This window comes from Streptomyces coffeae, assembly GCF_016741875.1.
GTDB classification, from domain to species: domain Bacteria; phylum Actinomycetota; class Actinomycetes; order Streptomycetales; family Streptomycetaceae; genus Streptomyces; species Streptomyces coffeae.
Genome location: NZ_JAERRF010000012.1, coordinates 1 through 115343 on the forward strand (window position 1 = coordinate 1; position 115343 = coordinate 115343).

Consider the following 115343-nt stretch of genomic DNA (forward strand, 5'->3'; position numbering starts at 1 on the left):
GCCCCTGGATCCACGTGCACGACGTGCACGTCCGCACCGTTCCGGGCCAGCGCGTCACGCACCCACTCGGCCCGGTCCTCACCGGTCGGCGCCACCACCAGCCAGGCACCGTCCAGCCGCCCAGCCCCGACAGCCACCGGCCGCCACTCGACCCGATACCGCCAACCATCAGCTGTGGAGCGATCCCGCTGCTCCCTGCGCCACGCAGACAACCGAGGCAACACCGTGCTCAGCGGATCGTCCGACGACACATCCAACGTACGGGTGAGATCAGCGATGTCGCCGTCCTCGACGACCTCCCAGAACCGCGCCTCCACCGGCGACATCTGCTCAACGCCCACAGCAACGGACGGAGCGTCGAGCCAGTAGCGCTCGCGCTGGAACGCGTAGGTGGGCAGATCCACCCGCCGCGCGCCACGACCTGCGAAGAACGCCTCCCAGTCCACCCGGACACCGCGCACATGCAACTGGCCCGCAGCCGTCGTGGCAGCCACGGCCTCCGGCCGATCGCCACGCAGCACCGGCACGAACCCAGCGTCGGGCGCGGACTCCCGCCCCATCGCGGACAGTGTCCCGCCCGGCCCCACCTCGACAAACGTCCCCACACCCTCGGCAACCAGAGTGCTCACGGCGTCGGCAAACCGCACCGACTCCCGCACATGCCGCACCCAGTACTCCGACGAGGCAAGCTCCTCGGCGCTCGCTAACCGGCCCGTCAGCGTCGACACGATCGGAATGGCGGGCTCACCACACTCGATTCCCTCGACCACCGCGCGGAACTCGTCCAGCATCGGGTCCATCAGCGGCGAGTGGAACGCGTGACTAACGCGCAGACTGGTCACCTTCCGGCCCGCTTCACGCCACCGCTCCGCGACAGCCTCGACATCGGCAGTAACACCCGAAACGACCACCGATGTCGGCCCGTTGACCGCCGCGATCCCCACGGTCTCCGGCAGCTCGGGCGAGACCTCGGCCTCGGTGGCCTGGATCGCCACCATCGCACCGCCTGACGGCAGTGCCTGCATCAGCGCACCCCGCGCCGACACCACCTTTGCCGCATCAGCCAATGACCACACACCCGACGCATGAGCCGCGGCCAGCTCGCCGATCGAGTGTCCGGCCAGCACATCCGGCTGAACACCCCAGGACTCCAGCAGCCGGAACAGCGCCACCTCGACCGCGAACAGCGCGGGCTGCGTCACCCCGGTTTCGTTCAGGGCATCGGCGTCCTCGCCGAACAGCACCTCACGCACCGCCGGGTCGAACTCGCCCAGCACCGCATCCAACGCCTCGGCGAACACCGGGAACCGGTCAGCCAGCTCACGCCCCATGCCCAGCCGCTGCGACCCCTGACCCGAGAACAGGAAACTCACCCGGTGCGGCGCCACCTCGCCCACCACAACGCCCGGACCACCCCGCCCCTCGGCGAGAGCGGCCAGAGCCGACTGGAACTCAGCAGGTTCCGTGGCGACAACCACCGCGCGGTGCTCCAACGCCGCACGTGAGAACACCAGCGTACGGCCCACGTCCGCCACGGACAGCTCCGGCGATTCGTCCACGAAGGACTGGAGTCGCGCGGCCTGCTCCCGCAACGCCTCGGGCCCCTTGGCCGACAACACCCACGGCACCAGCCCGTCGTCCGTCGGCTCCGGAGCTTCGTCCTGCTCGACCGCGGGTGCCTGCTCGATGATGGTGTGGGCGTTGGTTCCGCTGAATCCGAACGACGACACACCGGCTCGCCATGGCCGGTCCGCAGCAGGCCATTCACGCTGATCGGTGAGCAGCTCCACCGCACCGGCGGACCAGTCCACGTGCGGGGACGGCTCGTCGACGTGCAGGGTGCGGGGTAGCACACCGTGCCGCATGGCCATCACCATCTTGATCACACCGGCCACGCCCGCGGCGGCCTGGGTGTGACCGATGTTCGACTTGATCGAGCCGAGCCACAGGGGCTGGTCGGCGGGGCGGTCCTGGCCGTAGGTGGCGAGCAGCGCCTGTGCCTCGATCGGGTCACCGAGCTTGGTACCGGTGCCGTGCGCCTCGACCACGTCCACATCGGACGGAGCGAGCTGTGCACTGGCGAGGGCCTGCCGGATCACCCGCTGCTGCGACGGACCGTTCGGCGCCGTGAGGCCGTTGGACGCGCCGTCCTGGTTCACCGCGGACCCGCGCACGACGGCGAGCACAGGGTGGCCGTTGCGCTGCGCGTCCGACAGCCGCTCGACGAGCAGCATCCCGATGCCCTCGCCCCAGCCCGTGCCGTCCGCGCCTGCGCCGAATGCCTTGCACCGGCCGTCCACCGCCAGCCCGCGCTGGCGGCTGAACTCCACGAACGCGGCGGGCGTGGACATCACCGTGACGCCACCCGCGAGCGCGAGCGAGCACTCACCCGACCGCAGCGCCTGCACCGCCAGATGCAGCGCCACCAGCGACGACGAACACGCCGTGTCCACCGTCACCGCAGGACCTTCAAGACCGAACGTGTAGGACAGCCGACCGGAGATGACACTCGCCGCGCTGCCCGTGCCGAAGTAGCCCTCAACGCTGTCCGGCGCGGCCATCATCAGCGTCGTGTAGTCCTGACCGTTGGTGCCGACGAACACACCGGACCCGCTGCCCCGCAACGAGTTCGGGTCGATGCCCGCTCGCTCGAACGTCTCCCAGGAGGTCTCCAGCAGCAATCGCTGCTGCGGGTCCATCGCCAATGCCTCGCGCGGCGAGATCCCGAATAACGCCGGGTCGAAGTCCGCCACATGGTCGAGGAAAGCGCCCATGCGGGTGTACGACGTGCCGACGCCCGCCGCATCCGGGTCGGGGTTGTACAGCGCCTCCAGATCCCAGCCGCGGTCGGTCGGGAACTGCGACACCGCGTCTCCACCCGACAGCAGCACCTGCCACAGGTCCTCGGGGCTTGCCACACCACCGGGGTACCGGCATGCCATCGCCACGATCGCGATCGGCTCATCCGTCACACCAGATACAGCCACAGCAGCAGTGGGGGAGGGGGCCACGTCCGCACCGGAGAGCTCGGTACGCAGATAGGCGGCGAGTGCGGCGGCTGTCGGGTAGTCGAAGACCAGGGTGGCGGGCAGGGCAACACCGGTGGCCTCACTGAGCCGGGACCGCAACTCCATCACTGTCAGCGAGTCGAAACCCAACTCCCTGAAGGCACGCGTCGCGGAGAACGCCTCAGCAGACACATGCCCCAGGACCGCAGCCGCCTCATACCGGACCAAGTCGGTGAGCTGCCGCTCCTGCTCAGCCTCGTCCAAGCCGGCCAGTCGCTGCGCGAGAGCCGACGTACCGCCCTCCGCCGACGTGGCCTCGAACGCGGCACGCACCTCGGGCAGTTCACGCAGCAGCGGGCTGGGCCGCTGCGCCATGAAGGTGCCCGCGAACCGGGCCCAGTCGACATCGGCGATGGTGACCTTGCTGTCACCGTGTTCGATGGCCGTGCCGAGGCCGGTGAGCGCCGCCTCGGGAGCCATCGTGGTCAGGCCCCTGCGCCGGAGGTGTGCGGCCTGTCCGGAGTCCGCGACCATGCCGCCACCGCCCCACGGACCCCACGCAACCGCGGTAGCGGGCAACCCCGCCGCCCTGCGGTGGTCGGCGAGGGCGTCCAGGTAGGCGTTGGCCGCGCCGTAGGCAGCCTGGCCACCGCTGCCCCACACACCGGCGATGGACGAGAACAGCACGAACGCGTCCAATGGTGTGCCGGCCAGCAGCTCGTGCAGGTTCCTGGCGCTGTCGGCCTTGGCTGCCAGCACATCAGCGAACTCGGCGAGGTCAGTCGGTTCGAGGTCGGCGAGAGCGGCCGAGCGCTCGATACCCGCTGTGTGGACGACGGCGGTGAGTGTCGGAACGCTCTCCAGCAGCGCCGCGACGGACTCCCGGTCGGCCATGTCGCAGGCGGCGAACGTGACGCGCGCGCCGAGTTCGACGAGCTCGGCCTCCAGCTCCTCGGTGCCCTCGGCGGCCTGACCGCGACGGCTCACCAGCACCACATGCTCGGCCCCGCGCGCTGCCAGCCAGCGCGCCACATGGCCGCCCAGGGCACCGGTGCCGCCGGTGACCAGGACGGTGCCGCGCGGCGACCAGCCGTCCCCGGAAGCGTCGCCCAGCGGCGCGGGCAGCAGCCTGCGGCCGAGGATCTCGTTGCCGCGCAGCGCGACCTGGTCCTCGCCGCTCGTCCCGGCAAGCACCGAGGCCAGCAGATCGCCGATCCTGTCGTCCTGCCCATGGGGCAGGTCGACCAGGCCGCCCCAGCGGCCGGGGTACTCCAACGCGGCCACCCGGCCCAGACCCCACAGCATCGACTGCTCGAACCCGGCAACCACGTCATCCGCGCCGGCCGACACCGCACCCGACGTCACACACCACAACGGCGCCTGCACATCCGCATCACCGAGCGCACGCAGCAGCCCCATCGTGGCCGCGATACCCGTGGGCACGGTCGACCCGCCCGCGTCCGCGAGCCCCAGCAGCGAGACCACGCCGCTCGGAGCAGGCAGTTCGGTCAGCTGCTCCGCCCAGTCGACCGCCTCCGGGTCCACGTGCAGAACCTGCGCTTCCGCACCGTTCCGGGCCAGCGCATCACGCACCCACTCGGCCCGGTCCTCACCGGTCGACGCCACCACCAGCCAGGCACCGTCCAGCCGCCCAGCCCCGACAGCCACCGGCCGCCAGTCGACCCGGTACCGCCAGCCGTCGGCGGTGGACCGGTCCCGCTGCTTCCTGCGCCAGGCGGACAGCCGGGGCAGCACGGCACTCAGCGGATCGTCGGACGACACACCCAGCGTGCGGGCGAGATCGGAGAGATCGCCCTCCTCCACGGCCTCCCAGAACCGTTCCTCCACCGGCGATATCCGCTCAGCGCCGTCATCGCCGGCCGGAGCGTCCAACCAGAGGTGCTCACGCTGGAACGCGTAGGTGGGCAGGTCCACCCGCCGGGCCCCGCTGCCGTCGAAACAGGCGGCCAGGTTCACCGCGACACCGCGTACGTGTAGTTGGCCGACGGCGGTGGTCAGCGCGACGAGCTCGGGCCGGTCGCCGCGCAAGGCAGGCACGAAGCCCGCCTCCGGGGCGTTGAGTTGCCCGAGACCGGACAGCACTCCACCGGGACCGATCTCCAGGAAGACATCGGCGCCCTGCTCGCGCAACGCCACGACCGCGTCGGCGAACCGCACCGACTCCCGCACGTGCCGCACCCAGTACTCCGGCGACGCCAACTCCTCGGCGGTGGCCAACCGGCCCGTCAGCGTCGACACGATCGGAATCGCGGGTCCCTCGTAGGACACGCTCTCCAGCACCCGACGGAACTCGTCCAGCATCGGGTCCATCAACGGCGAGTGGAACGCATGGCTCACCCGCAGCCGGGTCACCTTCCGGCCCGCCTCACGCCACCGCTCGGCGACCGTCTCCACATCGGCAGCAACACCCGAAACGACCACCGACGACGGTCCGTTGACCGCGGCGATGTCCACCGTGTCAGGCAACTCGGGCGCGACCTCGGCCTCGGTCGCCTGGATCGCCACCATCGCACCGCCTGACGGCAGTGCCTGCATCAGCGCACCCCGCGCCGACACCACCTTGGCCGCATCAGCCAACGACCACACACCTGCCACATAAGCCGCGGCCAGCTCGCCGATCGAGTGTCCGGCCAGCACATCCGGCTGAACACCCCACGACTCCAGCAGCCGGAACAGCGCCACCTCGACCGCGAACAGCGCGGGCTGCGTCACCCCGGTCTCGTTCAGCGCATCGGCATCCTCGCCGAACAGCACCTCACGCACCGCCGGGTCGAACTCGCCCAGCACCGCATCCAACGCCTCGGCGAACACCGGGAACCGGGCCGCCAGCTCACGCCCCATCCCCAGCCGCTGCGACCCCTGACCCGAGAACAGGAAACCCACCCGGTGCGGCGCCACCTCACCCACCACAACACCCGAACCACCCCGCCCCTCGGCGAGAGCGGCCAGAGCCGACTGGAACTCAGCAGGCTCCGTGGCGACAACCACCGCGCGGTGCTCGAACACGGCCCGTGTCGTAGCCAGCGAGAAGCCGACGCCCACCGGGTCGAAGTCGTCCGAACCCTGCACGGCGGACAGAAGGCGGTCGGCCTGCGCGCGCAGCGCGTCGGGGGTCCGGGCGGACAGCACCCACGGCGTGACAGTGGGGATCGGCAGGTCGGTGTCCACGGTGGACACCGGATCGGCGGCGGGCGCCTCCTCCAGGATGACGTGGGCGTTTGTGCCGCTGACGCCGAACGAGGAGACACCGGCGCGGCGTGGTTCGCCGGTCTCCGGCCACTGCTGCCCCTCGGTCAGCAGCGCCACGGTGCCCGCCGACCAGTCGACGTGGCTGCTCGGCTCGTCGATGTGCAGGGTCTTGGGCAGCACACCGTGCCGCATCGCCATGACCATCTTGATGATGCCCCCGACACCGGCCGCCGCCTGGGCGTGGCCGATGTTGGACTTCAGCGACCCCAGCCACAGCGGCTGGTCGGCGGTGCGGTCCTGGCCGTAGGTGGCCAGCAGCGCCTGGGCCTCGATCGGGTCGCCGAGCGTGGTGCCGGTGCCGTGCGCCTCGACCGCGTCCACCTGTGCCGGGGTGAGCCGCGCACTCGCCAACGCCTGGATGATCACCGCCTGCTGGGACGGCCCGTTCGGCGCCGTCAGGCCGTTCGACGCACCATCCTGGTTCACTGCCGAGCCACGGATCACCGCCAGCACGGGATGGCCGTTGCGGCGGGCGTCCGACAGCCGTTCCACCAGGAGCATGCCGACGCCCTCGCCCCAGCCGGTGCCGTCGGCGCTGTCGGAGAACGCCTTGCAGCGGCCGTCCACGGACAGAGCGCGCTGCCTGCTGTACTCGACGAATGTGCGCGGCGTGGACATGAACGTGGCACCGCCCGCGAGCGCGAGCGAGCATTCCTCGCGGCGCAGCGCCACCATCGCGAGGTGCAGCGCCACCAGCGACGACGAGCACGCCGTGTCCACCGTGACGGCGGGACCTTCGAGGCCGAAGGTGTAGGCGATCCGGCCGGACGCGATGCTGCCCGCGCTGCCGTTGGCGAGGTAGCCCTCGAACCCCTCGGGCGCCTGCGGCAGCCGTGTCGCGTAGTCGTTGTACATCACGCCCGCGAACACACCGGTCCTGGTACCCCTGGCCTGCGCCGGGTCGATGCCCGCGCGCTCGAACGCCTCCCAGGAGGTCTCCAGCAGCAGTCGCTGCTGCGGGTCCATCGCCAGTGCCTCGCGCGGGTTGACTCCGAAGAACGCCGGGTCGAAGCCCGCTGCGCCCTGGAGGAATCCGCCGTGCCGGGTGATCGACGTGCCCGCGTGCTCCGGGTCGGGGTCGTAGAGCGCGTCGACGTCCCAGCCTCGGTCGGCCGGGAACTCCACCACGGCGTCCCCGCCGTCGACCAGCAGCCGCCACAGGTCTTCCGGTGACTCGACACCACCGGGGTAGCGGCAGCTCATCCCGATGATCGCGACGGGCTCGTTCTCCCGCTCCTCGACCTCGCGCAGGCGTCGGCGTGCGGTGCGCAGATCGTTGGTGGCCCGCTTGAGATAGTCGCGGAGCCTGTCCTCGTTCTCCATTTAACGTGCGCTCCTTACGGCGGTGCGGACGAGATCGACGCGGGTCGACCCGGTCACGAGGTCTCGAGTTCGTTGTCGAGGTAGCCGAAGAGTTCGTCGTCCGTGGCCGAGTCGAGGTCGGACTCGGCGTCCTCGCCCGCGCCGTCGGCCCGCGCATCGCTCCACCTGGCGAGCAGGGCACGCAGCCGCAGGTCCACCTTGGTGGCGGTGCCGTCGTCGGTGAGGGCGAGCAGTGCGCTCTCCAGCTGGTCGAGTTGGTCGAGCACGCCGGTCTCCGGCTCGGGCTCGGTGCGCGGGAGCAGCGTGAGCATGTGCCGGGTGATCGCGGCGGCCGACGGGTGGTCGAAGACCAGAGTCGAGGGCAGCCGCAGCCCGGTGGCCGCGGTGAGCCGGTTGCGCAGCTCCACCGAGGTCAGCGAGTCGAATCCGAGGTCCCGCAGCGCGCGGCCGGGATCGACCTCGGTGCCGACCGAGTGGCCGAGTACTGCCGCGACCTGCCCGCAGACCACGTCCAGCACCGTCTGTTCGCGCTTCTCGGCGGACTGGCCCGCGATGGTGTCGGCGAACGTCGTGGTCGCGACGGGGGCCACCGTTGTGACCCGGCGGGCGGGGGCGCGGAACAGGCCGCGCAGCATCGGGGGCAGCGTGCCGTCCGCCGCCTGCCCGCGCAGCGCGGCGGTGTCCAGCAGGACCGGCGCGAGTGCGGCGCGGTCGTCCTCCGCCGCGGCGTCGAAGAGCGCGAGCGCGTCCTCGGTGGGCAGTTCGAGGATGCCGGAGCGGCCGAGCCGGGCGCGGTCGCCCGCGTCGAGCCCCTCCGTCATGCCGCTCGCGGCCGCCCACATGCCCCACGCCAGCGAGACACCGGGCAGGCCGAGCGCGTGGCGGCGCCGCACGAGCGCGTCGAGTGCCGCGTTCGCGGCCGCGTAGCTCGCCTGGCCCGCGCTGCCGAGGAGTCCGGCGGCGGAGGAGAACACGACGAACGCGGACGGATCGGCGTCCCTGGTCAGTTCGTCCAAGTGCAGCAGGCCGTCGACCTTCGGGCCGAAGACGCGGTCGACCCGTTCGGGCGTCAGCGACTCCAGTACGCCGTCGTCGACGACGCCCGCCGCGTGCACGACCGCGCCGAGCGGCCGGTCCAGCGAGGCCAGCAGCGCGGCCACCGAGTCGCGGTCGGCCACGTCGCACGCCGCCACGGACACCTCGGCGCCCAGCGCCACCAGTTCGTCGCGCAACCCCTCCGCGCCCTCGGTCGCCAGACCCCTGCGCCCGGCCAGTACGAGGTTCCGCACGCCCCGGTCGGCGACCAGATGCCGGGCCACCAGCGCGCCGAGCGTGCCGAGGCCACCGGTCACCAGGACCGGGCGGTCCGGGTCCATCGGCGCGGGCACGGTCAGTACGACCTTGCCGACGTGCCGGGCCTGGCTGAGGTGGCGGAACGCTTCGGCTGCGCGGCGGACGTCCCAGGCGCGCACCGGCAGGGGGCTCAGCACGCCCGCCTCGAACATCGCCAGCACCTCGACCAGTGTCTCCTGGAAGCGGTCCGGACCCGGCTGCGTCCGGTCGGACGCGGCGTGTTCGACGCCGGGCGGCAGCTCGTCGGAGTCACGGACGTCGGCCGTTCCCGGTTCGATGAACCGCCCGCTGTCGGGCAGCAGTTCCAGGGCGGCCAGCGCTGACTCGCCCCGGCGCAGGGCTGCCAGGTCGTGCAGGGTGTAGTAGGCGGTGAGGAACACCAGCGGTACGGACGCGGCGCGCGCGAAGGACCACCCGGCGGGGATCGGGGCGACCAGCCTGCGTTCGGTGACCGCGAGCCGCCCGAAGCCCTGGGCGACCATGCCCAGCACGCGGTCGCCCACCGCCAGGTCCGGCACCTCCGCGCCGACCTCGGTGACCACGCCCGCGACCTCGGTGCCCAGCTCGGCCGCGCCGGGGTAGGCGCCCATGGCGCTCAGCACGTCCCGGGAGTTCACGGCCGCCGCGCGGACGGCGATGCGTACCTCGCAGGGTGCGAGGGGCGCGGTGGCGTCGGGGTGCGGCGCCACGGTGAGGTCGGCCGGCGAGCCGTCGGGCTGGATGTCCAGCCGCCACGGGCCGTCGGCAGGTGGGGTGAGCGGGCCGGCGGCGGCACGGGTGAGCCTGGGCACCGTCACCAGACCGGCTCTTACGGCCAGTTGGGGTTCGTCGGAAGCCAGGGCGCCGGGCAGGGCGAGGGTGGACTCTTCGGCGTCGTCGAGGTCGACCAGTGCGAACCGGCCGGGGTTCTCGGTCTGTGCCGATCGCACCAGTCCCCACACGGCGGCCTGTGCCGGGTCGGGCGAGTCGGTGTCGACCGCGCCGCGGGTCACGAACACCAGGCGGGCGTTGGCGGTCCGCTCGTCGGCGATCCAGTCCTGGGCCAGTGCCAGTGCCCAGGACACCGCCTCCCGCGCCGCCTTCCCGTCCACACCGGACGGCTGGGGGCAGAGGGCGAGCAGGTCGGTCACACCGTCGAGGGCGCCGTAGCCGGGCACGGTCGGCGCGTCCACGCCGAGGTCGTCCGCGCCGAGCACGGCGAGCCCGACGTGCCTGTCCCCGGTCCCGACGGGCGCCCACTCCAGCGCGAACAGGGAGTCGGTGGCCCGGGAGGCGGCCTTCCGGAGTTCCGCCGGTCGCATCACCAGCGACTCGACGGTCGCCACGGGCCTGCCGGTGGGGTCCGCGACGGCCAGCGACATCTCGTCCTGGCCCGTGGGCGACCAGCGCACCCGCAGCGTCGACGCGCCGACGGCGTGCAGCCGCACCCCCGTGAAGCTGAACGGGAGCCGGGGGCCGCCGCCGTTCTCCTCCAGCGCGCGCAGCACGGGCGCGTGCAGCGCGGCGTCGAGCAGCGCGGGGTGCAGGCTGAAGCCTTCGCCGCCGGTCCCGTCCGGCAGGGCCACCTCGACGTACGCATCGCTGCCGAGGCGCCAGGCCGCGCGCAGCGCGCGGAACACCGGCCCGTAGCCGTAGCCGAGTTCGGTGAGGCGGTCGTAGACGTCGTCGACGTCCATCGGCGTCGCGCCCTCCGGCGGCCACGCCGCCGGCTCGGCCGCCCGCGCGTCGCCCGCCGTGAGCGTGCCGGTCGCGTGCTCGGTCCAGGGCGCGTCCCGGTCGGCGTCCTCGGCCTGGGAGTGCACCCGGACGCTCCGCCTGCCGTCAGCCTCCGCACCGACCGCGACCCGCAGAGCGAGGCCGCCGCGCTCGGGCAGGACCAGCGGAGCGTGCAGGGTCAACTCCTCGACCGTGTCGAGCCCGCAGTGGCCCGCGGCGTGCAGGGCGAGGTCGAGGAATCCCGTGCCGGGGAACAGCACCCGGTCACCGACACCGTGGTCGGCGAGCCACGGCTGGGTCCGCGTGGACAGCCGGCCGGTGAACACGACGCCGTCGGAGTCGGGCAGCGCGACCGCGGCGCGGAGCAGCGGGTGGTCGCCCGCGGCGACGCCGAGGGCCGCCGTCGCCCCGTCGCCCGCGGGCGCGACGGCCGCGGTCAGCCAGTAACGGTCGTGCTGGAAGGCGTAGGTGGGCAGGTCTGCGCGCCTGCCCCGGCCGCCGCCCAGCGCGGTGGCCAGGTCCAGCCGCGCGCCCCGGACGTGGAGCTGCGCGGCGGCGAGGGTCAGTGCGTCCGGTTCGGGCCGGTCGGAGCGCAGCGTCGGCACGAACACGGCGTCGGGGGCGCTGTCCTGGCCCATCGCGGTGAGTACACCGCCCGGTCCGACCTCCACCATCGTGGTCACGCCCTGCGCGACGAGCGTCGTGACGCCGTCGGCGAACCGCACGGGGAGGCGTACGTGCCGCACCCAGTAGTCCGGCGACGCCAGTTCCTCGGCGTCGACCGGCGCGCCGGTCAGCGTGGACACGATCGGCAGCGTGGGCGGGTGGGCGGTCGCGCCCGCCACGACGCGGTGGAACTCGGCCAGCATCGGTTCCATCAGCGGTGAGTGGAAGGCGTGGCTGACCCGCAGCCTGCTCACCTTGCGCCCCTGCGCCTTGAGGCGGTCGGCGAGGTCGAGCACCTCGCGTTCGCTGCCGGACAGGACCAGCGAGTTCGGACCGTTGATCGCGGCGATGCCGACGTGCTCGGAGCACTCCGGCGCGACCTCGTCCTCGGTGGCCTGCACCGCGACCATGAGGCCACCGGCGGGCAGCGCCTGCATGAGCGCGCCGCGCGCGGCGACGATCGCGCAGGCGTCGGCCAGTGAGAACACGCCCGCCACATGCGCGGCGGTCAGTTCGCCGATCGAGTGGCCCGCGAGCGCGTCGGGCCGCAGTCCCCAGGACTCCCACAGCCGGTACAGCGCGACCTCGACGGCGAACAGCGCGGGCTGGGCGTACTCGGTGTGGTCCAGCAGGGCCTGGTCGTCGCCGAAGACCACATCGCGCAGCGGCACGGCCAGCAGCGGGTCGAGGTGGGCGAACACCTCGTCGAGCGCGTCGGCGAACACGGGGTGTGCCTCGTACAGGGCCCGGCCCATGCCGGCCCGCTGGGAGCCCTGACCGGAGAACAGCAGGGCGAGCCTGCCGCCGTCGGGGGTGCCCCGCACCACGGCCGGGTGGTCGGTGCCCTCGGCCAGCGCGTCGAGACCGGCGCGCAGTTCGGGCGTGCTGGTGCCGAGCACAACCGTGCGGTGGTCGAGCGCGGCCCGCCCGGCCGCGAGCGTCGCGGCGATGTCCACCGGTGACAGCTCGGGCCGCTCGTCCACGGTGGACGCCAGGTTGGCGGCCTGCTCGCGCAGCGCCGAGGTGTCGCGGGCGGACAGCGCCCATGCCAGCATCCGGCCGTCGGGCTCGTCCGCCGGGGCCGGGGGGGTGGGCTCGGCCTGTTCGAGGATGACGTGGCCATTGGTGCCGCTGACGCCGAACGCGGAGACGGCGGCCCGCCTCGGCCTGCCGGTCTCCGGCCACGGCCGCTGGTCGGCCAGCGGCTCCACGGCGCCGGTCGTCCAGTCCACGTGCCGGGACGGCTGGTCGAGGTGCAGGGTGCGCGGCAGCACGCCGTGCCGCAGCGCCTGCACCATCTTGATGACGCCCGCGATGCCCGAAGCCGCCTGGGTGTGGCCGATGTTGGACTTCAGCGCCCCCAGCAGCAGCGGCTCACCGGTGCGGTCCTGGCCGTAGGTGGCCAGCAGCGCCTGCGCCTCGATCGGGTCGCCGAGCCGGGTGCCCGTGCCGTGGCCCTCGACGGCGTCCACATCCGAGCCGGACAGGCCCGCGTTCGCGAGCGCCGCGCGGATGACGCGCTGCTGCGCGGGCCCGTTCGGCGCGGACAGCCCGTTGGACGCGCCGTCCTGGTTCATCGCGGAACCCCGGACAACGGCGAGCACCTCATGGCCGTTGGCCCGTGCGTCGGAGAGCCGTTCCAACAGGACCAGGCCCGCGCCCTCGCCCCAGCCGACGCCGTCGGCGGCGTCGGCGAAGGGCTTGCACCGGCCGTCGGGGGCCAGGCCGCCCTGGAGGCTGAACTCGGCGAACGGTGTGGGCGACACCATGACGGCCGTCCCGCCCGCCACGGCCATCGAGCACTCACCCGACCGCAGCGCCTGCACCGCCAGGTGCAGGGCGACCAACGAGGACGAGCACGCGGTATCCACGGTGACGGCGGGCCCGCGCAGGCCCAGCGAGTAGGCGATCCGGCCCGATACGACGCTCAGCGCGTCACCGGTCAGCCGGTAGCCGTCCATCTCGGGCGTCGCCTGCTCCAGAGTGCCCGCGTAGCCCTGCGGCGAGGCGCCGATGAACACGCCGGTGAGGCTGTCGCGCACCGAGGACGGGTCGATGCCCGCCCGCTCGAAGGTCTCCCAGGCCAGTTCGAGCACCTGCCGCTGCTGGGGGTCCATGGCCAGCGCCTCGCGCGGGGCGATGCCGAAGAAGCCCGCGTCGAACCCGCCCGCGTCGTCGAGGAACGCGCCCTCCAGGGTGCGGCTGCGGCCCTGGGCCTCCGCGTCGGCCGGGTACAGCCGGTCGGTGTCCCAGCCCCGGTCCTCCGGGAACGGCCCGATGGCGTCGCGCCCGGCCAGGACGAGCGACCACAGGTCCTCGGGTCCGCGCACGCCGCCGGGGTAGCGGCAGCTCATCGCCACCACCGCGATCGGCTCGTCGGCGTCACGGGCCGCGGTCCGGCCCGACGCGGCGGTCTGCCGCTCGCCGAGCACCACGGAGTGCAGGTGGCGGGCCAGCGCCTCCGGCGTCGGGTGGTCGAACACGACCGTCGTGGGCAGCCGTTGGCCGGTGGCGGTGCTGAGGCGCTTGCGGACCTCGATGGCGGTGAGCGAGTCGAAGCCCAGCTCGCGGAACGCCCGGTCCGGGGTTACGGCGTCGGGGCCGTCGTGGCCGAGCACCGCGGCAGCGTGGCCGCGGACCAGGTCGAGCAGGAGCCGGTGCTGGTCGGCCTCGGTGAGCCCGGCCAGCCGGTCGGCCAGCGCCCCGCCGGAGCCCGGCTGCTCCACCGCGTCCTGCGCGGCCAGCGCGACGACGTCGGGGATCTCGCTGATCAGCGGGCGTGAACGGGCGGCTGTGAAGCCGGGGGCGAAGCGGGCCCAGTCGACGTCCGCGACCGTCAGGGTCGTCTCACCGGCCGCGAGGGCGGTGGCGAGCGCGCCGACCGCGAGTTCCGGCCGCATCGGGCGCATACCCCTTCGGCGGAGCTGGTCGTTCAGGTCGCCCGCCGCCATTCCCTCGCCCGCCCACATGCCCCAGGAGACCGAGGTGGCGGGCAGGCCGTCGGCGTGGCGGCGCTGCGCGAGGCCGTCGAGGAAGGCGTTGGCCGCCCCGTACGCCCCCAGCTCGCCGCTGCCCCACACCGCGGACCCGGAGGAGAACAGCACGAACGCGTCCAACGCGCGCCCGGCGCACAGCTCGTCGAGGTGGGTCGCACCGACGGCCTTCGCCGCCAGGGCGTACGCGAGATCCGGGGTGTCCGTGTCGGCCAGCGGCAGGGACGGGACGGTGCCCGCCGCGTGGAAGACCGAGCGGACCGGCGTGCCGTCGGCGTCGAGCCGGGCGAACAGGTCGGCCAGCGCGGCGCGGTCGGCGGCGTCGCAGGCGGCGACGGTGGTCCGGACGCCGAGCGCGGTCAGCTCGGCCTCCAACTCGCGCGCGCCGGGCGCGTCCGCACCGCTGCGGCTGGTCAGCACGATGCGCTCGGCTCCATTGCTCGCCAGCCAGCGGGCGACGTGGCCGCCGATGGCGCCGGTGCCACCGGTGATCAGCGCGGTGCCACTGGTGCGCCAGGCGGGTGCCGCCCCCGGTGCGGGGGCCGGGGTCAGCCGCCGCACCGATACGCCGGAGGCCCGGATCGCCAACTGGTCCTCGTCCGCCTGCCCGGCCAGGACGGCGGCGAGCCGCGTCGCGGTCCTGGTGTCGGGGGCCGTGGGGAGGTCGACGATGCCGCCCCAGCGGTCCGCGTGCTCCAGGCCGACGGCCAGCCCGAGGCCCCACACCTGGCTCTGCGCCGGGTGGGTCAGCGGGTCGGACCGGCCGACGGACACCGCGCCCGTCGTGGCCAGCCACAGTGGCGCGTCGATCCCGGCGTCGCCGAGCGCCCGCACCAGCGCCAGCGTGCCGGACAGTCCACGGGGGACGGCGGGCGACGCGGGGTCGGGGCGTTCGTCCAGCGCCAGCAGGGAGAGCACACCACTGGGCGCGACGCCGGCGGCGCGCAGCGACTCCGCCGAGCCGTCGACCTCCAGGACATCGGCGCCGTGGGCGCGCAGCGCGTCGACGGCCGCCGCACGCCATGGGTGCTCCGCCTCGGACGCTTCGGACGGCTCGGACGGCTCGGACGACGAGCCGACCACGAGCCAGGTGCCGGTCAGGGTCGGTGCGTTGGCGGCGCCGAGCGGGCGCCAGGTGACGCGGTAGCGCCACGCGTCGACGGCGGACCGCTCCTGCCTGCGGCGGCGCCAGTCGGCCAGGCTCGGCAGGACGTCGGTCAGGGGCGCGTCGGCGGGCACGTCCAGCGTGGCGGCGAGATCTCCTCGCTCCACCGCGGACCAGAACTCCTCCAGCGCGGGGTCGCCGTCCGCCGTCGAGCGGGCCGTCTCATCGAGCCAGTAGCGCTTGCGCTGGAACGGGTAGGTCGGCAGGTCCACACGCCGCCCGGCGGGTACCACAGCACGCCAGTCGAAGGGCAGACCCTCGACATACGCTTCGGCGGCGGACAGCAGGAACCGGTCAAGACCGCCGTCATCCCGGCGCAAGGTGCCCACCACGACCGCGTCAGCGCCGGCCGCGTCCAGCGTCTCACGCACCCCGATGGCCAGCACAGGATGCGGGCTGCACTCGACGAACACCCCCACACCCCGGTCCAGGAGGCCACGCGTCGCCTCTTCGAACCGCACCGTCTCCCGCAGGTTCTGGTACCAGTACTCGGCACCCACCTCGCTCCCGGTCAGCCACTCCCCGGTAACGGTGGACAACATCGGTACACGCGCGGGCACCGGCTCCACCCCGGCCAACTCGCCCGCCAACGCCTCACGAATACGCTCGACATGCGGTGAATGCGACGCATAGTCCACCGGAACCCGCCGCGCGCGCACACCCTCAGCCCGACAGGACTCGACCAACTCGTCCAGCGCGTCAGCATCACCCGCCACCACCACCGAACCGGGGCCATTGACCGCCGCGACCGAGATGCGCCCGCCCCACCGCGCAATCCGCTCCCGGGCATCGTCGACCGACGCCGCCAGCGACACCATGCCGCCCTGACCCGCGATCGCCGTGATGGCCTTGCTGCGCAACGCGACGATCCGGGCAGCGTCGGCCAACGACAACGCACCCGCGACATGGGCAGCGGCGATCTCACCCTGGCTGTGCCCCACCACCGCATCCGGCTCGACACCACAGGAACGCCACAGCGCGGCCAACGACACCATCACGGCGAAGAGCGCGGGCTGCACGACATCGACCCGGTCCAACGCGGCCTCATCGGCCAGGACATCCCACAACGACCAGTCCACGTGCGGAGCGAGCGCATCAGCACACGCGTCGAGCGAAGCACGGAACACCGGCGACGACTCAGCCAGCGCGGCCCCCATACCCAGCCACTGCGAACCCTGACCGGGAAAGACGAACGCCACCTTGCCCACAGGGCGGGCGACACCGACCGCCACACGGCCGGACTCAGCCCCACCGGCCACCGCCGTCAGCGCCTCGGCACCACCCGACACCACCACAGCCCGGTGCTCGAACACCGACCGCGACAACAAGGCATCCGCCACATCAACCAGCGCCAACCCCTCCGCGCTGGCGGCGAGTTGGGCGGCCTGGGCACGCAACGCCTCCTCCGTGCGCGCGGAGAACACCAGCGGAGCCACCTCGGACCCCGACCGCGAGTCGACCGGAGCCTCCTCGGGCGCCTGCTCCAGCACGACATGCGCGTTGGTGCCGCTGATGCCGAACGAGGACACACCGGCCCGCCGGGGGCGTGCGACCTCCGGCCACGGCGTGGTCTCGGTGACCAGCGACACCGCGCCCGTCGACCAGTCCACGTGCGGGGTGGGCTCGGTGATGTGCAGGCTCCTGGGCAGTACGCCGTGCCGCAGTGCGAGCACCATCTTGATCAGGCCCGCGACACCGGACGCCGCCTGCGTGTGGCCGATGTTCGACTTCACCGAACCGAGCAGGAGCGGCTGGTCGGCCATATGCTCCCGGCCGTAGGTGGCGAGCAGTGCGTCCGCCTCGATCGGGTCGCCCAGCCGCGTGCCGGTGCCGTGTGCCTCGACGGCGTCGACCTCGGCGGCCGGCACACCCGCGTTGGCGAGCGCCTGCCGGATCACCCTGCGCTGCGCGGAGCCGCTGGGGGCGGTGAGGCCGTTGGACGCGCCGTCCTGATTGGTTGCGGTGCCCCTGATCAGCGCAAGCACGGGGTGTCCGTTGCGCCGCGCGTCGGACAGCCGCTCCAGCAGCACCATCGTGGCGCCCTCGGCGAGGCCGAACCCGTCCGCGCTCGCCGAGAACGCCTTGCACCGACCGTCGGGGGCCAGCGCGCGCTGCCTGCTGAACTCCACGAACATGCCCTGCGACGGCATCACCGTGACGCCGCCCGCCAGTGCGAGCGGGCACTCGCCACGCCGCAGCGACTGCACGGCCATGTGCAGGGCGACCAGCGACGACGAGCAGGCCGTGTCAATGGTGACGGCGGGCCCCGCGAGCCCGAACGTGTAGGAGAGCCTGCCGGACGCGACGCTCGCGGTGTTGCCGGTGAGCAGATAGCCCTCGAGGTCCGCGGGCGCCTCATGCAGCCTCGGCCCGTAGTCCATCGTCATCGCGCCCACGAACACGCCCGCCTGGCTGCCCCGCAGCCCCGCCGGGTCGATACCGGCCCGCTCCATCGCCTCCCAGGAGATCTCCAGCAGCAGCCGCTGCTGCGGGTCCATCGCCAGCGCCTCGCGCGGCGAGATACCGAAGAACTCCGGGTCGAACTGGGGGACGTCGTGCAGGAAACCGGCCTCGCGCTGGTAGTAGCCGCCCGCCCGCTCGGCGTCCTCGTCGTAGCGCCCGTCCAGGTCCCAGCCCCGGTCGGTGGGGAACGCGGTGACGCCGTCGCCACCCGCGGACAGCAGCTCCCACAGGTCCTCGGGGCTGTGCACACCACCGGGCAGGCGGCAGCTCATCGCCACGACGGCGATCGGCTCGTCGTCCCCGACCGCCGCGGGAGCCGGCGGCTCGTCGTCCTCGGCCGGTGCGCCGAGCAGCGCCCGGCCTATGTGCTCGGCGAGACCCCGGCACGTCGGGATGTCGAACACCGCCGACACCGGCAGGTTCAGGCCGGTTGCCGCGTTCAGCAGGTTGCGCAGCGCCACCGCGCCCGCCGAGTCGACGCCCAGCTCCAGCAGCGGCGCGTCCGCGTCGGCGGACGACGCGATGTCCCCGCCGACGACGGCGGCGACCTGCGCACGGACCAGGTCGAGCAGGAATGCGAGGCGGTCGGGGGCGTCCGCGAGCCGGTCGGCCAGCGACGGGGCGGGACCGGCGGCGGGCGCCGCGTGCAGCGGGTAGGGGGGCAGCGGCACCGCGCGCGCGTCCCGGTCCGCGAACACCGCCTCCCAGTCGGGGAGCACACCGTGTGCGTGAAGTTCGGCCAGCGCGGCCACCACCTGGTCGGGGCCGCCCTGGCCCCTGCGCAACGTGCCGACGACGGCGGCGTCCACGGCGGTGTCTTCGGCGGTCTCCTGAACGGCTCTGGTGAGGACGGGGTGCGGGCTCGGCTCCAGCAGCAGGTGGTGTCCCGCGGCCAGCGCGGCGCGGGTGGCGCTCTCGAAGTCCGCGGTGTCGCGGAGGTTGCGGCACCAGTGGTCCGCGGTGAGCGCGAGGGGGTCGACCTTCGTGCCCGTGGTGGCCGTGTAGATCGGCACCTCTGTCGGGCGGGGCGTGATCGGGCCGAGGTCGGCGCGCATCATGTCGAGCACCGAGTCGACCTGGCGGCCGTGTGCCGCGAGGCGGATTGCGATGCTCCTGGCCCTGACGCCGTCGGCGGCCAGCTCGGCCAGCAGTTCGGTGGCCGCGTCCTCGGTGCCGGAGACCAGGACCGAGCCGGGGGCGTGCACGGCGGCCAGGTCGAGCCCCTCGTAGCGGGTCAGCCGCTCGCGCACCTCGTCGGCGGACGCCAGCACGGACACCATCACACCGTGGTCGAGCAGATGCACCTGCGCCCGGCTGAACAGAGCCACGGCCCGCGCACCGTCCTCGACGGACAGCGCGCCCGCGACCGTGGCGGCCGAGATCTCGCCGACGCTGGAGCCGATCACGGCGCTGGGCAGCACGCCCCAGGACCGCCACAGCGCTGACAGGGACACCATCATCGCCCAGAGCGCGGGCTGGCCCACATCCGGCCGGTCCAGCGACGGTGTGTCCACCGTGCCGCGCAGCACATCCAACACGGGCCAGTCCACGAACGGCGTGAGGGCTTCCGCGCAGATGTGCAACTGCTCGGCGAACACTGGTGAAGTGTCCAGTAGTTCATCGGCCATGCCCAGCCACTGCGGCCCGTGCCCGGGGAACACGAAGGCGGTGCCGTCCGCCGCGGCCCGCGCGGGACCGGTCGCGAGTCCCGGTACCGGTCGGCCTTCGCTGACGGCGAGTAATTCGTCGGCGAGCCGAGCGTGGTCCCTGCCGACCAACACGGCGCGGTGGGCGAGCGCGGGCCGGGTCGTGGCGAGGGATAACGCGAGGTCGATGAGCGGGAGGGTCGGCTCGGCGCCGAGCAGCGCATGCAGGTCGGCAGCCCGCGCCCGTAACGCGTCCTGGCTGTGCGCCGAGAGGGTGATCGGAACGGCGGGCCCATCCGGCGCGGCGCGGCCGGGCTCGGGCCGTCCCGAGCGTAACGCGGCCTCGACCAGGGCGGGAACGCCGTCGGGCCACTCGTGGCCGGTGCCGAGCCGGTAGCCGAAGGTCGCGGTCCGCGCACCGTCCCCGCGCGCCAACACCGCGAAGGCCCCGCCCGCTCCGCCCGTCCCGACCAGTGCGAGGTCGCACTCGCCTAACCGCAGGGCGTCGATGGCCTCGGTGACGGGGTCGTGCCCGGTGCGGACCGGGCCGAGTAAGCCGAGTACACGCGCCAGTTCGCCCGCGTTGTCCCCGCCCGCGCCGTCGGTGGCCAGGTAGACACCGACGCCCGCTGGGTTGTCCGCACCGATGCCCGCGTCCTCGCAGGCCGTCCAGGCTAACTCCAGTTCGGCCGACCGGTCCGCGGGCAGCGGCACACCCGTCAGCTCGGCCAGTACACCGGGGTCGTGCTCCGTCTGCCTCGATACTGCGGACGCGACTCCTATGACGGCGACAGTGCCGGTGTCCACTCGTCAGTCCCCCTCTACGAGGTGCGTTGTCAGTCCCCTTTGACGCGGCGCCGGGCATGGGGGCTCTACCTCAGAGGGTCAAGGAAACGACGCTCCGGGAAGCCCCGATGGGGTGCGCGGGTGAATGGCCCAAAGCCGGACGAATGCGGCACCCGCGATCCCGTGCCAAACCCGACAGTATCCGGATACGCGCCGCCCGAACCAGCCTCTCTTCTTGCGGTTATTGGAAGAAAAGCAACACTTCTCTGTTGGCGCGTAAGGCCCGTTCACCCCGCGCGGCGAGCACTCCCCACGTGGATGCCACGGCGCATCATCGACGCCGCTGCCACCTGGCGCTTCGCTGCGTGGTGTGGATGCGTGGCGCGTGGCGTCGGCGCAGGGGGCGTGGTGCACACCACTGTCCGAGAACGAGCGCGCGATGGGGCGTGCTGTGCCTGTTTCGCCGCTATCGCCTTCCGCTTTCTGCCCGCTTCGTGCCCGCTTCTGCTCGTTGCGGTCACTTCACACATCTCCGCTCCCAGGCAGCGTTCTGCAACCGCTCATCCAGCGCCACTGCCTTCCGTCCACACTCACCCGGATGGGTGACACGGCTCAACAGCCGTGCCATCGGCGGCAGGTGTGGTGGTATCGCGGTGGATTCGTCGCGCCTCGCGACACGTGCCCCATGCGCACGTTGTAGGTCGTCACTCACCCTGGGTCGAAACACCACATCGAGGGGTCCGTGGACACGCGACGTGGACCGCACCCCCTCTCGGGGGCGGTAGGCGAGACATAGCTCACCCTGGCGGTCGGACATTGCGCCAGCATGAGGAGGTGTCGGGCGCGGTCCGCTCTGACCGCACGATCTTCACAGTCGAAGGGGAGGCCCCTCCTCCGCCGCTCTTGTAGATTCGCCAGCAGCCTGTTGAATGTTCACCGGCGAAACGGGGGAAGAACTTTGTCTTTCGAACAGGAATGGGCGGGCCTGGTCAGCGACGCGCGCTCCCAGCAGAGCACTTCCATGCAACTCAACGGGGCCGGCGGCGACGGCGGCGCCAAGGGTGATGGAAAGGGCGGTGGAAAGCAGCTCCAAGTGACGCCGCACGTCCTGCGCTCCCACGCGGGGCAAGCCGACAAGGTGAGCGACGAGTTCGCGAAGACGGACAACGAGACGATGCAGGAGACCGAGCAGGTGCCCGGCTCCATGGCGGGCTTCGCGAGCGACGAGGCGTTCAAGGAGTTCCAGAAGAACTGGCGTGCCCAGATGAAGTACCTGGACGGCCTCTACTCCGGGGTCGCCAAGGCACTCCGCACCGCCGCCACCACCTTCAAGGCAACGGACGTCCGGAGCAAGGCGGACATGGACAAGGTGGACCTGCCGCCGCTGTACGGGCCGTACCTGCCCAAGGACGGCACCTCGCAGGGGACCGACAAGCCCCTGTACGGCCTCCATGTGCCGACGCTCCCGTCCAGCACCGAGCCCAAGTCCTGGGGAACGCGCCGATGACCACTCCTGAACTCACCTACACCGCAGTCCGCGAGGTCAACCTCGAACCGCTCCGGGAGGCGGTGGCCAAATGGAAGGCCCTCCCGGGCAAGATTGACACCGTCACCACTACGTTCACCCGCACCGTCTCGTCCCCGCTGGAGCAGTCCGGCTGGTTCGGTGAGGCGGCGGAGGCGGCGTTCAAGGGGTTCCGCGGTGTCCGGCACCAGATGTCGGAGGCCTCCGGCCAGGCCAGGAAGATCGGCACCGTCATGTCGGAGGCGCTGAAGGCGTTCGAGTCCGCGAAGACGGTCCTCACCGAGGTCGAGACGGCGGTGAGCACCCCGCCGAAGGACGGCGACGGCAAGGTCTATCTGAAGGTCAACAAGAAGGACGGTGTCGTCTATCTCGACCCGCCGGACGACGTGGAGAACACCGCGGGCCTCCAGAAGGCGTACCACGAGTCGATCGTCTACTACAACAAAAAGATTCGTGAGGCCATCCTCAGCGCGAGCGAGGCGGACCACGACCTGAAGACGGCCCTCCAGATCGACCCGCCGGGCAAGGGCTTCAACGACGACATCGCGGGACACCTCAAGGACGTCGACGCCGAAACCAAGAAGGACGTCGACACCCTGATGAGGCTGGCAGGCAAGGAGGACTTCAAGAAGGACCCCAAGCTCCTGTCCCAGTTCAACGGCCTCCTCGCCAAGAACGCCCAGAATTCCGACTTCGCCGAGCAGTTCGCCACCCGCAAGGGCGCGAAGTGGATCATGGAATTCTGGTACAAGGCGGCCAAGCCGGACTACGAGGGCAACCCGTTCAGCAAGGCCAAGGAGCGCCCGGACGGAGTGACGAAGCAACTCGCGGCGCTCCAGGACAACCTGGGCATCACCCTGGGCCTCGCCAGCCACTCCGACTCGCCGGAGATGACGAAGTGGAAGAAGGACGTCATCGACCTCGGCTACCAGCGCATGCCCGGTGAGCACCGGACCTACTACGCCGAACCGCCGTACGGCTTCCAGGTGATGAGCAATCTCATGCGCACCGGGAAGTGGGACGGCCAGTTCCTCAACGAGTACGGCGACAAGCTCGTCGCGGTGGACAAGCAGGCGTTCGACGCGCCCGGCGGACGACGTGAGGAGGAGCAGACGCACCGGAAGTGGCTCGCCTACGGCCAGGAGCCGCCGGACTTCCTCAACTTCGGCGGGAAGAGCGACAAGGGCGAGGATCCCTTCACCGGATACTTCGAGGCGCTGGGCCACAACGGCGACGCGTCCACGCAGTTCTTCAAGGACAAGGAGCACTTCGACTACCTGCTCCGTGAGCGCACATGGCTGCCCGACAGCGGCGGCGCCGACCTCGGTGACAAGGTGCCCTACGGTCCCCGGGTGGCCCTCGGCCACGCGCTGGGCTCCGCCACCACCGGTCACGACTGGGACGCGCCGGGGAATGTCCCGGCGGAACACACCAAGGACCAGGCGGAACTCATGTCCAAGCTCGTCAAGGGCATGGGGAACGTCGACAAGGACGGAAACGCGGACATCTCGATGGCCCTGGGCATGCAGCAGGGCCTGGGGAACGCCGCGGCCGAGTACGTACCGGACTTCTTCCGGGCCATGAAGGACGGTGGGGACGACGACAAGTTGTTCCCCATGTCCGGGGCACAGGCCGGGATGGAACACCGCGACGTGACGAAGTTCCTGGTCCAGCTCGGGCAGGACCCCGAGGCGAACGCGGCGATCACCGCGGGACAGAAGCTGTACACCGCCCAAGTGCTCGACCATCACCTGGGCGGGGACGTCCCCGCGGACCAGAAGTACAACGCGCCCCCGCGGGACATCGTGCACGAGGTCCTCAAGACATCGGGCGAGACCGCGGGCACGCTGGCCTCCGGTGCGCAGGAGGGCCTCATCGGCCCGGCGGTCCGGGAGGAGAAGGAGTACGACAACGCCACGCTCAGCAAGCGCCTGTGGGGGAACACCGCCTTCGGCACCGTGGTGACGGGCGCCAGCGTCGTGGAGCCCTTCGCCTCGCATCCCCTCGGAGCCGCGGTGGCCGCAAGTCTGATCATCGGGAGCGAGGGGGCCGCCCTCAGCGACGCGGACGCCCAGGACTGGAGCATCAACAGGTCCGCCCCGGCGGCGGACAAGGCCGGCGCGATCTACGACGAGATGGCCGGGCGCGATGTGCGGCAGAACGAGGCGATGCTCAAGGCCATCGGGAAGGAACACGGCATCAAGGTGTCGGAGAGCTGGGCAGAGCTGTACTCCGACGAAGGTTTCAGCCAGGGATACTCCAGGGTCGGGTCCACGGCGCCGTTCCTCACCTCCATTGCGCAAGTAAGGCAAATGGCCGTCGACCACTAGGGCGGGGCGATCTGACCGATGCCGAGTGGGAACGACTGCGGCTGTTCCTGCCAGTCGTCAGTCAAACCAGGTCACCACCTTTCCGTTGCTCCATGAGGTCGAGTGGTGGTAGTTGGGACAGCTCGGCATCGGCGGTGCGCATGGCGGCGGCGTTGTCGGGCTGGTCGGCGAGAACGCCCATGACCAGGATGGGCGTTGCGCCCTGCACCGCGTCGAGCAGGGATGCCCGGCCGCCGTGCGTCACGAACAGGTCGGCGTGGTGCAGGAGCGCGGGTTGCGGGACGTGCTCGACGACCTTGATGCGGGGGTCGGTGCTCGGCAGGTGCTCCGCGAGGTTGCCCGCGGACACGATCGCGTCGCAGTCGATTGCGGAGAGCGCGGCCATGATCTCCCGGTATGCGCTCCCCACGACGGTACGCAGATCGGTCATTGCCGTGGTCAAGGTGCCCAGGCTCACGTAGATGAGCGGACGGTAGGAGGGGGAGCGGTCCAGCCACCCGGGCAGGGCGGTTCGGAATTCCGCGACGGTGCGTCGGACCGCGCGCGCCGAGGGTGGAGGAGCCGGGTAGAACCACTCGCCCCCTGCTCGCAGCGGACAACGGCCTCGGACCGGTGCTCCTGATCGGGCCGTGCCCGTGTCCACGCGGTGAGCAGGTCACGGGCCTTCGCCTCGGCTTGTTCCGGCCAGAGGTGGCCGAAGACGTACCGGTTGAAGCGCGCGTTCCCCAAGCCCGTCCAGATCTCGCTCACCGTCTGCTGAACGAGCGGATCGCAGGTCCAGTTCGTTCCGGCGCCGTGGAACTCCACCCCGCGCCACCGGGCTTCGCGGCGGAACATGACGGGGGCGTGGAGCGCGACGTGGTGGCCCTGCTCAAGGGCCGGGCTCTTCTCTGCCACGTTCAGCGTGTTGGAGCTGGAGGGGCTTCGCATCCGCACTGGCAGGTGCTCGGGCAGCGGCGCGGTGCCCGAGCACCCTGGGACGTGCGGGTCAGCCGCCCTGACCGATGCCCCCGATCGGGCCGACCTTCACCGGGGAGCCGGCACCGTCCGTGACGGGCAGCGTGCCGGCGCCCGGCCAGTCGAGGGTGACCGACTTCGTCTCGTCCGGCGGGGTCACCACCAGCCCCGTGACGCGGACGCCGGAGCCGCCCGACTTGTTGATCGGGTAGTTGACGCCGAAGTACGTCGACTCCCCGTCCTTGAGGATGTGCGGGTCGGCCGGCTCACCACTGCGCTTGGCGGACAGAGCCCCCTCGCTGGTCTTGAGGTCGATGCCCGCGTACCCGGAGATGGCGCAGTCCCGGCCGCCACCGTTCTTCAGCGTCACCGCGACGGTGCCATCGCCGTCGCCATCGATGGTGCGGTCCGCCGCCGTGATCTCCAGCTCGTCGGTGCGGCACTTGCCGACCTTGCCGTTCTCGTTGGAGCCGGTCCCGGCGGCCGTGCCCTGCTCGCCGGAGTCCTTCCCGCCGCCCTGATCCGAACCGCCCGAGCCCGAACCGCCGCCCGAGGAAGACACACTGGACGCGGACGACGGGGCGCTCTGTCCCGTGTCGGCATCGTCGTTCTGGCAGGCCGTGAGCGAGAGACCCGCGGCAACGGCCAGGGCGGCTAAGGAGAGCTTGTGAACACGCATCGTTTTTCCTCAGTTCCGGTTGGGGGTGCCGACTGCTTGGTACGAGTCGGTACGAGCGAGCGTTTCTGATCAGCAAGATCTGCCCGGCTGGCGAACCGTTCCGCCCAACCGCCCGCTAATACACTCCTGTTACACGCCCGTCGGGCACACGGCGCACCGCGTCAGCTGGCCGACCAGCAGCTCTCCCGCAACGCCGAAGGTGATCACGACACCGCTACTCCCCATCACCCTGCTCGCCGTCCTCGCCGTGGCCCTGGTCGCGCAGTTCCCCGGCCGTCACACGAAGCCCCTGGACGGATCGTCCGTCCAGGGGCTTCGCATACCCGGCCGGCTACCGGGTGCCGCTTGGCCTGCCGTGGCCCTTTTCCGCCAGGAACTCGGCCTGAGCCATGGGCGTGGCGTTCTCGAAGAGGCGGTTGAGGAGTTCTCCCTCCCATTCCACCGACTCGACTTCGCCGACCCCGTACTCCGTCAGGATCCTGCCTATGGCTTGCAGGGCAAGCAGCGAGTATCCGCCCAGTTCGAAGAAGTCACTGCGGTGGACGTCGATCGACGTGGCATCCACGTCCAGGACCTGTGCCCAGGTCCTGCGGACCACCTCCGCCGCCGCTTCCGCATCGGCCCGCCTTTGCGTGGGTGTTCCGCCCGTCCCGGCCTGAGAGGTGGCGACATCAGGGTCGGTGAGTTTGTCCGTCATAGTTCCTCCAAGGTGGTCGTACGCGATTGATCGCCGGTATCGGGAATCCCGTCTCCGTGCAGCCCGGCGTCGGGATTTACGGCCAGAAGAGCGAGCAGTGAGTGGAATGACGCGGTGAGGCGCCAAGCGGTCGCCTCGTCGTAGCGGGCCAGGTCGTATTCGAGGACGCCCGTGAAGCCTCCGTTCCCGTCCTCCTCCAGCATCACGGTGGCGTCGAACTTCGCCGCGCCGGTCTCGACCCGCAGGGGTTCCGCATGCAGACCGGGGAGGACAGGGGCGCGGACCGTTGTGCCGCCGTAGGAGAACATCAGTTGGAAGAGTGGATTGCGCTGCCGGTCGCGGGAGGGCCGCAGTTCCCGTACCACCCGGTCGAAGGGGACGTCCTGGTGTTCCAGCGCTCCCTGCACGGTTTCCCGTGTCTGACACAGCAGTTGGCGAAACGTCATACGTTCCGTGAGATGCGCGCGCAGGGCCACCGTGTTGGTGAGAAGGCCGATCATCCCGGCGGTCCCCGGCCGGTCCCGGCCCGAGACGAGCGTGCCCACGACGAGGTCATGGGCACCACTCTCGCGGTGGACGAACGCCATGAAGCCGGCGAGCAGCACCGTGTACGAGGTGGCGTGCTCCGCGGTGGCCAGCTCGCGCAGGCGGGCCGCCACGCCGGAGTCGACGGCGAACGGGCATGCCACTCCCGTGGCGGACAGACTTGGTGCGGCACGTGTGGGCGGAAGGGTCGTTTCCTCCGGAGCGCCGCTCAACGCCTCTCGCCAATAGGAGAGTTGCCCGTCCGCAACCGAGCTCCCGGCCGCGTTCCGGGCTGCGTGGGACGCGTAGGAGACCGGCAGTTGCGGCAGCCGCGCGGGTTCGCCGGTCAGTGCCTCCCGGTACAGCTCCGACAGATTCCGGAACAGCACATCGATCGACCAGCCGTCGAAGACGATGTGGTGGAACACCAGCACCAGTACGTGGTCGGTGGCGGAAGTCCGCAACAGGTCCGCCCGCGAGAGGGGACCACGGACCAGGTCGAAGGGTGCGGTGGCCAACTCGTTGATGATCCGGTCAAGGTCCGGCGACGGGTCGTGCGACAGGTCCGTGATGGCCAGCGCGAAGTCGTCGGCGCCGGGCGGTGCGATGCGCTGTACCGGGTGTCCGCCCTCGTTGCCGATGGTGACTCGCAGCGCCGCGTGCCGCCGCGCCACCTGCCTGAGCGCGTGCCGCAGGGCCTCGGGCACGAGGTCGCCCTGAAGGCGCAGGACCACCGGCTCGTTGTAGGCGGCGTTCACTGGCGTCATCCGGTGCTGGAGCCACATGCGCAGTTGCGAGGAGGTCAGGGGAGCCCGCTCGGGCTCCGTCCCCGCGGTCCCCCTCGCACCGTCCCGGGCACCTGCCGCGCTGTCCGCCACCTTCTCGGCACCGTGCGCGCGACGCCGTTCGGCCACGGCCTCCGCCAGCGCCCGTACGGTCGGCGCGGCGAACACCGCGCGCTGGCGTATGTCGACGGCGAGAGCCTCCCGCAGACCGGCCGCGATGCGGGTTGCGGTGAGGGAGTCGCCGCCGAGTTCGAAGAAGTCGTCGTCGAGACCGACCCGGTGGACATCGAGGGCCATCGCGCAGACCCCGGCGACGGCCGCCTCCAGCGCGGTGCGCGGCGCGGCTCCGCAGGTGGGGTCCGATTCGTCCGCGAGGGGCAGGTCCGGCAGGGCTCCGCGGTCCACCTTGCCGTTGGCGTTCAGGGGGAGTGCCGCCACCGGGACGATGCGCGCCGGCACCAGCGCCCGGGGCAGGGTGTCCGTGAGGTGGACACGCAGGCCCGCGGGGTCGTGGTGTCCGTCCTCCCAGACCACGCGCGCGCACAGCTGATCGGTCCCGGCTGGTGTCATTCGCGCGAACACCGCGCTCGCCGCGACACCCGGGTAGCGCCCCAAGGCCGACTCGACCTCTCCGGGCTCGATGCGTACGCCGTGCACCTTGATCTGGTGGTCGGCCCGGCCGAGGAACTCCAGCGCGCCATCGTCCCGACGGCGTGCGAGGTCGCCCGTGCGGTACATCCGTGCGCCTGGACGGCGGGCGTACGGGTCGGGCAGGAAGCGTTCGGCGGTCATTCCCGGCTGCCCCAGGTACCCACGCGCCAGGCAGTCCCCGGCGAGGTAGAGCTCCCCGGGTCGGCCGTCCGGCACCGGCCGCAGACGCTCGTCGAGCAGACGCACCTGTGTGCCGGCCAGCGGCCGCCCGATCGGCAGCCGGGGCCAGGTCCTCAGCTCCGTGCCGTCCACGGCCGTTTCGTACAGGAGTTGGGAGACCGTGCCCTCGGTCGCGCCGTATTCCTGCACCAGACGCACCCCGGTGGGCAGCCAGTCCGCGGCGCGCCGCACATCGACCCGCTCACTGCCGACGACCAGGAGCCTCAGCGAGGCGGGCGGCCGCGGGGTGCCGTCGTGGTCGAGCTCGCGCAGCCACTCGTACCAGTACGCCGGGGTCAGTTGCATGACACTGACGCCGTACCGATCGACCACGGCGGTCAGACGTGCGCAGTCTCCGAGCGTCTCGTCCGGATCGACCACCAGGCAGGCTCCGGCCGCCCAGGTGGCGAGCATCTCCTCCGCGGCCACCGAGAAGCCGATGGAGGCGAACTGAAGGACCCGGTCGCCGGGCCCGAGCCCGAGACCCCGCCCGATCTCGAGGGCCAGATTGGCGAGGGGGCCGTGTGCGAGCGCGACACCCTTGGGTGTCCCGGTGGATCCGGAGGTGTACGCGATCCACGCCAGGTTCTGTGGATGGAGCTCGCCGGCGGTGGCCGGGGGCCGGGCCGGGGCCGCGTCCTGCTCTGCCGACTCGTCCAGGCACAGGACGGTGCCCGGGTGGGCTGTGGCGTCGAAGGCGGGCCGCCGCTGGGCCAGGACGACGGGTGGGGCGCTGTCCGTCAGCGCGAGTGCCAGCCGTTCGGGCGGGTAGGCGGGGTCCAGCGGGACGCATACGCCCCCGGACTTCAGCACGGCGAGTACCGCCACGGCCAGTTCGACGGAGCGGGTCAGATGGAGCCCCACCGGTACGTCCGGCCCCACACCCAGACGACGCAAGCGAGACGCCAACCGGAAGGCCCAGCGGTCCAGTTCCGCGTAGCTCAGCCGCCTGTCGCCACAGAGCAGGGCGTCGGCGTCCGGTGTTTCACGGGCCCACCGCTCGATCAGCCGATGCACGCCGGGGACCGGCCGGGCTCGTTCCCCGGCCGCCGAGGCGGAGACCACGGGCGTGGTCACGGGATCAGCACCACCTTGCCGGCCGCGCCGGAGTCGAAAAGCCGGAACCCCTCCGCGGCCTGGGACAGCGGCATCCGGTGCGAGATGATGAAGGTGGGGTCGATACGGCTGCCGCGCACCAGGTTCATCAAGGTCTCCCGGTCACTGATCGGGTCGCCGACAGCGAAGCGCAGGGTGATCTCCTTGGCGAAGGCGAGCCGTGTCGGCATGGGCAGGGCCTCGGAGGCGTGGGCGCCCACGGCGCACACCACACCGCGTGGACCTACGACGTGCAGCGCGGTCAGCAGCGAGGCGTCGGTGCCGACGGCCTCCAGGACGGCGTCCGCGCCGTGTCCCTCGGTCAGGTCGATGACCTGTTGCGCGACGTGCGGGCCGTCGGGCACCGGATGCGCGCCGCGTTCGGCGGCCAGTTTCCGTCGGCTCTCCAGCGGGTCGACGGCGAGGACCCGGGCGGCGCCCAGCGTCCAGGCGGCCTCCAAGGCGAGCAGGCCCACGGGACCGCAGCCCACCACCGCAACGGTGTCCCCGGGGCGTACCTCGGCGCCGACGGCACACGCGTATCCCGTGGCGAGGACATCGCCGACGAACAGCGCCTGTTCGTCGCCGACGTCGTCGGGGATCGGCAGCAGCACCACATCAGCGAACGGCACCCGTACGTACTCGGCGTGACCTCCGGGATACGCCCGCGTGCCCACCACGGTGTCGTAGCCGAACAGGCCGACACGTTCGCACTGGTAGTGTCGGCTCCGGCGGCAGTTCCGGCAGTGCCCGCACGCGATGATGTCCGAGGCGACGACCCGGTCGCCGGGCTTGAGGCCGTGCACTCCTGGCCCCACGGCCTCGACCACGCCGGTGAACTCGTGGCCGGTGACGGTGCCCGGTGTGAACTGCGCGATCTCACCTCGGTACGGGTGGAGGTCGGTGCCGCAGATCGCGCTGCGGACGACGCGGACGAGCGCATCCCCCGGCTCCTCGATCCGGGGCACCGCGACGTCATCCGCGACCGCCACCCGGCGTGTGCCATGCCATTGCAGCGCTCTCATAGGTCCTCCTTTCCGGACGCCGACCGGGCGGGGGTGGCCGGCGGGCCGTCGTTCCCGGCGCTCCGCCCCAGTTCGCCGCAGGCGGAGTGGAGCACCTGGCACAGGTCGTCGAGCAGACGTGCGGCGGCCGTGTCGCCGTAACTGTCGGGGTGGTGGATGAGCAGGGCGCTCAGCGCGCCCGCGTCCTCGTAGAAGCCGAGGTCCAGGGGGTAGGGCGAGAAAGGGTCGTGGTTGATGAGTGCCACGTCGAGTCCCGTGAGGGCGGGAGGTACCTCCGGCGTGGTCTGGAAGGAGACGCACACGCTGATCGCCGGGCGGAAACCGGGCCGCCACAGGCCGAGGTCGGCGCTGAGCCGCTCGAACGGCACGTCCCGATGGGCATACACCCCGATCAGGTTCCCGCGGACCTGGCGCAGCAGGTTGCGGAAGTTCCCGGCCACGGGCACCCGCGTCCGCACGGGCAGCAGGTTCACGAAGAAGCCGACGGCCTTCTCGAACTCGACTCGGGTGCGGAAACCGCCCCGCGTGGCGACGAGGATGTCATCGGTGTCCGTGTAGCGGCGCAGCACCCGTGTGAATGCGGCGAGCAACAGCATGAACAGGGTGGCGTGTTCGCGCCGGGCGACCTCCCGCAGCCGGTCGTAGAGGGGTTGCGGAAAGGTGAACCAGCGTGTCCGCGGGGGCTGTTCACCCGGTGGCGGCGTGGAGCGTGCCAGGGAGAGCGGCGGCAGGGGAGTGAGGTCGGCCAGGGTCTTCTTCCAGTAGTCCAGTTGCTTCGGGTACGCGGGGCTCGTGAGCCAGTCGCGCTGCCAGCGCACGAAGGCGCTGTACTGGGTGCGGACGGGAGGCAGGGGGCTGGCGCGCCCGCGCACTCGTGCGGCGTAGAGCTGCTCCAGTTCGCGCAGCAGCACCGCCCACCACGACCAGGCGTCGGACACGAGGTGGTGCAGGGTGATCCGCACGATGTGCTCACGCGGTGCGAGTCGGATCAGCGCGGCGCGCACCACGGGTCCGTCGGCCAGGTCGAACGGGCGCTTCAGGTCGTCCACCAGGAACCGGGCCGCAGCGTGCTCCCGCTCCGTGGCGGGGAGCGGCGACAGATCGGTCAGGGGCAGTGGCACCTCCGAGTCCGGCACCACACGCTGGACGGGTGCGCCGTCGACGAGGGGGAAGCGGGTGCGCAGTGCCTCATGACGGCGGACGAGATCCTCGATGCTCTCCCGCAGGGCCGTGACGTCCAGCTCACCGATGAGGCGGAACGTCATGGGATCCGCGTACCGTGTCGTACCGGCGCGCCGCTCCATGAACCACATGCCCCGCTGGGCGTACGAAAGAGGCAGGTCCTTCTTCTCCACAGGCAACCGCCTTTCGGTCTCGCTTACTTGCCGCCCCAGGTGAAGAGCCAACGCCGGGGCACCTCGGAAAGCCCCAACCGCTCGAAGGCGGTCCGCAGGCCCTGGACCAGTGCCTGAGAGCCGAGGGCCAGGTCCTCGATGCCGGTCGCGCCCTCCACGAACACCGAGTACGTGCACAGGGCCTCCCAGTCCCGAAGCGTCCAGGCGTACACGACCTCCTCGGACTTGACCCGGTGGAACCCTGCCTGGCTGAACAGGGCCTCGTGCTGCCGCGGTGTGAGCGTCTCCAGCGCCACCGGCTTGCCGCGCGCGAGCACGAGATCGCTGTCCCTGCTCCGCAGGACGTCGCGGGTGGCACGCAGCCAGTGGGCGTAGAAGGGCCGGGTCTCCGGCAGGACGGCTCCCTCGTAGAAGAGGGTGTTGAGGGCACAGCAACCGCCTGGTGCGAGCAGCCGGTGGCATCCTTCGATCACCGGGCCGCGCTCCGCCGCCGGGATCTGGTGCATGACGTTGCTGAGGACGGCGACGTCCACAGGGCCGGTCAGGGACTCGACGTCCTGGGCGCGTCCCTGAACAAAACGTACCTTGGGATCGCGCAACCGCTGGCGTGCGATGGCCAGTTCGTGCTCGGAGGGGTCGATACCGATGACGGTGCCGACGTGGGCGGAGCGTTCGAGGAGCAGTTCGGTGGCGCGGCCGGAGCCGCAGCCGACGTCGGCGACGACGCCGCCGGCGGGGGCTTGGCAGATGTCGACCAGACGCTGGGTCACGTCACCGTAGAGGGGCCGACGTGACATGGCGTCGAACTCGTATCCGTGGACGAAGGTCATCGGTGCCTCAATCGAGTCAACGGTTCGGGGGGTGAGTCGGGGAGAAGGCGGTCGGGGTGATGAGCTGTGCCGCGGTGCCGCCCATGAGGGCTCGGTACTCCTGTGGGGTCAGCGGGTCATGGCCTGGTGGCCACAGCCCGGGGTCCCGCGTCAGTTCCGCCATGCGGGCCACGGAGCCAGTCATGGAGGCGAAGGGGAAGTCGGTACCCCACAGGAGGCGGTCGAGGACGCCGCTGTCGCGGGCGTGGGACAGGGCCTCGGCCACCGTCGTGGGTGACTGGTACGAGCCGAAGATCGACAGATCGGCGTACAGGTTGGGGTGGCGGGCGAGCAGGTCGACGCATGGCCGGGTCCAGGGCGTGCCGAGGTGGGCGAGGATCACCGTGAGGTCGGGGAAGTCCTTGGCCACCTGTTCCACCAGCAGCGGGGAGAAGAAGCGGGCGTCCGCGTTCCGGGAGGGTGTGTAGCCGGTGTGCATCAGCACCGGGATGCCGAGCTCCAGGGCGGTCTCGTACACGTCGTACCACCGGCGGTCGGCCGGGGACATGTGCAGATAGCACGGTGCGGTCTTCAGCCCGCGCAGGCCGAGCCCGGTGATGGCGTGGCGCAGACGGGCGGCGGCGCCCGGGGTGCCGGCGTCCACGGAGACGAAGCCGGTCAGCCGCTCGGGGTGGCGGGCGCACAGCTCGGCGACGAACTCGTTCGGCACCGAGAACCCTTCGACGCGCCGCACGTCGAAGGCGATCAGGAAGACGCGGTCCACGCCGGCCGAGTCCATCTCCGCCATGAGCTTCGTCTCCGGCGCGGAGAGTTCTTCGGGCCGCATTACGGTGGTGGCCGTCATCTGCTGGGCGAAGGCGGCCGAGTAGTGCCGGTAGTACTCGCCCGCGTGCACATGCGCGTCGATGATCACGTCCACCCCTCCTCGGGCCGTTCGCGGCAACCGGTGTCCTGCGCGGCGGTTCTGGCGTGCCAGAACAGCAGGCGGACGTCCTTGGGCTCCAGCGAAAGGTGGTCCGTGCTCTCCGGGGCGCCGTCGACGGCCTGCCGCCGTACGGTCGTGTGCACCGGCTCGGGAGCATGGTTGATCACCACACCGCAGCGCTCGTCGCCGCGGCCGAGCACGGTGGTCTCCACGGCCGGGTGGTCGGCGGTCAGCGGAGGCAGCACACCCGCCGTCTCGGCGACCGCCGCGTACAGTCGGTGCCAGTCGGTCTCCTCCAGTCGGTAGGGCGCGTTGAGCTGGGCCTCCAACGGGGCGTTGAGGTAGTGGGCGAGCCCCGCGCCCAGGCGATGGCGGGTCAGCGCGGGAGATCCGTCGGCGAATGCGGCCAGGACCTCGGCGCCCGCCGTGTCGATCACGGGGACGGGGCCGGGCTCCCACCGCAGCGGGAACCGCACACCCGCCCAGGCGAAGCCGGAGTGCGTGTCCGAGGCCAAGGTGAAGTCCCTGACGCGGACGCCGAACAGTTCCTCGTCGCCGGCGGCGTCCAGCAGGCTGCCGGTCGAGTAGAGCAGCACTCCGCCGGAGGTGACGTACCGCTCCAGGCGACGGCGGTCGGACAGCGACAGCTGCCGTGCCGAGGGGCAGATCACCAGGGCGTGCCGCTCGAGCTCCGCGTTCCGGCCGATGAACGCGTAGGGGAGATGGGCCTGTTGCAGCAGCAGGTGGGCGTAGAAGCCGGCGGGCGCGTCGCTGCCCGAGGGCGTCAAGTAGCCGCCCTCCTCCGGCTCGTGCTCGGGGAGGAAGACGCCCACCGGGGCGGGCAGCGGCCTGAACCCGGCCAGCTCGCCGGTCACGCGCCGAGCGAACGACCGGTACTCGGCCAGGGCGGGCTTCGCACGGCCGTCCGCGGCCAGCAGGCCCACCCGCCGTTCGTTGGGCCGCAGGGCGTACGGCTTGCGCTCGGTGGTGAAGTCCTGCCAGCACCATACGGCCGTACCGACCGCACCCGCCGCGAAGGCGGAGTGGGCGGCGGCTCTCAGATAGCCGGCGGCCGTGGTCTCGTCACAGCCGTAGCTTCCCAGTTCGTCGACGTAGACCGGCCGGTGGGCGGCGGCGCGCCGTACCAGATAGGGCACGAAGGAGGTGGCCTTGAGAGCGGTGACGGATTCGACATGGAACGGTGTCCACACCGGAAATCCATGAAGTCCCACCAGGTCGAGCGCGTGTGCGTGCTCGGGGCGGAAGGCGTGGCCGCCGACCACCGCGGACGCCTCGTTGGCCTGGAGGACCAGCGCACCGGGGTCGGCTTCGCGGATCGCCACCGCGAGTGTCCCCCACCATGCGCGGGCCTCGTCCGCGCCGAGGGCGGCGGACGACGCCGCGTCGACGTGGAGCACCTCGTCCCCGAGGTCATAGGCAAGGACGTTGGGTGCGTCCCGGAGCACAGTGGCGATGTGGTCGACGAAGGCCCGCTGCCGTTCGGTCATCTCCGGGTCCCGCCACAGGTCCCGGCCGTCCCGCCACGGCGGGTCGAAGCGCTGGCCGTTCATCCAGATGGTGAGCAGGGAGGGAAGACAGAACAGGCCGTGCCGGCCGGCGATCCCGGCCAGTTCCCGCAGCCGGTCGGCCATCACCGGGTCGTAGGAACCCTCCTCGGGCTCGAAGTCGGCCCAGAAGACGAAGAACCGTACAGTGTTGACGCCCGACGCGGCCATCTGCCGGAAGTCGTCGTCGATGCGGGTGCCGTCCCACTCCCGCCAGTAATCGCATCCCGAGGGGGAGGGGTGGTAGTTGACACCGACGCTGAACAGATGGCGTCCGTCGACGTGCGGCACACCGTCGGCCAACGTGACCCGGCCGCTGCTCACGATGTCGGACGCCATGCGGCGCTCACCTCCTCGGCGACCTGCCGGACCAGTGCCGGTCCCATGCCCGGGTGGATCGGCAGCGAGAGCTGGCGATCCATCACGTCCTCGGTCACCGGCAGATGGCCCGGGCCGAGGCCGTAGCGTTCCCGGTACAGGGTGAACAGGTGGGTGGGCGGGTAGTGCACACCGCTCTGGATCCGTGCCGCGCGCAGCCGGTCCTGGAGCGCCTCGCGGTGGATGTGGCCGGGCAGCACGATGGCGAACAGATGGTGAGCGCCCTCCTCGACCGGCCGGTCGGCGAACGGAACCGTGAGCCCGGGCAGCCCGGCCAGCCGCTCGCGGTACCGGCGTACGGCGTCCTGACGGCGCACCCGCGCGGCGGGCAGGGCGTCGAGCTGCACACGTCCGATGGCGCAAGCTACCTCCGTGGGACGGTAGTTGAGGCCGAGGTCGTCGACGTCGTAGAGGGAGGGCCCGCCGCGGTGGCGCTGCTGGGCGCTGACGGTGAGGGCGTGGGAGCGCAGCCTGCGTATGCGGTCGCGCACCGCGGGGTCGGAGGCGACCACCATGCCGCCCTCGCCCATGGCCAGGTTCTTGGTGGCGAAGAAGCTGTAGCAGCCGATGTCACCGACCGTGCCGAGCACACCCTGGACCGAATCGGTGACGGGTGCGTGGGCGCAGTCCTCGATCAGGGCCAGCCCGTGGGTACGGGCCAGCCGGGTGAGCGCCGTGAGGTCGGCGGTGTGGCCGCCATAGTGCATGGCGACGATCGCCCGGGTACGCGGGGTGATTCTGCTTGCGGCGTCCTCGGGGTCGAGGCAGAGGTCGTGCGCGCCCTTGACGTCGGCGAACACCGGGGTGGCCCCGGACAGGGCGACAGCCGCGGCGGCCGACACGAAGTTCAGGGAGGGCAGCACGACCTCGTCACCTGGTCCCAGGCCCAGGGCCAGAACCGCCAGATGCAGGGCGGCGGTGCCGCTGGAGACCGCGACGGCGGACTCGACGCCGAGCGCGGCCGCGTAGGCGCTTTCGAAGTCCTCGGTGACGGGCCCGGCCGACAGCCACCCGGACCGCAGGACGTCGGTGACCGCGTCGATTTCGGCTGTCCCGAACTCCGGGCCGTACAGCGGGATGTCGAAGGCCGTCATCCGCCCACCGCCCACGGGGCGCCGGTGCCCGCGCACAGCTCGGCCGCGGCCGTGCGGCCGAGGTAGCGGGCGGGGTCGGCGCGGAACGCCTCGGTGGCGAAGGAAAGCTGTTCGCGGGTGCCGATGTCGTGCCAGTCGCCGTCGATGACATAGCCCTCGATGGGCTCGCCGTGCGCGCGGGCGTCGTCGAGCAGGGCGGGCATGTCGTGCCGGGCGGCTTGCGGCAGGAAGCGCAGCAGGGAGGGTTCGAGCACATAGATGCCCGCGCTGACCAGGAAGCTCAGCCTGGGCTTCTCCCGGAAGTCGGTCACGCGCCGCTCGTCGTCGATATCCACCACTCCGTGCGCGATGTCGACTTCCTGGCGGCTGAGCGCGACGGTGGCGGATGCCTGCGACTTCTTGTGGCGGGCCCACAGATCGGCGAAGTCGATGTCGGTGAGCAGGTCCGCGTTCATGACGAGGGTGGAGTCCTCGAAGGGCGGCAGCAGTGAGAGCGGACCGGCGGTGCCCAGCGCCTCGTTCTCCAACGAGAAGTCCAGCTCCAGGCCCGACCAGCGGTTCTCGTCGAAACTGGCCTTGATCATGTGGGCTTGGTAGCCGAGGGAGAGCGTCACATGGGTACAGCCCGCCCTCTTCAGCTGCGTCAGAATGATGTGCAGGATCGGTATGCCGTCGAGGGGCATGAGCGGTTTGGGGACGGTCAGCGTGGCGGGCCGTAACCGGCGCCCCTCACCTCCGGCCAGTACCACTGCTCTCATCGGGTCTTCTCCGTTTGCTTCCGGGCGGCGATCAGCGTGCGGTAGACGGTGTGGACCCGGTCGGCGACCGCGTCCCAGCCGAGTTCGCCGCGCACCCTGTCGTAGCCGTGCGCTCCCATGGCGCGGCGTTCGGACGGGTCTGCGAGGAGTCGGCTGACCGCCTCGGCGACGGGCCGGGCGGCGGGGCGGGCGAGCAGGCCGTCGCGTCCGTGGGCGACGACCTCCCCGCTGCCGAGGAAGGTGGATGCGACGACAGGTTTGCCGCAGGCCCACGCCTCTACGTAGACGAGGGGGAAGAGGTCGGCGGTGGAGGGCACGCACACCACATCGCAGGCGGCGAGCGCACTGTGCTTGGCGTCCTCGTCGACCAGGCCGAGTTCGACGATGCGGGGATCGGCGTGCTCGGCGAACCGTTCCGCGCAGTCGTCGTCCCAGCGGGGTCCCATGAACACGAAGGAGGTGTCCGGGTGTTCCTCCCAGATGTACCGGGTCGCCTCGAGGAGGGTGACATAGCCCTTGGACCGCATCTTGCGTCCCAGGAAGAGCACCATCGGCCCTTTGATGCCGTGGCTCCGGCGGAACCGGCCGGGGTCGGCGGTGCCGGGCAGATGCGGTCCCTGGCCGATGGTGTGCAGGGCCGATGCGCGGACGCCGGCGTCCCGCAGCATGGCGTGTTCCGCCGAACTCAGTGCGAAGACGGCGTCGGCACGCCGGCATCCGTCGAGCACGGTCTCGCGGTCGGGCCAGACCTCGGGGGCGGAGGCGGGGGTGATGGCGAACGGCACGTCCCAGGCCCGCGCGAGTTCCAGCCCCGCCACGATGCCCTGCGGCTGGAAGGCGTCGAAGGCGTGGACCACGTCCGGGCGGTCGGTGTCGCCGGGCGCGGCCGGGAGCGCCTGCACGCTCACGCCCCCATTCCGCATGAACCGCGCGGTGTCCTCGTGGACCGTGCCCGTGTACACGCCCGCGTCCCAGCCGAGCCGGACCATCGAGGTGGCGAGGTACTGCGTCATCAGCTCGGCTCCGGCGCGCGCCGGGAAGTACCCGCGGTGGATGTACCGTACGCGCACGCCGCTCACGCTCCGGTCCCGCGTGCGGCGAGGTCCCGGGCGTACCACTCGCATGTGCGGCGCAGTCCCTCGTCCAGGTCCACCGCGGGACGATACCCGGTCAGTTCGCGGAGGAGGGAGATATCAGGAAGGCGCCGGACCGGGGACAAGGGCGGCGCGGGGTGGACGTCGAGGGCCGGGTGACGCCCCAGGGCGTCGAAGACCTTCCGGGCCAGTTCCCTGATGGGGATCTCCTCCTGGTCGTTGCCGACGTTGACGAGCAGCGGCTCCTTGGTGGGCAGGGCGGTCAGCGCGGTGATCGCGTCGATGGCGTCGTCGACGTAGCAGAACGCGCGCCTCTGGTCGCCGTGGATCTCGAAGGGGTCCGCTCCGCCGAGCAGCCGCTCGATGAACTCGGGGATCACATGGTCGTATCCCATCCGGGGTCCATAGACGTTGTGGAAGCGCACCATGCGGAGGGCGAAGCCGTGGGTGCGCGCGTATGTGCGGCACAACATCTCTCCCGCGATCTTGCTGAAGCCGTACGAAGAGCGGGCCACCGTGAGGTCGGGCATCATCAGCGGCACGTCCTCGGCGGTGGGCACGGGCGCGACACCGGCCTCGACACTGCCCGCGTAGGCCTCGCTGGAGGAGGCGAAGCAGAGGGTGGCGCCGGTCAGGCCGGAGAACCAGTCGAGGAGGTGGACGGTGGTGAGCAGGTTCGTGCGCAGCACCCGGCGTGGGTTGTCGTTGGAGTGGGCCACTCCGACCACGGCGGCCAGGTGGTACACCTCGGCGAAGTCGTGCGCGAGCAGTCCGTCGGGCACAGGCGTGGTCAGGTCGTGCTCGACGAGTTCGACGCTGCCGCGCACGTCGGACAGGTCCGCGTCGGACCGCCCCCGGCTGAAGTCGTCGAGCAGTGTGACATCGCAGGTGGTGGCGAGTCGGCGGGCCAGGTGCAGGCCGATGAAACCGGCGCCTCCGGTGATCAGGACCTTCTTACGCATGACCGAGCCTCATCGCCTTCGTCGAGGACGGGAGGACCCGCCAGGTGTCATAGACCAGTGCCGGATCGTCCATGCGCGCCATCAGGCCGGCGGCGTCGATGTCGCCGTACCGGGGGTGATCGTTGAGCAGGATGGCCGCGTGGGTGCCGGTGAAGCCCTCGGCCAGGTCGACCGCGCGGACGCCCAGTGACTCGATACGGTCCGGCGGCACCACGAAGTCATGGCCGACGATCTCCCCCACCCGGTCCGTGAGGAACGGCAGCAGGCGCTCGAAGGGGGCTCCGCGGAGGTCGTCGGTCTCGGGGCGGCCCTTGTAGGCGAAGCCTGAAATCAGGATCCTGGCCTCGGCCGGGTCCCTGCCCTGCTCCCACAGCCCGGTCAGGACACGTTCACCGACCCTCACGGGCATGGACTCATTCAGGGTGCGAGCGGCGGTGACCAACCGCGGTGTGTGGTCGTGCCCGGCGAGCGAGTACTCCAGCAGATAGGGGTCCTTGGTCAGGCAGCTGCCGCCGACGAACCCCGGCTTGTGGAGGGTGGGCCGTGGATAGCCGAGGTTGGCGGAGCCGATGACCTCCATCGCATCCAGACCGAGCTTCTCGGTGATGAGCGCGACCTCGTTGCCGAAGCCGTAGATCAGGTCGGTGTGGCAGTTGCAGACCAGCTTGACCAGTTCGGCGGCCTCCAGCGAGGAGACGGGTACCACCTGGCCGGTGAGGGTGGCGAAGAGCTCCGCCGCCCGTTTGCCCGCCTCGTCGGTCAGCCCGCCGACGATCTGCGGGAGGGACAGCAGTTCCGCCAGTGCCTGCCCCTGGATGGTGCGCTCCGGGCAGTAGGCGATCAGCGGTTCGGGAATCCTGCGTTGCAGGATGGGCAGCACCAGGCCGCGCGAGGTGCCCACGGGAACGGTGCTGCGCACGATGACCACGGTGTCGTCGTCCGTGCCTGCCGCGATCGACTCGGTGGCGGCCCGCAGATGGCTCAGATCGGGTGTGGTTCCGCCGGCCTCGATGGGCGTGCCGACGCAGATGATCAGGACGGGAGGCAGCTTCCGCCCGCGGATGTCGGTGGTGACGGCGAAGGCTCCGCCGGCGGCGCCGTTCCTGATCTCTTCCTCGACGCCGGGCTCGGCCAGCCTCAGCCTGCCTGCGGCGAGTTCACCGGCCACCGCGGTATTGGTCTCGTAGCCGAGCACGCTCTTGCCCGTGGCCAGCAGCGCGGCGGTGAGTGTGACGCCGACGTAGCCCAGCCCTACGACACCTACGTCGTAGTCCTCGTACTGCCTGGTCGATGGCATTGTCATAACCCCCTGAATGCGGCGTGGGAAGGTGGGGTCGCCGGTGGTTCAGCCGACAACCCAGTGGGTCTTCTCGGCTCTGCCACCGAGCTGTCGTTTCTGGTCGTCCAGCCCCTTCACCTCGGAGCCGCCGGCGTCGATCTCGCGGATGCCGTGCCGCCACATCTTCTGGAACACGGTCAGCCAGATGTACTGGGGAATCGCCGTGAAACCGGTGGAGTCCTTCAGGACACCGGTCAGCCGCTCCGGGAAGCGCATGGTCATCGTGCAGTAGAGCGATGCCCTGCGCGGACCGGTGCGTTCGCCCGCGAAGAACATCACGGGTATCTCCTCTCCGTCCTGGAGGAAGAGACCGCCGAGGTGGGCGAAGTAGTCCCGCTCGTTCTGCCCGCCGGGACGCTGGGTGATCAGCGCGCGGTAGTCCTCGGGCGTCGACCCGACCAGCGTGCCCTGCTCCCGGCGGGCGTCGAAGTACCCCTCGACAACGGCGCGGGCCCGGCGGATCTCCGGTTCGGTGTAGCCGTACGGCCGGATGCGGAGCTCCAAGTGGTCGTTGCGCTGGAGGAAGTTCTCGAACCTGCGGAAGGCGAGGCGGTTCTTGCTCTTGTACCTGCGGTGCTCCGCACCCGTGAGGTTGCCGACGCGCAGGCTGCCGTCCGGCTGCTCCTCGAGGAGTGTGTCGAGGTAGTAGACCCGGTTGGGGTGGGTCTCGTCCTCCTCGGGGGCGACCGGATGCCACGGGTCCGTGGTCACCGGAGCGAAGCCCGCGGCCAGGAAGGCCGCGTGGTCCTCGGGCGGCAGGTGCCGTACGTACACCGAGTTCTGGGCAAGTCCGGCATCGCGGACCGCCGCGATGAACGACGTGACCGCCGCCACCTTGCCCGGGCCCTTCGGCGCGACGATGTGCAGATGCTTGGCCGGGCTGTCCTCCTTGCTGAAGTAGCCGACTCCGAAGAGGTTCTCGCCGTCGTGGTAGGCCAGACCGTTGGGATGACGGGTGCTGGTGCCGCGGAGGTTGTAGCCGTTGGTGTAGAGCATCAGCCCGAGGTCGCCCATGGCGAAGGAGCCGTCCTTGAATTTCTGGATGGCTTCGAAGGACTCCTCCACGGGCCGGAGTTTGTCCCCGAAGAGGCTCTCCAGGCGGGCTTCGAACGTGTCACGTTCATGGGGAGGCAGACGCATCGCTTCTCCTGTCGTCGGCGGCACGGGTGGGCGGGGGTGCGGTCCTGCTCACGGGGCGGCCGCGGTCGGGCCGTGGCCGGTGGCGGGCCCGGCCGAGTCCCGAGCCGGTGTGCCGAGAATCCCGACGACGCCGTCGACCAGGTGCCAGAAGAGGCGCTCTCCCAGTTCGGCCGAGGCACCGGCGGCGGAGGACAGCACACCCTGGTGGGACATCACGTCCGCATCGACGGGGTGCCGGTACACCCCGGCGGGCGGCGGCGAGGGATGACTGGGGCGCTCCGCGCGGACGACGTCCGGGCGGAGATACATCATGAGGCTCGTCTCGGTCAGCCCCGCGTGTTCCGCGTGCCACCCCGGGAAACGCGGTATGTGCTCGGCGAGCCAGTCCTCGGTGACCAGGCTCCACCAGCTGAACGCGACCACCTCGGTGTCCGGGAACAGGGCGGTCGGCGCACAGCCGTCGATCGCTTCGAAGAGCAGCCCCTCGTTCTCGTAGTGCCCGTTGATCAGGACGAGCCGGCCGACTCCGAGGCGGGAGAGCGCCGCCAGGCAGCTGGTGAGATAGTCGATGAACGTGGATCCGCCGATGTGCACGGTGCCCGGAAAGTGCAGTCCGCCCCCGCTCTGCGGCAGGGATCGTGCCGAGAACGGCTGGCCGGGCAGCAGTAGACCGCCGGTCTCCGCGACGACCTGGCGCGCCAGCGCGTCGGGGATGTCCATGTCGACCGAGAGCGGGAGATGGGGCCCGTGCTGTTCCAGCCCTCCCACCGGCCAGACCAGGGTGGCGCCGCGCATGGTCCGCGGCACTTCCGGGCTGGTCAAGTCTCCGTAGCGGGATACGCTCGTGGTGCGTTGCCGCATTGCCTTCACCTCATGACCTCTTGATGCTCCGCCCCATCACGTCCACCACCTCGCCGCCTTTTGAGCCCAGCCAGCCGTCGAAGTCCTCGCGGATGGTGCGGAGGGTGGTGTGCATGTTTCGGTGCAGTGCGGTGTAGACCTGGACGACGTCGGCGCCCACGCTCAGGTACTCCGCCACGTCGGTGGCGTTCTCCACCCCGCCGCTCGCCATGAGCGGCACCGTCAGCCCGGTCCTGCGGAGGCCGAAGATTTCGGCGAGCACGAGCGGTTTGATTCCGGGCCCCGAGTAGCCGAACACCCCTCCGAGGAGCACCTCGCCCGTGTCGGCGTCCACGGCCAGCCCGGGGAGAGTGTCGCTCAGGGTGATGGCGTTCGCGCCCGAGGCCACGGCGGCATCGACACGCTCCCGCACCCGCTCCCCGGACGCCAGCTTGACGCTGAAGGGCACCGGTGTGCGGCGCCGCACCGCGGCGGTGTACGCGGCGACACGCTCGGGAGTGTCATCGAGGCCGCCCTCCTCGTTCAGGCACGAGATGCCGAGCTCCAGGGCGGGGGTGCCCGTCGCGGTCACGCGCGCGGCCAGATCGGCGAGTTCGGCGGGCGAGTCCGCGTACAGGGATGCGATCACCGGTAGCTTCTCGTCGGCGAACCGGCAGAGCATCGCGCACCAGTCGTCGACGGGACGACGGGAGTACGTAGTGCTGTTGAGCATTCCGGTGGGCAGGCGGAGCAGTCGTTCGCCGCCCGGGGTGCTGGGGTCGGGATGGATGGTCTTGGTGACCACGGCCCCCGCGCCGTCCTCGAGCAGCCTGCGGATGTTGCGCTCCTGGTCGGTGAGCAGACCGGAGCCGACGACGACGGGGGATGCCAGGCGCAGCCCGAGGATCTGTGCCGGTCCGGGTGCGGGCCGGACACCGGTCCCGGTCGCGGCCCTGGCGCCCCGCCCGGTGTCCGGGACCTCGCCGTCCTCGCCCTCGAGGCCGCTCACTCCGACATCACCACCTCTCGGCCGAGCTTGTCGAGCAGCCGGAGCAGTTCGGCGGGGTTGGCCTGGGCCTCGGCCAGGTCGAAGACGGTGACGTCGCCGATGGAGGGCAGTCCGCGCAGCAGATGGCTGGCGTTGGGCGCGAGAGGCGTGGGAGTGACGACGACGACGGGCCGGCCGAGCGCGGAGGCCCAGCCGAGTTCGACATGGGTGCCGTCGGTGCGCATCAGTTCGCCTGCCTTGTCCACGGGCAGCACCGGTACGAATACATCGCAGCGACGCATCCAGTCGAAGTCCCGCACACTGACCTGCTCTGGTGAGAACAGCTTCGTGTCGGCGCCGAACCTCTCGGCGACATGGGCCGAGAAGACCGTGCCGTGCGCGGCCGAGACGGCATCGATGATGTCGCGGATAGCGTGCCGTAACGGTTGGTGGAAGCCGTTCTGGTGGATCGCGTGCTGAATGGGGCCGCCGACGAAGACACTGACTCCGGTCAGGTCGACGCCCTCCGTCCCGTCGATGCCGGTCGCCGTGGTGTCGCTCATGACATCTCCCGATCTGCTTGGCGAAGCGCGATGTGGTGCACCTTGAGTTGCGTGTACTCCAGAAGGCCCCAGTGGCCGTACTCCACGCCGATCCCGGAGTGCCGGTGACCGCCGAACGGCACGTCATGCCGCAGGTCGCCATGGGTGTTGAGCCACACGGTCCCGCACTGCGGCAGCTCGGCCAGAGCTTGTGCCCGGTCCTCGTCGCCCCACAGCGACAGGCCCAGCCCGTACGGCGAGGCATTGGCGCGGCCGATCGCCTCGGCCGGGTCGTCGTAGGGGATGACGGGGACGACCGGGCCGAACTGTTCCTCCTCCTCGAGGCGGCTTCCGGGCGGGAGCCCGGTGACGACGGTGGGGGGATAGAAGTAGCCGGGCCCCTCGGGGACATGGCCGCCGGCCAGACACTGGGCCCCGGAACGTACGGCCTCCTCCACCATGCCCGCGACGCGGTCCCGCCCGGCACGGCTGACGAGCGGACCGTACTCGGTGGCAGGGTCGAGCCCGTCGCCCACGACGGCCGACCTCGCCGACTCCGCCATGGCCTCGGCGAGTTGGCGGTGCTGTCCGCGGGGTGCGTAGACGCGCTTGACCGCGGCGCAGAACTGTCCACTGTTCGTCATGGCGCTGGCGAACAGATCCGCCGCGACGGCCGCGGCATCCGTGCCGGGCAGCACGATGGCCGCGTCGTTGCCGCCCAGTTCCAGCACGACCCGCTTGAGGTCGGCCGCCGCCTGCCGGGCGATGGCGCGGCCGGTGCCCACCGAGCCGGTGAACGACACCAGCCGAACCGCGGGGTGGACGGTGAGCCGGGCGCCGAGCTCGGTGCCTCCGCCCACGACCGTGAACGTGCCGGGAGGCAGCACCTCGCCCAGGAGCTCTCCCATCATCAGGCTGGACATCGGAGTGTCCGGGGAGGGTTTGAGGACTACGGTGTTCCCGGCCAGCAGCGCGGGCGCGATCTTGCACACGGCCAGGAGAACGGGATAGTTGGAGGGGGCGATCGCGGCGACCACACCGTGCGGCACCCGCTCCAGGCCGATACGGGCGCCGGGTTCGTCGACCAGCCGCTCCGGTGCCAGGTCCAGACGTGCGGTTTCCGCGAACCAGTCGGCCGCCAGCCGGACTTCGTCCCGCGCCCGGTGCAGCGGCTTGCCCTGCTCCCCGGTGAGGAGTTCGGACATCGGGTCCACGGCGGCAAGCAGCACGTGGTGGCATGCGAGGAGCCGCTCCCGGCGGGTGTCGAGGGACATGGCCGCCCAGCCGGGGAGGGCCCGGGCCGCGTCGTTCAGCACCGCGTCGAGCGCTTGCGGAGTGCACCCCGGGGCGTGGGTGAACACCTCGCCGAGCGCGGGATTCTCGACCGGCGTGGGTCCGTACCGCTCGGCGCCGGGGTGCCCGGCCGGAGGCATGACACCAACCTCCGGTTCGGCGGCACGAGCGTTCACCGGTCGCCCTCCGTCCGCGTCGGCACGCGGTCACGGAAGGACTCGGCGTCGTGGTGAATGGGTTGGCCAGCAATTTCGGGCATCTGTTCCCGCCAGGAGGAAGTCGCGGAAGGGACGGTGGCCGACTGGAGGGGGCCCCGTTCGGGGGCGCCCCGTAGCGGTGTCCGCCGGCGCCTGCGCGAGAACGGCGCCACGGACGGCTCGGATGCACGGCGGTCGGCGGCGGACGGATGGACTGCGGGCCCGTTCGCCGGACATGCGCGGACCAGGGCCGCGGGAAGGCCGACCCTGCGGACCGCCGTCCGGCATCCCGCCGCCGGATCGCCTTGCCCTCTGCCGGGCCGTCGCGTTGCGGGCGGCCCGGAGAACAGTCTCACCGGGCCGCAGCCGATCGGGCACCCCCACTTTGGGCTATGGTCATCCGGCTACACCGATCGCGCGGCCGAATGCTCCTGGCGGGCGCGGCGGCGTCCGGGAAGCATCGGAGGCCCGAGACCACGTTTCGGGGATCGCCCCTTCCCGCGGAATAAGTGGGGGTGGCTGCGGCAGTGTCCGTAGCCTGCGTGCGCGGTCAGCTGATCAGTGGTCCGGCACCTCGAGCGCGTGCTCGACGAGGACACGCTCGACGTCGTACAGGAAGGCATGCACCTCGGACGGAGCGAGGGCACAGTGGTCGGCGTTGAGTATCAGCCGGATCCAGCCCGGTTCCTCGTCGTCGACCACGAGGAAGAAGGTCTCGCCCTCCTGGAACTCGTGGGGTGCGACGACGGTGTCGGTCACCGCGCTCCGCAGGGCGGCCGTGGACACCGGGATACGGTCGTCGGCCGCTTCGGGCAGGGCATGGCTCGCCCGGATGTCGTTGAAGCAGTACGAGAGGTCGATGGGCACCCCGCGCTCACCGGCGGCGGCACCGATCAGGTCCTCCACCTCATCGGGATCGTAGAGGCCGTTGGCGTACGCGGCGGTGCACGCGGCCAGGGCGCGACGCGCGATGTCCTCGACGCGGTCGCCCGCCAGATCGATCGTCGCAGCGACCTCCGCGTGCAGATTGGCCACGGTCTCGCGCAGCTCCGGCTCGGCACGGTTGGCCGTGAGCAGGCGCAGGGTGCACGAGGACAGCCCGGCGCGGCGCCCGAGGAGCAGTGCCACGACGGTCAGCAGCACCGCGGAGGTGCTCACCCGCCAGCGTCGTGCCAGCACCGGCACGGCGAGTGCCACCGCCCGGGAGTCCATGGCAGCGCTGTAGCGGACAGGGGCGGCCAGGCTGGGCCCGGAGCCCTTCCCCGGCTCCCGCCCGGCTCCGCTCTGCGGCGGGAACAGCGTGGCGGGCGCGATCGCGAGCTGGCGTAACCAGTAGGTGCGTGCGCGTCCGAGCAGGGCCCGTCCACGCGGCGAGTGCTCGAACCGGGCCTGTTCGACGGGCTGGCGGGACGTCGCGGCGGGCGGCAGGAGGCGGCCGGCCGCGCGGGCGTCCAGCAGCCGGGTCGTCTCCGAAGCCAGCAGGCGCAGCGACATCAGGTCCGCCGCCAGGTGGGATACGCAGAACGCGGCGAGCACGGGTGCTCCGTCGACGACGACGGTCATGAAACGGATCAGCGGGGCGCGCCCGGCCTCGAAGGCGGTGTGTTGCATTCGGCGCCGCCAGGCGTTCAGGACGTCGCCAGGACTCTCATCCCGCTCGGTCGTCCACACCTCGGCGTCCAACCCTCCCGATTTCTCCACCTGTTGGACCAGTGCGCCGTCGTCGTTCCGGTGGAAGCCGGTGCGCAGCGACTCGTGGCGTGCGAGCAGTTCGGCGAAGACGACGAGGATGTCCTCTTCGGTGCCATGGCCGGGCAGGTGCACCCAGTGGCACACGTTGTAGAACGCCGCATCGGGGAGTTGCCGTTCGATCAGATTCCACATGTGGCGCTGTGCACAGGTGGCCGGTGCGGTGGCGGCGCGTCGTCCTGTGAAACGGACACGGCGCTGGACGAGTTCTGCCATGGCTGGTTCCTTTCCCGGCACGCTGACGGGGGAGGGGAGGGAGATGGGGAGGGGGCGCGCTGGATCAGCGCGATACGGGGCTCACCCTAGTGAGCGCCCGTGGGGTCGTCACCGGCACGTATGGGCCTGCCCGTTCAGGGCGCACCGGCAGTGCGCCCATGGCCCCGAGAGAGGGCCACGCCCGCCCCGAGGGTCGTAGCGGCGACCGGGCGGGCATGGCCGTGCCGGCCGGTTCGGCGGACCGGCTAGCAGGCGATGAGGCCGGACTGTATGGCGGTAACCACCGCCGCCGTCCGGTTGGGGGCACCGAGCTTGAGCAACAGACTGGCGACGATGCGCTTGACGCCGTGGCTGGAGATGCCGAGGCGCCGGGCGATCTGTTTGTTGCTCAAGCCCTCGGCGAGCAGGAGCAGTACCTCGTTCTCGCGGCCGGTCAGGGACACATCGCGCTGCCAGCGGTGTGGTCCCGGATCACGGACGCGGTGCAGCAGCGACCGGGTGAGGGAAGTGGGCATGGGCACTTCCCCAGCCACCGTCCGCTGGAGCGCCTCTTCGACCGCGGAGGGGGTCAACTCGCTCCCGACCAGGAAGCCGTCGGGGACCGTGGACCCCGTGATGATTTCCTCGGGTATCTCAGGGCTGCTCAGCAGCAGCAGTACCTTCGCCCTTCGGCGCAGGGCGTCGAAGGGCGCGCCCCGATCCGGAACGTAATCGTCCTCGTGGAGGAAGAGGACGTCGACCCGGCCCGCACACAGGGCGTCCTCCACTTCGTTCCAGTCGCCGCAGTGCCTGACCTCGCTCACCAGGGGCGCTGTCGACAGCACTGCTCGCAGGCCGAGTTGCAGAAATCCGTTCGTCACAAGAGTGGTCACCACGAGCTGCTCTTCTTGGCGTGGGGGGTGGCACAGCGTCTGGCTCACTCCCGCTCCTCCTCACTGCCGCCAGGCACCTCCGGCATATGCCGGACGAAGAGGACCGTGCTGCCCCCCGTGCCGGCCGCCGCAGGTCATGGCCTGCTTGTTGCTTCTGATAGGCAATAGCAACTTATTTTCAACTACCTCAGACAGAGTATCCAGGCTTGTCGATCTACATCAACCATTCCATGCCACCCCGGGTGGCCGACCTTGAGTCATGCGGATGGCCACGGAAATTTTGAGTCAGCGCGACAGTTTAATTTTCACTCGATGGCTTGATTCGTATCTGCTTGGTCCGGCTTTCGTTTTTCTCGGAAAACAAGTACCTTCCATGCCACGGCACGCCCACAACGTCCGGCGCGGCCGTGGAACCCCGATCACGCAGACCCGACCTCTTACTCCGGACGTATGCGCAAGCCCCACTGAGCAGGGAAATCAACACCTCACCCGGCTCGCCGCAGCCTCGGTCGCGCGAGCTCGCCGCTCTCTCGGTGGCCCGCGCCGACTGCTGTCTGGGGCCGCTCCGCGGTGCGGCCCGCGCAACGGCGGCATGACCCGCAAACGCTGCGGCGGCCGGTCACCCCTTCCGTGTCGGCCACGTCGACCCGGCAGAAATTGAATGCCAGGGCCGGAAATTCCACGTGCCGTCCGGGGTCCAAAAATTCGATAGATCATGGCCGAAAATCATGGGCCTTTGTTTTTCCGGACCGTGTCGGCCCGGGATGCCACGGCCACCGACACCAGCGAAGGAGAGCCGATGACCGCCGAAACCGTCGCGGACGGGAGGGATCCGGCCGCCCCGGCAGCACCAGGCGCCGCCGGCTCCGGCACCGGCGCTCAGGACAGCGTGATCCGCTGGCTGCTGGCACAGATGCGGCCCTTCCGGCCCTATGTCGTCCTCCACCTGCTGGGAAGTGTGGTCTGGCAGTCGCTGAACGCGGCCATCCCCCTGGTCACCGGTCTGGCCTTCGACGAAGTCCTCGAACAGAGCGGCACGGCAACCGACTTCGGCACCTTTCACGCCATCGTCGCCGGTCTGCTGGCGCTCGTCCTCGTCCGGGCACTGGGCGGCATCACAGCCACCTACTCCCTGGAGTCCTTCGCCAGTGGCCTGGAACGTGAGGCACGCGCCCAGGTGTTCGCCAACCTGCTCCGCAAAGGGCAGGGCTACTTCAACCGGCGGCGCGTCGGCGATCTGACGGCCCGGGCGACCGGCGACGCCGAGTCGCTGAACCTGATGGTGTCGCCCGGCTACGACATGGCGGTCGATCTGGCACTGAACATCCTGCTGCCGGTCGTCTTCGTCGCCCTGGTGGATCCTCGGCTGTTGGTGTCCCCCGTCGCCTTCGTCCTGCTGTTCGCGGTGGCCCTGGCCGAGCACGGGCGGCGCCTGGAGCCGGTGTCCGACCTCGCCCGGGAACGCTTCGGCGATATGACGGCCCAGGCCACGGAGAGCATCGCCGGTATGGAGGTCGTCGAGTCGACCGGCGGAGCCGACCAGGAGCGGGCCCGGTTCGCCGAACTGGCCGCGGCCTACCGCGACGCTTCGGTACGCCAGGTCCGCACCCAGGCACTGGCCCTGCCCCCGCTGCTGCTGACCCTCGCCACCGCGGGCGCTCTGGTGCACTGCGTCATCCTGCTACGCGCAGGCTCCCTCAGCACCGGTGAACTCGTCGCCGTGCTGGGGCTGATGGGCACCCTGCGGGCACCCACCCAGCTCGCCTCATTCAGCCTCGGACTCATCTACCTCGGCATGGCCGGAGCACAGCGGATCAAGGAGGTCGCCGACGACCCGGACGACGAGGACGAGCAGTGCGGTCGGCACGTCGCGCACATGACCGGCGAAGTGGCCATGGAGCACGTCACCTTCGGCTACGAGCCCGGCGAGCCCGTACTGCGGGATGTGTCCTTCCGAGTGGCGCCCGGTACCACGGTGGCCGTCGTCGGCCCCACCGGCAGCGGCAAGTCCACCCTGCTCAGTCTGCTCAACCGCACCTACACACCGGATGAGGGACGGGTCCTGATCGACGGTGTCGCCACCACCGACTGGGACACCAGGTCACTGCGCTCGCAGATCGCGGTCATCGAGCAGGACGTGGTGCTGTTCTCCCGCACCATCGCCGAGAACCTCGCTCTCGGTGCGGACACCGGCGTCGATCGCGCACGGCTGGAGGATGCGGCCCGCACCGCACAGGCCCACGACTTCATCATGGCGGGCGAGGGCGGCTACGACACCGTCATCGGTGAACGTGGCGTCACCCTCTCCGGCGGGCAGCGCCAACGCCTCGCCATCGCCCGCGCTCTGGTGGCCGACCCCCGCGTCCTCGCCCTGGACGACGCCACCAGCGCGGTCGACAGCGCCACCGAGTACGAGCTACAGCGCGCCATGCGGCAGGCATCGGCCGGACGCACCACGTTTCTGATCACCCCCAGGCTGTCCCGCATCCGTGCGGCGGACCACATCCTCGTCCTGGACGCCGGCCGGATCGTCAGCCAGGGCAGCCACGAACAGCTCCTGCGGGGGTGTTCGTTCTACCGCCGGATCTTCGCGCCCTATCTGACCGAGCCGACCCCCGCCGGTCCGCACGGCGCGGGCGCAAAGGAGGAGAGCCACTGATGGCGCACTTGCTGGAAGGCATCGAGCCGGACGACTACGGCCGCCGTCACGGGGACCGCGAACTGGCCCGCCGGATCGCCCCGTACTTCCACGGCAGACGCGGTGCGGTGGTGTTCGTGACCATCGCCGTGGGCATCGCCGCGACGGCGGGCAGCGCCGTTCCCCTGCTGCTGGCCCGGACCGTGGACTCGGCCCTGGGCGACGAAGGCGACGGCCGGGTCGCCCTGCTGGTGACGGCCATCCTCGCCGCGGGAACGGTCGCCTGGCTGTTCACCTTTCTCCAGGAGCGGGTGACCGGAACGCTGGTCGGTGACGTGGTGTGCACCCTGCGGGAGCAGGTGTTCGCCGCGGCCATGCGGCAGGACATGGCGTTCCATGACGCCCACCCCACCGGGGTGGTGGTCAGCCGGGTCAGCAACGACACACAGTCCTTTGCGACGCTGGTCAGTCTGGTGCTCAGCCTGTTCGGCCAGGTGTTGATGATCGGAATCCTGCTGGCGGCCCTCTTCGTGATCAATGTGCCGCTGGCCCTGGTGACGGCTCTGGTGGCCGCGGTCGTCATCGCCGTCAGCCTCGCCTTCCGCCGTGCGGCACGCAGCGCCTCCCTGCGGCAGCAGGAGGCGCTGGCGCAGGTCAACGGTTATGTGCAGGAGACCCTGCGGGGGATCACCGTGGCGCGGAACCACGGCCATCAGCAGTCCGCGCAAGCCGGCCTGGACGAGGTCAATCACCGCTGGTTCCGGGCCAGCGTCCGGCTCAACCGCATGTTCAGCGGCATCTTTCCGCTGTTGATCTCGCTGACCGGACTGGGCACCGTCGCCGTGGTCCTGGTGGGCGGACACCGGGTGGACGCGGGGGGTGTCTCAGCCGGCGAATGGGTGCTGTTCCTCGAGGCCCTGGCCCTGTTCTGGTCGCCGCTCACCAGCATCGCCTCCTTCTGGAGCCAGCTCCAGCAGGGTCTGGCCGCGGGGGAGCGGGTCTTCTCGCTCATCGACCGTGAGCCTGCGGTGCGCCAGCGCGACCGGATCCCGGTCGTGAGCCTGCGGGGCGAGATCGCCCTGCGCGACGTCCACTTCGGCTACGACGCTCAGCGCCCCGTACTCACGGGCGTGAGCCTGACCGTCCCGGCGGGGCACACCGTGGCGCTGGTCGGGCACACCGGGGCCGGCAAGTCCAGTGTGGTGCGGCTGATCATGCGGGCCTACGAGTTCCAGAAGGGGAGCATCGAGGTCGACGGGCAGGATGTGCGCACCCTGGACCTCGAGCAGTACCGGCGCTGCCTCGGCGTGGTGACCCAGACGCCGTTCCTCTTCTCCGGGACCGTGGCGGACAACATCGCCCGCGGCCGACCGGCCGCCGGCCGCGACGAGCTGGAGGCCGCCGCACACGCGGTGGCCGGCGGCGACTGGCTGGCACAGCTCCCGCAGGGTCTGGACACGCCGACGGACGAGGGCGGACGCAACCTGTCCACCGGTCAGCGGCAACTCGTGGCTCTCGCCCGCGTCTTCCTCCAAGACGCCCCCGTGCTGATCCTCGACGAGGCCACGGCCAGTATCGACCCCCTGACGGAAGCCCAGATCCAGGAGGGCTTGGACGCACTCACCGCGAACCGTACGACCATCGTCGTCGCCCATCGTCTGCCCACCGTCCGCAAGGCCGACACGGTCGTTGTCGTCGACGACGGACGGATCATCGAGGAGGGCGACCACACCACCCTGCTCCAGCGCGGCGGTGCCTACAGCCGACTCTACGAACGGTATTTCCGCTACCAGCAGCCCGACGACGATCCCGCGGGCGAGGCGCTGCCGCTCGCAGCGCCCGGGGAGTCGCATGCGGGCGTGGCCGGGTCCGGACCGGCCACCCCGGCGGCCCCGCAGGGAGAGGAGGACGTGATCGATGCCCACCGCATCTGACGCCCCGGTGACGCCCGCGCCCGGGACGCTCGGACACCTCCTCGCCGCCGCGTGCCGAGCCCGACCGGACGCCGTTGCCGTGCGGTGTGGGGACGACGTCCTGACCTACGGTGAGCTGCGCGAGCGCGTACGGGCGACCGCCCGCCATTGGCAGGGCCTCGGCCTCGCCTCGAACGGCACACACGGCACCGTGGGACTGCTCATGGAGAACACCCCCGAATGCGTCGTGGCCTTTCTCGCCGCCGCGCACCTCGGGGTGCGGCTGGTCCCGCTCGAAGCAGGTACCACCCCGTCGCAGCTGGCCGGACTGCTGGACACTGCGGGTCCCCTGTTCGTCGTGGGGCACGAGGCGGGCCTCCGTACGCTGAGGGGCTCCACGCAGCAGGGCCCGCGCGACGGTGTCCTCGTCCCGGTGGAGGAGCCGGACGGAGACACTCCACGGGGGACGGGCGGCGAGGAGCCGCCGACAGCCGCCAGTCCCGATGCCCCCTTCCTGTACCAGTACACCTCCGGTTCGACCGGGCACCCCAAGGCGGCGGTCCACACGCAGCGCAACCTCGTCAACGGCGGTGACGCCTACGCACGCGCCTACGACATCAACGAGGACGACCGTGTCCTGGCCGGTGTTCCCCTGACGCACTCCTTCGGCATGGTCGCCGGGCTCGTCACGGCACTGCGCGCCGGAGCGCAGATCGTCCTCCTCGGCCGCTTCACCCCCGCTCGCCTCCTGCGAGCCCTGGACATCCACGCCTGCACGGTGCTGGTCGCCGCTCCCATGGCCTATGACCTGACGACGCGTGCCGCCGTCGGCCCGCATACCCCGAACCCCCCGCGCAGTCTGCGACTGTGTCTCTCGTCGGGCGCGGCCCTGCCGCCCGCCGTCGCCCAGCGTGCCCGGGAGCGGCTCGGGCTGAAGATCCAACAGGTCTACGGCTGTACGGAGGCCGGAGTCATCGCCGCCCAGCGTCCCGAGGACGACGCAGGCGCGGATCGCGGTGTGGGGCGGGCCATGCCCGGCGTACGCATCCGTGTGGTCGACGAGCGAGGGCACGATGTGCCCAGTGGGGAAGTGGGGTCGCTGCTGGTGCGTACGTCCGCGATGTTCACGCACTACGTCGACCACCCCGAGGCCACACGGCGGGCCTTCCGCAACGGCTGGTACGTGACCGGCGACATGGCCCGCCTCGGCCCCAAGGGGCACCTGCACCTGGTCGGGCGCAAGGACTCCTTCATCAACGTGGGTGGCAAGAAGGTGAATCCCCTCGAGGTCGAGCAGGCGCTGCTGGCCCACCCGGACGTCGTCGAAGCGGTGGTGTGGGGAGAGGAGACCGGTGACACCGGTGAACGGGTACGGGCCACCGTGGTCGCGCGGGCACCGCTGTCCGCGGACCGGCTCACGGCCCACTGCCGGGCCCGGCTCCTCCCTCACCAGGTGCCCCTTGCGGTCGACTTCGTCGCCTCGCTGCCGAAGAGCTCCCTGGGCAAGGTCAGACGAGCCGCAGTGCCCGCCGCCACCCGACTGGTGCACCCGACGGACGCGGGTGACGGCCTGACCGGCGGTGGTCGGTCAAGCTGAACACCGAGCCGGGCGGTACCGAGTGCTGAGCGCCACTCCCTGAGCCCGTCAGGACGGTCTGCGCGGTGGGGGGAGCCGGTTCAGCAACTCCCACAGGGGCTGGGAGCCGCCCGCCCACTCACCCAGCAGACGGCGGTCCACCAGATGCAGCCGCTGCGACGTGGCCAGCGGAGGACACTTGGAGGTGAAGCGGCCGTTCGTCACCAGGACCACGACGTCCGCACCGTGCAACTGCCGGGCGGTTCCGTTGAGTACGTGCAGATCCGGGGTCCCGACGGGGGAGCCGTTCAGGCCGTTCCGGCGGTGCTTGCACTGGATCACCCAGCGGCGCCCGAAAGGATCCGTGGCCTTGACGTCTGCCCCGTTGTCTCCGGCCCCGCCCACCTGGACCGCGTCGGAGCAGCCGTCCCTGCTCATCAAGTCCCGCACGGCGTGCTCGAACTGCCGGTGGTGCAACGCGTCCAGCTGCGCCAGCGCATACCGCAGCCCCCGCCTCCGTACTGCCTCCCACTGCGCACGCTGGCCTCGGTGATAGAGCCATCCGCCACCCGCGACCGCGGCCACGAAACCAGCGACGGCCAGGATCCACCAGTGCTCCAACAGCCAGGTCACGACCGTCACCACAAGGCCAATCGCCGCCGCGGCGACGATCAGCACCACTAACGGGTCGGAAGCCGGAGCCTTCTTGGAACGCCGCCGCCGACGGGGCCTTGCGGGAGAACGTCGGCTCATCCCCGCTCACCCCCCGAGTGGAACTTGATCGGATAGGACACCGTCGAGCGAGGCTCCGGCTTCCGGTCCTTCCCGCTTCTCTCGAACTTGATCGGATAGCGCACCGACTCCCGCGGCTGAGGAGCCTTGCCACGCTCCGCACCGGAACCCGAACCCGAACCGGAACTGGAACCCGAACCGGAACCAGAGCCGGTATCGGATCCAGTGCCACCACTCGCTCCGATCACGACCAGCGCGACCACACCGAGGAGTGCCGTCTGAGCCTTCGCCCCCACCGGCGAGCGCCAGTGGGCCGAGACCTTCGTGCCGTCCTTCTTGAAGTATGCGCCGATCCTGGGCATCGGTTCCCCCCTCAGCCTGCGGACATTCCAGCAACTGCACATACTCGCATCCACCACTGACAGCGGGTCAGCCCGGTCCTTCGGCGGACGTTCTCAGTCGTCGACCGGGCCCATCGGGAAGATGGCCACCTCGGTCTTGCCACGGTGGAAGCTCTGCTTGGAGAGGGGTTCAAGGGCGGCGGCGAGGCAGCGGTTGTCCGGGGACCAGCTGAGGGCATCGACGTAGCTGCGCAGCTGGCGGCCGAGGATGATCTTCTTGTCGGCCATCCGCCAGACGCACAGTTCGTGCGGGCGCTCCTGGCCGAACTCCAGATAGCTCAGCTTGCGGCTGAAGCTGCCGATGGCCAGATAGCTGCCGTCCTCGTTCGAGGCGAGGGTGAACAGCCGTTTCGAGGCATGGTCGACCTTGTCGATCACTTCGCCCGCCATCGGGTCGACGACGTAGAGGTTCTGCTGCGCTCCGAGGAAGAGCCGCGAGGAGTCACCGGAGAAGGCCGTGCACTGGATCGGGTCCCACGTGCCCGCGTGGGAGAGCCGACGGGAGGGCTCACGCTCGTCGCCGTGCAGATCGAAGCCGCCCTCGCCCGCGCGGTTCGGGCTGATGCCGTACGTGCCGTCGCGGGAGCGCAGATTCCCGGCCTGGAAGGGTGCCTCGGTCTCCGCCCGCCGGTCGACGTCGTAGGCCCACTGCTTCTCCTCCTCCGGCTCGTTGCCACTGCTGTAGTCCTTGACCACGAGGATGTGACCGCCCGGCACCCACATCATCAGCGGCACCAACCAGCCATCGGCGCGGGTGTGCACCACCTCGCTCCAGTCGGCGGTGTCGTAGACCCACACCCGCCCCTGATCGCTGCACAGGGCCAGGTACGTGCCGTCGTCGGAGAAGTCCATCCCGTTGATGTGGTCGTACGTGACGCTGCCGGTCGTGGTCTCGAACGGTCGCAGGGTGACGGCCGGTCGGGCCAGGTCAGGAATGTGCGGGGAGTCCTCGGCCGTCCAGCTGTCGCCGTTGAGCGGGAAGGCCGCCGAGCCCCAGCCGTCGCCCACGCTCAGCGGCTCCAGCCACCTGCGGTCGGTGACCTGGATCTCGTACTCGGCCTGAATCAGCAGGTCCTCGTCCTGCCAGGACCCGCCGCGCTCGTGGTAGAAGTCGTGCATGTCTTCCCACTGCTTGTCCGAGAGTGGGTAGTTGCGACGCTCCACACGCTCGACCCGGGAGATGAACCGGCGGGCGTTGGTGTCGGCCCATTCGTAGTCGAGGAGCTGGTCGGTGCTCACGACGTGCCCGAGCGGGCCCTTGCGTTCGTCCCCGTCGTCCAGATAGCCGGATGCGGCCTCCCAGAGGAAGTGCAGAAAGGTGTTGGGCTCCTCGTTCGGCAGTGGGGTGTGCGTACGGGAGCCGGTGTCGTAGTAGACGACGAACACCTGGAATCTGGCACGGAGTTCATCCGGATCCACGGCAAGAACCCGTACGCCGTACATGTCGGTCGACATCGTCGTCTCCTCTGGAACTGGTGGTACGGACGCAACGCACCTGATGCTCGCAGAGGTGTCCGACAGCGCTGCTCACGCATGCCGACGGTGCTCAACTCGTGGACGCGGCACACGTACCCGCAGCACACGTACCGCAGCAGCGCGCGCAGAGCGGGCAGCACCTTGGCCGCCCGCTCTGCGCGCCCATGGGTCCTCGTCCCGCTGATCGGTGGACACCCCGAGCCCGCCGACCGCGATGACGAGGACCCCGCGGTCCGGCAGCCGAACACCATCCACACCGGCACCGGTGTCGGCTACCACCGCATCGCGCCCTCCGTCGTTCACCGACGACCGCATCGCGTCCATCTGTGTGACACCGATGCCGACGTCGTCCTCGCCCACACACCCTGGGCGGGTGGCGCCGGGGGCGCGTCGCCCGGGACGGCTTCCCCCGAAGGCCGCCCCGGGCGAGCATCAGCAGGCGTCGATGTACCAGACCGGCGCCCAGTTTCCGTGGGGGGCGCCGTAGGGGGCGCCCGGGGTGGTGTAGATGAGGTGCTTGTTCTTGTCGTACATCTTCGCCTTGGTGCCGTTGGACTGGTTGTTGTACCAGGAGCCGCCGCTGTTCAGGCCGTCCGGGATCTCCTGGAGGTAGCAGTCCTTGAACGTGAAGGCCAGGCGGTGGTAGTTGGCGTCCTTGTAGCCGCAGAAGTAGTACTTCGGGCAGTCGGAGGGCGCCGCCGTGACGCGGGCGCCCGACCCGGGCGAGGCGGCGGAGGCGGTGGCCGCGGCGGTGCCCGTCGCGGTGGCCAGGGTGATGAGGGCTCCGGTCACCAGGGCGGTGCGGCGCATCCGGGTGCGGAGGGCTGCGTGTGTCACTGGGGTCGCCTTTCCTGTGGCTTGTCCGGTTCGCTCCTTACGCTTCACCGGTCGCACCGCCAACAATCGAGGCGACCCCCAGGGGCCCGCGATGGATTCGGTCCTGACCGAACCGTGACCGCGCGGGCCTGACCACGGGGGACGGGCCCCTGGGGGAGGGCGGGAGCGGGATGCTGCGTGTGCGGTTCACGGCTGATGACCTGCTGAGGGTGACGTTCGCCCGCGAGCCGGCGCCGCTGATGGAGTTGGGGCTGGCCCTGGCCGCGATGCAGCGCATCGGGCTGCCGCCCGTCTTCGGGAGATGGCAGCAGTCGCTGCGGCGGACCCTGCCGCGGGGGGCGCGGCCGCTGCTGGAACTGGTGCCGCCCTCGGGCCGGGGGCCGCTGTTCATGGATCCGCTCAGCCGGGGGCTGGACGACGGGCTCGACGCAGTCCTGTCCACGCCGGGCGGCTATGTGCGCTCGGAACTCGACCGGGTCTGCTCGGCCGGCCGCCGCCCGGTGACCCCCTGGCTTCGCGCCCTGGCCGATCAGGACCGTGACGCCTGGCGGCTGCTGGCCGACTCCCTGCGTACCGCGTACGACAGCGTGCTCGGGGAGTCATGGGGCACCATCCGGTCCGCCTTCGACGCCGAACGCGCCTGGCGCACCCGGCTGCTGGCCGAGGAGGGCATCCGGGCCACTCTGGCCGGGCTGGCTCCGGGGCCCGGATGGCGCGGTACCACGCTGGAGTTCGACTGGCCCGAGGAGGCGCTGCTCGAACTCGACGGACGGGGTCTGGTGCTGCTGCCGACCACCGTGTGGAGCGGCTGGCCCATGCTGGCCCTGCGGCCCGGCCTGCCCAGCGTCCTGGTCTATCCGGCGCTCAGCCCGCTGCCGCTGCTCGGCGAGGTGCCGCGCGCTGAACCGCTCGCCGCCCTGCTGGGGTCCACCCGGGCCGCCGCACTCGGGCTGCTCACCCGGCAGCGCACCACGACCGACCTGGCGGCCGAGCTGTCCATCGCCAAGTCCTCGGCGTCCGAGCACGCCAAGGCGCTGCGCGCGGCCCGGCTGATCACCACTGAGCGCGACGGCAAGGCCGTCTGGCACTCGTGCACCCCGCTCGGCCTGGACCTGCTCGCCGGGACGGGTGGCCCGGGGCCCGCGCCCCGCGCCCAGGCGGTGGGTGGCAGGCGATAACGGCACTGCGGCACTTCACCATCGCCCCTTCCCGCACGTGGCCATCGCTGCGACGACCTTCAGTCCGGGAGCAGCCCCGAGGCCGTGACCCGGTGCAGGTGGATCAGCACATCGTGGCTGGGCAGCAGCGGGATGTCGAACGTCGACAGCTGCGGGTACGCGGTGCCGATGCTCCGGGTCGGGCGGGCGGTGGCGAGCCAGTCCCGGGCCGCTGGAGCGACGGTGCGCTGGTCCAGCAGGTAGTCACGGTGACGCACCCGGTCCAGGGTGTGTTCGTTGCTGCCCGGGGCGGCGGGACCCACGGTGAACCGCCGGTACTTCCCGTCGCCGCCTTCCGCGTTGAACGCTCCGCGGTCGAAGGTGAAGCCGATGCTCACGTAGTCCCGGCCGACACGGTCGCGGATGAAGGCACCCTGCATCCGCGGGTAGTGCTCCGGATCGTAGGTCTCGTAGGCGATATGGGCGTTGTGCGCGGACAGCAGGATCCTGTCCCCCGTCTTCCGCTGCCACCACACCGTGTTGTCGGCCATGACACGGTCGCGGTAGCGCATCGCCGCACGTCCCTGCTCGGGGTCGCCGAAGTCGAACGCGTACCCGCGGGCGGTCCGGGCGATGGCGGTCGCGTCCTGGAGGATCCAGTCGAACCGGTCCCGCTCCTCCCGGGAATCCGGTCGCTGCCGCTGGAGGAGCTGACGGGCCTTGGCGGTCCTGGCGGCCATCTGCCGCCGCTCGGCGAGCGGCTTGGCCAGATAGCTGTTCATGTACGTGTTCACGTCTACCGTGGGACGCAGCCCGCGGTACAACTCGGTGAACTCGGGCAGCAGGGCGGGCTCGTGGTCACGGACCCAGTCGGTCACCGTGTCATAGATGCCCGCCCCGGAGTAGCCGAAGTCGTTGCCCATGAAGTGGACAGGGTCGCCGGGATGGGCCCTGTTGTAGTTGCGCATCCAGGTGAGCAGGGAGAGGTATTCGCGGTTGTTCCACTCCCGGTAGGAGTTCTGGAACTCCTCTCGCATGATCCGTCGGGGATCGCCCTCGCCCCGCAGTACGTAGGCGTCGAGCCGCTGCCCGGTGCTCCAGGGGGCCTCCAGTGCGAACGTCCGGAAACCTCTCTCCCGGACCAGGTAGCGGAGGACGCGGTGCTTCATGGTGAAGAACTCATGCGAACCGTGCGTGGCTTCCCCCAGTCCCACGATCTTCGCGTCGCTCACCATCCGGCCCAGCGGACGCAGATCGCTGGTCGGCCCGGACGGTGCGGTGGACCGGAGCGGCAGGGCGGCCCGCTCCAGAGCGCGTAAGGCGGGCTCGTCCCGCCGGGGCTCGGCCTCCGCGGGTGCACCGGTGACGAGCGCCCCCAGACTGGCCAGAGCCACCATGAGAAGAATCGGCAGATGTCGTTTCATGGATCACAGCATCCCGGCGGGGAACCGGCACGGCGATCGTGCCTTCCCCATGTTTCCCGGTGGGGGCAGCCCCCGAACGCAGCACTGGTCAGCCCCCCTCGCGGGGGAGGATTGTGGCCGGTGGCGGGCCGCACGAGGGAATTCCCTACGAGTCCACTCTGTGGGAAACCCGGACCGCCGACCCCTCGTCTTCGCCTACGGACTGACGGTCCAACACCCACAGGCACTGCCGAGCACCTTGCCGAGGAGACTTCCGCACATGGCCGCCCACTCCCTCCGCCGCCGGATCACCGCCCGCACCGCCCTCACCACCTTCATGGCCGCGGGCGCCGCCCTCGCCGTCATCACTTCCGCGTCGGCCGCCGTCGCCGCTCCGGGTGGCGGGGCCGCGGCTCCTGCCGCGAAGGTGGCCGCCCCAGCTGTTTCCAAGGTGGCGTACACCGCGAAGGAACGCCGTGAGGCCCTCGCCTACTGGACGCCCGCCCGGATCAAGGCCGTTGGGGAGTCGACGGACCTCGGGCCCACCGATCCGAAGGTCACGCCCTGGAAGGGCACCGAGATGAAGTCCGTCGGGCGGCTCTTCTTCGTCAACGGCAACGGTGAGGACTCCTGGTGCACGGCCACCGCCGTCAACAGCGCCAACCGCTCGGTGGTCATGGCCGCGGGCCACTGTGTCCGCCGGGGATCCGCACCCGACTTCACCCACATCGAGATGGTCTTCGTCCCCGGCTACCACAAGGGCCAACAGCCCTACGGCGCCTTCGCGGTCCGGGCCAGCCTCACCCCGCGCACCTGGGCCGAGGAGTCCACCAACGACCTGGCCGCGCTTGTCGTCGACGCCGACACCACGGGCCGCAAGCTCACGGACGTCGTCGGTGGCCAGGCCATCGCCTTCAACCGCCCGGTCGGCGGCGCGATCCACGCCTTCGGCTACCCCGCGTCGCGCCCGTCGCGCGGGGAAGAGCTTCTCCACTGCACGGGTAAGGCGAAGCAGGCTCCGCAGGCGGATGAGCAGGTCATTCCCTGCGGTATGGCGGGCGGGTCGAGCGGCGGCCCGTGGCTGGCGGATTTCAACGCCACCACGGGGAAGGGCGTTCTGGTCTCGGTCAACAGCCACGGCGAAGGGCTGGAGACCGGCAAGAAGATGTACGGGCCGGTGCTGGGTGCCACGGCCAAGACGGTGTACGACCAGGCGCAGCGCGGCTGAGCCCCTGGTTCGGAGGGCCGCGCGGGGTCCGGGCGCCGGCTCTGCGGCAGGGCCCGCTGATGGTCACCATATGTGGTGGGGCGGTTGCGGGCGATGATGACGGTCGGGTAACTCCCGTGCGGCCAGGAGGGCAACCGCTTCACACAAGCCACACACAGCGTGCAAGATTCCTCCTACCTCGGCATACCTGGGCCGGGGGAAAGAGGGGAAACTTCAGTGAAGTCAAGAAGATTGAGCCGTACGCGGGGCCGGGCGACCATCATCACGGCGGCTGCGGCCTCGGCCGTCGCGGGGGCGGCCCTGCTGCCCAACTGGAACGCGGGCGCGTCCACCACGACCGAACCCGAGGTGGACGCCAAGACGAAGGCGACGTTCCAGCGGCTGGCCGACGCGGTCTTCACCGACCGCACCAATGCGCTGGTCGACAAGCCGGGCAAGAAGAAGGGGCCGCTGACTGACGGCTTCTCCGGCAAGGTCGCGCTCTCCTCCGAGTCCGCTCGCACCGAGGACAGCGCCCTGGGCGAGCTCGGCGACCGCAAGGACCGCCTCGCGAGGTACGGCGAGGAGTACAGCGCGGGCGGTACCTCCGTCACCCTGGACCGCACCCGAGTCAACGGCCGCAAGGCCGTCGTCACGGTTACGGAGACCACGAAGCTGGTGTACAAGAAGGTCCACGGTGACGAGCCGAGGACGACCGGGTTCCAGGCGCACCACAAGCTGACGTTCCGGGCCGACGAGAGCGGCGACTGGCGGCTGACCGACATCCGTGAGACGGACGACGGCTATCTCGCCGTCAATCAGCCCGTCAAGCCGAGGACGGCCGCCACCACCGCCGACGACAACATGCCGTCAGCCCCCCGCGCCGCGATCACCTGGCCCGCGCCCGCCAAGCCGAAGAACCTCACCAGCGGCCGCTACGACTACAAGGCGATGGCTGCCTACGCGGAGAAGTACTGGAGCAACTACAACCCGGCCTACCCGAACTTCAACGGGCACGGTGCGGGCGGCGACTGCACCAACTTTGTCAGCCAGTCCCTCAAGGCGGGCGGCTGGAAGCACGTGCCCGGCTATGTGTATGACTACACCAAGTGGTTCGGCAACGCCGACATCCAGTCGGACTCGTTCGTCGGCGTCAACGAGTGGTCCTGGTTCGCGCTGAACTCCAAGCGCGTCACCAGCCTTGGCCACGTCTACCAGATGGATGTCGGCGATGTGCTCCAGGTGGACTTCGACAAGGACGGGTCCAAGGACCACACCATGATCGTCACATACCGCAGCCCGCAGGGTGTGCCGTACCTGACCTACCACTCCACCAACACCTACCGCCGGTCGGTGGCGAGCATCATCGCGTCGTACCCGAACTCCGCGTACTACGCCTACCGCACCTGATCCGTTCCCTGCCGCCAGTCCCACCGCCCGGCTCCTCCGGTCCGGGCGGCGGGTTCTTGACGGACTTGGTGTGTGTCGGTCCGTGGCCGGCTGTCAGGTGTTCTGGGCCTTGTCGTACAGGGCCTTCGCCACATCACCGAAGTACGGGCCGAACATCTGGTTCGGCCAGAAGGTGTAGCCGAAGCTGTTCACGGAGACCTGGAGCCCGGTGCCGGTGGCCTCGTTGAAGCCGGTGAACCAGGGGCCGCCGCTGGAGCCGCCCGTCATGTTGCAGGCGAGGCCGTGATCCTGCGTGAGGAGGAAGTCCTTCGAGCTGTTGCCGCTGCAATAGATGAGCTTCGTGCCGTCGTACGGTGCGGCGGCCGGGAAGCCGAAGGAGTACATCGGCTTGTTGTAGCCGCCGTTGAACTGGATTCCTTGCGCACCGACGACCGAGGTGAGTTTCTTGCCGTCGAGCGGGGCCACGACCGCGGCGCCGACGTCGTTGTTCATGTCCTGACTCGCCTCCCACTGCGGGGTGGTGAGTGTCTTGGCTGCGGCCCACTTGCCGTACGGTGCGTCGCCGTTGTTGTAGGCGGGCACGAAGACCCAGTTGGTGTGCCAGTTGCCCTGGTACTTCACACAGTGTCCGGCGGTGATGACGGTGCTGGCGTTCTGGCTTGTCACGGCGTTGCCGGAGCACGAGGCGTTACGCCCCTGGTACGTGAAGAACACCCGGCCCGAGGTGCTGAGGACGGCCCCGCGGCCGGTCCACGGGCCACCGGCCTGCGGGAAGGAGGCGGGGGCGGCGGTGGGTTCGACGGTCGTCGACCGGCCACCGGTCCTGGGGGTCTGCAGCCTCTTGGCGGCCTGCGGGGTCAGCTCCAGATCGAGCGGGGTGGCCGCGCGCATCCGCTCGGCGGTCCAGAAGGTACGGGCCCTGTGCTGTTCGGTGGTCGAGGCGGTGCGAGCCGCTGCCGAGGGGTCGGAGGCCGATTCGGGGGGTGCCGCGTTGGCCGCACCGGCATCGAGGAGGCCGCCGGTGAGCAGGGCTCCAACGGCCAGCAGAATGCCCGCGGCAGTGCGATGGCGTCTCACGCATGTCTCCTTCTGCCGTGCCAGGACGGGTCGGGTCCGGGCAGGGTGGGGGAATGAAGAGCGGTGCGGATAGACGTGCGTGAGGCAGCGTGCCACGGGAATCTTGACTTGTCAGGGTCGTGCCAACCTATTTCTTGGCCGGACGTCACCGGTGCGGCCACCGAATGCCGACCTCGTGGAGCTCGAATCGTCAAGCCTCCACGGCTCATCGGAACGCGTGGACCCCTGGATCTTGCCGGTCACTCGTGCGACAGCGGCAGTGGCAGCAGGCAGGTCTCGCCCGGGGGCACGGAGACGGTGCGGTCGCCCAGCGCCACGTCGATGGGTTCACGGTCGGAGGCAGGGACGGTGATCCGCAGCTGATGCGCCGTCAGTCGAAGGCGCACTCCCCAGTGGCCCCGGTAGCGGATCGACAGCCCGAAGCGCGAGAGTTCGGGAAGGGGCACGGGGTCAAGTCGCAGTGTCCCACCGCGAGGCTCCAGACCGGTCAGGCCCCGCTGTACGAGGTCGAGGGTGCCGGCCATCGCACCGAGGTGGATGCCTTCCCCGGTGGTGCCGCCTTGCAGGTCGGCGATGTCCCCGGCAAGTGCCTCCTGGCAGTACCGCCAGGCATCCGCCCGCCGTACCCGGGGCAGCACCCAGGCGTGGACGAGGCTGCTGAGGGTGGAGCCGTGGCTGGTGCGGCGCAGGTAGTAGTCGACGGTGTGCTGCCAGATGGTGTCGTCCAGCTCGTACCCGAGTCGCCGGAAGAGCCGGTGGAGCTCCCGCGGCGAGAAGAGGTAGCCGAGCATCAGCACATCGGCCTGTTTGGACGCCTGGTAGCGGTTGACCGTGTCGCCTTCCGCCTCCAGGATCCGGTCCAGTCGCCGGATGTCGCCGTAAGCGCTGCGGTAGTGGTCCCACTCGAGCTCGGTGAGCTCACCGTAGCCCTCGAACTGGCTGATGAGCCCGCGGTGCCAGGGCACCAGCAGCCTCCGGGACACGTCCTCCCAGACATCGAGCTCCGCGTCGGCCAGCTCGGTGCGCTCGAAAAGGTCCCGGCGGCGCGGCTGGGGCAGGGAGCGCAGCAGGTCGAGGGCGCGGGCGAGGACCCATGCGGCGGTGGCGTTGGTGTACGCGTTGTCGTCGATGCCGGGACGGGAGGCCCCGGGGTAGGCGTCGTGATACTCGTCGGGGCCGACCACGCCGAGGATCCGGTAGCGACCGCGGGCCTTGTCCCAGGCGGCCGCGTCGGCCCAGAACCGGGCGATTTCCAGCAGCATCTCGGCGCCCTTGGTGTGCATGAACTCCGTGTCCCCGGTGGCCTCGCCGTACTGCCACACGTTGTAGGCGACCGCCGATCCGACATGGCGCTGGAGCCGGGAATGGTCGGGGAGCCAGCGTTCCGAACGCGGATTGAGATGCAGCCGCTGGGTCTCCTCACGGCCGTCGCTCCCGCTCTGCCACGGGTACATCGCGCCCGCCCGTCCGGCGTCCCGGGCCGCGAAGCAGGCTTGTTCCAGCCTTCGGTGGCGGTAGTTCAGCAGGGCCCGGGAGACCTCGGGGAAGTGCAGGTTCAGAAAGGGGAGGACGAACAGCTCGTCCCAGAACACATGGCCCCGGTACGCCTCGCCGTGCAGCCCGCGCGCGGGCACCCCGACGTCCAGGTCCGCGGTGTGCGGGGAGAGCGTTTGCAGCAGATGGAACAGGTGCAGCCGCAGGATCCGCCCGGCTTCCCCGGGCACATCCACATCACACGCCCGCCACAGCTGATCCCATGCCGTGTGGTGTGAACGCATCAGCGTCTCGAAGTCGGGCCCACGGCCCACGCGGTCGATGGCGGCGTGCAGGGGATCGCTGATCGCCGGGTCGCGGGAGGTGTGCAGGGCGACACACTTGTCAACGGTCACCGTCCGGCGGCGCTCCAGACGCAACCGCAGCAGAATGGAGGCACGCCCGGGTTCATGGGCGGTGGCGGTGGCTCCGCCGCCGTCGGTGGTGGTACGGGCGGCCATGCCGACGCGGATGTCGGAGGTGCTGGTGCGACAACGCAGCCAGATCGTGTCGCGGGCGGGTGCGGTACCCGTGTGCACATGAGTGAGGTGCTGATGGGCCAGTTGCCGGTACCTGGCGACGCCCGTATTGGCGACCGTGCCGTCCAGCGCCGATTCCACCTCCAGCTGCCCCGACCAGTCCTCGGCCGTGAGCTCGGTCCGCAGCGCCGCCAGATGCGGATCGCCCATGTGAACCAGACGCAGCTGCCGCACGCGCAGATGGCGTCCGGCACCGTCCGCGTAGCGCGTGGTGCGTTCCAGGATCCCCGCGCGCAGATCGAGCCTCAGACGGTGGTCGAGCGGGGTGTGAGTGTCCGGTGTGAACCACGGTGTGGCTGTGTCGTCGGCGGTGTCGGTCGCGCGGGTTCGGAAACGCAGCGGCAGCCAATTGGGCAGATTGACCAGGTCCTCGTTCTCCACTCGCTGGCCCGCCACTTCGGACTCCAGCCGGTCGTAGCAGCCCGCGGCGTACGTGCCGGGGCTGTGAACGGCGTCCGCGTCGCACTCGGGGAGGGCGCCCCGGGTTGCGAAGTAGCCGTTACCCAGGGCACACAACGACTCCCTCAGCCGCTCCCCGGCCGGTTCGTAGCCCTCGTACGGCCACGTCCAGTCGGGCCTCGCCGGGCCGAGGGCGACGGGCGGCTCCATGGTGACCACAGCCCTTCCCGTGTGCTGCCGTGTTTCCATCCTGCCTCCGCATGGTGCGCATCCGCTCCGGTGGCACGGGGACACCCGTTGGCCGGACACTGGAGATGGTGGGGGCGTCGGAACGCCGTGCGGAGCGGTGGAGGGAGGAGGAAGGCCCGTGCCCGAGACTCCGCACATCGTGGGTGATGTGATGACACGGACGGTGGTCGCCGTCGGGCGTGACGCGCCGTTCAAGGAGATGGTGCGGACCCTGGGCGAGTGGCAGGTGAGCGCCATGCCGGTGCTGGAGGGCGAGGGGCGGGTCATCGGTGTCGTCTCCGAGGCGGATCTGCTGCCCAAGGAGGAATTCCGGGACGACCCGGACCGCGTCGAGCGGTTGCGGCACCGCCCCGAGCTGGCGAAGGCCGGGGCGGTGACGGCGGAGGAGTTGATGACCTCCCCGGCGGTGACCGTGCACACGGACGCCACCCTGCCCGAGGCGGCCCGGATCATGGCCGTCAAAGGGGTCAAGCGGCTTCCCGTGGTCGATGCCGAGGGGAAGTTGCAGGGCATCGTCAGCCGGGGGGATCTGCTGAAGGTCTTCCTCCGTCCGGAAGAGGACATCGAGGAGGAGGTCCGGCAGACCGTGGTGTCGTACCTGTTCCCCGGCAACAGCAGCGTTCGCGTTCGGGTGGCCGACGGAGTTGTCACCCTGAGCGGGCAGTTGCGGGACACCGCGCTGATCCCGGTGGCCGCGCGTCTCACCCGGGCCGTGGAGGGCGTCGTTGACGTCGAATGCCATTTCCGGGGCGTAGGACCGGACGACGCCGCCGGCACGACAACGTGACTCGACAACGTGACCTGAGGGATTCCTGCGGGGTGCGCGTCGGCGCTACGGCTCCACGTCCAGCACGTCCTGGACCGGCCTTCGGGGAGTCCGCGTACCGGGGCGGCCGTACCCCAGCCGCAGCACCATCTGCACATATGCCATGCCTGACGTCGGGTCGCGCAGCGGCCAGCGCAGCTCGTGCCATTCGAGGGCCTGGGTGACGAACGAGGTGGCCAGTCCCTCGAGGGTGGCCCGCAGCAGTACCCGTTCCATCGCCAGACCGGCCCGCAGCCAGTCCTCGGGCCGGTCGTGTGCGGTGCTCAGCAGCGCCAGGTGGGGGACGGATTCGAAATCCGCGCTCGGGCGGCCGGGGACCGTCCTGCCGCCCGCGAAATCCCGCACGGGGGCCTTGCCGGTCCGGCGGCGGGGCCCGAAGGCATGCTCCGGGACTCCTTCGGTGGCCGGCCGGGCATCGTCCGCCCTGCGGGTGAAGCGGGCCAGTTCCGCCGCGGTGTCGGCATCGGTGAGGTTGCGGGTCTCGGCCTCCTGAATCAAGTCCAGAACCGACCCCAGATGCCACCCGGAGGGGAAGGCCAGCGAAACCTTCTCCCTGTGTGCGGCTTCGACGAGAGCGGTGCGCACGGAGTCGGGTATCGCCGTCTCGGCGAAGGGGTACCGGCTGGTGTGCCGGGTGTGCACAGCGGGGTACAAAGCCGCCGGATCGTCCTCTTCACCGAGCGGGCCGGTCAGTGTCAGGGAGGCCAGCAGCATCGGGTCGCCGGGGTCGGGCAGCAACCGGGTCACCGCCTGCCGGCCCTCGTGTGCGACCGCGACCCGCAGGTTCATCAGGGCGGCACCACAGCCGATGTGCAGCGCGCGGAGTTCGGGGTCGGTGTGCGGCAGAGAGCCCCGGAGATCGGCCTTCAGGTGGAAGACGCGGTTGCGCCGGAAGTACCGGAACCGCCAGGGCTGGGCGTTGTGCATCGAGGGGGCGGCCGTGGCGTCCCGCACCAGATCCATGACTACCGCGTCGGAGAATGGACGAGCGCTCCGGTGCGCCGCCGCGGATACGCGATGCCCGGTCGCCTCCGGTTGCCCTTCCGGCCCGTGCCCGATGTGGTGAATGTGTGCGTCCGGACCGGGGAACACCAGGGTGACCTGGTCGGAGTCCGACCACCGCACGTCATAGGGGGGTGTCCCGTCGTCGTGGTGGAGCCCGACGATCTCACCATCCCGCTTGGCGGCACCCGTGGTGGGGCTTTCCACGATCAGTTGGTCGCCGACGTGAGCATGCATCGATATTCAGCCTCCCTGTCCGCACTTCCAATGTGTCACCGCGGATAGGCGGTGTCCTGGGGCGGAAAGCCCTCGAGCGAGGGGCCGGATGGGCCCCGTTGTGGGCCGAAAGGAACTCGTGGGGTACTCGCGTCCTGGAGTGGCTTCTCGCGCAATGGACACGCCCATGGCATACGTCGTCACCGTGGGTCTCGACGCGCGCGGCCGAGAGCCGACCAACGGCACGGCGGACGACCATGACTACTGGGCGAAGCGGGTCGTGCACGATGCGTACGCCGAGCCGGCTCGGCTCCACCCCGACCTGACCATCGTCGAGGGCATGGCCCGGGTGACGACGTGCAGCCCGATGTCGCCTCGAGTGCGCTGACGTCACAGCTTCACACGTGGCGTGTCCATGAGCCGAACAGCCCGCCGATATATGCGCATTCGGATCAGCGCGGCCATATGGGTGAATCCCCTCCGGACGAATTGCCCCGGTCCCATGGGGTCGACACGATGCATTTCGCGCGGTCTTCGACAATCCGCGCAGTGATCTCTCGGCCCCGCTCAGGCGATCAACGAAGGGGAGAAAATGTACAGCTACGTGCTCGGATTCAAACTGGGGCTGCGCGGCGATGAGGCGAATCGATTCCTGGAGGAAGCGGTGCGCACCTGGCCATCCCGCTGGGACAGCATTCCCGGGGTGAGCGGATTCCTGCTGCTGCGCGGCGCTCTGGCCTTGGGCGGCCAGCTCGAGTACCAGTTGCGAGTGGACATCGAGACGCTCGGCACCCTCGCCACGATCGACCACGTCATGGCGTCCGGTGCGGGAGGGTGGGGCGAGACGCGCGCCAGGTGGTTCAGGGCCCGTACGTTCGCGCAAGCGCGGGTACTCGGCTTTGCCGCTGGTGACGGCGGGCACCTCAATGAGCAGGGAGCGATTCACCTGGTCGCTCCCTGCGGAACCGGGGAGACAGACTCTTGTCTGGCGGCCGTGCGGGGAGTCCCCGGGGTCGTGTCGGCCCAGGTCCTCCGCCCGGCTCTCGCGGCGGCCGACGCACAGGAGGAACTCTGGGTGCGGATGCAGAGTCTGGACAACCTGGACGGCCTGGCCGCCGCAGGTGCTCTGGCAACCGGTCGAGCCCACCTGTTCGGAGAGTTGCGCGAAGTTGATGGGGCGCTCTTTGCCGGAGCCTGACAGGACGCCGTGTACGGGCACCACAGCGGACACTCCGGCGGACACCACCGCGGGCACCGCGGCCTCGGGCGGTCGGTACGCCATCGTCGAGCGCGTCGAGGTGCTTCGTTCGGCGGACTTCTCACAGTTGGCAGACCGCAGCGCCCTCGTGGTGGGATGCGGAGCCCTCGGGTCGGCGGTGGCAGCACATCTCGTTCGTGGAGGGGTGGGAACGGTCCGCGTCATCGACCGTGACATCGTCGAAGTCCGCAACCTCACCCACCAGATCCTCTACACCGAGCAGGACGCGGCGACGCGGCGATTCAAGGCGGAGGCGGCGGCAGCGCATCTGCTCGGTGTCAACGCGGACTGCCGTGTCGAAGGCGTTGTCGCCGACTTCACACCGAGTAATGCCCTTCGGCTGGCCTCCGGGACCGACCTGCTGGTGGACGGTGCCGACAACCTCGAGACCAAGCTGCTGCTCAACGATGTCGCGGTCGCAACGGGGACCCCGCTGGTCTACGGAGGGTGTGCGGGCACCGAGGGCTCGGTCCTGGCGGTCGTCCCCGGGGTGACCCACTGCCTTCGATGCCTTTGGCCCACACCAAGCGAATCGGCGAGCCGCATGACGTGTGAGACCCGCGGAGTGCTGCCGTCGACCGTGGCCACGGTGGCTGCGCTCCAGGCAACCGAGGCGCTGAAACTCCTCCTTGGCCTGGACGCCACCGCACTGTCGGGCCTGTTGCGGATCGACGTCTGGCACGCGGTGCTGCGCCGCGTCCCCCTGTCCCCGTTCGGCACCGGCTCACAAGCGTGTCCCACCTGCGGGGACAGGGATTTCGGCTATCTGCGCGGCGAGTACGGCACGGAGGCACGTCAGTTGTGCGGCGATGACACCGTGCTGCTGTGCGCCCCGGCCGTCGCACCCGATCTGGAACGCCTGAGACAGCGATATGGCGCGAACCCCTCGCTGCGCTCCTCGCCCGAGTGTGTGCGGGTCGACATCGATGGTTGCCGCATCGTGGCATTCGCCAGCGGCAGAACCCTGATCCATGGCGCAGGCGGGGTGAACCGTGCCAAGGCCCTCTACACCCGGTACGTGACCGGGTGAGACGCCCACGCGGACGGGGGTGCACCACTGGTTTCAGGCCGCGCGGCCCTGGGTGAAGTGGCTGGGTCGCCCGTCACGCAGGACCAGGCGCCCTTGCTGCGCGGCCCTGGTGCGGGACATGAGGGTCCAACTGCCGTCGGCGCGGTGCAGAGCGGCCGAATGCCAGGGCGTGGTCCAGACGTCCGGCGCGTCGAGGAGGCGGATGCCGAACTTTGGGGCGCCGATGGGCTGCGGATGGATGGACAGACGGACGGAGTGCGGATGGTGGTCGGCGATGAGGTCACCCCAGGCCCGGCTGCGCTGGATGACTCCGTAGGCCCGCTGACGACACTGGCGTTGGAGGGCCGAGCGAGTGCCGGGGTAGTCGGCGGTGTCCTCGACGAGAAAGCGGGTGATGCCGCGGTAGAGGGCGAGGGTGTGGTCGTCCGTGCCGATCTCGGCGCGCAGCGATTCCAGGGCGGGGGCGTAAGCCTCATGGACGTGGCTGCGTTTCGCGTCGTGGGGCAGGTCGCCCAGGACATCTCGCAGATCGAAGACGGAAAGTCTCTCCAGGCCCAGTCCGCTGATGAGGACGCGCAGTTCGTCGGCGTAGGCGTCGATGTGCTCGTCGGGGACGCCGATGAGGTCGCCGAAGATGTGGCCGTCGGAGCAGATGACCATGCGGGCGCCGGGCGGATGGATCCGCTCGATCTCGGCGCACAGGGCGTTGAGGAAGGTGAGGGAGAGGCGTTCACCCATGTCGGGGAGGTGACCGAGCACCTTGGCGGGGTTGGGGGACTTGCAGGGGAAACCGGGCAGGGTGAAGACGATGGGAGCGCCCTCGCGTACGAAGTCACTGATCTGGCGCAGTTGGTGCGGGAATGCCTCGGCGGAGGCACGGGCGTGTCCGGTCGTTCGATGGTGCGGCAGGAGCAGGTTCAGGATCGCGGCGCTGATGTTCGTGGGGAGGGTGTCCGGCGCGGGAGTCAACGGCATGTCGTTCCTCCGGGAGGCGTGTGGGAGGCGTGTGGGGGCGTGCGGACATGGCGCCATGGCGGCATGGCGCTGTGCCGGAACGTGGCCAGGCGCTGTCGGTCGGATGGGGGGTGCTGCTCGGTCGGAGCCGGTCGGCCGTACGCCGGTGTCAGAGCCGTCGGTCGTAGCCGACCGGCAGGTGGTTGGTGCCGCGGCCGAGGACGGCCGGGATCCACTCGATGTCCTCGTCCTTGATGGCCAGGCGAAGACCGGGGAGGCGCCTGAGGAGAGTCCCGAGTGCGATCCGGAGTTCGGTGCGGGCGAGGGCGGCACCGGGGCAGAAGTGGATGCCGTGGCCGAAAGCGAGATGCGGGTTGGGGCTGCGGTCGAGGTCGAGGGTGTCGGGGTCGGGGAAGCGGCGCGGGTCGCGGTTGGCGGCGCACAGGGAGACGATCACGGAGTCACCGGCCGGTATCTCGGTCCCGTGGAGGTCGCTGTCCTTGTCGAAGAAGCGCCAGGTGGTCAGTTCGAAGGCGCTGTCGTAGCGGAGGAGCTCCTCGACCGCCCGGGGGAGGAGGTCCGGGTCGTCACGCAGCCGGGCCAGCTCGGCCGGGTGGCGGAAGAGGGCGATCAGCGCCGTGGTGATCTGGTTGGTGACCGGCTCCTGGCCCGCCACCAGAAGCTGGAAGATCATGGAGTCCAGCTCCTCCTGCGACAGTTCGCCGTGGTCGCGGGCCACGACCAGACGGCTGAGCAGGTCATCGTCCCCATGCTCACGCTTGTGGGAGACGATCTCGGCGATATAGCTCTGTAGACCGTGCAGTCGCGCCTCGTACAGCGGCCGTCCGGGGTCGGTGGGGCCGACCGGCTGGACGACCTTCCCCCAGTCGCGGTCGAACCGGGCTGCCAACTCCTTCGGAAGGCCGATGACTTCGGCGAGAACCTGGAAGGGATAGTGGGCGGCGAAGCCGGTCACCAGATCAGCGGGGCCCGTTTCGGGCAGCGCGTCGATCAGGGCGTCGGCCAGTTGTTGGAAACGGGGCCGGAGACCCTCGATACGGCGCGGGGTGAAGGCGTCGGTGACGAAGCGCCGCATGCGGGTGTGCCGGGGCGGGTCCTGGTGGAGGAGGTGGACCTGGAGCTGAGAGTGCTGCGGCTCCGGCATGATCGAGGCGCGGGCGCGCCAGCGGTCGTTGCCCCGGTCGTGGTTCTTGCCCAGGCGGTCGTCGTTGAGCGCGGAGTGGGCGGCGTCGTAGCCGGTGACGAGCCACGCCCGTACCCCGCTGGGGAAGAGCACGCGGTGGACCGGGCCCGTGTCGCGCATGCGCTCGTAGAGGGGGTAGGGGTCGGCCTTGTAGGGGCAGCCCATCAGCGGTACCGGTTCGGTGAGGGGCTCGGTGGCCGTCTCGGTGTGGTGGGGGGTCATGAACGGGGCTCCTCAGAGGGCGAGTTCGGGCTGATGGTGGTCCAGCCACAGGGCGAGGTCGACAACACGTTCCAGCCGCAGCCGGTGGCCCCACTCCAGCCGGTCGGGCGGTGTGTCCAGGCAGGGTTTGATCTGGGTTTCGTCGGCCAGGGCGCGGACCCGCTCGGTGGCCAGGGACTCACGGGCCAGGTCCTGAAGGCCGCGGTTGTAGTCGGGGTGGTGGGTGGCCGGGTAGTGGTTCTTGGGCCGGTGCAGCACCGAGTCGGGGGCAAGACCGGCACCGGCGGCCCGCAGCAGGCTCTTCTCGCGGCCGTCGAAACTCTTCAGCGACCAGGGTGCGTTGAAGGCGTACTCGACGAGCCGGTGGTCGCAGTAGGGGACACGCACCTCCAGGCCCTGGCTCATGCTCAACCGGTCCTTGCGGTGCAGCAGCTGACGGAGCCAGCGGGTGAGGGAGAGGTGCTGCATCTCCCGCTGACGGTGCTCGGCCGGACTCTCGTCGTCCAGGTGCGGTACGGCAGCCAGGGCACCGCGGTAGGTGTCCTCGCGGAACTCGGCGATGCGCAGGTCGAGGTCGGGGTTGAGGGGCATGGCGGCCTCGTCGCCGGTGACCAGGAGCCAGGGGAAGGTGGCCGCCGCCAGGGCCTTGGGGTTGTGGAACCAGGGGTAGCCGCCGAAGACCTCGTCGGCTGCCTCGCCGGACAGGGCGACGGTGGAGTGCCCGCGTATCTCCCCGAAGAGCAGATAGAGCGAGGTGTCCATGTCGCCGACGCCGATCGGCGAGTCGCGTGCCACGACGACCGCCGTGCGGTGCTCGGGGTCGAGCAGGGCACGCGGGTCGAGCACGACGGTGCTGTGGTCGGTGCCGATGAAGACCCCGGCCTCGATGGCGTACGGGGTGTCATGGCCGGTCCGCAGTACGTCCCCGGTGAACTGCTCGGCCTGGTCGCTGTAATCGACGGCGTAGGAGCGGATGCGAGCGTCCGGGCCTTCGCGCAGGCGCAGTTCATCGGCGAGCAGGGCGGTCAGAACGGTGGAGTCGATGCCACCGGACAGCAGGGAGCAGAGCGGTACATCGGCCTCCAGCTGGCCGCGGGCGGCCCTGCCGACCAGGTCTCGGATCCGCTCGACCGTCTCGTCCCGCCCGTCGCCGTGGGCCCGCGCCTCCAGCTGCCAGTAGCGGCGTTCACGGATGCCGTCGCGGTCCAGGACGAGCAGCCCACCGGGTTCGACCTCGCGGACACCGGACCACACGGTCGGGCCGGTGTTGAACAGCAGGCTGTATGCCTCCCGCAGCCCGTCGGCATCCACCCGCGGCCGGATCTCGGGGTGGGCGAACAGCGCCTTGGGTTCGGAGGCGAAGGCCAGGCCGCCATCGACGGCCGCCCAGAACAGCGGTTTGACGCCCAGCCGGTCGCGCACCAGCAGCAGCCGCTGGGCCCGCTCGTCCCAGACGGCGAAGGCGAACATGCCGTCCAGATGGTCGGCGACATCCTCGCCCCACTCAGCGTAGGCGCGCAGCACCACCTCGGTGTCGCTGCGGGTGCGGAAGGCATGCCCCCGGGCCCGCAGTTCGGCGCGCAGCTCGTGGTGGTTGTAGACCTCACCGCTGTAGCTGAGCACGGCGGTCGGCTCATCCGGACGGTCGGTCATGGGCTGTACGCCGCCGGCGAGGTCGATGACGGCCAGGCGGCGGTGACCGATCGCGGCGTGCCGGCCGAGCCAGACGCCGCCCGCGTCGGGGCCGCGTGGGGTGAGGGCGGCGGTCATGGCCTCGATGACCGGGGCGCGCGTGCGGGCGTCGTGGGGGAGGGGCGGGCGGAAGGACGCCCAGCCGGTGATTCCACACATACAGCTGGCTCCTGGATCAGGGGTGAGCGGCGGGCGCCGCGTCGGTGGTCTTATCGGGCTCGGGTCCGGGCTTGGTGGCGGGCCATACGAGCAGGGGTACGGCGAGACAGGCGACGGTGGCGGCCAAGGCAAGACCCGCTCCTGCCCCGCCGCTCAGTCCCCAGGCGGCCGTGGCCAGGGCGGGGCCGAGGGTGAAACCGAGGCTGCGGGCGAGCTGCACGGTCGACCCGACGGTCGCGGTCCGCTCCGGTGGGGCGGCGCCCATGACCAGGGCCTGGGTGGGCCCGCCGTTCAGCCCCATTCCCACACCGGCCAGCGCCAGCCGCCAGGCCATCTGTAGCGCGGACCAGTCGCCGTCCAGCGGAACCAGCAGCAGCAGTCCGGTGGCGGTGAGCGCGGCACCGGCGACCGCGACCGACCGGGCCCCGCACCGGTCGGCGAGGCGTCCACCGAGCGGCCCGGCCAGGCCCATGCCCAGCGGGAAGGCGAGGACGATCAGCCCGGTCGTCGTGGCGCTGACGCCATCGTCCCGCTGGAGGTGCAGGGCGACGACGTAATGCATGGCCGCGAATCCGGCCGCGAGGGTCAGCACGGCCCCGTGGGCCGGGAGCAGCCCGGTCGTACGCAGGACGCCGGTGACCGGGCGACCGCCCGGCCCGCGCAGCCACCACCACAGCGGGGGCAGCGCGACCGTTGCGAGGAGCAGCCACCACGGCCCGCCCGGTGCCAGCGTCAACGCCAGCAGCAGGGCCGCGACGCCCGTGGCCACCAGCAGTGCGTCGGCCACCGCCCGGCGATCGGGCGGGCGCAGTCCGTCGTCCCGGGGCATCGCCTTCCACGCGACGGCCAGGGCCAGTACACAGAAGGGGATCTTGACCAGCAGGACGGACCGCCAGCCGAAGTGGTCGATCAGCAGACCGCCGAGGGCCGGTCCGGTCACCGCGCCCAGCGGGCCCAGGGTGGCGGGCACGCTCATGGCCCGCCCGCGCCGCTCCGGCCGTACCGACCGGATCGCCAGCACCGGCATCAGCACGAACAGCACCGCACCGAACGTCCCCTGCGCGAGGCGGGCGACGATCAGCCACCCGGCCCAGGGCGCGATGGCGGCCAGCGCACTGCACAGGGCGAAGCCGGTGGTGGCGGCCAGCAGGGCGGAGCGCGGCCCTACGCGGTCCAGCCACCGGCCGACCGGCAACAGCAGGGCCACTACGGAGATCTGGTAGGCCAGCACGGCCCACTGGGCGGTCTCGGCGGACACCTCCAAGCTGTCGGCGATGTCCGCCAGGGCCACATTGACGATGTTCATGTCGAGCATCGCCACGAACGACAGCACGCCCGCCACGGCCACCAGCGTCCAGCGGTCCTCGCCTCCGGAACCGGCGGAATCCGCGGGTATGTCACCGGGCCGTTCCGAACCGGGACTTCGCTGGTTCATCCTTTCGCTCCTCACCGTCGCCGATGGGGCTGCCGGATGGCAGCCCCATCTCAAAGGTCGGACGGAGAGCGGGGTGAGTTCCGGCTCTTGGCGACCGCCCCGCGATTCCGCCTGTCGCCCAGTGAAGATGGCACCCTGCCCGGAATTCCCCAGTCTCCCCTCATCTGTGACACTCCGTAGTCGGCTCCGCACCCGCTGGTGCCCGGTGGTCGAAGGCGATCAAGGGATCGCCGGTGAGCGGGTGCTCGACAACAGCCGCCCGCACTCCGAACGCCTCGGCCATCAAGTCCGGAGTGAGCACCTCGCGCGGCGGTCCGGAGGCGATCACGGCTCCGGCGTGCAGGACATGCAACCGGTCGCAGGCGGAGGCGGCCGCGTTGAGGTCATGGAGTGACACCAGCGTCGTACGGCGCTGCGCGCGCAGCAAGGCCAGCAGCTCCACCTGGTGACGCACGTCGAGGTGGTTGGTCGGTTCGTCCAGCACCAGGACATCCGGGTTCTGCGCGAACGCGCGGGCCAGCAGGACGCGTTGCCGTTCGCCACCGGACAGGGCCGTGAAGCGGCGCCCGGCGTGATCCTCCATGCCCACGTCGGCAAGGGCTCCGGCGACGGTGTCCCGGTCCTGGGCGTCCTCCCCCGCGAAGGCTCGCTTGTAGGGGGTGCGGCCCATCGCGACCACCTCGCGGACGGTCAGCTCGAAGTCACTGCCCCGCTCCTGCGGGAGGGCGGCGATGTGCCGCGCCGACTCGACGGGGGCCATCCGCCGGATGTCGGTACCGGCGAGCAGCACCCTTCCGGCGCTGGGTTTCAGGTGGCGGTAGACCGTGCGCAGGAGCGTGGACTTGCCACTGCCGTTCGGTCCGACCAGACCGGTGATCTCGCCTTCCGCCGCGATCAGATGGGCGCCCGCCACGACGGTACGACCGGCGTACGCGACATGCAGGTTCTCGATGTCGATCCTCAACTGCCGCTCCCCAGCCGCCGGTCCAGCAGATACAACAGCGCGGGCGCCCCGATCAGCGAGGTGACCACGCCCACCGGCAGCTCCTGCGTGTCCATCGCGGTACGGCAGACGATGTCGACCACCACCAGCAGCAGCGCGCCGAACAGCGCCGAGATCGGCAGCAGGCGGCGGTGGTCGCCACCGATGACCAGACGACAGACGTGCGGCACCATCAGTGCGACAAACGCGATCGCGCCGGAGACGGCGACCAGCACACCGGTCAGCAGGCTGGTGAGGGTGAACAGTTCCCGGCGCAGCCGGGTGGGATCCACACCGAGTCCCGCCGCGGTCTCGTCACCCATGGTCAGGGCGTTCAGCCCGCGGGCACGTGCCTGGAGCCACAGCAGGGTCGCGGGTACGGCGACGGCGGGCGCGGCCAGGAGCGGCCAACTCGCACCGCTCAGACTGCCCATGAGCCAGAACAGCACACTGTGGGTCTGCTGTTCGTCCCCGGCCTGAAGCACGAGATAGCTGGTGAAGCCGGACAGGAACTGGCCGATCGCCACCCCGGCCAGCACCAGCCGCAGCGGCGCGAACCCGCCCCGGCGCTGCGCCACCGCCCACACCAGCGCGAAGGTTCCCAGCGCCCCGGCGAAAGCCGCCCCCGACAGGCCGAGCCCCAGCGCCCCTCCTGTCCCGAGGCCGAGCACGATCGCGGCGACCGCCCCGAGGGAGGCACCGTTGGAGATGCCCAGGAAGTAGGGGTCGGCCAGCGGATTGCGCACCAGGGCCTGCATCGCCGTTCCGACCAGACCGAGCCCGGCACCGACGAGCGCCGCCAACAGCGCCCGCGGTACCCGCAGTTGCCACACGATCAGGTCGTTCGTTCCCGGCCGTGGCGCTTCGCCGGACAGCCGTCGCCACACCACCCCCCACACCTCGCCGGGCGGGATGGACGTCGACCCCCAGGCCACCGCCGCGGTCAGCGCCGCGAGCAGCGCCACACCGAGAGCGACGGCCAGCGGGCCGGTGCGCGGTCCGCGCAGCTCCGCGGGGGCGGTGCCGGAGCGGCGGGCCAGCAAGGAGGTCACGACTGGCCGACCTTGCCCGGGTACAGCGTCTTGGCGATCTCCTGGACCGAATCGGCGTTCCGGACACCGGCGATGGTGGTCTGCTCGGAGCCGATACGCAGGAAGTGCCCCTTCTTCACTGCCTTCAGGCCCTTGGTGGCGGCATTGGACCTCAGCCACTTCTCGGCCTCGTCGAACGCCTTGTCGTTCGCCGCCGCACTGCCCCGGTTGCGCACCCCGAGCTGGATCCAGTCGGGATTCTTCGCGATGACGTCCTCCCAGCCGACCTGCTTGAAGTCCCCGTCGCAGCCGGCGAAGACGTTGCGCGCCCCGCCCAGCGTGATCACGGCGTTGGCGATCTGCCGGTTGCAGACCACCGTGGGCTGCTTGGTCCCGGCGTCGTAGTCGAAGAAGAAGTACGTCGGCCGCTTGCTCTCCGCCGTGCCACTGACCGCCTTCTGGACGGTGGCCACCTTCTCCTTCATCCCGTCGACGAGCTCCTTCGCCTTCGCGCTCGTGCCGGTGACCGCGCCGAGGGAGGTGATGTCGGTCTCGACGGCGGACAGGTCGGTCATCGGGCCCTTGCGCTTCGCCGCGCAGGCGGTGGACTTGAGGTAGATGTGCTTGATCCCGACGGCCTTGAACTCTTCCTCGGTGGGCGCGTCGCCCATACCACCGCCCATGTTCATCGACGCGAAGGTGTCGACGAACAGGTCGGCGCCGGAGCCGAGCAGCTTCTCCTTCGGGATCACGCTCTTGCTGAGCACCTTCACCTTCCGCGCCTGCGCCTCCAGCGCGCCGGGCAGCGTGCCCTTGCCGGGCGGGAAGCCGGTGCCGATCACCTTGTCCCCGGCGCCGAGGCGCAGCAGCAGCTCCAGACTGGAGGTGTTGCTGGTGACAATCTTCTTCGAGGGGCCGGAGAAGGTGGCCTTGGCGCCCGTGCAGTCGGTGACGGTGACGCCGGGGAGGTCGCCCGAGCCCGCCTCCCCGGCGCCCTGCTCCGACGTGTCCTTCCCGCCACCACCGCAGCCCGCCGCCAGCAGGCCGACGAGCACGACGGCGGTCGTACCGCCCCACACACGAGAACGCATCGAAAGTCTCCAGCTTCCACTCGGTACGCGGGCGAACTTCCCTCACCCGGTCTAGAAGTCGGGGAGAACGCGCGATGAGTTCCCGCCGCGTCGGCGATAGGGATGAAAAGTAGTGACGAGGGCGTGGCTCAGCTCGTCGCCGTCAGCATCCGTACCGCTTCCTCCGTGGCGGGGTCGTCCGGCAGATAGGTCAGAAAGTGGTGGCCGGGCTCCTCCACGGCGGCCAGCTTCACGTACCGCAGCCGCAGTCGACCGGCCACCGGATGGTGGAAACGGCGCACCGCGGGCTGGTAACCGGCCGTCTCCCGCTGCTCGTACCAGCGGGCCGCGTGCGGATCGGTCAGCACCTCACCGACCAGCTCGGCGAACCGCGGGTCCTGCGGACTGCGCGCCGCGCGGGCCCGGAACTGCCCCAGCAGGGCGCGCGCGTCCTGCTCCCAGTCCATCAGCAGGGACCGGGCCGGAGGCCAACGGAAGACCAGCCACAGCAGATTGCGCTCCTTGGGGCGCAGTCGCGCCGGATCGGTGAGGAGGGCAGCGTACCCGGCGTTCCACGCGATCAGATCCCAGTGCGGGTCCAGGACCACGGCCGGATGCGGGTCCATCGTCCGTACCAGTGTCAGCAGGTTGGGCGACGCCCAGCTCGGTGCCCACGAGGGCGGCGCGCTCTCCTCCACGAACGACAGTACGTGCGCGGCTTCCACGGCATTGAGCCGCAGCGCACGCGCCACCGACCGCAGCACCTGCTCGGACGTGCGTACCCGGCCCTGTTCCAGCCAGGTGTACCAGGACGTGCTGATGCCTGCCAGCCGCGCCACCTCGGACCGGCGCAGTCCTGGTGTGCGGCGGCCGGGTGCGTCCGGCAGCCCCACCGCGTCCGGCCGCAGCCGGTCGCGGCGAGACCGCAGAAAGGCGCCCAGCTCCCGGCGGGCCGTGGTCGGCGCGGGCGTGCGCGCGGCGCTCATGGCGCGAGTCCCCCCGGATTCACTGGCGTTGCTCGTGACTGTGAGCGATGGTAATAGGCTGCGGCCCCGTTCCCGGCCCGCCCGGTGATGGGCTGATGGCATGCCGAGGAAATCCCGTCCGTCCATGACACCTGGCGGCCTCCCACCCGTGCCCGCGCCGTCCGCCAACGGCCGTCCACCGGTGGCCACGCTGCCCCCGTCCACTCTGTGGCTGCTCCGCGCTGCCGGTTTCACCAGCAACTTCGACCGCTTCTGCATCGCGCCCATGATCGTGGTCATCGTGTCCGGGCTGGGGGTGTCCCTGCCCGCCGTCGTCCTCGCTGCCAGCGGCTACTCCCTGACGTACGGTCTGATGCAGCCGGTCTGGGGCCTGGCCGGTGATCTGCTGGGCCGGGTGCGGGTGATGCGCCTGTCCCTCGCCGGAGCGGCACTGGCCGCGCTGTGCTCGGCGCTGGCACCCGACGCACCGTTCCTCATCGCCGCACGGGCCGTCGCCGGTGGCTTCTTCGCCGCGTCCATCGCCGCCTCGCTGACGTACATCGGTGACACCGTGCCCGCCGGTGTGCGGCAGCGCCCGCTCAGTGAGCTGATGACCGCCTTCGCCCTGGGCACGGCCGTGGCCACCGCCGTGGCCGGTGCCATGGCCCACTACCTCAGCTGGCGGCTGGTGTTCGCCCTGCCCGGCCTCCTCGCCGGTGGTCTGACCGTGGCGCTGCGACGGCTTCCCGAGCCGCCGCGGGAGCACCCCTCCTCGCCGCTCGCCCCGTTCCGTGTGGTGCTGCGCTCGCGCCGGCAGTGGTACGTCATGGCGGTCGCCCTCCTGGAGGGGGCCGTACTGCTGGGCTTCCTCACCTATCTGGCACCCGCGCTCGAGGCACACGGTGTGCCCGTCGCCGTGGCCGGCGCGGTCGCGGCCCTCTACGGGGTCGGTTCCATGGTGGCGGCGCAGGCGGTCAAGCACCTGGCCGGGCGCTGGACACCGGTACGGCTCATCGTGGCCGGCGGAACCCAGATGGCGCTGGGCTACCTGCTCGCGGGATGGGACCAGTCGGTGCCGACACTCGTCGTCACGGCGCTGCTGCTGGGCGGCGGCTGGTCCTTCCTGCACTCCACCCTCCAGGCGTGGGCCACCGAGGTGGCGCCCTCCGCCCGCGCCACCGGTGTCGCGATGTTCGGAGTGGCCCTGTACACGGGCAGTGCCCTGGCCGGTGGCCTGACCGCGCACGCCGCCGGAGCACATGCCTACCGGCCGTTGTTCTGGCTGGCCGCGCTGCTGGCGGTGCCGCTCACGGCCCTGGCCGCCGTCGGACGGGCCCGCTTCCGGTAGCTTGCGGGGAGAAACTCTGCCCGAGCGTCAGGGAGTCGGGATCCCACCGGGCCGTGCCGGGCGGCCGAAGCGCACGGGCACTCCGGGGGAGTACAGCAGGCTCACCGGCGGTCCGGTGGGGGCCGACAGTCCCGCCGCCTGTATCAAGTCCTCGTCGCACTGGAGCAGTTCGGCGCGGTGCAGGGGCCAGCGGGGGTGGGTGTTCGGCAAGTACACCGAACGCTCGAAGAAGGCGTTGTGCATGCCCCAGCGCGCTGTCAGGAAATGCTCCAGCTCGCTCGGTTCGGCCACGCGCTCCCCCACGCGTATCGCGATCCGGCTGTGCGCCCCGCGGGGCCCCGGCCAGCGCCGTGTGCTGGTGTACGTGAGGGTGTCGCCGTCGCGCTCGACGGCCATCCGGGACCACAGATAGGGCAGCCGGAAGGCCGTGCGGGCCATCGCCACCGGGATCAGCCGGGAGGCGTCGAGCGAGCGGAAGACCACACCGCGGCGGCCGTGCTCGTCGACCGAGTACAGACGGACGTTGGTCTCGGGAAAGCTGCCCAGATAGGGGATGCCGGGGAGACGGAACCAGCCGACCCGGTGCATACGGAAGGCGACGAGCCCGACATAGGTGACCCCGTTCAGCGTGTCGGGAACCGTCCCGGCAGGCAGGACCCTCGCCACTTCGTCCGGATCGGCCACCCAGTGGAGGAACGCGAGATCCAGCCAGGACTGGGTGAGAAGGGGGCGGGCGGTGTCGCCGGGCGGGTCCGGAGTGATAGCTTCCGGTGTACGAGGAGCGAGGGTCACGGGGGCAGTGTCTCAGCACCCGGCACAGGCCCGGCGGCCGGTACCCCAGTGCTGCTGCCGGAGGTTCTCGTCGCGTGGCCTGACGAACGGTTCTCCCACTCCGGTCGGAACGCCACATGCCGGGCCCGTACTACCTGACCTTCGCGGTGACGGTCCGTACGAACTGCGGGGCCACCTGGTCGCGCCAGACGAAGGGTGCCGCGTCCGACTGACCGTCGAATGTTGTGGTGGTCTGCCCGCCAACCGTGAACATCAATGAGCCTTTGCGGCATGTCCAACTGCCTTCGGAGAGGCTGTTGATGGCACAGAGGTCGGCGCCGTTCGTCTTCTTGATGTTGGCACCCGGCGCGACCTTCTTGTAGTAACCGGCGATCAGCTTGGGATGGGCCACCGCGTCGATACGGATCCAGAAGTGCGTGGCGCGATACTTTTCGCCCGGCAGTCGCATGTCGTAGTCGCACTGGCCGGAATCGGCGCTGTCGCTCTCCTTCTGTGCGGGGTCCGCGGCGAAGTCCTCGATCGAGGGCGCGTAGACCCGGCGTTGTTGCTGCTGGATGTCCTTGGCGTCCGGAAGGATCGCCTTGACGTCCTCCAGGTCCACCAGCGTGCAGGCGTCCGGCCATTCGTTCGCCGCCAGGATTCTGCCGTCCTTCAGCGGGGGCAGACCGGCGTCCCCGTTTCGGGGTGCGGCCTTGCCGATGGAGGTCTCCTCGTCGGCGCCGGTGATCAGGAGAGTCGCCGCAACGGTGGTGGCGATCAGCAGGGCGGCGGCCAGAGCCAGCAGGGCGATACGGTTCTTCGTCACAGTGGCCGATTCTGCCCAAGCGGCCGGACCCGACCTCCATCGGGGCGCGGCCGACACCGACCCGGCGGCTCGGCTCAGCCCTCGTCGGCGCCGGGTTCGGCGATGCGCAGCAGCAGCGCGTGCAGGGTGTCGCGCTCCTCGGCGGAGAGCGAGGCGAGCAGGCGGTCGGTGACCCGCGCGGCGTCGTGCACGGTGTCGCGCAGAAGCGCCCGCCCGGCCTCGGTGAGGACGACGATGCGGTTGCGGCGGTCGTTCGGGTCGGGCTTGCGTTCGGCGAGGCGGAGCCGCTCGAGGTCGTCGAGGAGGGAGACGATCGCGCTCGGGTCGTAGCCCAGGCGTTCGGCGAGCTCCCGCTGCCGGGCGCCCTCCACGGTGGCGAGGTAGCGCAGCACGGAGTAGTGCCGAAGTCGCAGCCCGTGCAGTTCCAGTCCGGCGTTGAACAGGCTGCCGGAGCGGAGGCCGAGCCGGTACAGCAGGTAGCCGGTGTCGGTGTGCAGGCCGCGCAGCCAGGGGGCGTCACTCATGGGGACATCCTGCCGTATGACCAAGTGCCTCATCAATCATTGACAGCGACAATGATTGCTCTTAGCTTCGATTGCATGAACGCTGAACACTCCACTGCCGACCCCGAAGGCCCGTCGGCGACAAGGCAGGAACCGATCGACCTGACCGGCAAGGTCGCCGTCGTCACCGGCAGCGGCCGTGGGCTCGGGCTCGCGTATGCCACCGCGCTGGCCCGCGCCGGTGCGGCCGTGGTCGTCAACGACCTGGACGCCGAGACCGCCGAGCGGGCCGCGACGAGCATCACCGAGGCCGGGGGCCGCGCCGTCGCCGAGGCCGTCGCCGTCGGTACGAGCGAGGCGGCGCAGGCGCTGGTCGACCGGGCCGTCGCCGCGTTCGGCCGCCTCGACGTCATGGTCACCAACGCCGGCATCCTGCGCGACAAGGTGCTGTGGAAGATGACCGACGAGGACTTCGACGCCGTGGTCACCACCCACCTGCGCGGCACCTTCACCTGTGCCCGCGCCGCGGCGATCCGGATGCGCGAGCAGGGCGACGGCGGCAGCCTGATCATGGTCGGCTCCCCGGCCGGACAACGCGGCAACTTCGGGCAGACCAACTACGCCGCCGCCAAGGCCGGTATCGCCGCCATGGTCCGCACCTGGTCCATGGAGCTGGCCCGCGCCGGCATCACCGTCAACGCCATCGTTCCGGTCGCCGCCACCGCGATGACCGAGACCATCCCCGCCTTCGCCCCGTACATCGAGGCCATGAAGCAGGGCGCGCCGCTGCCCGGCTTTCTGCGCAAGGGCGAGGGCTTCGGCACCGCCGCGGACTGCGCCGCTCTGGTCCCCTTCCTCGCCTCCGGCGCCGCCCGCTCCGTCACCGGTCAGTGCATCGGCATCGGCGGCGACAAGCTGGCCCTGTGGTCCCATCCGCACGAGACGGCGGTCGCCTACGCCGACGGCGGCTGGAGCCCCGAGGCCATCGCCGCGAGCTGGGCCACCTCCGTCGGCCGCGAGCCGCAGACCACCGGCATCCCGGCTCCGGTCATCCCCGGAGGTGGCGCGGCGTGAATGTGGAGCAGTTGACCGCCATCGACGTGCACACACACGCCGAGGTGTCGAGCGAGGGCGGCTCCTCGCTCACGGACGAGTTGCACGAGGCATCCAGCGGCTACTTCAAGGTCGAGGGCGCGCGCAAGCCCACCCTCCCCGAGATCGCCGCCTACTACCGCGAGCGCCGCATGGCCGCCGTCGTCTTCACCGTCGACGCCGAGCACGCCACCGGTACGCCCCCCGTCCCGAACGAGGAGGTCGCCGAGGCGGCCGCCGCCAACCCGGACGTCCTCATCCCCTTCGCCTCCATCGACCCCTTCCGGGGCAAGGCCGGGGCACGGCAAGCTCGGCGGCTGGTCGAGGAGTTCGGGGTCAAGGGCTTCAAGTTCCACCCCAGCATCCAGGGCTTCTTCCCCAACGACCGATTCGCCTACCCGCTCTACGAGGTCATCGAGGAGACCGGCACGGTGGCCCTGTTCCACACCGGCCAGACCGGCATCGGCGCGGGCACCCCAGGAGGCGGTGGCATCCGGCTGAAGTACTCCAACCCGATGTACGTCGACGACGTGGCCGTCGACTTCCCGCATCTGAAGATCATCCTCGCGCATCCGTCGTTCCCCTGGCAGGACGAGGCACTGGCCGTCGCCACCCATAAGCCCGGCGTCCATATCGACCTCTCCGGGTGGTCACCCAAGTACTTCCCGCCCCAGCTGGTGCAGTACGCCAACTCGCTGCTCCAGGACAAGGTTCTCTTCGGCTCCGACTACCCGCTGCTGACCCCTGACCGCTGGCTCGCGGACTTCGACAAGCTGAACATCAAGGACGCGGTCAAGCCCAAGATCCTCAAGGACAACGCCGCCCGACTGCTCGGGCTCGGCTGAGAGGTCACCGCCGATGCGCAACGAGGGAATAGGCTCCTGGCCCGCCCGCCGTGCCCGTAACACCCCCCACCGCACCGCGCTCGTGCACGACGGACACACCACCAGCTACGCCGAGCTGCATGAGCGGGCCACCCGCCTGGCCCATGTGCTGCGTGCCGCCGGTGTCCACCGCGGCGACCGCGTCGCCTACCTCGGCCCCAACCACCCCACCTTCCTCGAGACCCTCTTCGCGACCGGGATGCTGGGAGCCCTCTTCGTCCCGCTCAACACCCGCCTCGCCGCACCCGAGATCACCTATCAACTCGACGACTGCGGCGCCGTCGTGCTGATCCACGCCCCGGGCCACGCGGACCAGGTCGAGGCCGGAGCCCACACCGGAGGGCTCCGGACGATCGAGGTGGGCACCTCCTACGAGTCCCTCCTGACGGCTGCCGACGCCACCCCGATCGACGAGGCGGTGGCGCCCGAGGACCTGTGCCTCATCATGTACACCTCGGGCACCACCGGCCACCCCAAGGGCGCCGTACTCACACACGCCAATCTGACCTGGAACGCCGTCAACGTTCTTGTCGACCACGAGCTCACCGCCGACGACCGTGCCCTCGTCTCCGCGCCGCTCTTCCACACCGCCGGGCTCAACATGCTCGCGCTCCCGGTCCTGCTCAAGGGCGGCACCTGCCACCTCGTCGCATCCTTCGACCCGGCCGAAACCCTGGAGCTGGTCGAGCGCCACCGGATCACCAGCATGTTCGGCGTACCGACCATGTACGACCTGATGGCCCGCCAGCCGGGCTGGGCCACGGCCGACCTGACCAGTCTGCGCCGACTCCTGTGCGGCGGCGCCCCGGTGCCCACCTCTCTCCTCGCCGTCTACCAGCGGCGCGGCCTGTCCCTGCTCCAGGGGTTCGGCCTGACCGAGGCGGGCCCCGGTGTGCTGTTCCTGGACGCCGAGCACGCCATCAGCAAGGCGGGCTCGGCCGGCGTGCCGCACTTCTTCAGCGACGCGCGTGTGCTGGCCCCGGACGGGTCGGAGGCCGCGCCGGGGGAGCTCGGCGAGATTGTCGTCCGCGGACCGCATGTCAGCCCCGGCTACTGGCGACGTCCGGAGGCCACCGCGGCCACCTTCACCGACGGCTGGCTCCGCAGCGGCGACGCCGCCCGTGTCGACGCCGACGGCTATGTCACCATCGCCGACCGCCTCAAGGACATGTACATATCCGGGGGCGAGAACGTCTATCCGGCCGAGGTCGAGGACGCCCTCCTCGTCCTTCCCGGCGTCGCCGCGTGTGCCGTCATCGGCGTGCCCGACGAGAAGTGGGGCGAGGTCGGCCACGCCCTCGTCGTCCCCGAACCCGGCACCGATCCGAACCCCGAGCGGCTGCTGGCACAACTGGCCGGCGCGCTCGCCAAGTACAAACTCCCCAAAACCTTGCTTCTGGTGGACCGGCTGCCCCGCACGGCCTCCGGAAAGCTCGCCAAGAACCAGATCCGTGCGCAGTACCGCAACTGACCCGACCGAAAGGCGAACCAGCACTCATGGCACTCATCGTCAACGGCCTCGACGAGCTCAAAGCCCTCGCGGGCACCGACCTCGGCACCAGCTCCTGGATCGACATCACCCAGGACCGCGTCAACCTCTTCGCCGACGCCACCGGCGACCACCAGTGGATCCACACCGACCCCGAACGCGCCGCCTCCGGTCCGTTCGGCGCGCCGATCGCCCATGGCTACCTGACGCTCTCGCTGTTCATCCCGCTCTTCACCGAGCTGCTCGTGGTCGAGGGCGTCGCGACGAAGGTCAACTACGGCCTGAACAAGGTCCGCTTTCCCGCTCCCGTGAAGGTCGGTGCGCGCATCCGCCTGGCGGGGCGCCTGGCCGAGGTCGAGGAGATCCCGGGCGGCCTGCACATCACGGTCGACGGGACGGTCGAGATCGAGGGGGAACCCAAGCCGGCGGCGGTACTGCAAAGCGTCTCCCGCTTCTACGCCTGACAGCACGACGGGGCCGGTGTCGTCAGGATGAGCTGTCTCCGATGAAGTCGAGTAGATCTCGGTTGAGTTCATCGGCGTGGGTGATGAAGATCCCGTGCCCCGCTCGGGCGTACTCCTTGTAGAGGCTGCCCGGCACCAGCTTGGCCAGCCGTCGCCCGCAGAGATCGATGGGAGCGGAGGCGTCGGCGTCGCCGTGGATGATCAGCGTCGGCACCTGGAGCGCACCGGCCTCCTCGCGCAGATCGGTACAGCCCGCTGTCCTGATCACTTCGACAGCCGCCTTGGCCGAGCAGTCCAGGCACCGCTGCACCGTCCAGTCCAGCAGCTCGGTGGAGATCTTGTTGCCCAGATGCGTCGCGAAGAACGCCTGTGCGTTCTGGGCCATCCACCTCGGGCGGTCTCTGCTCCGTTCCGCCAGCACGGCGTCGAAGACGTGTCGCTCGATCCCCTCCGGGTTGTCCGGCGTCCAGATCATCAACGGCGCCGTAACCGAGATCAGCACCACCCGGCTCACCCGGTCATAGCCATGGCGGGACAGGTAGCGGATCACCTCGCCTCCGCCCATCGAGTGTGCCACCAGGGTCACTTCGCGGAGGTCGAGGTGATCGAGCAGCGCCGCGAGATCATCGGCGAGGGTGTGGTAGTCGAAGCCATGGCCGACCCAGTCCGAGCGGCCGTGCCCCCGCTTGTCGAAGGCCACGCAGCGCAGTCCCGCTTCGGACAGCGGAAGCATCTGGAACTCCCATGAGCTGCTGCTGAGCCAGGCCCCTGACACGAACACCATCGGCTTGCCCTGACCCCAGTCGGTGTAGAACAGGCTTGTCCCGTCGGATCCTTCGAAGTACGGCATGGTGGGCGAGTCCTTCCTTGGCGATGAGGTTCCGCTGCGCTGTGACAACTCTCGACCGGCGGAGCCACATCGTCGATTACGCCGGACGTAATGAGCGGGAGGAGCATCCCCGGCAAGAGGGCGACGGGGAGGCCGACTTGGGGCTGCGTCGTCGGGCGCCCATGATGGGCGATGTTCAACTTCTGTCCGCCATGGCGCGGCAGCGTGCCGGACAGGAACCCAGGGGACAGATCCCGTCATTGAGGAGCAGAAGATGGTGTTATCTCGTAGAGACTCCGCGAAGCGCACGGCCGAGGACAGCACACCTTCGGACGGCAGCGGAAATCGGCGCTTCGGCAAGGCATCACGCGCCGCGTACGGCCTTCTCGGCGCCGCCGCGCTGGTTGCCGCGTTCCCGGCCACCGCGCTGGCTGACCCGCCTTCGGCGCTCCCCGGCAATGCGGGCGACGCGGAGCGGACATTCCAGCCCGCCTTCGACTACGACACGGACGGCTGCTACCCTACCCCCGCCATCGGACCCGACGGCACGGTGGCCCCGGGCTTGAGTCTCGGTGGGGATATGAACGGGAACTGCCGTGACGCGTCGGATCTCGACAACACCAATTCCTACTCGCGCCAGAAATGCAACAACGGGTGGTGCGCGATCATGTACACCCTCTACTTCGAGAAGGACCAGGCTTCGCTCGGCGGTGGAAGTGCCGGGCATCGGCATGACTGGGAGCATGTCGTGGTGTGGGTGAAGGACGATCAGGTCCAGTACGTTTCGACGTCAGCGCATGGCAAATTCAATACCTACGATCGCTCCCAGATCACCTTTGACGGTACGCATCCCAAGGTCGTCTACCACAAAGACGGCATCTCGACGCACTGCTTCCGCCCCGCCAACGCGGCGGATGAGCAGGTGGAGAACCACAAGGGCGCGTGGCAGTTCCCCGCATTGGTCGGCTGGGACGGCTACCCGGCCGGAATCCGCGACAAGCTGAGCCAGGCCGACTTCGGCAAAGCCACATTCGGGATCAAGGACGGTCAGTTCACCTCTCACCTCGCCGCGGCCAAGCCTGCTGATATCCCGTTCGACCCCAACGCCTGACCTCGCTCCTCCCGTGAACGGTCCGCCGGTTGTTCCAGCGGACCGTTCACGGTCCTCGCTGACTGCGTACGAGTGAACGACAGGACTCCGCGCTGGCGTCGTTCAAAATTATTTGATCACACTTGTTATCTTGACTCTCGTGTCGCTGAGCTTTGCTTTTGTGAACCTCAAGCCCGGAGTCGGAAAGACGACGAGTGCCGTGTGGCTGGCCCATGCGCTGCATGAGTCAGGCCGCTCACCGCTGCTCGTGGACGGTGACCCGGCAGGCTCCGCGCTGCGCTGGAGCGAATTGGCCGATGGCTTTCCGTTTCCCGTCGTCGCTCTGCCGGTGGGCGATGTGCACCGTCGTGTGAATGATTTCCTCGGCAATCGGCAGGCCGTGGTGCTCGACGCGCCGCAGCTGGAGGATCATCCACGCATCGCCCGCAGCATCATGAGGTACGCGGGGGAGTGGATCGTACCGGTGACCCCCGCTCCTATCGAGCTGGACCGGATGGCACCCATCCGATCCGAGCTGGGCGACGTACAGTCCTTGCGCACGACACCGGCCCGTACCGCGGTCCTGCTGAATCGGACCAACCGCCCCGACGCCACCCGCACCGGTCCCGATGCCGACGCTCGGGAGGCGCTCAGCGAGCGAGGCTTCGAAGTGCTCGGAACGCAGATTGCGCGGCTCGACCTCTACGCCCAGTCGTTCGGGAGCCCGGTGAAGGTCAAGGGCTCGGCGTACATGGAACTCGCCGAAGAACTCATCAAGCGTCAGGACGCGGCATGAATCAGCGCAAGGACAGGTACCGCGCGGTGTTGCAGCGCGAGCAGGACACCGCTGAACCCCAGTCCGCCGAGGTCACCACCCTGCACGGCAGATATTTCCGGGTGACGGTCGAGGTGGCCCCGGACCCCCGGCGCGATCTGACCCGGTGGGTGAGTCTGCCGATCTCCGCGCTGGTGCTCGTCGGCGCGACCGTTCTGCGCGCCCTGGCCGATGCCGCCGCCGGGGTGTCCCGATCCGTCGGAGGCACCGGACGCACGACACCGTGACAGGCGCTCCGGCCGACCCCGCCGTGTCGGGGTGGTCCGGAGCGCCTTCGTCTGCGCGTGCGGTGGCAGCTCAGCCCTCGACGGCTGCCGGGTCCATCCACACCACTTCCCAGGTGTGACCATCGGGGTCCTGGAAAGAGCGGCCGTACATAAAGCCGTGGTCCTGGGTTTCTCCCGCGGGCGCGCCGCCCACGGCCAGTGCCTTGTCCACCAGCTCGTCGACCTTGGCGCGGCTCTCGGCGCTCAGGCAGAGAAGCACCTCGGAGGTCGTGGTGGAGTCGGCGATCTCCTTGTTGGTGAAATCCTGGTAGCGCTGTCTGGTGAGCAGCATGGCGATGATCGTCTCGCTGATGACCACACATGCGCAGTCATCCGTCGTGAACTGCGGGTTGATCGAGTAGCCGAGCTCGGTGAAGAACTTCTTCGAGGTCTCCAGGTCATTCGTCGCGAGGTTGACGAAGATCATCTGCTGGTACACGGGCCGTCTCCTTCTTTCGTTGCCTTGCATAGGGGTGGACCGCACCGCCCCGCGGAACTCATCGCTCGCCGAGAGGAATCTTTCGGAAGATTCTCAGGCACGCGATGGCGGCGCGGCGCGGCGCGGTGTCACCCGCGGGCGTCGCGTGCCGCGTGCGGGTGCCGTTCCCGCCAGCGCGCGTAGGTGGTGCCGGTCGCGCAGCCGCTCAGATAGCCATCGTGGACCCGGCGCAGGATCGCCTCGCCGTGCGGGGCGAGGGGGCTGTCCCGGCGCCAGGCCAGCACATGGCGGTACCAGAGCGGATTGCCCGCCAGGGGGCGGACGGCGACGCCGGGGATCTCGATGAAGGTGGCCTGGCAGAGGCTGACGGCCAGCCCCGCCCGGATGATCTCGATCAGCTGCCGCCCCTCGGCCTCGTAGGGGGTGTGCGGACGGCGGTCGGCGAGGGCGAAGACGGAGGTCCAGTACTCGCGGGTGCGGTCGCTGTCGGGGCGGGGCACGGCCCACTCCTCCTCGGTGAGCCGGGTCAGGCTCACTTCTTTCCGCTCGGTCAGCGGGTGGTCCGCGGGGAGCAGCGCGAAGACGGGCTCCGTGACGAGCGGGTGCAGGATCACGCCGTCGCGCGGTGCGAGCTCCTGGCCCGGGTGGTCGCCGAGGACCGCGGCCTCCAGCCGTCCGGCGGCGAGGTCGTCGAGGAGCGGCGCGGGCGCGTACTGACAGCGGGCGGTCACCTCGGCCCACGGCACGATGTCGCGTACGGCCAGCAGGAGGTGGCCCAGGAGCGGGGCGCCGACCGAGCCGACGCGAACGCGGGCCGGGGAGGCGGCGCGGAGGGCGGCACGGTCGGTGTCCGCGAGGAGCTGGTCGATGCCCGGGAGGATCGCGTGGGCCCGGGAGAGCACGAGGTCGCCGAGTGAGGTGGGCACGGCTCCTTCGCGGCCACGCTCGAACAGCGCGCCTCCCAGGAGCCTTTCGATGCGCCGCACCTGGGCGCTCAGGCCCGGCTGGGTCATCCCCAGCGACGCCGCGGCGCGGGTGAGGCTGCCGGCCTCCGCGACGGCGCACACCACGCGCAAATGCCGTATTTCCAAATCCATGGTCCATCCCTCCCGGCACCGAGAACCGGCTGTGTCCTGTGCCATGGCACAGGACACAGCCGTGTCCTCTCAGGCCGCTTCGGGAAAGTGGCACGCCACCTGACGTGGCTCGCCGGGTGTCGCGACGCTCAGCGTCGGCGCCTCGGACCGGCAGATCTCCTGGGCCTTGGCGCAGCGGGGGTGGAAGGTGCAGCCGGGCGGGGGAGCCGCCGGGCTCGGCGGGTCACCGAGCAGGGTGATCCGCTCGCGGCCCCGCTCGGCGACCGGATCGGGCAGGGGTACGGCGGACAGCAGGGCCCGGGTGTAGGGGTGGGCGGGGGCTGTGTACACCCGCTCCTTGGGGCCGATTTCGACGATGCGGCCCAGATACATCACGGCGACCCGGTCGCAGACCCGCTTGACCACCGAGAGGTCGTGCGCGATGAAGAGGTAGGCGAGGCCGAGTTCCCGTTGCAGCCGCTCCATCAGGTTGACGATCTGCGCCTGGACGGAGACGTCGAGCGCCGAGACCGGTTCGTCGGCGACGACCAGGCGGGGGCTCGTGGCCAGAGAGCGGGCGATGCCGATGCGCTGGGCCTGTCCGCCGGAGAACTCGTGCGGATAGCGGTCGATGTGTTCGGGGATGAGCCCGACGAGTTCCATCAGCTCAACGGCCCTGCGGCGCGCGTCAACGGCCGCACTTCCCTGTACCAGCAGGGGATCGGAGATGATCCGGGCCACGGTCTGGCGCGGGTTGAGGGAGGAGTGCGGATCCTGGAAGACCATCTGGATCTCCCGCCGCAGCGGCCTCAGCTCGCGCTGGGCGAGGTGGCTGATGTCGCGGCCGTCGTAGGTGACCGAGCCTCCCGTCGGTTCCAGAAGCCGCACGATCATCCGGCCGGTGGTGGACTTGCCGCAGCCGGACTCCCCGACCAGACCGAGGGTTTCGCCCGCCGCCACGTCGAAGCTGACGCTGTCGACGGCCCGTACCGGGGCCGAGCGGCTTCGTCTGCCGGGGAAGGTCATGGTCAGGTCGCGCACGGAGAGCAGCGGATCGGCGGGGGGAGACAGGGGTTCGGTGGGTGGCGAGGGCGGAGTGCCGACGGGCGTCATGGGATGGCCTTCCAGATGTGGTCCATGGGGGCGGTGGCCGGGCTCAGCGGCAGATGGCAGGCCACGGCGTGCCCGTCGGGCGCGACCAGGCTCGGCCTGACCCGCTCGCAGCGCTCCCTCGCCTCGGTGCCGGCCGAGGCGGCTCGCGGGCAGCGCGGTGCGAACGCGCATCCCGGTGCGGGGGCGAGCAGCGACGGAGGGCTGCCGGGGATCGTCCGCAGCGGGGCGTCCTCGGCGTCGTCGAGGCGGGGCAGGGAGTCGAGGAGGCCTTGTGTGTAGGGGTGGGCCGGGGCGGCGAACACGGTCTCCACCGGAGCCTGTTCGGCCACCCGGCCGCCGTACATCACCAGGACCTCGTGCGCCACGCGGGCGATCACCCCGAGGTCATGGGTGATCATGACGACGGCGAGCGAGCGCTCCTGCTGGATCCGGGCGATGAGCTCCAGGATCTGGGCCTGTACGGTGACATCCAGGGCGGTGGTCGGCTCATCCGCGATCAGCAGTTCCGGCTCGCAGGCGAGTGCCATGGCGATCATCACCCGCTGGCGCATGCCCCCCGAGAACTGGTGCGGGTACTCGCCCGCCCGGCGTTTCGGTTCCGGAATGCCGACCTCGGCCAGCATCTCCACGGCGCGCTGCCGGGCGGCGGCGCGGCGGGAGCCGAAGTGGACCCGGTGGTGCTCGGCTATCTGCTCGCCGACCGTGTAGTAGGGGTGCAGGCTGGAGAGCGGGTCCTGGAAGATCATGGCCATCTTCCGGCCGCGCAGCCGGTTCAGCTCGCGCTCCGCGAGTCCGACCAGCTCACGGCCGTCCAGGGTGATGGAGCCGGTGACCTCGGCGCCGGTGTGCAGGCCCATCACCGCCATCGAGGTGACGGACTTGCCGGAGCCGGACTCACCGACGATACCGAGGGTCTGTCCGCGGTGGACCTCCAAGCTGAGGGAGTCGACGGCGCGTACGGGACCGTCCTTGGTCGTGAAGGTGACCGTCAAGTCCCTCACGGACAGCAGGGGTGCGGCTTCGGCGGTCATCACAGCCTCACTCGCGGATCGACGACGGCGTACAGCAGGTCGACGCCGAGATTGGCGACGACGATGAAGGCGGCGGCGAGCAGGGTCACACCCAGGATCACCGGCTGGTCGCCGGTGGACAGGGCCCCGTAGAAGAGCCGCCCGATGCCCGGCAGTCCGAAGATGGACTCGGTGATCACCGCACCGGCGAGCAGACCGCCCAGGTCCATGCCGAAGAGGGTGAGGATCGGCGTCATGCCGGAGCGCAGACCGTGCTTGACCACAACGGTGCGGCGCGGCAGGCCCTTTGCGCGGGCGGTGCGGATGTACGGCTCCGCCATCGTCTCGATCATCGAACTGCGGCTCTGCCGCGCGTACATGGCCGCGTAGAGGATGGCGAGGGCCAGCCAGGGCAGCAGCAGGTTTGACGCCCAGCGTCCGGGGTCGTCGCCGAAGGAAACGTAACTCGGGTACGGGAGCAGATCCGCCACCCGGATGAGGCCGTAGATCAGCATCATCGAGGTGAAGTAGACCGGCAGCGAGGCGGCGCCGACGGCACCGACCATCAGGACGCGGTCGGTGAGGGTGTCCTTGCGCAGGGCCGCGACCACGCCCGCGGTCAGGCCGAGTGCCAGCCACAGCACGGCCGCGCCCAGGGCGAGCGAGGCGGAGACGGGGAGCCGGTCCATCAGCAGGTCCCAGACGGCCTCGCTGTTCTCGTACGAGTAGCCCAGGCAGGGGAAGTCGCAGCGCAGCGCGTACTGACCGGTGCCCATGGTGCGGCCGGTGAAGATGCCGCTCGCGAAGTCCCAGAACTGCCGCGCCAGCGGCCGGTCGAGACCCATATGGGCGCGGATCGCCTCCAGGCGCTCAGTGCTGCACGCCTTGCCGCAGGCCGCGGCGGCGGGGTCGGAGGGAAGGACGTAGAAGATGGTGAAGGTGACGGCGGCGACGGCGATCAGCACACCGATGACACCGGCCAGCCGCCGCAGGGTGTAGAAGATCATGTGCGGCTCCCCCTCGGGTCGAGGATGTCCCGCAGGGCGTCACCGAGCAGTGTGAAGGCGAGCACGGTCAGGAAGAGACAGGCGCTCGGGATGACGAAGTACATGGGGTCCGTGTCGTAGAAGGAGACGCTCTCGGCGATCATCTGGCCCCAGGACGGAGTGGGCGGACGGACGCCGACGCCCAGATAGCTGAGGGCGGCCTCGGTGGAGATCATGCCGGGGATGATCAGGGTGGTGTACGCGATCACGGGGCCCGCCACCCCGGGCAGGATGTCGCGGGTGAGGATCCGCCAGGAGCCGGCGCCGCCGACGCGGGCCGCGTCGACGTACTCGCGGTGTTTGAGGGAGAGGGTCTGTCCGCGCACCACGCGGGCGACGCCGGGCCAGCCGAACAGGCCGATGACGGCGATCATCAGCACGATCCGGTTGACGTCCTTGGCCACCGACATCATCGCGATCATGAAGATGAGGGACGGGAAGGACATGGTGAGGTCCATCAGGCGGGAGAGCACGGTGTCGGTGCGGCCCCCGAAGTAGCCGGCCGCGATCCCGGCCGCCGTTCCGGCGATCACGACGATCGCGGTGGCGGTCAGGGCGATCAGAAGGGAGACCTGGGCGCCGTGCACCACACGGGCGAACAGATCCCGCCCGGTGACCGGTTCGACGCCGAGCCAGTGGTCGGCGGAGATGCCGCCGAGCGGTCCGATGGGTTTGCCGCCCAGGTAGGGGTCGACGGCGGACTTGTCGAACTCGTCGGGCGACCAGCCGCCGAGTGCGCTCAGCAGCGGTGCGCCCGCCGCCATGAGCAGAAAGGCGGCGACGATGACCAGGGAGACCTTCACGGAGGCCCGGCGGCGCAGTTCCCGGCGGGCGAGCTGCCAGGGGCCGCTGCCGGTAGGTGTCCTGGGGGCGGTGGCCGTGGTGGCGGAGGCGGGTGCGGTGGAGGACATGATATCTGACTTCCCGTCAGTTCTAGCTCGCCGACGGGTTCTTGAGGCCGACGGAGGCGTAGTCGAGCTGGCCGCCGAAGGAGGTCTGTCCGTACGCGCCCGCGATGTTGGTGCCGAGCACCAGCGGCCAGCGGCGCACCAGAACGGGAACGGTCGGCGCCTTCTTGAGGATCTCCCCGTCCAGCTCCTGCCAGGCCCTGTTCGCCGCCTTGGCATCGGTCATCGCCGCGATCTCGTCGATCCGCTTCATCGTCGCCTTGTCGCGGAAGAGGGAGTGGTTGCCGGAGTTGCCCTTCTCCTTGATGGAGCGGCCGTCGAAGACGAAGGGCAGGAAGGTCGAACCGGAGGGGTAGTCCGGGCACCAGCCCGTGTAGACGATGTCGGTGCGGTGGGTGGTGTCCCCGATGGTGGCGTAGAACGCGGACGGGTCGACGGTGTCGATGGTGACCTTGATACCGGCCTTGGCAAGGGATTGCTGGATCGCCTCGGCGCGCCCCTTGTCGCCCGACGAGACGGTGATCTTGGTGGAGAAGCCGTTCGGCTTGCCCGCCTCCTTGAGCAGTTCCTTGGCCTTGGCCACATCGCCCTCGGCGGGGATCTTCAGGGTGTCGGGCTGCTTGCCGTCGAAGAGGGTGGCGGGCATGTACGCGGTGGACAGGTCGTTGAAGGCGGGCCCGCCGGACGCGGTCAGGACGGTGTCCCTGTCGAGGGCGTACTGCACCGCCCGGCGTATCCGGACGTCATTGAACGGGGCGCGCCCGGTGTGCATCTGCACCATGTCGGTGCAGTTGGTGGATTCCGCGAGAAGGCGCTTTCTGACTGCGGAGTCTGGCAGCACCTTGGCCGCGCTCTCCGGCCGTAGCGCCTGCCAGGAGACGGAGGAGGCGTCCGGGCCCCGGCTCGCGATGAGTCGGTCGTCGACCTGATTGGCCTTCAGGCCCATCACCACGACCAGCTTGTCCGGATACGCCTTGCGGACCGTGTCGGTCTTCGGGTCCCAGTGCGGATTGCGGACCAGGACGAGCTTCTTGCCGCGGCCATACGACTCGATCTTGTAGGGGCCCGAGGAGAACGGCCGGCTGTCGTAGCGCGGCCCCTTGTCCCGCGCCTTCGGTACGGGTGCGAAGGTCGGCATCACGGTCGCGTTGGGGAACTCGGCGAAGGGCTTGCGCAGTTCGAAGACGATCGTGTGGTCGTCGGGCGTCTTGATGGAGTCGAGGTGCTTGCCCTGGGCCGGTCCCTGGTAGCCCTTGGCTCCGGCGAGGTAGCGGGCCGCGTAGTCGGCGCCGCCCGGCAGGTCGGGTGAGAAGGACCGCTCCACGTTGTACTTCACGTCCTGCGCGGTGACGGGGGTGCCGTCCTCGTATCGGATGCCCTTCTTCAGGTGGAAGGTCCAGGTCTTGGCGCCGTTGGAGGAGGTGCCGAGGTCGGTGGCCAGGTCGGGAACCAGGTCATTGCCCTTGGTGCCGGGGGCCGCCTTGTAGGTCACCAGGGTGCGGTAGAGCAGCCGGGTGCCGAACTCCATATCGCTCATCACCCAGTTCCGGGCGGGGTCGAGGTGGGTGAAGTCCTGGTTGGACAGCACGGTCAGCGTGCCGCCCTTCTTCGGAGTGCCACCGACGACGGCGCCCTGGTTGGTGAGGGCGGGATTCTTGCCGCCGCCCTTGCCGTCCGTTGAGCGCTCGCCGCCGGAGCAGCCGGTCGTGCCCAGGGCGAGGGCCGCCACCAGCATGGTGGCGATGGCGGTACAGGTGTGCTTGTTCATCGTGGTCACTCCGGGAACAGTCGGACAGCGGGGAGGGCTGGAATGTGACCCGTAACATAGTAATGTGAAATTGTACTGCGCAAGGTGTCGCCCGCTCCTTTACCCAGCTGTGTCCGGGAGAGCCATCCACGAGCCGGGCGGGGGCGCCAGGAGATCGAGGAGGAAAGCGTGAAGGAATCCGTGTCCGCCGCACCCCGCACGGTCAGCCATGATCTGCCCGTTTCGGCGGAGTTCGAGGAGTTCATGGCGCGCGACTGGGCGGCGACCCCGCTGCCCGCGGACATCCGGCTGGCCGCCGCCGACGTCACCCCCGCCCGCCGCGCCCGGCTGTCCGCCCGCTTCCCCGGCGAGCGGCTGATCGTCCCCGCGGGGGAGCTGAGGGTCCGCTCGAACGACTGCGACCACCGCTTCCGGCCGCACACCGCATACGTCTGGCTCACCGGTCTGACCGGCGAGGAGCAGGCCGGGCACGTCCTGGTCCTGGAGCCCGACGGACCCCACCGGCACGAGGCCGTGCTGTACGTACGGCCCCGCTCGCCGCGCACCGACGGCGGCTTCTACCGGGACCGGCGCTACGGCGAGTTCTGGGTCGGCCGGCGCCCCGACCTCGCCGAGGCCGAGCGCATGACCGGCATCCGCTGCGCCCACCTCGACACCTCCGGGGAGCTGCCGCCCGGCCGCGACGCCACGGCCGACGCTGAACTCGCCTCGGCACTCAGCGAATTGAGGCTCGTCAAGGACACCTGGGAGGTGGGTCAGCTGCAACGCGCCGTGGACCACACCGCCGCCGGTTTCGAAGATGTCGTACGCGCTCTGCCGCGCGCCCTCGCCCACCCGCGCGGCGAGCGCTGGATCGAGGGCGTGTTCGGCCTGCGCGCCCGCGCCGAGGGCAACGGCACCGGCTACGAGACCATCGTGGCGTCCGGCGCCCACGCCTGCGTCCTGCACTGGATCCGCAACGACGGCCCGCTGGACGCACGGCAGTTGCTGCTCCTGGACGCGGGTGTGGAGACGGACAGCCTCTACACCGCCGACATCACGCGCACCCTCCCGCTCTCCGGCCGCTTCTCGCCGGTGCAGCGGCAGGTGTACGACCTCGTGCTCGCCGCCCAGGACGCGGGGATCGCGGCGCTCAGGCCGGGCGTGTGTTTCCGCGACTTCCACCGGGCCGCGATGAAGGTGATCGCGGAGGGGCTCACGGAGTGGGGTGTGCTCAAGAGTCCGGAGGGTGACTTCCACCGCCGCTACACCCTGTGCAGCAGCGGGCACATGCTCGGGCTCGACGTCCATGACTGTGCGCAGGCGCGGGCGGAGACCTATCTGGACGGGGTGCTGGAGGAGGGCCAGGTGCTGACGGTCGAGCCCGGCCTCTACCTTCAGCCGGACGACGAGACGCTCCCGGCCGAACTGCGGGGCATCGGCGTACGCATCGAGGACGACCTCGTCATCACCGCCGAGGGGGCGCGGCTGATGTCGGGGGCCCTGCCGCGTACCCCGGACGCGATCGAGGCGTGGATGGGTGGGTTGATGGAGGGCTGAGCCTCTTGGCAAACGGCAGTGCAATGTGAAATGTTACTGCCGTGCCCACGAGAAGCTCTCCGGATCTCATCGTCGTCGGAGCGGGTGTGGTCGGCGCCGCGTGCGCCTACTACGCGGCCCGGTCCGGCCTCTCCGTCACCGTGCTCGACCGTGGCCCCGTCGCCGGCGGGACCACGGGAGCCGGTGAAGGCAATCTGCTGGTGTCCGACAAGGAGCCGGGACCCGAGCTCGACCTGGCCCTGTTGTCCACGCGGTTGTGGCAAGCGCTGTCCGGCGCGCTGTCGCCCCGCATCGAGTACGAGACGAAGGGCGGTCTGGTCGTCGCCTCCGACGAGACGGGAATGGCGGCCCTGCGGGACTTCGCCGACCGCCAGGAGCGGGCGGGCGTGACGACCGAGGAGGTCACGGGCGACCGACTCCGCGATCTGGAGCCCCACCTGGCCCCGGACCTGGCGGGCGGCTTTCACTATCCGCAGGACGCCCAGGTGCAGCCCGCCCTCGCCGCGGCGCATCTGCTGAGGGCCGCGGACGAGCAGGGCTCCGGCCGGGTGCGGCTGCGGCTCGGCGAGGAGGTCACCGGTGTTCTGACGGGCGCCCACGGCGAGGTGCGGGGTGTGCGGACGGTGGGCGGTGAGCTGCACGCCCCGTATGTCGTGAACGCGGCCGGGGTCTGGGGCGGCGAGGTGGCCCGGCTCGCGGGCGTGGACCTGCCGGTACTGCCCCGCCGCGGTTTCGTCCTCGTCACCGAACCACTGCCACGGGTGGTGCGGCGCAAGGTGTACGCGGCCGACTATGTCGCCGATGTCGCCAGCGGCTCGGCGGCGTTGCAGACCTCCGCCGTCGTCGAGGGCACCCCGGCGGGCCCGGTCCTGATCGGCGCGAGCCGGGAACGGGTCGGCTTCGACCGCACACTCTCGGTGGAGGTGCTGCGCCGCCTCGCGGCCCAGGCCACCCGCCTGTTTCCGGTGCTCGCGCGGATACGGGCGATGCGGACCTACGCGGGATTCCGCCCGTATCTGCCCGACCATCTGCCCGCGATCGGCCTGGACCCGCGCGTTCCAGGACTGCTGCACGCCTGCGGCCATGAGGGCGCGGGCATCGGGCTCGCCCCGGGCACGGGCCTGATCGTCGCCCGGATTCTGTCCGGCGAAGAACTCCCGTTGGATATCGAGCCGTTCCGGCCGGAGCGGTTCGATGGCGTGTGACACAACCGGCCCCCGAAAGTTCTCACCCCGGAAGGAGCCGCGCCATGGCGCGTGACCGCACCCCCGCCGAACTCGCGGGCGCGGCGCCCGAGGCCGCGTTCGAGATCACCTTCGACGGGCGCGCGCTGCCCGCGCTGCCCGGACAGTCCGTGGCCGCCGCTCTCTGGTCGGCCGGCATCGTCGCCTGGCGCACCACGCGCCGCGGCGGTCGAGCGCGCGGCGCCTTCTGCGGCATCGGCCAGTGCTACGACTGCCTCGTCGTGATCAACGATCGGCCCAACAGACGAGCCTGCCTGGTGCCCGCCCGCCCCGGCGACACCATCACCACCCAGGAAGGAGACGGTCATGCCGGACTCGCCGTCTGACGAGGTGACCGACGACGCGTACGAGGCGCCGTACGATCTCGCGGTGATCGGCGCGGGCTGCGCGGGCCTGGCGGGCGCCGTCACCGCGTCCGAACTGGGGCTGTCCGTCGCCCTGTTGGACGCCTCCGGCCAGATCGGCGGACAGTTCTACCGTCGGCCCGCCCCGGCGCTCGGCGCGAAGCGCCCCGAGGCCCTGCACCACGACTGGTCCGCCTTCGCCGACCTGCGCGGACGCCTGGAGGCCAGTGAGGTCGTCCATCTCGCCGGGCACCATGTGTGGGCGGTGACACGGGGGAGCGAGGGGGGCGCCGGGTGGGCGGTGCACGCGGTCACCGGCCCGGACGGCGGTGGGGACCGTCCGGTCCGCGTGCGCGCCCGCACCGTCCTGCTCGCGACGGGCGCGTACGAACGCCACCTCCCCTTCCCCGGCTGGACGCTGCCGGGCGTCGTGGGCGCCGGGGGAGCGCAGGCGATGATGAAGTCCGGCCTGGTCCTGCCCGGCAGCCGCGTCGTCGTGGCGGGCAGTGGCCCGCTGCTCCTCGCCGTCGCTTCGTCGCTCGCCACCGCCGGAGCGCATGTCCCCGCGGTGGTCGAGGCGTCCGGCTATCTCGGCTACGCCCGCCGTCCGGGCGTCCTCGCCGCCAACCCGCAGAAGCTGGTCGAGGCCCTGGTCCACGGCGCGGCACTGCTGCGGTACGGCGTGCGCCTGCGCACGCGCAGCGCGGTGACCGAAGTCCACGGCAGCGACCGGGTCGAGGCGGTCACCGTCTCCCGCGTCGACCGTGACTGGCGGCCCGTACGGGGGGCGGGCCGCCGGATCGCCTGCGACGCGCTGGCGGTCGGACACGGGCTCGTCCCGCAGACCGAGCTGGCCACGGGGTTGGGGTGCGCGACCCGGCGCACCCCGGACGGAGCGTATGCCCTCGTGCTGGACGGATTGCAGGAAACCTCGGTACCCGGGCTCTGGGCGGCGGGCGAGACCGGCGGCATCGGCGGCGCGCAACTCGCCCGCGCGGAAGGTGATATCGCGGGTATCGCGGTCGCCGCCCGGGTGTACGGCCAGCCCGCGCTCACCCGCGACGGCCGCGTGCGCAAGCTCCAGCGCCGCCGTGACCGGATGCGGGCCTTCGCCGACGTCATGGCCGCGGCGCACGCCCCGGGGCCGGGCTGGGTGCGGTGGCCCGACGACACGACGGAGGTGTGCCGCTGCGAGGAGGTGACTGCCGGTGCCATCCGCGAGGCGGTCACCGACTACGGCGCCCATGACGCGCGCACCGTCAAACTTCTCACCCGAGCGGGTATGGGCTGGTGCCAGGGCCGGGTGTGCGGGGCGGCCGTGGCCTGCCTCGCGGCGGGGCCGGGCGACGGCTCCGTGCCGCCGTCCGCCGAGCGCCGGCCACTCGCGGTGCCCGTGCCGCTGGGGGTGCTGGGCGCGCTCGAGCCGGACGACGCGGGCGCCGACTCGACCGGGCGGCCCGATGCCACCGGTCCGGATCCCGGAGCTGAGCAGACCTCCTGAACGAGCCTCGGCCACCTGCTCCTCTTGTGGGCTCGGCGCATGGCTCAATAAAATGTCACACACCACACAAGGAGCTTCTTCATGAATGCCACCACCTGGAACGCCGACCGCCCCTGGCGCGGCATCATGGTCGCCACCGCGCTTCCCCTGCGCGAGGACCTCTCCATCGACTACGACGCCTACGCCGAACACGTCCGCTGGCTCATCGACAACGGCTGCGACGGGGTCGTACCCAACGGCTCCCTGGGCGAGTACCAGACGCTCACCGACGACGAGCGCGCCCGCGTGGTGCGCACCGCGGTCGAGGCCGCCGGAGACGGCGCGCGTGTGATGCCCGGGGTCTCCGCCTATGGCAGCGCGGACTCCCGTCGCCTGGCCGAACAGGCCGCCGAGGAAGGCTGCGGCAGCGTCCTGCTGCTCCCGCCGAATGCCTACCGCGCGGACGACCGCGCGGTGCGCGCCCACTTCGCGGAGGCCGCACGGGCGGGGCTGCCCGTCGTGGGCTACAACAACCCCGCCGACACCAGGGTCGACCTCACTCCCGCGCTCCTCGCCAGGCTCCACGGCGACGGCAGCATCGTCGCCGTCAAGGAGTTCAGCGGCGATGTGCGCAGGGCCTACGAGATCGCCGAACTCGCCCCGGACCTCGACCTCCTGATCGGTGCGGACGACGTCCTGCTGGAGCTGGCCCTGGCCGGGGCGGTCGGCTGGATCGCCGGCTACCCGAACGCCTTCCCCGCCACCTGCGCCGAGCTGTACCACGCCGCGGTCGCCGGGGACCTCGGCACCGCACTGCCGCTCTACAGGTCGCTGCACTCGCTGCTGCGCTGGGACTCCAAGACCGAGTTCGTGCAGTCCATCAAGCTGTCCATGGATCTCGTCGGCCGCCGGGGCGGTCCCACCCGCCCGCCGCGCCTGCCGCTGCCCGCCGCGATCGAGACCGTGGTCCGCGCGGCGACCGAGAAGGCCGTCGCCGACGGCCACCACTGACCGCAAGCGGGCTCAAGGAAGGGACGTTCGTGCGTACCCGTCATGTCTTTCACGCCGTCGACTCACACACCGAGGGCATGCCCACCCGGGTGATCACCGGAGGTGTCGGGGCGATCCCCGGCGCCACGATGGCCGAGCGCAGGCTCCACTTCATCGAGCACCTGGACCACCTGCGCACGCTCCTGATGTACGAGCCGCGTGGCCACGCCTCCATGAGCGGCGCGATCCTCCAGCCACCGACCCGTCCCGACGCCGATGTCGGAGTGCTGTACATCGAGGTGTCCGGGCTGCTGCCGATGTGCGGACACGGCACCATCGGGGTGGCCACCGTGCTCGTCGAGACCGGCATGGTCCCGGTCACCGAACCGGTCACCCCCATCCGCCTCGACACCCCGGCCGGGCTTGTCTCCGTCGACGTACACGTCGAGAACGGAGCGGCGAAAGCGGTCACGCTCACCAACGTCCCCGCCTTCTGCGTCGGCCTCGAGCAAAAGGTGGACGTGCCAGGGTACGGGACGGTGCGCTACGACCTCGCCTTCGGCGGCAACTTCTACGCCTTCGTGGAACTGGACACACTGGGGCTGCCGTTCGACCGGTCCCGCAAGGACGAGCTGCTGGCGGCGGGGCTCGCCGTCATGGACGCGATCAACGCCTCCCCGGAGCGCCCCGTCCATCCGCGGCAGCCCGAGATCGCCGGGGTCAAGCATGTCTACCTCGCCGCGCCCGGCTCCGACGCGCACCGCTCACGCCACGCCATGGCCATCCACCCGGGCTGGTTCGACCGCTCCCCATGCGGCACCGGCACCTCCGCGCGTATGGCGCAGCTGCACGCCCGCGGGATGCTGCCGCTGCACCAGGACTTCGTCAACGAGTCCTTCATCGGCACCGAGTTCACCGGCCGTCTCGTGGCGGAGACCGAGGTCGGCGGGGTGCCCGCCGTCGTTCCGCGTATCACGGGACGTGCCTGGATCACCGGCACCGCCCAGTACTTCCTGGACCCGGACGACCCCTTCCCCGGAGGTTTCCTCCTGTGACCACCGCCCTTGCCCCGGTTGTCTCGCACAACCCGGCCGACCCCTCCGATGTCCTGGTGCGGGTCCGCCCCCCGGGGGCCTTCGCCGCCGTCGACGCCGTGGAGCGGGCCCGTGCCGCCCAGCCCCGCTGGCTCCTGAGCGGCGCCGCCGCTCGCTCGGCCGCGCTCGGCGCCGTCGCCGCCGCCATCGACTCCGGCGCGGATGAACTGGCGGCCCTCGCCGTACGCGAGGTGGGCAAGCCGCTCACCGAAGCACGCGCCGAAGTGGCCCGCACCGCCGCGATCTGGCGCTACTACGCCCAGGCCGCCTTCGGGTCCACCGGCGCGGTCCACGAGACGGCCGAGGGCGCCGGGTTGCTGCTGACCCGCCGCCGCCCGCACGGCGTCGCGGGCCTCATCACCCCGTGGAACTTCCCCTTCGCGATCCCCAGCTGGAAGGCGGCCCCGGCGCTCGCCACGGGCAACACCGTCGTGCTGAAACCGGCACCGGAAGCCACCGCGTGCGCCCAGCGGCTGGCCGAGATCATCCACCGAGCCCTGCCCGCCGAGGCCCTCACCGTGCTGCCCGGCGGACCCGTCGAGGGCAACGCCGTCGTCTCCGCCGCCGATGTGGTCTCCTTCACCGGCTCCACGGCCGTGGGCCAGGTGGTCGTCCGCACCGCCACCGCACGGGGCATCCCCGTGCAGGCCGAGATGGGCGGGCTGAACGCGGCGATCGTCCTGCCCGACGCGGACATTCCCCGGGCCGCGGCGCACATCGCCGCCGCGATCGCCGGATACGCGGGGCAGAAGTGCACCGCCACCAGCCGGGTGATCGCGGTCGGCGCCGCTCTCGACCCGCTGCGCGAGGCCCTCGCCGAGGCCCTGCGAGCGCTCCCCGTGGGCGACCCCGCCGACCCCGCCACGGTGTGCGGACCGTTGATCGACGAGCGGGCCCGGGACCGGGTGACCCAGGCGGGGGAGGGCCTCTCCGTGGTCGCGGGCGCCGCCGCCCCCGAGCGGGCGGACGGCTGGTACGCGGCCCCGACCCTGGTCGAGAAGGTGCCACCCGGCCACCGGCTGCTGCGTGAGGAGGTCTTCGGACCGCTGGCGGCGCTGCTGCCCGCCGACGATCTGGCCCACGCCGTCCGGATCACCAACTCCGTCGCATACGGCCTGGTCACCTCGGTGCACACCACCTCGTTCGACACGGCACTGCACGGGCTCGACCACCTCGACACCGGCATGATCCGTGTCAACGCCCCGTCCACCGGGGTCGACTTCCATGTGCCCTTCGGCGGAGCCAAGGCATCCAGCGACGGTCCGCGCGAACAGGGACACGCCGCCCTGGCCTTCTACACCTCCGACCGCACCTACACACTGGCCCCCGCACACCCACCGGCACCTGCGAAAACAACGTGACATTGTACGCTGGTGATCCGCTCGGCCACGAGGGAACAGGTCACGAAGGGATCATCGCCACCATGGGCCACCTCAAGCAGCGCAACCTCATCACCACCAGGGAGCGGCTGCGCGACCAGGTCGCCCACGCCCTGCGGGCCGCGCTGATCTCCGGCGAACTGCACCCCGGCGAGGTGTACTCGGCGCCCGGTCTCGCGGAAGACTTCGGCATCTCCGCGACACCGGTGCGCGAGGCGATGCTCGACCTGGCCCGCGAGGGCCTCGTCGAGCCGGTCCGCAACAAGGGCTTCCGTATCACCGAGGTCAACGAACACGACCTCGACCAGTACACCGAGATCCGCACCCTGATCGAGGTCCCCATGATCGGCCGGATCACCCGCGAAGCCGCCCGCGAAGACCTGGAAGCGCTGCGCCCGGTGGCCGAGGAGATCGTGCACGCCGCTCGTGAGCACGACCTCATCGGCTATCTGGAGGCCGACCGCCGCTTCCACCTCTCCCTGCTCGCCCTCGCCGGCAACGACCGGCTCGTCGAGACCGTCGGCGACCTGCGCAAGCGTTCACGCCTGTACGGACTGACCGCGCTGGACGAGCGGGACCAGCTGATCCCGTCGGCCGAGGAGCACATCGAACTCCTCGACCTGATGGTGGCGGGTGACGCGGAGGGCGCCGAGAAGTGCATGGCCCGCCACCTCGGACATGTGCGCTCGCTGTGGGCCAAGGGCGCCCAGGAGCAGGAGAAGAAGCCCACCAAGCGGGTGGCCAGGAGGAGGCTGGGCGCGGCCCGCTGAGCCTGCTGGGGGGGAACATCGCCACGTGTGTGAGGGCGGGGTGCGGACGCACCCCGCCCTCACGCGTGCCCTTTCGCATAACGCGGGGTTATGGCCAAGCGGGAGCTGCCGCGGGCGGATCGGGCCGTCACACACTGGGCGGTATCTCACACGCCACCTATCCCCCGGCACACCGCCGCCCGCCACTCACCTGCCCGCCGCCCCGGCCGCGCAGGTCCGGGAAAGAGCGCCATGAACCCCGCATACGCGACCGTCGACCACTCCTTCACCGTCCCACTGGACCACGCGGACCCCAGCGGCCCCACCCTCCAGATCTTCGCCCGGGAAGTCGCCGACCCGGGCCGCGCCGATGACGACCTGCCCTGGCTGCTGTACCTGGAGGGCGGACCGGGCGGCAAGTCGCCCCGCCCGGTGGCCGGGTCGCCCGGCTGGCTGTCCCAGGCGCTGAAGACCCACCGCGTACTGCTCCTCGACCAGCGCGGCACCGGCCGCTCCACCCCGGTCACCGCCAAGGCGGCCGCCCGGCTCGCGGATCCAGGCCGACTCGCCGCATATCTCGCCCACTTCAGAGCCGACTCGATCGTCGCGGACGCGGAGCTGATACGCCGCGAGCTGTGCGGCGAGCGGCCCTGGGAGACGCTCGGACAGAGCTACGGCGGTTTCCTCACCCTCACGTACCTCTCCCGGGCCCCCGAGGGGCTGACGGCATGCTACGTGGCCGGGGGACTGCCGGGGCTCACCGCCACCGCCGACGACGTGTACGCGCGCACCTATCCGCGCGTACGCGACCGCGTCCTGGAGTACTACGGCCGCTACCCGGACGACGCCACGTTGCTGCGTCGGGTCGCCGACCACCTCGCGACGGGCCATGTGCGCCTGCCGGACGGAGACCGCCTCACCGTCCGGCGGCTGCGCACCCTCGGCCTCGCCCTCGGCATGGGGGACGGATTCCAGCGTGTGCACTGGCTGCTCGACGAAGCCCTGGACGAACGCGGTGAGTTGACCGACACCTTCCTCCATCAGGTAATGGGGCTGACCGGGTTCACGGACAACCCGCTGTTCGCCGTGTTGCAGGAGACGTTGTACGGACAGGGGGCCGGGCCCACGGGCTGGGCGGCCTCCCACGCGCTCGCCGCCTTCCCCGAGTTCGCCGAGGACGCGGAGACACTTCTGCTCACCGGCGAAATGATCTACCCCTGGATGTTCGGGGACATCCGGACCCTGCGCCCCTTCGCGCGAGCCGCCGACCTCCTCGCCCGGCGGACCGACTGGCCGCCGCTGTACGACACCGGTCGGCTGGCGGCCAACGAGGTCCCGGTGGCGGCCGTCGTCTACCACGACGACATGTATGTGGACGCGGGCCTGTCGCTGCGTACCGCGCGCCAGGTCGGCGCCACCCGCGTCTGGGTCACCAACGAGTGGGAGCACGACGGGCTCACCGCGTCCGGTGGCCGTGTCCTGGCCCGCCTCATGGACCTGGCCGCGGGACGTGCCTGACCGCGCGGTAGCTCCCTGACCGCACACCAACTCCCCGACCGCTGATGAGCGTCCCGACCCAAGTGTTGACCACGTGAAGCCGACGAAGGAGAGACATGCGTACCTTTCCGCTCCGCCCCCGCCCCCTGGCCGTTGCCGCCGTCCTCGCCACCTGCCTGACCACCACCGCGGCGACCGCACAGGAGCCGGCGGCCGATGCGCCGTCCACCGCGGCCGACTGCGCGCTGCCGGGCAGAACCGGCTGGACCGACGAGGGCCATGACACCGACCACGTCCAGTTCCAGCGCTCCACCGGCACCCACCGTGTGCTGACCCTGTTCGTGGACTTTCCCGACGCTCCGGCCACCGACTCCACCGATGCCTACGCCGCCCACCTGGCACCCGCCGCCGACTGGATGCGCACCGCCTCCTACGGCCGCTCGCGGCTCGACATCGCCACGCCGTACCGCCGGTGGGTCCGTATGCCGTCCACCGCCACGTCCTACGGTTTCGACCGGGGCATCACCTTCGAGGCCCACGAGCGCTACCTGCGCGACGCTGTGACGGCGGCCGACCCGTTCGTGGACTTCTCGCGCTACGACATGGTCTACATCGTCCCGGCCAAGGCGGCGCGCGCGATCTCCTTCTCCCCGACCTACCTCTACGATCCGGCCACCCCCGGTGTGACCGCCGACGGCTCGCGCGTGAAGTGGGCCGTCACCTTCGGCCAGGACATGTGGCGCTGGGGCCACAAGGTCGCGGACCATGAGACCGGCCACACCTTCGGGCTGCCCGACCTGTACGCCTTCGACGGTGAGACCCACCGCCATGTGAACGGCTGGGACCTCATGGGCGACATCGCCGGTCGCGCCCCGCAATACCTCGGCTGGCACTCCTGGAAACTCGGGTGGATAGGCGACAGCCAGGTCGCCTGCCTCCCCGCGAGCGGCACCCGGACCGTGCGGCTCACACCGGTGGAGCGCCCCGGCGGCACCAAGATCGCCGTGATCCGCACCGGTGAGACGACGGCATATGTGGCGGAGTCCCGCAGGGCCGAGCTCAACGACCGCACGGCCTGTTCCACCGGGGTACTGATCTACAAGGTCGACTCCGCGACCCCGACCGGTGACGGCCCCGTCCGCATCATCAACGCCAACCCGGACACCACGCCGCCGAGCGGCTGCGGCCCCCTGGACATGGCCGCGCTCGCACCCGGCCAGTCCTTCACCGATCCGGCCACCGGTGTCCAGATCGCCGTCGGCACGGGCGATTCCTCCGGGGACACGGTGCGGCTCAGCACGCCGTAACGGACGGCTACCGAACCAGTTCGAACGACCTCATCCGGTCTTCGAGTCCAAAGACCGGAGTCACCAGCATCAGCTCGTCGGCCTGGGTCTCGGCCGCGATCCGTTGGAGTTGCTTGCTCACCACATCCGGTGTGCCATACGCCTGTTGGGCGCCGAACGCGTCCAGGGCCTGCTGTTCGCGGGTGCTGAACCGATGGCGCGCGGCCTCCTCGACGCTCGGGAACGGAGCCTCGCTGCGCCCCTGCAACAGGTCCGCCTTCACGACGGCCATGGGCCGCGTCAGGTCGGCCGCTCGCTCCTCGGTGTCGGCGCACACCGTCTCCACGCACACCAGAATGCGCGGTGCCGCAGACCACCGCGACGGCGTGAACCGGGCCCGATAGCGTCCGGCCGCACGCAGGGTGTTCTCCGGCCGGATGTGATGGGCGAGCGCGACCGGCAGGCCGAGCGCCGCGGCGAGCGATGCCCCCGCCTCGCTGGATACGAGCAGCCATGGCTCGGGCAACTCCCCGAACTCCGCCTCGAGGAGGAGCTCCAACGTCTCCTCGACATCGCGCCGGTACTCGTCGTCGCTCGCCGGAGGCGCACCCCTGCGCAGTGCGCGGGCCGTGCCCTCATGGAACGTGCCGGGCCCACGACCGAGACCGAGGTCGACGCGTCCCGGGTGCAGTGCCGCCAGCGTGGTGAACTGCTCGGCGATGGTGACCGGTGCGTGGTTGGGCGCCATCACTCCACCCGAGCCCACCCGCAGATCCGTCGTCGCGGACGCGATGTGCGACGTCATGATCGGTGGCGGGAACGCCCCGATCGCCGGGGAGTGGTGGTGCTCGGCGAACCACAGCCGCTTGTAGCCGAGACTGTCGAGATGGGCGGCGGCCTGAGTGCAGTTGCGCAGGGCGTCCCCGGCCGAGGTGCCGGCTTCGACGATGGCGACTTCCAGGGCGGAGAGCGGCAGATCGATCACACCTGCCAGGATAGGCGAACGCCCTCGGTACGGCTGAGCCATGATGGCCGGCAGCGTTCACCCGTATCCGGCGTACTCCTGCCTGACGTTCCGCGCGGCGGAACGTGAACCCAAGGTTCCGCATCTTCCGGGACATGAGACGAGCAAAAGCAGTATCGATGGGCCTCATGTCCACTGCTGCCGCGGTGGGCGTGACCTTCGCCGCCGGCGGCTTCCAGGCGTCCGGCAGTGAGGGTGCGGTCTCCGACCGCGGCGGTGGCACCCATGACAAGGCTTCGCTGACCCGATACCGGCTCGCCCCCGGTGTCATCAAGAACACCAGCAGCGAGTCCGGGCTGAACCCCACCCAGGTGCACGGCGTCCTGGGCATGCCGAAGGGCAAAGGCCCTCATCCGGTGGTTGTTGTCCTCCACGGCATGCACCCCAACTGCGCCCCGACGCCCGACAGGGCCGACGACGGTGTGGCACCCCGTGCGGTGAAGACCACCTGGCCCCTGGTCTGCGCCGCCGAGGGGGAGGAGAAGCCGGGCCTCGGGCAGGGCTATCTGCGCCATAACGCGGGACTGTCGCATGTCGTGCAGGCGTTGACCCGCAAGGGCTTCGCCGCCGTCTCCATCGACGTGGTGAGCGCGGAGTACTGGTGGTCGGGGGAGGCCAACCCCACCAAGGGGTACACACAGCTGATCGACGCCCATCTGAAGCTGCTCTCCGACCTGAACAAGGGCATCGATCACGGTCTGGACATCAAGGGTGTCAAGGGCCGGATCGACACCTCACGAGTCGGTCTGGTCGGGCACAGCCGCGGCGGTGGTTACGTGCTGGGCAAGACGGCCGGACAGCGCACGGGTCTGTTCGGGGCCGTGGCCATCGAGCCCGCTGAAGAGGCGGAGAAGCCGCCGCACAGGGTCCCGGTCCTCAACATCCGCGGCGCCTGCGACGAGGACACCGGACCCACCGCCGGTCTGGGGACGATGAAGGACCTGGCCCGGTCCGGCTCGACCAAGGTTGCCGCCGACGTGCGACTGGCGGGCACCGGCCACGCCATGCTCAACACCAACCTCGAGCCGACCCGGAAGAACGGCAGCGTCGGTGACTGCCGCGCCTCGAAGGTGGCCGAACCGGACGCCGCACGCGACCAGGTCGCCCAGCTGACCGCCGCCTTCATGGATCAGGCAGTGCACAAGGCCACCGCCTACCGGCTCCCCGCCGTGGCCGGGCCCACTCCCACCGGCCGCAACCTGCGCCAGGCCGGACCGGCCCTCACCTTCCGCCCAGCGGGCCGCCACACCTACACCGATCCGCAGCGGATCCCCGAGACCGGCAGCCGACAGCGGCTGCTGCCCAAGGTTCCGGCGGGCCTCCCCATCGACAAGGGCGGCCAGCCTGACCTCTGACCGGACACGCGCGCACCTTGCGTGACAAGCGGGCCGCGCGTCCGGCGCCGCCACAATCCGCGTCATTCACGGAGTACGGCCCCGGGTGCGCTCCCGGTGTCCCTTGACGTCGGGGCGTCCGATATGGCCTGCCGGTCGCTGGGATTCGCCGAGCCAGATCTCCGGCGGGATGTACGGCTGGACCGCCGCGACCACGGGGCGCTGGTTGGCGGCGCTGAGGGGGAGGCGGTGGCGCAGCCGGGGGAGTCCGGGGTGGAGTGGCTCCTCGTCGCGAACCAGGACCCATAGGACCGGGTCGTCCCGGTCGATGGGACCGTTGGGGTACAGCTCCAGGGAGTAGATCTTCCCCTTGCGCCCCAGCGCACTCCAGTAGAGGCCTACCCCGGTGAGTGTGCGCCAGGCGATGACGTTCCGAAGGTTTCCTTGTTCCACCCACAGGCCAGTCCGGTCGACGAGGACCCTGGTGCGGCGGCCCGCCCAGATAGGGATGAACAAGATGACGCCGAGGACACCGAGGGCCACCATGAACGCGAGCCCCACGAATCCCGCGACACTGGACTCACCCTTCTGGTTCCCGGTGGCAACCAGGACAGCGCCGAAGATGCCGACGGCGCCCATCGCCATGAGGAGGATGGAGCAGGGTAGCCCGGTCATGGCGGTGCGGTGGCCGGTCTTGATGACCGTGGCGTTCGGTGCGGGGGAGGGAGTGTGCGGTGGCAGCATGGTGCGTGAGCATAGTCAAAGCCATCAGCCCACGGCTTCTTGCGTAGTGGGACGGAAGATCACATCAGCGATTCAGGTAGGCGAGGACCGCCAGCACACGGCGGTTGTCGGTGTCGGAGGGAGGCATCCCCAGTTTGCTGAAGATGTTGCTGATGTGCTTGGCGACGGCCTTCTCCGTAATGAACAGGGCTTCCGCGATACCCGCGTTGGAGCGCCCCTGGGCCACACACTCCAGCACTTCACGCTCCCGCTGGGTGAGGCTGCCCATGTGCTCGTCACGGTCCTTGCGGATGAGGAGCTGGGAGACCACCTCGGGGTCCATGGCCGTGCCGCCCTCGGCCACCCGTTGGATGGTGCTCATGAACTGGGTTCCGTTGGTGACCCGGTCCTTGAGGACGTAGCCGACCCCTTCCGAACCCGTGGCGAGCAACTCATGGGCGTAGAGCGGCTCGACGTACTGGGACAGGAGCAGAATGGGCAGGCCCGGTATGCGGCTGCGGGCTTCCACGGAAGCCCGCAGCCCCTCGTCGCTGAAGGCCGGTGGCAGCCGCACATCGACGATCGCCACGTCCGGGACCACATCGATGAGCGCGGAGAGCAGTTCGGGGCCGTTGTCGACCGTCGCGACCACCTCGTGCTGGTATGCCTCGAGCAGTCGGCTCAGTCCGTCCCTCAGGAGAAAGTGGTCTTCTGCGAGGACAACGCGCACGGCAGCTCCATGGTCACGATCGTGGGGCCGCCCAGCGGGCTGCTCACGGCGAGTACCCCGTCGAAGGTGGCGAGTCGGCGTTCGATGCCGTGGAGTCCGGAGCCACCGGACGCGTCGGCACCGCCGCGTCCGTCGTCGGTGATGCTGATGCGCAGCTGTCCGGCGTCGTGGCGCAGGTCGATCCAGACCCGCTCGGCACCGGAGTGCTTGGTGGCGTTGGTCAGGATCTCCGAGACCGCGAAGTACGCGGCGGACTCCAGTGGTGGTTCGGGCCGACGGGGCAGGTCGATCGCCACCTCACTCTTGATCGGGCAGGTCAGCGCCAATGAGCGTACGGCATCGGCCAGTCCACGGTCCGCCAGGATCGGCGGATGGATGCCGCGCACCAGGTCGCGCAGTTCCTCCAGCGCCTTGGACGAGGATTGCCGTGCCTCGGCGAGCAGTGTGCGTACGGCCTCGGGGTTGGTTTCCAGCAGGCGTTCGGCGGCGTCCAGGGTCATGCCCATCGCCACCAGGCGAGCCTGGGCGCCGTCGTGCAGGTCGCGCTCGATACGGCGCAGCTCCGC

General features: G+C 70.6%; 84 protein-coding genes (1 of these 84 running past the window's edge). 31 read left to right on the plus strand and 53 right to left on the minus strand.

Annotation, left to right across the window (positions count from 1 at the left end; genetic code table 11):
* The coding region (locus JK363_RS21340) for a type I polyketide synthase (RefSeq protein WP_201876593.1) at positions 1-7601 on the minus strand (7601 nt) is incomplete at its 3' end.
* Between the two features lie 53 nt (positions 7602-7654).
* Positions 7655-20410 carry a type I polyketide synthase gene (locus JK363_RS42590; protein WP_307821812.1) on the minus strand — a complete coding sequence of 4252 codons (12756 nt, stop codon included), beginning with the start codon at positions 20408-20410 and terminating at the stop codon, positions 7655-7657.
* 937 nt (positions 20411-21347) lie between these two features.
* Here JK363_RS42590 and JK363_RS21395 point away from each other — a divergent pair.
* Both JK363_RS21395 and JK363_RS21400 read left to right on the plus strand, forming a co-directional pair.
* Complete coding sequence (locus tag JK363_RS21395) at positions 21348-21896, plus strand: WXG100 family type VII secretion target (RefSeq protein WP_201876594.1); 549 nt, start codon at positions 21348-21350, stop codon at positions 21894-21896.
* Positions 21893-24244: a PPE domain-containing protein gene (locus JK363_RS21400; RefSeq protein ID WP_201876595.1), complete on the plus strand. Its 2352-nt coding sequence runs from the start codon at positions 21893-21895 to the stop codon at positions 24242-24244. The genes JK363_RS21395 and JK363_RS21400 overlap by 4 nt, the downstream gene beginning before the upstream one ends.
* 61 nt (positions 24245-24305) lie before the next feature.
* Here JK363_RS21400 and JK363_RS42595 read toward each other — a convergent pair whose 3' ends face one another.
* The 21 genes from JK363_RS42595 to JK363_RS44255 all read right to left on the minus strand — a co-directional run bounded on the left by JK363_RS42595 (position 24306) and on the right by JK363_RS44255 (position 49062).
* Complete coding sequence (locus JK363_RS42595; RefSeq protein ID WP_372444821.1) at positions 24306-24887, minus strand: glycosyltransferase; 582 nt, start codon at positions 24885-24887, stop codon at positions 24306-24308.
* A 345-nt stretch (positions 24888-25232) separates the two neighbouring features.
* The gene (locus tag JK363_RS21410) at positions 25233-25880 is read right to left on the minus strand and encodes a DUF4232 domain-containing protein (RefSeq protein ID WP_201876596.1); all 648 of its coding nucleotides are present in this window, start codon (positions 25878-25880) and stop codon (positions 25233-25235) included.
* A gap of 331 nt (positions 25881-26211) precedes the next feature.
* On the minus strand, positions 26212-26577 hold the full coding sequence (locus JK363_RS21415) for an acyl carrier protein (protein ID WP_201876597.1): 366 nt from the start codon (positions 26575-26577) through the stop codon (positions 26212-26214).
* A complete protein-coding gene (locus JK363_RS21420; RefSeq protein ID WP_201876598.1) occupies positions 26574-29834 on the minus strand; it encodes a non-ribosomal peptide synthetase in 3261 nt (1086 codons plus the stop codon). Before JK363_RS21420 ends, JK363_RS21415 begins: the two co-directional genes overlap by 4 nt.
* The gene (locus tag JK363_RS21425) at positions 29831-30877 is read right to left on the minus strand and encodes an alcohol dehydrogenase family protein (protein ID WP_201876599.1); all 1047 of its coding nucleotides are present in this window, start codon (positions 30875-30877) and stop codon (positions 29831-29833) included. The genes JK363_RS21420 and JK363_RS21425 overlap by 4 nt, the downstream gene beginning before the upstream one ends.
* Complete coding sequence (locus JK363_RS21430) at positions 30874-32232, minus strand: condensation domain-containing protein (RefSeq protein ID WP_201876600.1); 1359 nt, start codon at positions 32230-32232, stop codon at positions 30874-30876. The genes JK363_RS21425 and JK363_RS21430 overlap by 4 nt, the downstream gene beginning before the upstream one ends.
* A gap of 23 nt (positions 32233-32255) precedes the next feature.
* On the minus strand, positions 32256-33062 hold the full coding sequence (locus tag JK363_RS21435; RefSeq protein ID WP_201876601.1) for a class I SAM-dependent methyltransferase: 807 nt from the start codon (positions 33060-33062) through the stop codon (positions 32256-32258).
* A gap of 16 nt (positions 33063-33078) precedes the next feature.
* Complete coding sequence (locus JK363_RS21440; RefSeq protein ID WP_201876602.1) at positions 33079-33975, minus strand: amidohydrolase family protein; 897 nt, start codon at positions 33973-33975, stop codon at positions 33079-33081.
* The gene (locus JK363_RS21445; RefSeq protein ID WP_201876603.1) at positions 33972-35891 is read right to left on the minus strand and encodes a beta-galactosidase trimerization domain-containing protein; all 1920 of its coding nucleotides are present in this window, start codon (positions 35889-35891) and stop codon (positions 33972-33974) included. Before JK363_RS21445 ends, JK363_RS21440 begins: the two co-directional genes overlap by 4 nt.
* On the minus strand, positions 35873-37024 hold the full coding sequence (locus JK363_RS21450) for a DegT/DnrJ/EryC1/StrS family aminotransferase (protein WP_201876604.1): 1152 nt from the start codon (positions 37022-37024) through the stop codon (positions 35873-35875). The genes JK363_RS21445 and JK363_RS21450 overlap by 19 nt, the downstream gene beginning before the upstream one ends.
* Entirely contained in the window at positions 37021-37782 is a 762-nt protein-coding gene (locus tag JK363_RS21455; RefSeq protein WP_201876605.1) for a nucleotidyltransferase family protein, read from the minus strand. The genes JK363_RS21450 and JK363_RS21455 overlap by 4 nt, the downstream gene beginning before the upstream one ends.
* Positions 37779-38852, minus strand: coding sequence for a glycosyltransferase family 4 protein (locus tag JK363_RS44250; protein ID WP_307821813.1), 1074 nt, complete (start codon positions 38850-38852; stop codon positions 37779-37781). Before JK363_RS44250 ends, JK363_RS21455 begins: the two co-directional genes overlap by 4 nt.
* A gap of 5 nt (positions 38853-38857) precedes the next feature.
* Positions 38858-39838 carry an NAD-dependent epimerase/dehydratase family protein gene (locus JK363_RS21465; RefSeq protein ID WP_201876607.1) on the minus strand — a complete coding sequence of 327 codons (981 nt, stop codon included), beginning with the start codon at positions 39836-39838 and terminating at the stop codon, positions 38858-38860.
* On the minus strand, positions 39831-41135 hold the full coding sequence (locus JK363_RS21470) for a nucleotide sugar dehydrogenase (RefSeq protein ID WP_201876608.1): 1305 nt from the start codon (positions 41133-41135) through the stop codon (positions 39831-39833). The genes JK363_RS21465 and JK363_RS21470 overlap by 8 nt, the downstream gene beginning before the upstream one ends.
* Before the next feature lie 48 nt (positions 41136-41183).
* Positions 41184-42317: a hypothetical protein gene (locus JK363_RS21475; protein ID WP_201876609.1), complete on the minus strand. Its 1134-nt coding sequence runs from the start codon at positions 42315-42317 to the stop codon at positions 41184-41186.
* Between the two features lie 48 nt (positions 42318-42365).
* Positions 42366-43139: a creatininase family protein gene (locus JK363_RS21480; RefSeq protein WP_236075990.1), complete on the minus strand. Its 774-nt coding sequence runs from the start codon at positions 43137-43139 to the stop codon at positions 42366-42368.
* A 49-nt stretch (positions 43140-43188) separates the two neighbouring features.
* Positions 43189-44166, minus strand: coding sequence for a beta/alpha barrel domain-containing protein (locus JK363_RS21485; RefSeq protein ID WP_307821814.1), 978 nt, complete (start codon positions 44164-44166; stop codon positions 43189-43191).
* Entirely contained in the window at positions 44163-44708 is a 546-nt protein-coding gene (locus JK363_RS21490) for a nucleoside 2-deoxyribosyltransferase (protein ID WP_201876611.1), read from the minus strand. The genes JK363_RS21485 and JK363_RS21490 overlap by 4 nt, the downstream gene beginning before the upstream one ends.
* On the minus strand, positions 44705-46156 hold the full coding sequence (locus tag JK363_RS21495) for an aldehyde dehydrogenase family protein (protein WP_307821815.1): 1452 nt from the start codon (positions 46154-46156) through the stop codon (positions 44705-44707). Before JK363_RS21495 ends, JK363_RS21490 begins: the two co-directional genes overlap by 4 nt.
* Positions 46157-46735: 579 nt before the next feature.
* On the minus strand, positions 46736-48142 hold the full coding sequence (locus JK363_RS21500) for a condensation domain-containing protein (RefSeq protein ID WP_201876612.1): 1407 nt from the start codon (positions 48140-48142) through the stop codon (positions 46736-46738).
* Between the two features lie 245 nt (positions 48143-48387).
* Complete coding sequence (locus JK363_RS44255; protein ID WP_201876613.1) at positions 48388-49062, minus strand: helix-turn-helix transcriptional regulator; 675 nt, start codon at positions 49060-49062, stop codon at positions 48388-48390.
* 751 nt (positions 49063-49813) lie between these two features.
* Between JK363_RS44255 and JK363_RS21510 the strand changes: the two genes are divergently transcribed.
* From JK363_RS21510 to JK363_RS21520, 3 genes are read left to right on the plus strand one after another with little or no spacing between them, the layout of a single operon-like run.
* Positions 49814-51673 carry an ABC transporter ATP-binding protein gene (locus JK363_RS21510; protein ID WP_201876614.1) on the plus strand — a complete coding sequence of 620 codons (1860 nt, stop codon included), beginning with the start codon at positions 49814-49816 and terminating at the stop codon, positions 51671-51673.
* On the plus strand, positions 51673-53586 hold the full coding sequence (locus JK363_RS21515) for an ABC transporter ATP-binding protein (RefSeq protein WP_201876615.1): 1914 nt from the start codon (positions 51673-51675) through the stop codon (positions 53584-53586). Before JK363_RS21510 ends, JK363_RS21515 begins: the two co-directional genes overlap by 1 nt.
* A complete protein-coding gene (locus JK363_RS21520; RefSeq protein ID WP_201876616.1) occupies positions 53570-55162 on the plus strand; it encodes a class I adenylate-forming enzyme family protein in 1593 nt (530 codons plus the stop codon). The genes JK363_RS21515 and JK363_RS21520 overlap by 17 nt, the downstream gene beginning before the upstream one ends.
* 48 nt (positions 55163-55210) lie before the next feature.
* Here JK363_RS21520 and JK363_RS21525 read toward each other — a convergent pair whose 3' ends face one another.
* From JK363_RS21525 to JK363_RS21535, 3 genes are all read right to left on the minus strand, one after another.
* On the minus strand, positions 55211-55894 hold the full coding sequence (locus JK363_RS21525) for a restriction endonuclease (RefSeq protein ID WP_201876617.1): 684 nt from the start codon (positions 55892-55894) through the stop codon (positions 55211-55213).
* 434 nt (positions 55895-56328) lie between these two features.
* Positions 56329-57729: a WD40 repeat domain-containing protein gene (locus JK363_RS21530; RefSeq protein ID WP_201876618.1), complete on the minus strand. Its 1401-nt coding sequence runs from the start codon at positions 57727-57729 to the stop codon at positions 56329-56331.
* 453 nt (positions 57730-58182) lie between these two features.
* On the minus strand, positions 58183-58587 hold the full coding sequence (locus JK363_RS21535) for a hypothetical protein (protein WP_201876619.1): 405 nt from the start codon (positions 58585-58587) through the stop codon (positions 58183-58185).
* A 170-nt stretch (positions 58588-58757) separates the two neighbouring features.
* Here JK363_RS21535 and JK363_RS21540 point away from each other — a divergent pair, with 170 nt between their 5' ends.
* Positions 58758-59765, plus strand: coding sequence for an ArsR/SmtB family transcription factor (locus tag JK363_RS21540; RefSeq protein WP_201876620.1), 1008 nt, complete (start codon positions 58758-58760; stop codon positions 59763-59765).
* Positions 59766-59824: 59 nt separating this feature from the next.
* On the opposite strand, the gene JK363_RS21545 is transcribed toward JK363_RS21540, so the two are convergent.
* Positions 59825-61168, minus strand: coding sequence for an erythromycin esterase family protein (locus JK363_RS21545; RefSeq protein WP_201876621.1), 1344 nt, complete (start codon positions 61166-61168; stop codon positions 59825-59827).
* A 259-nt stretch (positions 61169-61427) separates the two neighbouring features.
* On the opposite strand from JK363_RS21545, the gene JK363_RS21550 reads away from it, so the two are divergent.
* Together JK363_RS21550 and JK363_RS21555 are read left to right on the plus strand one after the other, a co-directional pair.
* On the plus strand, positions 61428-62375 hold the full coding sequence (locus tag JK363_RS21550; protein WP_201876622.1) for a trypsin-like serine peptidase: 948 nt from the start codon (positions 61428-61430) through the stop codon (positions 62373-62375).
* 231 nt (positions 62376-62606) lie between these two features.
* On the plus strand, positions 62607-63764 hold the full coding sequence (locus tag JK363_RS21555) for an amidase domain-containing protein (protein WP_215911150.1): 1158 nt from the start codon (positions 62607-62609) through the stop codon (positions 63762-63764).
* Between the two features lie 93 nt (positions 63765-63857).
* On the opposite strand, the gene JK363_RS21560 is transcribed toward JK363_RS21555, so the two are convergent.
* Both JK363_RS21560 and JK363_RS21565 read right to left on the minus strand, forming a co-directional pair.
* Entirely contained in the window at positions 63858-64841 is a 984-nt protein-coding gene (locus JK363_RS21560; RefSeq protein WP_201876624.1) for a trypsin-like serine peptidase, read from the minus strand.
* Between the two features lie 239 nt (positions 64842-65080).
* Positions 65081-67522 carry a glycoside hydrolase family 65 protein gene (locus tag JK363_RS21565; RefSeq protein ID WP_201876739.1) on the minus strand — a complete coding sequence of 814 codons (2442 nt, stop codon included), beginning with the start codon at positions 67520-67522 and terminating at the stop codon, positions 65081-65083.
* 157 nt (positions 67523-67679) lie between these two features.
* Between JK363_RS21565 and JK363_RS21570 the strand changes: the two genes are divergently transcribed.
* Entirely contained in the window at positions 67680-68348 is a 669-nt protein-coding gene (locus JK363_RS21570; protein WP_201876625.1) for a CBS domain-containing protein, read from the plus strand.
* 45 nt (positions 68349-68393) lie between these two features.
* Here JK363_RS21570 and JK363_RS21575 read toward each other — a convergent pair whose 3' ends face one another.
* A complete protein-coding gene (locus JK363_RS21575) occupies positions 68394-69626 on the minus strand; it encodes an Acg family FMN-binding oxidoreductase (RefSeq protein ID WP_201876626.1) in 1233 nt (410 codons plus the stop codon).
* 166 nt (positions 69627-69792) lie between these two features.
* Between JK363_RS21575 and JK363_RS21580 the strand changes: the two genes are divergently transcribed.
* The 3 genes from JK363_RS21580 (at position 69793) to JK363_RS21590 (ending at position 71893) form a co-directional block, all read left to right on the plus strand.
* Positions 69793-69993: a hypothetical protein gene (locus JK363_RS21580; RefSeq protein WP_201876627.1), complete on the plus strand. Its 201-nt coding sequence runs from the start codon at positions 69793-69795 to the stop codon at positions 69991-69993.
* Positions 69994-70197: 204 nt separating this feature from the next.
* Entirely contained in the window at positions 70198-70803 is a 606-nt protein-coding gene (locus tag JK363_RS21585) for a hypothetical protein (RefSeq protein WP_201876628.1), read from the plus strand.
* Positions 70778-71893, plus strand: a complete 1116-nt coding sequence (locus JK363_RS21590; protein WP_236075991.1) for a ThiF family adenylyltransferase — start codon at positions 70778-70780, stop codon at positions 71891-71893. Before JK363_RS21585 ends, JK363_RS21590 begins: the two co-directional genes overlap by 26 nt.
* 33 nt (positions 71894-71926) lie before the next feature.
* Here the strand turns inward: JK363_RS21590 and JK363_RS21595 are convergent, their stop codons facing one another.
* The 8 genes from JK363_RS21595 to JK363_RS21630 all read right to left on the minus strand — a co-directional run bounded on the left by JK363_RS21595 (position 71927) and on the right by JK363_RS21630 (position 81628).
* On the minus strand, positions 71927-72868 hold the full coding sequence (locus JK363_RS21595) for an L-tyrosine/L-tryptophan isonitrile synthase family protein (RefSeq protein ID WP_201876630.1): 942 nt from the start codon (positions 72866-72868) through the stop codon (positions 71927-71929).
* A gap of 148 nt (positions 72869-73016) precedes the next feature.
* The gene (locus JK363_RS21600) at positions 73017-74273 is read right to left on the minus strand and encodes a cytochrome P450 family protein (protein ID WP_201876631.1); all 1257 of its coding nucleotides are present in this window, start codon (positions 74271-74273) and stop codon (positions 73017-73019) included.
* 12 nt (positions 74274-74285) lie between these two features.
* Positions 74286-76124: an asparagine synthase (glutamine-hydrolyzing) gene (gene asnB, locus JK363_RS21605; RefSeq protein ID WP_201876632.1), complete on the minus strand. Its 1839-nt coding sequence runs from the start codon at positions 76122-76124 to the stop codon at positions 74286-74288.
* A gap of 16 nt (positions 76125-76140) precedes the next feature.
* Positions 76141-77559, minus strand: coding sequence for an MFS transporter (locus JK363_RS21610; RefSeq protein WP_201876633.1), 1419 nt, complete (start codon positions 77557-77559; stop codon positions 76141-76143).
* A 160-nt stretch (positions 77560-77719) separates the two neighbouring features.
* Positions 77720-78523 (minus strand): ABC transporter ATP-binding protein, encoded by an 804-nt coding sequence (locus JK363_RS21615; protein WP_201876634.1) that lies wholly within the window; start codon positions 78521-78523, stop codon positions 77720-77722.
* Positions 78520-79581 (minus strand): FecCD family ABC transporter permease, encoded by a 1062-nt coding sequence (locus JK363_RS21620; protein WP_372444824.1) that lies wholly within the window; start codon positions 79579-79581, stop codon positions 78520-78522. Before JK363_RS21620 ends, JK363_RS21615 begins: the two co-directional genes overlap by 4 nt.
* Positions 79582-79589: 8 nt before the next feature.
* Entirely contained in the window at positions 79590-80663 is a 1074-nt protein-coding gene (locus JK363_RS21625; RefSeq protein WP_201876635.1) for an ABC transporter substrate-binding protein, read from the minus strand.
* A gap of 128 nt (positions 80664-80791) precedes the next feature.
* A complete protein-coding gene (locus JK363_RS21630; RefSeq protein WP_201876636.1) occupies positions 80792-81628 on the minus strand; it encodes a helix-turn-helix domain-containing protein in 837 nt (278 codons plus the stop codon).
* 148 nt (positions 81629-81776) lie between these two features.
* Here JK363_RS21630 and JK363_RS21635 point away from each other — a divergent pair, with 148 nt between their 5' ends.
* Positions 81777-82955 (plus strand): MFS transporter, encoded by a 1179-nt coding sequence (locus JK363_RS21635; protein WP_307821816.1) that lies wholly within the window; start codon positions 81777-81779, stop codon positions 82953-82955.
* Positions 82956-82982: 27 nt separating this feature from the next.
* Here JK363_RS21635 and JK363_RS21640 read toward each other — a convergent pair whose 3' ends face one another.
* The 3 genes from JK363_RS21640 to JK363_RS21650 all read right to left on the minus strand — a co-directional run bounded on the left by JK363_RS21640 (position 82983) and on the right by JK363_RS21650 (position 85076).
* Positions 82983-83747, minus strand: coding sequence for a YqjF family protein (locus JK363_RS21640; protein WP_201876638.1), 765 nt, complete (start codon positions 83745-83747; stop codon positions 82983-82985).
* A gap of 130 nt (positions 83748-83877) precedes the next feature.
* A complete protein-coding gene (locus JK363_RS21645) occupies positions 83878-84552 on the minus strand; it encodes a hypothetical protein (protein ID WP_201876639.1) in 675 nt (224 codons plus the stop codon).
* Positions 84553-84626: 74 nt separating this feature from the next.
* A complete protein-coding gene (locus JK363_RS21650) occupies positions 84627-85076 on the minus strand; it encodes a MarR family winged helix-turn-helix transcriptional regulator (protein WP_201876640.1) in 450 nt (149 codons plus the stop codon).
* A 75-nt stretch (positions 85077-85151) separates the two neighbouring features.
* Between JK363_RS21650 and JK363_RS21655 the strand changes: the two genes are divergently transcribed.
* Genes JK363_RS21655 through JK363_RS21670 form a run of 4 tightly spaced genes read left to right on the plus strand, consistent with a single transcriptional unit; the run spans position 85152 to position 88984 of the window.
* The gene (locus tag JK363_RS21655; RefSeq protein ID WP_215911151.1) at positions 85152-86129 is read left to right on the plus strand and encodes an SDR family NAD(P)-dependent oxidoreductase; all 978 of its coding nucleotides are present in this window, start codon (positions 85152-85154) and stop codon (positions 86127-86129) included.
* On the plus strand, positions 86126-86992 hold the full coding sequence (locus tag JK363_RS21660; protein ID WP_201876641.1) for an amidohydrolase family protein: 867 nt from the start codon (positions 86126-86128) through the stop codon (positions 86990-86992). The genes JK363_RS21655 and JK363_RS21660 overlap by 4 nt, the downstream gene beginning before the upstream one ends.
* A 13-nt stretch (positions 86993-87005) precedes the next feature.
* Complete coding sequence (locus tag JK363_RS21665; RefSeq protein WP_201876642.1) at positions 87006-88502, plus strand: acyl-CoA synthetase; 1497 nt, start codon at positions 87006-87008, stop codon at positions 88500-88502.
* Between the two features lie 26 nt (positions 88503-88528).
* Positions 88529-88984, plus strand: a complete 456-nt coding sequence (locus tag JK363_RS21670) for a MaoC family dehydratase (RefSeq protein WP_201876643.1) — start codon at positions 88529-88531, stop codon at positions 88982-88984.
* Between the two features lie 22 nt (positions 88985-89006).
* Here JK363_RS21670 and JK363_RS21675 read toward each other — a convergent pair whose 3' ends face one another.
* Complete coding sequence (locus JK363_RS21675; protein ID WP_201876644.1) at positions 89007-89834, minus strand: alpha/beta fold hydrolase; 828 nt, start codon at positions 89832-89834, stop codon at positions 89007-89009.
* Positions 89835-90087: 253 nt separating this feature from the next.
* Between JK363_RS21675 and JK363_RS21680 the strand changes: the two genes are divergently transcribed.
* The 3 genes from JK363_RS21680 (at position 90088) to JK363_RS21690 (ending at position 91965) form a co-directional block, all read left to right on the plus strand.
* Positions 90088-90924 (plus strand): NPP1 family protein, encoded by an 837-nt coding sequence (locus tag JK363_RS21680; protein ID WP_201876645.1) that lies wholly within the window; start codon positions 90088-90090, stop codon positions 90922-90924.
* A 160-nt stretch (positions 90925-91084) separates the two neighbouring features.
* Positions 91085-91699, plus strand: a complete 615-nt coding sequence (locus tag JK363_RS21685; RefSeq protein WP_201876646.1) for a nucleotide-binding protein — start codon at positions 91085-91087, stop codon at positions 91697-91699.
* Complete coding sequence (locus JK363_RS21690) at positions 91696-91965, plus strand: hypothetical protein (RefSeq protein ID WP_201876647.1); 270 nt, start codon at positions 91696-91698, stop codon at positions 91963-91965. The genes JK363_RS21685 and JK363_RS21690 overlap by 4 nt, the downstream gene beginning before the upstream one ends.
* 70 nt (positions 91966-92035) lie before the next feature.
* On the opposite strand, the gene JK363_RS21695 is transcribed toward JK363_RS21690, so the two are convergent.
* The 7 genes from JK363_RS21695 to JK363_RS21725 form a co-directional block, all read right to left on the minus strand.
* On the minus strand, positions 92036-92443 hold the full coding sequence (locus JK363_RS21695; RefSeq protein WP_201876648.1) for a VOC family protein: 408 nt from the start codon (positions 92441-92443) through the stop codon (positions 92036-92038).
* A gap of 128 nt (positions 92444-92571) precedes the next feature.
* The gene (locus JK363_RS21700; protein WP_201876649.1) at positions 92572-93540 is read right to left on the minus strand and encodes a LysR family transcriptional regulator; all 969 of its coding nucleotides are present in this window, start codon (positions 93538-93540) and stop codon (positions 92572-92574) included.
* Positions 93541-93609: 69 nt separating this feature from the next.
* Positions 93610-94632 carry an ABC transporter ATP-binding protein gene (locus tag JK363_RS21705; RefSeq protein ID WP_201876650.1) on the minus strand — a complete coding sequence of 341 codons (1023 nt, stop codon included), beginning with the start codon at positions 94630-94632 and terminating at the stop codon, positions 93610-93612.
* Positions 94629-95663, minus strand: coding sequence for an ABC transporter ATP-binding protein (locus tag JK363_RS21710; protein ID WP_201876651.1), 1035 nt, complete (start codon positions 95661-95663; stop codon positions 94629-94631). Before JK363_RS21710 ends, JK363_RS21705 begins: the two co-directional genes overlap by 4 nt.
* Positions 95663-96649: an ABC transporter permease gene (locus tag JK363_RS21715; RefSeq protein WP_201876652.1), complete on the minus strand. Its 987-nt coding sequence runs from the start codon at positions 96647-96649 to the stop codon at positions 95663-95665. Before JK363_RS21715 ends, JK363_RS21710 begins: the two co-directional genes overlap by 1 nt.
* Positions 96646-97599, minus strand: coding sequence for an ABC transporter permease (locus JK363_RS21720; protein ID WP_201876653.1), 954 nt, complete (start codon positions 97597-97599; stop codon positions 96646-96648). The genes JK363_RS21715 and JK363_RS21720 overlap by 4 nt, the downstream gene beginning before the upstream one ends.
* Before the next feature lie 22 nt (positions 97600-97621).
* On the minus strand, positions 97622-99364 hold the full coding sequence (locus tag JK363_RS21725) for an ABC transporter substrate-binding protein (protein WP_201876742.1): 1743 nt from the start codon (positions 99362-99364) through the stop codon (positions 97622-97624).
* Between the two features lie 168 nt (positions 99365-99532).
* Here JK363_RS21725 and JK363_RS21730 point away from each other — a divergent pair, with 168 nt between their 5' ends.
* The 10 genes from JK363_RS21730 (at position 99533) to JK363_RS21775 (ending at position 110987) form a co-directional block, all read left to right on the plus strand.
* Positions 99533-100903 carry an aminopeptidase P family protein gene (locus JK363_RS21730; protein WP_307821817.1) on the plus strand — a complete coding sequence of 457 codons (1371 nt, stop codon included), beginning with the start codon at positions 99533-99535 and terminating at the stop codon, positions 100901-100903.
* Positions 100904-100944: 41 nt separating this feature from the next.
* Entirely contained in the window at positions 100945-102108 is a 1164-nt protein-coding gene (locus JK363_RS21735) for an NAD(P)/FAD-dependent oxidoreductase (RefSeq protein ID WP_201876654.1), read from the plus strand.
* A 44-nt stretch (positions 102109-102152) separates the two neighbouring features.
* Complete coding sequence (locus JK363_RS21740) at positions 102153-102473, plus strand: (2Fe-2S)-binding protein (RefSeq protein WP_201876655.1); 321 nt, start codon at positions 102153-102155, stop codon at positions 102471-102473.
* On the plus strand, positions 102454-103992 hold the full coding sequence (locus tag JK363_RS21745; protein WP_201876656.1) for an FAD/NAD(P)-dependent oxidoreductase: 1539 nt from the start codon (positions 102454-102456) through the stop codon (positions 103990-103992). The genes JK363_RS21740 and JK363_RS21745 overlap by 20 nt, the downstream gene beginning before the upstream one ends.
* An 81-nt stretch (positions 103993-104073) precedes the next feature.
* On the plus strand, positions 104074-104982 hold the full coding sequence (locus JK363_RS21750) for a dihydrodipicolinate synthase family protein (protein ID WP_201876657.1): 909 nt from the start codon (positions 104074-104076) through the stop codon (positions 104980-104982).
* A gap of 29 nt (positions 104983-105011) precedes the next feature.
* A complete protein-coding gene (locus tag JK363_RS21755; RefSeq protein ID WP_201876658.1) occupies positions 105012-106016 on the plus strand; it encodes a proline racemase family protein in 1005 nt (334 codons plus the stop codon).
* Complete coding sequence (locus JK363_RS21760; RefSeq protein WP_201876659.1) at positions 106013-107416, plus strand: aldehyde dehydrogenase family protein; 1404 nt, start codon at positions 106013-106015, stop codon at positions 107414-107416. Before JK363_RS21755 ends, JK363_RS21760 begins: the two co-directional genes overlap by 4 nt.
* A gap of 62 nt (positions 107417-107478) precedes the next feature.
* The gene (locus tag JK363_RS21765) at positions 107479-108204 is read left to right on the plus strand and encodes a GntR family transcriptional regulator (protein ID WP_201876744.1); all 726 of its coding nucleotides are present in this window, start codon (positions 107479-107481) and stop codon (positions 108202-108204) included.
* Positions 108205-108435: 231 nt separating this feature from the next.
* Complete coding sequence (locus JK363_RS21770) at positions 108436-109701, plus strand: alpha/beta fold hydrolase (protein WP_201876660.1); 1266 nt, start codon at positions 108436-108438, stop codon at positions 109699-109701.
* Between the two features lie 95 nt (positions 109702-109796).
* Entirely contained in the window at positions 109797-110987 is a 1191-nt protein-coding gene (locus JK363_RS21775; protein ID WP_201876661.1) for a M6 family metalloprotease domain-containing protein, read from the plus strand.
* Between the two features lie 7 nt (positions 110988-110994).
* On the opposite strand, the gene JK363_RS21780 is transcribed toward JK363_RS21775, so the two are convergent.
* Positions 110995-111951, minus strand: a complete 957-nt coding sequence (locus JK363_RS21780; protein ID WP_201876662.1) for an MsnO8 family LLM class oxidoreductase — start codon at positions 111949-111951, stop codon at positions 110995-110997.
* 167 nt (positions 111952-112118) lie between these two features.
* Between JK363_RS21780 and JK363_RS21785 the strand changes: the two genes are divergently transcribed.
* A complete protein-coding gene (locus JK363_RS21785) occupies positions 112119-113345 on the plus strand; it encodes a dienelactone hydrolase family protein (protein WP_201876663.1) in 1227 nt (408 codons plus the stop codon).
* Between the two features lie 66 nt (positions 113346-113411).
* Here JK363_RS21785 and JK363_RS21790 read toward each other — a convergent pair whose 3' ends face one another.
* The 3 genes from JK363_RS21790 to JK363_RS42615 form a co-directional block, all read right to left on the minus strand.
* Complete coding sequence (locus JK363_RS21790; protein ID WP_201876664.1) at positions 113412-114068, minus strand: hypothetical protein; 657 nt, start codon at positions 114066-114068, stop codon at positions 113412-113414.
* 64 nt (positions 114069-114132) lie between these two features.
* The gene (locus JK363_RS21795; RefSeq protein ID WP_201876665.1) at positions 114133-114777 is read right to left on the minus strand and encodes a LuxR C-terminal-related transcriptional regulator; all 645 of its coding nucleotides are present in this window, start codon (positions 114775-114777) and stop codon (positions 114133-114135) included.
* Positions 114741-115343: the 3' portion of a sensor histidine kinase gene (locus tag JK363_RS42615; RefSeq protein WP_236075992.1), read on the minus strand. Its footprint extends 600 nt past the window's final position; the window shows 603 of its 1203 coding nt (coding positions 601-1203); its start codon lies beyond the right edge, outside the window; its stop codon occupies positions 114741-114743. Before JK363_RS42615 ends, JK363_RS21795 begins: the two co-directional genes overlap by 37 nt.

What these genes read in the sequence shown, in the direction of transcription:
- JK363_RS21400 (WP_201876595.1), top strand. Translation starts at nt 21,893, where the DNA reads ATGACCACTCCTGAACTCACCTACACCGCAGTCCGCGAGGTCAACCTC.
- JK363_RS21410 (WP_201876596.1), bottom strand. Translation starts at nt 25,880, where the DNA reads ATGCGTGTTCACAAGCTCTCCTTAGCCGCCCTGGCCGTTGCCGCGGGT.
- JK363_RS21415 (WP_201876597.1), bottom strand. Translation starts at nt 26,577, where the DNA reads ATGACGGACAAACTCACCGACCCTGATGTCGCCACCTCTCAGGCCGGG.
- JK363_RS21425 (WP_201876599.1), bottom strand. Translation starts at nt 30,877, where the DNA reads ATGAGAGCGCTGCAATGGCATGGCACACGCCGGGTGGCGGTCGCGGAT.
- JK363_RS21435 (WP_201876601.1), bottom strand. Translation starts at nt 33,062, where the DNA reads ATGACCTTCGTCCACGGATACGAGTTCGACGCCATGTCACGTCGGCCC.
- JK363_RS21445 (WP_201876603.1), bottom strand. Translation starts at nt 35,891, where the DNA reads ATGGCGTCCGACATCGTGAGCAGCGGCCGGGTCACGTTGGCCGACGGT.
- JK363_RS21450 (WP_201876604.1), bottom strand. Translation starts at nt 37,024, where the DNA reads ATGACGGCCTTCGACATCCCGCTGTACGGCCCGGAGTTCGGGACAGCC.
- JK363_RS21455 (WP_201876605.1), bottom strand. Translation starts at nt 37,782, where the DNA reads ATGAGAGCAGTGGTACTGGCCGGAGGTGAGGGGCGCCGGTTACGGCCC.
- JK363_RS21465 (WP_201876607.1), bottom strand. Translation starts at nt 39,838, where the DNA reads ATGCGTAAGAAGGTCCTGATCACCGGAGGCGCCGGTTTCATCGGCCTG.
- JK363_RS21470 (WP_201876608.1), bottom strand. Translation starts at nt 41,135, where the DNA reads ATGCCATCGACCAGGCAGTACGAGGACTACGACGTAGGTGTCGTAGGG.
- JK363_RS21475 (WP_201876609.1), bottom strand. Translation starts at nt 42,317, where the DNA reads ATGCGTCTGCCTCCCCATGAACGTGACACGTTCGAAGCCCGCCTGGAG.
- JK363_RS21490 (WP_201876611.1), bottom strand. Translation starts at nt 44,708, where the DNA reads ATGAGCGACACCACGGCGACCGGCATCGACGGGACGGAGGGCGTCGAC.
- JK363_RS21500 (WP_201876612.1), bottom strand. Translation starts at nt 48,142, where the DNA reads ATGGCAGAACTCGTCCAGCGCCGTGTCCGTTTCACAGGACGACGCGCC.
- JK363_RS21510 (WP_201876614.1), top strand. Translation starts at nt 49,814, where the DNA reads ATGACCGCCGAAACCGTCGCGGACGGGAGGGATCCGGCCGCCCCGGCA.
- JK363_RS21515 (WP_201876615.1), top strand. Translation starts at nt 51,673, where the DNA reads ATGGCGCACTTGCTGGAAGGCATCGAGCCGGACGACTACGGCCGCCGT.
- JK363_RS21520 (WP_201876616.1), top strand. Translation starts at nt 53,570, where the DNA reads ATGCCCACCGCATCTGACGCCCCGGTGACGCCCGCGCCCGGGACGCTC.
- JK363_RS21525 (WP_201876617.1), bottom strand. Translation starts at nt 55,894, where the DNA reads ATGAGCCGACGTTCTCCCGCAAGGCCCCGTCGGCGGCGGCGTTCCAAG.
- JK363_RS21530 (WP_201876618.1), bottom strand. Translation starts at nt 57,729, where the DNA reads ATGTCGACCGACATGTACGGCGTACGGGTTCTTGCCGTGGATCCGGAT.
- JK363_RS21540 (WP_201876620.1), top strand. Translation starts at nt 58,758, where the DNA reads ATGCTGCGTGTGCGGTTCACGGCTGATGACCTGCTGAGGGTGACGTTC.
- JK363_RS21545 (WP_201876621.1), bottom strand. Translation starts at nt 61,168, where the DNA reads ATGAAACGACATCTGCCGATTCTTCTCATGGTGGCTCTGGCCAGTCTG.
- JK363_RS21550 (WP_201876622.1), top strand. Translation starts at nt 61,428, where the DNA reads ATGGCCGCCCACTCCCTCCGCCGCCGGATCACCGCCCGCACCGCCCTC.
- JK363_RS21565 (WP_201876739.1), bottom strand. Translation starts at nt 67,522, where the DNA reads ATGGAGCCGCCCGTCGCCCTCGGCCCGGCGAGGCCCGACTGGACGTGG.
- JK363_RS21575 (WP_201876626.1), bottom strand. Translation starts at nt 69,626, where the DNA reads ATGCATGCTCACGTCGGCGACCAACTGATCGTGGAAAGCCCCACCACG.
- JK363_RS21580 (WP_201876627.1), top strand. Translation starts at nt 69,793, where the DNA reads ATGGCATACGTCGTCACCGTGGGTCTCGACGCGCGCGGCCGAGAGCCG.
- JK363_RS21585 (WP_201876628.1), top strand. Translation starts at nt 70,198, where the DNA reads ATGTACAGCTACGTGCTCGGATTCAAACTGGGGCTGCGCGGCGATGAG.
- JK363_RS21590 (WP_236075991.1), top strand. Translation starts at nt 70,778, where the DNA reads ATGGGGCGCTCTTTGCCGGAGCCTGACAGGACGCCGTGTACGGGCACC.
- JK363_RS21595 (WP_201876630.1), bottom strand. Translation starts at nt 72,868, where the DNA reads ATGCCGTTGACTCCCGCGCCGGACACCCTCCCCACGAACATCAGCGCC.
- JK363_RS21600 (WP_201876631.1), bottom strand. Translation starts at nt 74,273, where the DNA reads ATGACCCCCCACCACACCGAGACGGCCACCGAGCCCCTCACCGAACCG.
- asnB (WP_201876632.1), bottom strand. Translation starts at nt 76,124, where the DNA reads ATGTGTGGAATCACCGGCTGGGCGTCCTTCCGCCCGCCCCTCCCCCAC.
- JK363_RS21610 (WP_201876633.1), bottom strand. Translation starts at nt 77,559, where the DNA reads ATGAACCAGCGAAGTCCCGGTTCGGAACGGCCCGGTGACATACCCGCG.
- JK363_RS21625 (WP_201876635.1), bottom strand. Translation starts at nt 80,663, where the DNA reads ATGCGTTCTCGTGTGTGGGGCGGTACGACCGCCGTCGTGCTCGTCGGC.
- JK363_RS21630 (WP_201876636.1), bottom strand. Translation starts at nt 81,628, where the DNA reads ATGAGCGCCGCGCGCACGCCCGCGCCGACCACGGCCCGCCGGGAGCTG.
- JK363_RS21650 (WP_201876640.1), bottom strand. Translation starts at nt 85,076, where the DNA reads ATGAGTGACGCCCCCTGGCTGCGCGGCCTGCACACCGACACCGGCTAC.
- JK363_RS21655 (WP_215911151.1), top strand. Translation starts at nt 85,152, where the DNA reads ATGAACGCTGAACACTCCACTGCCGACCCCGAAGGCCCGTCGGCGACA.
- JK363_RS21665 (WP_201876642.1), top strand. Translation starts at nt 87,006, where the DNA reads ATGCGCAACGAGGGAATAGGCTCCTGGCCCGCCCGCCGTGCCCGTAAC.
- JK363_RS21670 (WP_201876643.1), top strand. Translation starts at nt 88,529, where the DNA reads ATGGCACTCATCGTCAACGGCCTCGACGAGCTCAAAGCCCTCGCGGGC.
- JK363_RS21675 (WP_201876644.1), bottom strand. Translation starts at nt 89,834, where the DNA reads ATGCCGTACTTCGAAGGATCCGACGGGACAAGCCTGTTCTACACCGAC.
- JK363_RS21680 (WP_201876645.1), top strand. Translation starts at nt 90,088, where the DNA reads ATGGTGTTATCTCGTAGAGACTCCGCGAAGCGCACGGCCGAGGACAGC.
- JK363_RS21690 (WP_201876647.1), top strand. Translation starts at nt 91,696, where the DNA reads ATGAATCAGCGCAAGGACAGGTACCGCGCGGTGTTGCAGCGCGAGCAG.
- JK363_RS21700 (WP_201876649.1), bottom strand. Translation starts at nt 93,540, where the DNA reads ATGGATTTGGAAATACGGCATTTGCGCGTGGTGTGCGCCGTCGCGGAG.
- JK363_RS21705 (WP_201876650.1), bottom strand. Translation starts at nt 94,632, where the DNA reads ATGACGCCCGTCGGCACTCCGCCCTCGCCACCCACCGAACCCCTGTCT.
- JK363_RS21710 (WP_201876651.1), bottom strand. Translation starts at nt 95,663, where the DNA reads ATGACCGCCGAAGCCGCACCCCTGCTGTCCGTGAGGGACTTGACGGTC.
- JK363_RS21715 (WP_201876652.1), bottom strand. Translation starts at nt 96,649, where the DNA reads ATGATCTTCTACACCCTGCGGCGGCTGGCCGGTGTCATCGGTGTGCTG.
- JK363_RS21720 (WP_201876653.1), bottom strand. Translation starts at nt 97,599, where the DNA reads ATGTCCTCCACCGCACCCGCCTCCGCCACCACGGCCACCGCCCCCAGG.
- JK363_RS21725 (WP_201876742.1), bottom strand. Translation starts at nt 99,364, where the DNA reads ATGAACAAGCACACCTGTACCGCCATCGCCACCATGCTGGTGGCGGCC.
- JK363_RS21740 (WP_201876655.1), top strand. Translation starts at nt 102,153, where the DNA reads ATGGCGCGTGACCGCACCCCCGCCGAACTCGCGGGCGCGGCGCCCGAG.
- JK363_RS21745 (WP_201876656.1), top strand. Translation starts at nt 102,454, where the DNA reads ATGCCGGACTCGCCGTCTGACGAGGTGACCGACGACGCGTACGAGGCG.
- JK363_RS21750 (WP_201876657.1), top strand. Translation starts at nt 104,074, where the DNA reads ATGAATGCCACCACCTGGAACGCCGACCGCCCCTGGCGCGGCATCATG.
- JK363_RS21765 (WP_201876744.1), top strand. Translation starts at nt 107,479, where the DNA reads ATGGGCCACCTCAAGCAGCGCAACCTCATCACCACCAGGGAGCGGCTG.
- JK363_RS21770 (WP_201876660.1), top strand. Translation starts at nt 108,436, where the DNA reads ATGAACCCCGCATACGCGACCGTCGACCACTCCTTCACCGTCCCACTG.
- JK363_RS21775 (WP_201876661.1), top strand. Translation starts at nt 109,797, where the DNA reads ATGCGTACCTTTCCGCTCCGCCCCCGCCCCCTGGCCGTTGCCGCCGTC.
- JK363_RS21785 (WP_201876663.1), top strand. Translation starts at nt 112,119, where the DNA reads ATGTCCACTGCTGCCGCGGTGGGCGTGACCTTCGCCGCCGGCGGCTTC.
- JK363_RS21790 (WP_201876664.1), bottom strand. Translation starts at nt 114,068, where the DNA reads ATGCTGCCACCGCACACTCCCTCCCCCGCACCGAACGCCACGGTCATC.